The organism is Faecalibacillus sp. H12 (assembly GCF_013361255.1).
Lineage (GTDB): Bacteria > Bacillota_I > Bacilli_A > Erysipelotrichales > Coprobacillaceae > Faecalibacillus > Faecalibacillus intestinalis.
In genome coordinates this window covers 1-87,080 of record NZ_JABWDK010000008.1, presented here as the reverse complement: position 1 = coordinate 87,080, position 87,080 = coordinate 1, and the positions used below count along the sequence as shown (strand labels likewise).

Here is an 87,080-nt window from a genome sequence, read left to right as displayed (position 1 = left end):
GTTAGAAATAGCATTATTTATAACATGCACCGATATTTTCCTCTCTTAAATATCACATAAATAATGCTATTTTTATTTAAAGGAGAATCTTTATGAAATTTAATGAAATAATGCATCTTTCATTTTATACAGATCAAATGGATGAAATGAGAGATTTCTATGAAAATAAATTAGGTTTGAAAGCTAAAATTATAATGCGTTATGAAGCATATAAAGGAAAAAAAGATAGAGGTGCTTGGGCTCAAAGAGCTGAAACAAATCCTAAAGATATTGCCTATATCTTCATTGAATTAGCGCCAGGACAATATTTAGAACTATTTCCTAAAGCAGATCATCAATTAGAACATGAAGTACCTGATACCCGTTTAGGTTATTCACATTTTGCGTTAATGGTAGATGATATTCATAAAACTCGTGAAGAATTAGTTAAAGCAGGTATTGAAATTGATATTGAACCAAATAAGGGACAATCTGAAACATGGCAAATGTGGATTCATGATCCTGATGGTAATAAATTTGAAATTATGCAATATACAGATAAATCATTACAACATCATGGTAATATTGAAGAAGATCAAAAAAAATATGGTAAATAACCATATTTTTTTATTTAATCTTTTTAAAATATAAAGAAGTATATAAAACATCAAAAATAAAATGAATAGAAAGACCATAGAGCATAATACTATGAGGTAAATGATGACTATAAGCGTCAATATAAAGGTTTTCATTACAAACAAGTTCTAAGTCTTGAGATAATCTACCAGTTAACCCAATCACGCGAATTCTTTTTTTTCTTAAAGCATAAGCAGCATCAATCATTGTTTTATTACTTCCAGAATGACTTACAACAAAAGCAAGTGTTTCTTGGGGATTAATATGTTCTAAGTAAACAGTATTGATGGTATTGAATACTTGTGCTCGAATACCTATCGAATTGAGTTTTAAAGCGATTGTTTGGACTTCTGAATAGTTGTTATCATTTGCATAAAAATCTATTTGTTTTGCTTGTAGCATATAGTTAACAGTTCTAATAAAAGTATCTGTTTTTGTTAGTTTTTGTGTCTCGGTGAAAACATGTTGATAAATAAGAGGCAATGTATCTAAGATTTCACTTACATGACTATCCTTTGTAATTCTTTTATGTTTTGTTTCAGCTGCCATATTTTGTTCTTGAATAAAGGTAAGCTGAAAATCAAAATATCCAGAAAATCCTAACTTTTTAATAAAACGATTCATAGTAGGTGGACTAACAAAGATCTTTTCTGATAATTCTTTCGCATTTAAAATCATTACTTCTTTAGGATGACAATCAATATAATCAACAATATTTTGTTCTTGTGGTGTTAATTTAACATTTTCAATTAAATCTTGAATCATTAGTAGCACACTCCTTCTATGGGATTCCATTATTATAACTCTATAATAACATGTTTTAGCAAAATGAGATAACGTTTTCTCTTTTAGTGAAAAATAGCTCGTTTGATCTATTTTTTTATATGTTCTTTTAAAAATTGTCTAATACTTGGTTATTCCAAAAAGCGGCACCACCATGATCTGCATGTTCTACACAATAGAAAGTAACATCTTTGTTATTTTCTTTTAAAGTGTTATATAATAGAACACTTTGACCAAAAGGAACAAGACGATCTTTGTTACCATGAATCATTAAGATAGATGGTGTGTTAACATCCTTTTTAATATGTGGTAACGGAGAAGCTTGATAGGCTTCTTGTTTGTGTTCTAAAACATTGACACCACCAAGTAATAAACCTTCTGGACTTGGAGGAGTTATATGGTCTTGTATAGATGGTTCATTTTGCATTTCACTTACAAGAGTTGGTCCATAGAAATCAAATATTCCTTGAATGGATGAAGCATATTTGAATTCTTCAAGTTCTAAAATATTTTGATTAGCAGTGATTCCAGTCATGATAGCTGTATGCCCTCCTGAAGAATCCCCACCTAAAAAGATATTTTTTGTATCGATTTGATAATCTTGATGACGTTCAATTAAAAAGGAAATAGCTGTTTTAGTATCTTCAATTTGTGCTGGAAAAGGAGCGATACTTGTATCTCGATATTGTACGATTGCGACTACAAACCCTTTTTTTGCAATATTTGATAAAGGAATAATATGTTCAATTACATTTTGTTTTTTCCAAGCACTTCCTTGAATATAAACAAGTAGTGGATATTTTTCATTAGATTCAAGTTGTTTTTTGGGAACAAGAATATTGAGATAAAGTGGAATTTCACGTTTTACATACTCAATATTATAAGGAGCTCTTATTGTTATATTATCAAAATCAGCAGTATGTAATGAATATCTTCACTTTTTTTATTAGAAACGGGAAAATCTTTTAATTCTTTGTATTCTGGTTTGATCATTTTAAGTTCCTCCTTAATAAATTAATTATAAAAATAATCGTTTATTTAAAGAAGAATGAAATTGAATTTCATAAGATAGAATTTTAAATGAAATTTGATTCTAAAAAAAGAAATATTCATTGAGAAAAAGAAAGATATTTTCTATGCTTTAATCAAGGAGAGATGATTATGATGAAATTAAATGATAATGTTACAAGATTAATTAGTGCAAAGGCAAGTCAAGTAAGCACATATAATGGAAGACAATTAAAAGAAGCAATTTTTAAATCAGAAGGTAGAGTATTAATGGGACAAACTTATTTAAAGAACCCTATTTTGTTTCCAAATTGTACAAGTACAGAATTAATGTTTGCCTTTGGAGGAGATATGGTTTTATTAAATGGGTTTGATTTTCAACATCCTGAAACATGCCCAGGCCTTCAAGGGTTTGATTATCAAGGAATAAAAGATTTAGTAGGTGGAAGACCGGTAGGAATCTATATGGGCTGTCCTAAAGAAGGGTTAGATTTAACAAGTGATTATTTATATGATTTAGCAGGTATGATTTGCACTGAAGAAAATTTAAAGAAATGTAAGGATTGGGGTATTTCCTTCATTATATTAGGAGGAAATCCTGGAAGTGGAACATCTATCAAAGATGTTGTGCGTTGGACAAAAAAGGCCAGAGAGATTTGTGGTGAAGATATGTTGATTTTTGCTGGAAAATGGGAAGATGGTGTTGTAGAAAAAGTATTAGGAGACCCACTAGCTGATTATGATGCTAAAGAAATTATTGATCAATTAATTGAAAATGGAGCTGATATTATTGATTTTCCAGCACCAGGATCAAGACATGGAATTACAGTAGAAAGAATTAGAGAATTAATTGAATATACACATCGAAAAGGTGCACTCGCAATGAGCTTTTTAAATAGTAATGTTGAAGCTGCAGATCGAGATACTATTAGAGAAGTGACATTGCTTATGAAACAAACAGGTTGTGATGTTCATGCAATTGGTGATGGAGGTTTTGGTGGTGGAACATGGCCAGAAAACATCTATCAAATGTCAGTAACATTAAAAGGTAAAGCTTATACTTGGGCACAAATGGCCACACCTAGAAGATAATGAAATTCAATTTCATGTTTAAAAGAAATTTTGTGAAAATGGATTTCTTTTTTTTATCTTTGAATATTTAGGTAAACGTTTCCTTATATAATGAGGGCAAGGAGGTTACTTATGATTCATTTACTAGCAACAGATATGGATGGAACATTATTGAATAGTCAAAAAGAGTTTGATAATGAATTTTTTGAAGTTTTACAGAAAGTATTAGAAAAAGAAATGTATTTTGTGATTGCAAGTGGGAATCAGTTTTATCATTTATACAATCAATTTTTGCCTTACAGCGATGAGCTTTACTTTATTAGTGAAAATGGTTCATTTATTACAAAAGGTAAAAAAGAGCTTTATTCATTTATTATGGATAAACAAGATGTTCAAACAATTTATAACATCTTAAAACAATATTCAGAAATTATGCCAGTCATTGGAGGAAAAGAAAAATCATACATTCCTCAACAATATCTTTCTTTTAAAGAAGAAATAGAACGACATTATGATGAATATGCATTTATAGACGATATTCATGAAATTAAAGAAGGAATTCTTAAGTTTTCTATACATGATCCACAACATCATGTTGAAAAATATGTAGAACTTATCAAAAAAGAATTACCAGCCCATTTAAAAATTATGACATCAGGAAATGAATGGATGGATATTCAACATGAGACCATCAATAAAGGGTTTGGAATACATTTTTTAATGAATATTTTACATCTTACAAAAGAAGAGTGTGCAGTATTTGGTGATCAAATGAATGATTATGAGTTATTTCAAAATGTTCATTATAGCTATGCTATGAAAAATGCGATTCAACCACTTAAAGAGATAGCTTTTCAAGTAATTGATTCGAATGATGAATCAGGAGTAACAGGGAAAATAAAAGAAATCTTGAAAGGAGAACTTTAAATGTTAGTAGTAGCTTATATTGGATTTGGAAATAGTGTGTGTAGATATCATCTACCATATGTAGAAAGAAGAAAGGATACAATCAAGGTCAAATATATCTATCGAAGAATGGAAGACCGTGTAGGAGATGAAGAAAGAGAAACATGGTATCCAGATATAAATTTTACAAGTGATATCGATGAAGTAATGAACGATGAAGAAGTGAATTTGATCGTTGTAAATACACCAGATCAATTTCATACATATTATACAAAGATGGCCATTGAACATGGAAAGAATTGTCTATGTGAAAAACCATTTGCCATGTCAGTTGAAGAAGCAAAAGAAGTCTTTGATCTAGCTAAAGAAAAAGGTGTCGTAGTTATGGCAAATCAAAACAGACGATTTGATGCCGATATGAGGACAGTGAGAAAAGTCATTGAAACAGGGGTCTTAGGGGAACTCTTAGAAATCGAATCGCATTATGATTATTATCGACCATCGATTGCAGATAGAAAAGGACTAGGAATGCTATATGGATTACAAGTACATCCAATCGATCAAATCGTAGGAGAATTTGGAGTACCAGATAAAGTCGTATATGACTGTAGAAGCTATGACAATTTAGGGAATTCAGATGACTATTCAGATATCGATTTATTCTATGGAAAGATGAAAGCAATTGTAAAAACAAGCTTCTATGTCAAATTAGAATATCCAAGATTTATCGTTCATGGAAGAAAAGGAAGCTTCATCATGCCACAATTAGGACATCAAAGTGCATTGAAGGCAAAACCAGGACCAGTAGAAATCAGCTTTGAACCATTACCAGAAAAATATTGGGGAACATTATGTTATGTCGATGAAAATGGAGAAGATGTGACAAAGAAAGTACCAGTAGAAATACAAGATTATGGAATGATCTATGATAATCTATATGAAGTAATCTTTAATCATGGAGAAAAGATAGTTGCAGATGAAGAAGTATTAGAAGTATTAAGAATACTAGAACAAGCAACAGAAGTTGCTAAGGAGGCTAGATAAAATGCGTTTAGGAATTGCCGGAGCAGGGATGATCGTAAGAGGTTTATTTAGTTTTATTCATGAAATAGAAGGAATTGAGTTAGAAGCGATTGCTTCTACTGAAAAATCAATAGAAAAAGTTAAACAAATGGCAAAAGAAAACCATGTAAAAAAAGCGTATTTGAATTATGATGAATTGCTAAATGATGAAGATATTGAAGTTATGTACATTGCTACACCTAATCATCTTCATTATCAAATGTGTAAACAAGCATTAGAAAAAGGAAAGCATGTTATTTGTGAAAAGCCATTTACCTCTAGAATAGAAGAACTAGAAGAATTAAGTCAATTAGCAAAAGAAAAACACTTATTTTTATTTGAAGCAATTTCTACTCAATATTTACCTAATGTTTTAAAAATAAAAGAAAAGTTAAATGAGTTAGGAAATATAAAAATTGTAACTGCTAATTATTCTCAATATTCTTCTCGATATAATGCTTTTAAAGAAGGAATTATTCAACCAGCTTTTGATTATACAAAATCTGGTGGTGCTTTAATGGATTTAAATATTTATAATATTCATTTAATGGTTGCTTTATTTGGTAAACCATTAAAAGTCAATTATATGGCTAATATTGAAAAAAATATCGATACATCAGGAATCATTACATTGGATTATGGTAATTTCAAAGCTGTTTTAATTGGAGCTAAAGATTGCAAAGCACCTATTGCAACAAGTATTCAAGGAGATCAAGGGTGTATTAGTATTCAAACACCAGCAAATGTTTTAAGAAGCTTTAAAATTTTACATAATGATCAAAGAGAAGAAACATTTGATTTACAAGGCGATACACATCGTATGGTTTATGAATTTAATGAGTTTGTAAAAATGATAGAAAATAAAGATTTTGATAGAGCAAATGAAATGATGGAAAAGAGTTTGATTGCGATGGATATTGCTACAAAAGCAAGAATAGATGCAGGTGTTCATTTCAAAGCAGATGAATCTTATGAATAAAATACTATTTAGTGATTTTGATGGAACTCTCTTTTTTAAGGAAGGCTTTCATCAAGAGGATATAGAAGCAATAAAAACTTTTCAATCGAAAGGAAATAAATTTGCTTTGTGTACAGGTAGACCACTAGGTGGGGTAAATGCATTAATGAAAGGTAAAATTATTCCAGATTATTATGTGTTGTGTACTGGAGGTCTTGTTTTAGATAAGGATTATCAAGTTATTTATGCACAAGAAATTCCTTTTGAACTTGTTAAAGAAGTGTGTCAAAAATATGAAAATGAAACGATTATAGGGCCACATTGTCTAGATGAAAAATATTTATACTTTAAATATGTTCCAAATGATGCACCAAGTTATATTAAGCAATTTGATTCAATTGATGAATTTAAAGATCGTAAGATTTATAGTTTTTCATTAATTGAATCTACAAGAGCTAAAGAAATAACTGATGAAATCAATAAAGATTATCCTTCATTGCATGCTTTTCAAAATGTAAATGCAATTGATGTTGTTAAAAGAGGGTGTAGTAAAGGAAATGGAATATTAGAAATAACAAAGTTAATAAGCGATGAAACAGCAGGAATAGGAGATAGTTATAATGATTTAGAAATGTTTAAAGTTGTAAATCAATCATTTACTTTTAAGACATCTCCTAAAGATATTCAACAACAAACGAGGTATACGGTTTCATCAGTAAAAGTGGCTATAGATATATTGAACAAAGAATAAAAATGGCACATATTATGCCAAGTATTTATGTAGAAAAAATAGATTATTCATTATAGTATATGATTAAAGATTGGGAAAACGTTTACATCACAATACTTATCTCACTTATTAACAAAAAATAGATATTTCAAATAATATATTGAAAATTAAGGAGGAATAAAAAATGAGTTTTCCAAAAGGTTTTTTATGGGGTGGAGATATTAGTGCTAACCAATGTGAAGGTGGTTGGGATGAAGGAGGTAAATCTCCTAATATGACAGATTATCATGCTGGAGGAACAGTTAATAGTCCACGTATGGCAACTTATATCATGCCAGATGGAACATACGGTAAAACACCAGCTATGATTGAAAATTGTAACTTACCTGAAGGAGCTAAATTAGCAATCAATCCTGATGAATTTTATCCTAATCATAAAGCAACAGATTTTTATCATCATTATAAAGAAGATATTGCGATGTTTGCAGAATTAGGATTTAAAGCATTTAATATGACATTATCATGGGCAAGAATTTTCCCTAAAGGAATTAAAGCAGGAATTAATCCAGAAGGGGTAGAATTCTATCATAATGTATTTAAAGAATGCTTGAAATATGGAATTGAACCATTAGTTCACTTATACAAATATGATATGCCTGCTTTCTATATTGAAGAATTAGGTGGCTGGAAGAATAGATTTTTAATAGAAGAATTTGTTGAATTTGGGAAAGCATCTATTGATGAATTCCAAGAAGTTACTTATTGGTCAACATTCAACGAAATCAATGCTGCTCAATTCTCTATCTTGGATTCAAACAATCAAAAAGAAGTACAAAGACAATATCAAGTATTACATAACCAATTAGTAGCAAGTGCAAAAGTAGTTAAATACTTACATGATAATTATCCAAATAAAAAAATCGGATGTATGCAAGCAGGTATTTTCACACATGCATTAACATGTGATCCAGAAGATGAACTTGCTAATCAAAAAGAAATGCAAAAGAATTTCTGGTATGCAGGAGATGTCTTTGTAAGAGGGTATTATCCAAGTTATGCTAAACATTTATGGAAAGAATTAAATATTACTTTAGATATTACAGAAGAAGATACGAAAGCATTAAAAGAAGGTACTGTAGACTTCTTTGAATTCTCTTATTATTTCTCTAACTGTGTAACTACTCATGTAGATGGTCAAGAAGCAACAGGAAACTTAAATTTCATGGGAAAGAAAAACCCATATTTAAAAGAATCCGACTGGGGATGGGCAATTGATCCAAAAGGATTAAAATTCTTTCTGCATGAAATTTATGACAGATATCAAATACCTCTCATGAATTGTGAAAATGGATTAGGAGCATTTGATACATTAGAAGAAGATGGAACCGTACATGATCAATATCGTATTGATTATATGAGAGAACATGTCAAAGCAATGAGTGAAGCAATTGATGAAGATGTAGACTTAATGGGATACACATGGTGGGGATGCATTGATCTTGTCTCTGCTGGAACAGGTGAAATTAGAAAACGCTATGGATTTATTTATGTTGATGTAGATGATTTTGGTAATGGAACATATAAACGATATAAGAAAGATTCATTTGAATATTGTAAGAAAGTATATACTTCAAATGGAAAAGATATAGATTAGGAGGAATAGAAAATGGGATTTCCAAAAGGATTTTTATGGGGTGGCTCAATAAGTGCTGCACAAATAGAAGGTGGTTGGAACGAAGGAGGAAAATCACCTGTACTAGTAGACTACTGTACTGCAGGATCTACTAAAGAAAGAAGACAAATTTGGTATTTAGATAAGAATGGACAAAGAGCTCATAGAAATTGGGAAGCAGTAGATGAACTAGAAGAAGGATGTAAGTTTGCATTTTTCGATGATTTACATTATACAAATCATGTAGCAAGTGATTTTTATCATCGTTATAAAGAAGATTTAGCTTTATTTAAAGAAATGGGATATACAACATTCAATACTTCTATTTCATGGGCAAGAATCTATCCTCATGGGATTAAAGGAGGAGTTAATCAAGAAGGTGTAGAATTCTATCGAGATGTTTTTAAAACAGCTAAAGAGTATGGAATGGATCCAGTCATTACTTTATATAAATATGATGAGCCAGTTTCATTATTAGAACAACATGGTGGATGGCGTAATCGAGCAATGATTGATGAATTTGTTGAATTTGCTAGAGTATGCTTTAGTGAATATAAGGACTATGTTAATAAATGGATGACATTTAATGAAATTAATATCATCATGCCTATGGATGGACAAAAAACTGAAAGAAATCAAAGAAATCTCATTTATTTACATAATCAATTAGTAGCTGCAGCAAGAGCAACAATTGTTGCACATGAAATTGATCCAAATTTAAAGGTTGGATGTATGTTATGTACAAATATGGCATATCCATTAACACCAGATCCGTTAGATGCGATGGAACGTTATAGAAAATTCCAAGATTTCTTCTGTTATAGTGCTGATACACAAATGAGAGGATATTATCCACCATTTGCGAAAAGAATATGGGAAGAATATGGTGTTACACCAGAAATAACTAAGCAAGATAAGGAAGATTTAATGAATGGTAAATCTGATTTTATTGGTTTTTCTTATTATTCTTCAGGTATTGTGACAACACATAAAGTAGATGATGATAATCATACAGGAGGAAATATTTTAGGGACAGTAAAAAATCCATATTTAAAAGCAAATGCTTGGGGATGGCAAATTGATCCAGTTGGATTTAGACATATGATGCATTTAATTAATGATCGATATAATGCACCTATGTTTGATGTAGAAAATGGCATTGGTTTAATAGAAAAGGAAGGAGAAGACGGAATTTGTCATGATCCAGCAAGAATTGAATACCATAGAGAACATATAAAAGAAATGAAAAAAGCAGTAGAAGAAGGAGTTAATCTATTTGGTTATACAACATGGGGATGTATTGATTTAGTTTCAGCAGGAACTGGACAAATGGATAAAAAGTATGGATTTATTTATGTAGATATGGATGATGAAGGAAATGGTGATTTACATCGTTCAAGAAAAGATTCTTTCTATTGGTATAAGAAAGTCATTGCTTCTAATGGGGAGGATTTAGATTAATGTTAGAAAAGATTCAACTTCTTAATCCAGATTATCAAATCCAAGAATTAAATGAAAATTTTAAAGACTATGGAAGAGTTATTAAACAAGACGTCCAAGAAGCAATCAATTTTGCACAAACATATCAAAATATAAATGCATATGATACAAGTATCAAAGAATTAGAAGATATACCATGTATTCAAGAATTAATGAAAGATATCTATGGGTATTTAGATGTTATGGCAGGCGTTGTAACTGGAAAAAATGATGTATTAAATGGATTAGAATATCATCAATGTAGTGAAACAATTATTGCGGTAACAGACTATATTTTAGCTGTCGGAAAAAGACAAGACATGGTAGAAAATGACTATGATATTGAAAAATGTGAACTCTTTTATGTACCACAAGGAACAGTTGTAGAACTTTATGCTACAACACTTCACTATACACCAATTACAGTAATAGACTCTTTTAAAACCATTTGTTTATTGTTAAAAGGTACAGGCGATGCTTGTCAAAGAAGAGGAATATTAAAGAAAAAGAATAAATGGTTTATAGCACATAAAGATAATGTAGAAAAAGTACAAGCTGGAGATTATCCAGGATTAAAAGGAAAAATGATTCAAATCAAACATTTATAGGAGGAATAAAGATGGCAATACCAGATAAGTTTTTATGGGGTGGTTCAATTAGTGCTGCTCAATGTGAAGGAGGATGGGATGAAGGTGGAAAAAGTCCTGTTCAAGTAGATTTTGGTGATCCAGGATCAACAACTGATATAAGATGGATTCATTATTTAAATGCAGATGGAACAAGAGGTAAAATGAGACAATTTGATCATTTGCCTCAAGGAGCTAAATATCAATTATTTGATGATATTCGTTATACAAATCATGTTGGCATTGACTTTTATCATCGCTATAAAGAAGATATCGCTTTATTTGCTGAACTTGGTTTTACAACATTTAATACGACTATTTCATGGGCAAGAATTTATCCTCATGGAGTAGAAGGTGGAGTTAATCAAGAAGGTGTAGAATTCTATCGTAATGTTTTTAAAGAATGCCGTAAATATGGAATAGATCCTGTCATTACTTTATATAAATACGATGAACCTGTTTATTTAGAAGAAACATATGGAGATTGGACAAATAGAGAAATGATTCATCAATTTGTTGAATTTGCGAGAGTATGTTTTACAGAATATAAAGATTTAGTTGATAAATGGTTAACATTCAATGAAATTAATATTTTACTTCATTTTGATGTTAAAGAAGGAAAACAAGTAGCTTTTGAAGAATTACATAATCAAATGGTTGCTGCAGCAAAAGCTGTTAAAGTAGCTCATGAAATTGATAAAAATATTTCAGTAGGATGTATGATTGCAGGATTCTGTAGCTATCCATATACTTGTGATCCAGAAGATGTTATTGCAAATTATAAAGAATTCCAAAATAAATTTGCTTATTGTGCAGATACAATGGTAAGAGGATATTATCCATCTTATGCTAAACGCATTTGGAAAGAAAATAATGTAAACTTAAATATCAGTGAAGAAGATAAAAAAGATTTAATGGAAGGGAAATCTGATTTCTTAGCATATTCTTATTATATGTCTAATGTAGTAACAACTCATAAAGATGAAGGAGAAGCATTAGGTGGGGCAGGAACTTCTGCTAACTTAAAAAATCCATATTTAACAGCATCTGATTGGGGATGGCAAATCGATCCTACAGGATATGAATATTTCTTACATGTCTTAAATGACCGTTATCAAGTACCTATTTTTGATGTGGAAAATGGTTTAGGAGCTTATGATAAAGTAGAAGAAGATGGTTCTATACATGATACTTATCGTATAGATTATCATCGCAGTCACATTAAGAGTTTAATGAAGGCCAGAGAAGAAGGTGTTAATATTTTTGGATATACTTCTTGGGCACCAATTGATTTAGTATCATTTACAACAGGACAAATGGATAAACGATATGGATTTATATATGTGGATATGGATGATGAAGGTAAAGGAGATTTACACAGAAGTAAAAAAGATTCATTCTATTGGTATCAAAAATGTATTAAATCTGATGGAAAGAATTTAGATTAAAAACAAGCTCGATTGAGCTTGTTTTTAATATTCTACAATTTATTTATTTTTTAAAATAATTGATAAAAATTCTGTATAAGGAATATGTGAAATGAGTTTATCTAAATCTTCTTTATTTTCAGAAATGTTCTTTAAAGTTGAAAATAGTGTATTATACATGACATTTTGATTATCAGCACAAGAGAATAGTATGGCTATATTAAATGTTTGATTTTCAACTTTCATAGGTTCTTCTAATGTGACGATAGAAATAATATTATTAGAGTTAAGTGGTCGTGTAAGCCTTAATAAGCCGATACTGTTTTCAAAGGTATGTATAGAACAAATGTTTTTATTCATAATATCATTCTTTTTTGAATCGTTAAGATGATATACTGTTTTTATTAATTGATAGAAATTTGTTGCTAGACCTTTAAGTGTTTTAACTTGTACATGTGTTTTGTAGAAACTTGGATGAAAATAGTATAACATTTGCTTATCATTAAAGAGATAAGATAAATAGCTTTTAATACGAATAATATCATCTTGAGACATAATATAATTTACGCTGATTACAGGAATTGGTAATTGGCGATGAATCGGTGCTGTTGATAAGATTAAATCGTATTGGTCTAAGTTTTCTTCTTCTATTTCATAATAATGAATGGATTTAGTGATTACTAATTGGTCATAGAGTTCTTTTTCGATAAAATGATTAATAAACGTTTTGATAGACTCACTCATACAGTTAATGAGTAAAACCTTTTTTTGACTATATTTTTTATTATTAATTGTATTGTTAAATAGAATAGTGAAATTAGTGATTTCACTTCTAGAAAGAGGAATCTTTGTATGTTTTTTTATTACTTGAGAAACAATTTGAGCAAGATAATAAGATAGAGGATAATCGTATTGAATATCTTCATATAAGGGTGTACGTATTTTTTCACCATATTTTTGTCGTATTAAAGTATAGTTTAAATATAATGGAAAAACTTTATTAAAATGTTCATCATCAAAAGTAATTAAAGTTTGTTTCTTTATTTTATCAAGTATTTCGTTTTGTAAATCAATAATATCTTGATTATAAATAAAAGTAAGTCCTTTTGTAGCTCTCTTACAAATCAGTTGAATCGTGATATTTTGAATTTCATATTCGTCAAATTCTACATCAAAATGTTCTTTTGCATATAATGCAAGTTTTTTTGCGACAAAATACTCTGTTCTATTTTGGTAATCTTCAAAACCTTCTGTTTGATGTCCAATTAAATATCCACAAGAAATACGTGCTGCACTAATTGAAAAACTAATTAAGAAATCTATTAAACTAATATCACTGATAGATATAGCATATTCTCTTAAAATTTGAATGATTTCATAATCAGGCGAATTAAAATAAGTATCTAAAAAATCAAAATACATATCAGAAATATTTAGGTTTTTAAAAATATTGTCTACTAAACATTTTCTTTTCCCTGTTTCCGGACCACTGATATAAATTCCATAATTAGGTTTTTGGTTAAATTTTAAACCATATTTTTTAAATTCATTTTTTATTGAAACTAAATCATTCGCAATTGTGGCTCTTGAGACAAGTAATTCATCAGCAAGTGTTTCCAATTTAATAAATTCTCTACTATTAATGAGACGCCCTAGAATGTAATTAGATCGTTCATCAGGTAAAGATGGAATTAAAGAATCATCATCACGTTCATTTTTATTAATAATACTTTGTAATTCAGTTAAATCTTGCGATGACTTTCCTTCGATATAGTAACCTTGAGAAGGTTTAGATAATAAATTTAAATGAAGAGTTGCAAGAATATCTTTAACAATCTTCATTTCGTCTCTCACTCGTCTTCTAGAAATGCCAGTTGAATTAGCAATTTCATAACTAGAGATATAGTTATCTGAAGCTAATAAGAGCTGAATAATTTTAATTTCATTCTTTTTGAGTTGCATTTTATCACCACCTAAACAAATTATATACAAATGTAAACGTTTACTCAAGTGATTTTTTGTAAGCTAATTTCTTAAAATTCAAGTAATATAAAGGTTTTAGAGAATTTTGTAAAAAAAGTGTCATATATTATGACAATCGTTTATATCGAAAAAGAAAATAATTCAGTATAGTATATAAGTAGGCAAAGGGAAAACGTTTACATTTAGGAGGTTTTCTTAAGAAAGGGGAAGAAAAATATGTCTACAGAAAAGAAGTCCATGATGGACAAAATTCTAGAAAAAGTTGACGTAATTGCTGGACCAATGACAAAATTCGGGCAAATTCCATTTGTTCGTGGTATTGTTAATGGTATGGTTGCAGCATTACCAGTCACAATGGTTGGTTCATTATTCTTAGTTGTTTATTTATTCTGTTCTGATGGTGGATTAACTACAAAAGCTTTAATTCCATTTTTAAAACCTTGGGCTGGAGACTTATCTCTAGTTAACAGCTTATCAATGGGTATTATGGCTATTTACATTATTATTGCATTTGGTGCTGAATATGCAGAAATCAAAGGTATTAATAAAACAACTGGTGCAGTTGGTGCGTTCTTCGCATTTATGTTATTAAACTATAACTCAGTTGGACAATTAGTTGTTACTGCTAAAGATGGTACTTTATCAGCAGGAGCAAGTGCTTTTGAATCTACATATTGGGGTGGAGCTGGTTTAATCACAGCAATGATCGCAGGTGCTATCGCAATTAATATTATTGATATTTGTTATAAAAAACATATCGTTATTAAATTACCAGATTCTGTACCACCAGCAATCTCTGACAGTTTCTCAGCTATTATTCCTTACTTCTTTATTACATTAATTTGTTGGGGAATTAGAACTTTAGCTGGTTTAAATATCCCAGAATTAGTTGGACAAATGTTATTACCTGTATTAGGTGCAGCTGATAATATCTTTGTTTACACATTACAACAATTCTTATCAGCGTTATTATGGATCTGTGGTTTACATGGTGATAACATCACAGGTGCAGTTATCAATGTCTTTACAAATCAATGGATTGCTGATAACAACACTGCTTATATGGCAGGTACATTAGTTAAAGATTTACCATATGTTTGGACACCAAACTTATGTAGATTATCTCAATGGGTATCATCTTGTTGGCCAATTCTAGTTTATATGTTTATGTCAAGCAAGAAATTACCTCATTTAAAACCTTTAGCTACAATCTGTTTACCACCAGCAGTATTCTGTATCATTGAACCAATTATGTTTGGTTTACCAGTAGTTATGAATGGTTTCTTATTAGTTCCATTTATCTTAACTCATACACTTACAGGTGCTTTAACTTATTGGTTAACAAGTATTGGATTTGTTGGTAAAATGTATATGAACTTACCTTGGGCTACACCATCTCCTGTATTAGGATACTTAGCTGCAGGTGGTTCAATCGGTGGAATTGTTATTGTATTTATTAACTTCGCAATTGGTATGGTTATTTTCTATCCATTCTGGAAATCATATGAAAAAGCTGAAGTTGCTAAATTTAATGGCGAAACTGCTTAATTAAATAATTGAATAATTTAAAGAAGGCTAAGTGCCAAATTGGCCTCAAGCCTTCTTTTTAATAAAAGGAGGAACTAGTTATGGAATGTCCATATTGTCATAAAGAAATACCACAAGATTCAGCATTTTGTTATCATTGTGGAAAAGAACTTAACGGAGAAAAGAAAGAGATTAAAGAATCTAAAAAATTAAAGAAAAATCCAAGAGAAAATTCTTTTGCAAAACTAGGAATCCTCCTATTTTTTATAGCTTTAATAGGTTTAGACTTTATTGGAGGAACAGTTGTTAATGCTGTTGGTGGAAATGTTAAACTTCCATACATCATAAGTTCATTGCTTTATGCAGGAGCTTTGGTTTGTGGTGTGATGTCTTTAAAAGTTGATAAAGATGATCAAAAGAAAGGCTATGAACCAACAGGAAATAAGAATTATGCTTATATTTCAATTTTTTTAAGTATTTTTGTTGCGTTAGTCAATATTTCACAAATTATTTTAAAGTAGGAGAATTAGATTATGTATTGTAGAAAATGTGGTGCAGAAATAAAGGAAACGTCAAAGTTTTGTGATAATTGTGGATGTGAAGTAGTTAAAGTAAAACAAGTGAGCTATGCCGAAAAATACAATGAAAATAAAAAGAAAAGTAAAAAACAGGCACAATCTAATAAAGAACAAGAACGTATGATGAAACATAAGGATGAAAAGAATCCTTATATTGCAGCTTCGTTATTTGCAACTGTTGTAGCAATTGTTTTAGCAATGTTTCCATGGAATTTATTAGGTAGTGGTATTGGAACAAGCTTACCTATGAGAATAGCTATTGTTGTATTTGCTTTATTAGCGGATTACCATGTGACAAAAGCAAAACAAGTAAATAATTTAATATTTAGTAAGTACGGATTTAGAATTAAGTCAAATGTTGTATCAATGGTTAATGTTTTATCTGTATTTGTAACAATTATGGGCATGTTCGCTTTGTTTACTTATTAGGCGGAATATGCCTTTTTTAAAGGAGTGAAGATAAAATGGGTGTTTTATTTTTTAAAGCGATTCCTAGACCAGCTATTTGGGGTCATACAAAAGTAAGAGATTTCTTTGGGTATGATGATTTTCCTGAAGGAATAGGTCAATCATGGTCTTTTAGTGCTCAAGATGGTGAAGGCTTATCTACTGTTTGTATAAAAGGTGGATTCAAAGGAAAAACTCTAAAAGAATTATGGGAAAAACATCAAGAATTATTTGGACATCCAGGTGAGGATTTCCCAGTAATTATTTCTTTAGTCGGACCAGAAGATGATTTGAGTATTCAAGTTCATCCTGATGATGAACATGCTCAAAAAATTGGTTATAAACGAGGGAAGAATGAAGCGTGGTTTTTTATTGAATCAGATCCAGGTGCTTCTATTGTCTATGGACAAAAGACAAAGAATAAAGAAGAGCTTCAAGAAATGATCAATCAAGATAAATGGGATGATATTTATAAAAAATATCCTGTAGCTGATGGGGATTTTGTTTATTTACCAGCAGGTTGTCTACATGCTATGGGTAAAGGAAACGTTGTGTATGAAATTCAACAATCTACAGATATTACGTATAGATTTTATGACTATCATCGAAAAGATAAAGATGGAAATGAAAGAGAATTACATTTGAAACAAGCTATTGATTGTTTATCTTTTGATAAAGATATTGATAAAAATGATGTTCATCCAGTTGTTAAAGTTCATGAAAATATGAAAGAAACAATATTTATTTCAAATGATTCATTTACTGTTTCTCAATTATTAGTTATTGGTAAATGTCAATATAAATGCGATAATTATCAACTAGCGACAGTTGTAAAAGGAAGTGGAAAAGTAGACGAATATGACGTTAAAGTAGGAGATAATTTTTTGATTCCTACAAATACATCAATTGAACTTGATGGTCAAATGATGATTATGATGACAACAAAGTAAGGAGAATTGTATGAAAAAAGAATTTTTATGGGGAGGCGCTTTAAGTAACGTTCAAGCTGAAGGTGGTTATTTAGAAGATGGTAAAGGTTTGAATGTCTATGATACTTTAGTCGTAACTCCAGAACCAGGAATTAAACCTATGTTTTGTACAACAGATGTAGCAACGGATCATTACCATCATTGGAAAGAAGATATTGATTATATGGCAGAGATGGGTTTTAAAGCATATCGTTTTTCTGTTGTTTGGTCGAGAATTCATCCATTGGGAAATGAAGAAAAACCAAATGAAAAAGGATTAGATTTTTATGATAAGATGGTTGATTATTTATTAGAAAAAGGGATTGAACCAGTTGTATCACTCGTTCATTTTGATATGCCAGATTATTTATTAAATCATTATAATGGTTTTATGAATAAAGAAGTTATTGAATTTTATGCTAGACATGTAGAAAGTATTGTAGAAAGATTTAAAGGTAAAGTTAAGTATTATATTACATATAATGAAATTAATTTAGCAGCCCACATGCCAGATTTAGTAGCTGGTGCTAGATTACCAGAAGGTATGAGTAAACAAGAAATGTATATACAATTAAATGTCAATGTACAAGTTGCTCATGCAAGAGCTGTTGAAGTCATCAAACGTGTTGATCCACAAGCACAAGTTGGAGGAATGATAGGACATGCCCCATTTTATCCACTTACTTGTAAAGCAGAAGATGTAATGGCAGCTGATTTTAAAAATAAGATGCATAATTATTTTGTTTATGACACAATGTGTAATGGTGAATTTCCTGCATATTTTATGCAATATGCTAAAAATAGAAATATTCAATTCAATATTTCTCAAGAAGAAAAAGATATAATTAAAGAATCATCAAAGAAAATAGATTATCTTGCTTTTTCGTATTATCGTAGTAATGTTATATCTTCTTTTGAAGATATAAAAGATCAAAATGAATTAGAAGATGCGCTTATTTTTGATCAAAGAGCTTTAAAAAATCCATATTATAAAGCTAACGAATGGGGATGGCAAATAGATGCTGAAGGATTAAGATACTCCCTTATTGATTTTTATCATCGTTATCATAAACCACTCTTTATTGTTGAAAATGGTATTGGAATAGATGAAACACTCAAAGATGGTAAGGTTTATGATGATGAACGTATTTCATATTATCAAAAACATATCCAAGCTATTAAAACTGCTGTTGAACATGATGGTGTAGATTTAATGGGATATCTTGCATGGAGTCCTATTGATTTTTTAAGTAGTCATAAAGAAATTAGAAAAAGATATGGATTTGTTTATGTAGATCGTGATTTTGAAGATTTAAAAGAATTAAAACGTTATCCTAAAAAATCATTTTATTGGTATAAAAAAGTTATTCAATCTCAAGGAAATGATTTAGAAAATGATATAGATTATTAAAAATAGTAAAACCGTATAGATTAAAAAAACAAGCCTCATAAGCTTGTTTTTTAATATCCTCTCATATGCCATATTTGTTCAGTACAGTCCTCAATAGAAAGATTTTCTTTGTTTCTAATAAAGTTTAAAAATGAATTTTCACTTAAGTTCTCTTGTCTTAAAGTTCCGATGATGCCAGCCATTGAAATACGATCAATATTTTTAGAATTAAGTATATCAATGATAGTATCTTCTGTTTGATTGAAGAAGCTCATTTTGGTCCTCCTTTATGAAATTTAATTTCTAAAGCATCAAGTATTGATTCATAATTTGTAATTTTATTATGAATGATAGGCTCATGATTTTCAACTGTAATTTCATATAAATTATTATCTAAATCAATATAATAAGTAAAATTATTTTGATACTTTTTAGGGTAATTAAAAACCTGGGTTCGTATTCGTTGATAAGTAAAATAATCAACAAATACTTGTTGTTTTTTCTTGTTAAATATTAAAGAAATTTGTTTTTGAATAGAAGGCATTTATGGAAGTCCTCCTATTTTTAAATGTTTTTTGTAGTACATATAATATCACCTCATTATATATATCTGCAAAAAAAACATTTTTTTCTTCTTTTTTATTTATTTTTTATCATTTTTATCCAGTTTTTACTGGCAAATTCAATTTCATCTTCATAATCATCAAAATCATTATAATAATAAAGTTCATATTCTTTATGATCTATAAAGAGATAACCATAGTTATAGTTTTCTAATTCAAGTTGAATGAAAATTGAATAATTTTCATAATTCATTTGTAAGAGAAGCTGTTTTATTTCTTCTTCATTTTTATTGGTAGATAGGATATGTATTTGATCATCTTTTAGATGAAAAGGATTATTTTTATAAAAAGGTTTAATTTGTATTTTTAATGTATTCATAAGTCACCTCAAAAATATTATAAGATATTTTTCAAAAACTGAAAGATTTTTGAAAAAAGAAAAAAAGGAAGTATAGTGTAAACGAGGTGGAAAAATGCGTAGATTTGAAAGAGAAGTAGTAGATTATGAATTAATAAAAGCCATGTTGAAGGAAATGAATATTGCAAATATTGGTATGAATGATGAAGATGGTTTTCCTTATGTAGTTCCTTTAAGCTTTGGTTTTGAAATGACAGATACACATTTAAATATTTATACTCATTTTATGAAGGTAGGAAAAAAGGTCGATTTATTAAAGAAAGATCCTCGCGTATGTGTTGAGTTTAGTATTTTTAATGATTTTCCTGATAAGAAATATAAAGGGCATTATCATGATTATCGTAGTGTTATCGCTAAAGGAAAGATGAAGATGTTAGATTATAAAGATGATCCTGAAACTTGGGAAAAGGGATACAATTTGCTTTATACATGTAATCATCGTGAGATTAAACCATTAAGTGAAAGAAAGGTTGTACCTGGTATTTATATTGGTGTGATTGAATGTGATTTAAAGGATGTTACGGCTAAATCTGAGTTTCCTTTAAGGACAGTTGAAGATGTTCCTTTTTTGAATGTTTATGAACAAGAGGATGATGAAATTCCTTTCGATATATCGGATATTATTACTGATAGAAAGGCTAGAATGAAGTAGGAGAATCGTTTTGATTCTTTTTTTTAGACAAATTAAATGATATGTCTAAATTTATGTGAAAAAATCAACAAATATTTAATAAACAATTACTTAATAGAGGGGTTTCATGTATAATAAATTGGACGTAATTGTTTTAATTAAAGAACAATTAAGGGAGGAAGGAAAAATTTAATGAGTATGAAAAAATACGAGGAGTGGGATGCAAATCACAAGCATGACAATCCTCCAAGAGAGAAAATTGTTAAGTTAGGTAGAAAGATTACTGATGTGGCAGATCATATTTTTGGTGGCGTAAAAGTAGAAGATCCAGAATATTGGGGACTTGCTGAAATTATAAGTGATGAAATGGCTGACATTGCTTTACAAATGAAAAAACGTACACCTTATACTTTTAAAGAAATGTGTAAGTTATGTAAGATTGAAACAAATCAAGAAGAAGCATTTCAAAAATTATTAGATGAAATGAGTTATATTGGTTTACTTGAATATGATTATGGTTATCACTATGATCATAATGGTCGCACTGCACCACAAAGTGAAAGAAGATATATCTTACCAATGTTTGTACCTGGAAGTGCAGAGTTATTTAATATGGAAGAGTTACCAGATAGATCAAATCCACGTATAACAAATCATCCAGATGTAGCTGCTTTCTTTGAACGTATGACTTATATTCCACTTGCTGGAATTACACAAATGGTACCACCAGGCGGTGGAGGAATTGGAATGCATGTTATTCCTGTTGAAAAAGCGATTTCTATGGAAAATGAAGCGATTGATATTGAAAAATTATCTTATTGGTTAGATAAATATGAAGGTAAAATTGGTGTAGGAAGATGTTCATGCCGTGCTTCAAGAAAAGCAATTGGTGATGGATGTGCTGATGATGATTTCGGTTGGTGTATCGGTGTTGGTGATTTTGCGGATTATTGTCGTGAAACTGGTAAAGGACATGATATTACTAAAGAAGAAGCTTTAGCTATTTTAAAACGTGCAGAAGATAATGGTTTTGTACACCAAATAACAAATATTGATGGCGAAAATAAAATTTTTGGTATTTGTAACTGTAATGTTGAAATTTGTAATGCTTTAAGAACATCACAATTATTTAATACACCAAATATGTCGCGTTCTGCTTATGTAGCTCATGTAGAAAAAGACAAATGTGTGGCTTGTGGAAGATGTGTGGAATATTGCCCTGCAGGTGCTGTACGTTTAGGACAAAAATTATGTAAAAAAGATGGTTCTGAAATTAAGTATCCAAAACAAGAATTACCAGATGCTACAAAATGGGGACCAGAAAAATACGATTTTAATTATCGTGATAATAATAGAATTAATACTCATGAAACAGGAACAGCTCCTTGTAAAAGTGCTTGTCCTGCTCATATTGCAGTACAAGGTTATATTAAAATGGCATCTCAAGGAAGATATCAAGATGCTTTAGCGCTCATTAAAAAACAAAATCCATTCCCAGCTGTCTGTGGAGCGATTTGTAATAGAAGATGTGAAGATGCTTGTACACGTGGTAAAGTCGATGAAGCTTTATCAATTGATGCAATTAAAAGATTTATTGCTGAACAAGATCTAAATGCCAAAACGAGACATATTCCAGAAGTCGTGATTCCTGCAAGTATTCACATGGATCATTTTGATGAAAAAATTGCGATTATTGGAGCAGGACCTGCTGGTTTAACAGCTGCTTTCTATTTAGCTGAGACAGGTTATCGACCTACAGTATTTGAAAAAAGCGAACATCCAGGAGGCATGTTACGTTATGGGATTCCATCTTATAAACTAGAAAAAGATTTATTAGATGCTGAAATCGATGTCGCAAAAGCGATGGGTGTTGAAATTAAAACAGGAATTGAAGTTGGAAAAGATGTAACAATTCAACAATTAAGAGAACAAGGTTATAAAGCTTTCTATATTGCTATTGGATGCGCTGCTGGTCGTTTACCAGGACTTGAAAATGAAAACGCAGAAGGTGTTATGACAGCTATTGATTATTTACATGATGCAAACTGTGGTAATGCACCATTTGCTGGAAAAGTTGTTGTCGTCGGTGGTGGAAATGTAGCCATTGATGCTTCTCGTGTATCTGCAAGAAATGCAGCAAGTTCAGTATTCCAATTTAGCTTAGAACAAGAACAAGATATGCCAGCTTCAGTTGAAGAAATCAAAGAAGCAAGAGAAGATGGTGTTACAATCAATTGTGGTTGGGGACCAAAAGAAATTCTTGCAGAAAATGGGAAAGTGACAGGTATTGTTTTCAAAAAATGTTTATTTGTAATTAATGATGGTAAATTTGCTCCTGTTTATGATGAAAATGAAACTATGACAGTTGAATGTGACCGTTTAATATTTGCGATTGGACAACAAAGTGTATGGAAAGATTTATTAAAAGGTGAAGATGTTAAATTCAATGGACCAGCTATTGAATTAAATCAAGTGACTTTCCAATCAAGTAAAGAAGATATCTTTGCTGGAGGAGATGTTTATACTGGACCTAAATTCGCAATTGATGCCATTGCCCAAGGTAAGATTGCTGCTGAATCATTACATCGTTATGTTCATAATGGACATATGGAAACAGGACGTAATCGTTGGCAATTTAAACAACTTGATACAGATGATATTTTAGTAGAAAGCTATGATCGTGGACCTAAACAAGTTGAAGGTATTAACCCAGAAGTTAAAGATCGATTCAAAGATAATACACAAATTCTTACAGAAGAACAAATTAGAAAAGAAACAGCAAGATGTTTAGGATGCGGAGCAACAATCGTTGATGCGAATAAATGTATTGGTTGTGGGGTATGTACAACTAAATGTGAATTTGATGCTATCAAACTTCATCGTGATCATCCAGAATGTTCTAATATGGTTGTGGCAGAAGATAAGTTTAAAGCAATTATCCCTTATCAATTAAAACGTGTAAAAAATATTATTTTAAAGAAAAAGGTAGAACATTAAGATGCATGAATTAGGTGTTACATTTTATGTTGTTAAAGATGTAAAAAAAGTTGCGCAAGAAAATAAAGTTGATAAAATTGATTATGTGAAGTTAGAAATTGGTGAAGTTTCTGGTGTTGTTCATGATCAATTAATTGATTGTTGGAATTGGGCAAGAAAAAAAGAAGCAGTGACAGAACATGCAAAAATGTATATAGAAACATTAGAAGCAATTACTTATTGTGAAGATTGTCATGGACAATATCGTACGATTGATTATGGTAAAACATGTCCCTATTGCCATAGTGAAAATACCTATTTATTAAGAGGTAATGAGTTTAATATTAAGGAGATTGGTATTTATGAAGATTCTTGAACTTAAACAAAATATATTTAAAGAAAACGAAGTAACTGCAGATAAAATTCGTGAAGAATTTAAAAAACAAAAAAAATTAATGATTAATGTGATGTCTTCTCCCGGTTCGGGGAAGACAACCACATTACTTCGTACGATTGAAAGATTACAAGATACCACTCGTATAGGTGTTATGGAATGTGACATTGATGCTAGTGTTGATGCTGTTACGATAGAAAATGGTGGAGCAAAAGCCATTCAATTACATACAGGTGGTATGTGTCATATGGATGCAGCGATGACTCAACAAGGACTTAATGAAATGGGAGTGGATGATGTAGATCTTATTTTCATTGAAAATGTTGGAAATCTTGTTTGTCCTGCAGAATTTGATACTGGAGCAAGTATTAATATTACGATTTTATCAGTTCCTGAAGGGGATGATAAACCAGCTAAGTATCCATTGGTTTATACTGTTAGCGATGTTGTTTTAATTAATAAGATCGATACATTACCTGTCTTTGATTTTAATAAAGAATTAGTAGAACAAAGAATCCATGAATTAAATCCTAACGCTCAAATCTTCTATATTTCATCTAAAAAAGATGAAGGCTTTGAACCTTGGATCAATTATCTAAAAGAAAAAATGGAGAAAGTAAACCATGGCTAAAGTAAGAGTAATCGAAGTTCATGAAAATGTTTTTAATACGAATAATCAAGAAGCAGATGCTCTTCGCAAAAGACTAAAGGACAAAAAAGTGACAATGATCAATGTAATGTCTTCTCCTGGTTCTGGAAAAACAACACTTCTTTCTCATGTAATCAATGAAATTAAAGATGATTATAAAGTAGGAGTGATGGATGTTGATATTGAAACATCACTTGATGCACAAAAGGTAGCAGATTTTACAGGAGTTCCTTCTATTCAAATTCATAATGGGGGATTATGTCATATTGATGCAGAAATGACAACACGAGCAGTTGATGAATTTGGCGTAGATGATTTTGATCTTCTCTTTTTGGAGAATATTGGAAATCTTGTTTGTCCTGCAGAATTTGATACTGGGGCACATAAGAATATGATGATTTTATCAGTTCCTGAAGGAGATGATAAACCATTAAAGTATCCTTTAATGTTTAGTGTATGTGATTTGGTTATTATTTCTAAGATTGATACGCTTGATTATTTTGATTTTGATATTGATCAAGCAAAAGTTAATATTTTAAATTTAAATCCAAATGCAAAAATTATTTGTTTAAGTGCAAAAACAGGTGAAGGTATGAATGAATTTATTCAATGGATCAAAGAAAATAAAAATAATTAAAAAGGCATAGGTGGCTATGCCTTTTCATTTAGTTCTTTATTTAAAATTTCTAGAAAAGCTTCTTCAGCTTTAGAAAACAAACGATACTTTTTCCAAATAAGATTACTTTTAATCATAAGTGGTGGATTTAGTGGTTTAAAACACAAAGAACTTTCAGTTGTTTCATGATAAAGATGTTCAAAAGTTAAAACATAACCAACATCCTCTTCACACATCAATTGGGCATTATAAAAAAGATTATAAGTAGCGACCACATTAAGTGCTCTTTGATTACCTCCTAACCATCCCGCAATATTATTTTTAACCATCTCTTGATTAGATATAATAATTGGCTGATTCATTAGATCCTTAGGTGTAATGAAATCTTTATTCGCAAGATTAGAATCCTTTTTCATAAGAATTCCTTCAAGGTCATAACCAGGAAGCTTTAAATAATCATATTTAGAAAAATTTGCAGGTTCCACAACAATCCCTAGATCAAAAATACTTTGATCAATCTTTTCTTCAACATATTGTGCATTTCCACTATAAAGATGAAATTTAATATGGGGATATTGTTTTTGAGTTTTAGCAATAGCTTTCATAATAACACGATTACATATACTTTCACTACATCCAATATGAATATTTCCACTAATATATTTTTTATTATTTCTAAGATAATCCTCACTTCTGTCTACAAGATTTAAAATCTCAATAGCTTGTTCCTTAAATAACCGTCCTTCTTCGGTTAAAGAAACAGTTCGCGTTGTACGATTAAAAAGAGTTATTTGATATTCATCTTCTAAATCTTTAATTTGTTTAGAAAGTGCAGGTTGTGAGACATTGAGTACTTTAGCGGCCTTGGAGAAACTTTGTTCCTGTGCAACTGTTATAAAGTATTTTAAGACACGTAATTCCATTAAATCACCTCATCATAAGTATATCATTATTTATAATTAAAAATAATAAATATCTATAATATATAAGTATTTGTAATTATAAATCTTCTTTTTTACAATATTCTTGAAAAACAAGGAGGAAAATTATGAATGCATTATCAACTTTATTCCCAGTATTTTTTATGATCATTTTAGGAATGATCGCGCGTATTAAAAACTTTATTAGTCCTAAACAAAAAGAAGGAGCCAATCATATTGTTTTCAATGTATTGTTTCCTATCTTAATTTTTAATGTTTTATTTACTGCTAAAATAGAAGCTTCAGCAATATTGATTGTGCTATATGTTTTAGCTGCTTTTACACTAGCTATGATTTTAGGTAAATTTATTTCTAAATTTACAGGAAAAGAAATGGGTCATATCTCACCTTATTTACTTACAACATGTGAAGGAGGAAATGTTGCATTACCACTTTATACATCCATTGTAGGTGTAGCTTATGCAAGCAATACAGTTATTTATGATATTGCTGGAACAGTGATTGCTTTTATTATTATTCCTGTACTTGTTGCTAAAAAGACATCCGGAAATACAAGTACTAAGGAATTATTGAAAACAATTTTCACAAATTCATTTGTGATTGCGGTTATGTTAGGAATCATTTTAAATGTTTTAGGTGTATATGACTTGTTAAGTCAAACTGCTTTTATTGATCTTTATACAAATACAATTCAACAAGCAACAGCTCCTATTGTGAGTCTTATTTTATTGATTATTGGTTATAACTTAAAAATTAATAAAGATACTTTAGGATCATTATTAAAACTTGTAGGAGTTAGAATTATCTTTTATATGCTTGTTATTGCAGGATTCTTTATCTTCTTCCCAAATTTAATGGCAGATAAGATCTATATGATGGGTGTATTGATTTATTTTATGTGTCCAACAGGATTTGCAATGCCGATGTTGATTTCACCACTTTATAAAGGTGAAGAAGATGAAGATTTTGTTGCTGCCTTTATTTCATTATTTATGGTTATTACGTTAATTGTTTATACATGTGTCGTTTTATTTGTTGCATAGTTTGAAAATTTCATATTTTTGACATAAATATATTTTATAATAAGGATAATTGAGGAGGAAAAAAAATGAAATTTAGTAAAGATTTTTATTGGGGTGGAGCAGTAGCTGCTAACCAATGTGAAGGTGCATGGAATGTAGACGGACGTGGAATGACACGTACAGATGTAACGACAGGTGGAACAGTAAATACACCACGTATGGTTACTTTTATTGATAAAGATGGAAATAAACAAAAGTTACCAAATCATGGATTTAAATTACCAGAAGGAGCTCATTTTGCTGTCTTTGATGATGAACTTTATCCAAATCATGATGGTATTGATTTCTATCATCATTATAAAGAAGATATTGCTTTACTTAAAGAAATGGGATTCAAGATGTTTAGATTATCTATCTCTTGGTCAAGAATCTATCCAACAGGAGAAGAAGATAAACCTAATCAAGCAGGATTAGATTTCTATAGAAATGTATTTACTGAACTTAGAAATGCGGGTATTGAACCATTAGTTTCTATTTGGCATTTTGATACACCACTTGCTTTAGAAGAAAAATATGGAGATTGGTTAGATCGTAAATATATTGCCCTTTATGAAAAATACGTAACAACAATCTTTAATGAATACAAGGGACTTGTTAAATACTGGTTAACATTCAATGAAATCAATAATACAATCAATTTCTTACCAGATAATGCCAGTGATGAAGCATATCAAGAAGCTTATCAACATTTACATTATCAATTTGTAGCAAGTGCAAGGGCTGTACAAATTGGACATCAAATTGATCCTGAAAATAAAATTGGATGTATGATTTGTGGTATTACTTATTATCCATTAACATCTGATCCAGAAGATATTTTATTTAATCGTTCTAAATGGGAAAAAGGTATCTTCTATTGTGGAGATGTTCAATGTAAAGGTAAATATCCAACATATGCGAAACGTTTATGGAAAGAACATAATGTTAAATTAGATATTACTGAACAAGATTTAGAAGAACTAAAAAAAGGTACAGTAGATATGTATACTTTCTCATACTACATGTCTCAAGCAGTAACTACTCATGAAAATGATGATGCTGTAAGTGGAAATATGTCATTTGGTGTACGTAACCCATATTTAGAATATTCTGATTGGGGATGGGCATTAGATCCTAAAGGATTAAGATATTACTTAGAAATGATCTATGATCGTTATGAAAAACCATTAATGGTTGTAGAAAATGGTTTAGGTGCTTATGATACAGTAGAAGAAGATGGAAGTATTCATGATAATTATCGTATTGAATACTATCGTGCTCATATTGAAGAAATGGCAAAAGCCATTGAAGATGGTGTAGACCTTATTGGTTATACGACTTGGGGATGTATTGATTTAGTTTCTGCAGGAACTGGAGAAATGAGAAAACGTTATGGTTTCATTTACGTTGATAAACATGATGATGGTAGCGGAACAATGAAAAGAAGTAGAAAAGATTCTTTCTATTGGTATAAAAAAGTCATTGCTTCACAAGGAGAAGATTTAGATTAAATATATTAGAAGTTTAACTTTTTGGGTTAAACTTCTTTTTTATTATTTTTAGCACTCACCTCTTGATAATGGAAGTTGATTTTTGTTCTGTCTTGTGTATCCTAGAAGTGCCTGTTTTACGGGCTTTCCGAGGCATCAGTCATTTTGTCTGGTATTGTAAAGCAGTGTCAGATTTGTCGTAAATGTCGTAAATTTGTGGTCAAAAAAAGGATGAGAAATGGAGAGTGCTAATAAAATGAAATTAACGTATACGAATGTAAATGGATATCTAATCCCGAATCTCACCTATAAATCCGGTGAACAGATGGAGCAACTTGGCAAGTATGGTTTTCTTCGCAGAGATTATCTGAAAAACCATCGAAATTCAATCTATCAGGTGATGCTTTTACAGGATACAATTGGAGAACACCTTTTGGAAGTAGATAAGGCAGCAAGAGAACGGGAAGGAGTGATCCTGAAACAGTTGGAAGAAAAAGAACCATTACCGGATAAAGAGAAAGATCAGATGGCATGGGTAAGAGCTGCTAATCAGCATAGAGCGATTGCGGAAGAGATTATTCTCAAGGAATTGATTTATGTATTAATGTTGCTAGTAAACAATTTAGCAGATAACTAATGAAAATAGAATATTGTGAGCGAAGTAAAGCGTGAGTCATAGAAATGTGGCTTGCGTCTTTTTCTTTGCCTGAAAGGAAGTGATAAGTTTGAACAAGAAGTTTTTGAAGCATTATATGGAAATCAATCCAGAAGGGACAGTACAGACTTATATCTTTCTGGTGGACAATCAAGATATCGCACTGAATATTGTGATGTCAGGTTATCAGGCACTTTGTCTGGTTCAGGAAGATGACGGATATTATTTCAGTGCAGATTCCTTTATAGAAGAAATGAGAGCTATTCAGTTTACTGGAAGCTGTCAGTGTGCCTATCATTATGTGGCTTCCTGTACGGTGAAGTGGGTAAATGATAAGTTACTGACATTTTTTAAAGACGCTGGTCTTGATGGAAAAGCAGGCTGGCAGTTGCTCAAAGAGAAAGAGTATCTTGGCAAACTGGATAATCAGAAAGAAGTTGAGAAATTACTGGAACAGTATATTCTTCGGTTTGAGCGAAATCCGAAAGAAGAACCGGAACTGAGCCATTTTCACTTATTTGATGCAAAAAGAAATGTGAAAGGTGTTCGGAATATGGAGATTGTAGATTATCTGGTGGAGAATGTTCAGTTTTTTGTCGTGGGAATCACACCTTATTATTATGAACACGGCGTTTTTCTGGAAGACCATGATGGGGTAAGAATGAAATACCGTATTCAGAAGCTGGTCTATCGAGATCAGGTACAGAGTGGCGTGATCAAAAGAATCTATAATCTGCTGATCACACAGCCAAAAGTCTACAGAGAGGCATATGAACTAAATAAACAGCCTGTGCGGTGGATTAACTTTAAAAATGGATATTATGATCCGGTTACGGGTGAAATGCTGGAACACAATCCTGATTATCTGACAATCAATCAGATTCCATTTCCCTATTATCCAGAGGATTGTGAGCAGGTGTTACAAGGCGGAGAAAATATCAAAAAGTATCTTGCATTGTCTCTTCCTAATAAAGAAGAACAGCAGATAGCAGAAAAGAATGAGAGCAGAGAAGCTGTGCCAAGAACTGGCGTTGAAGCAAATACAGTAGTTAAGGATGCGGGGAAAGCTGAAAGAAAGGCAATAACAGAGAAAAAGACAATGATAGGAAAAGAGAAGAAACTATCGATCCATGAACACTTGAAAAAATATGTACAGCTTTGGGCGTGACATTATCGCAGTTTTTTCAGGAAGGTAATTCAGAGAATCTGACAGAAAAATAGAAAGAAGTTCTAGGGATATGGAACGATCTGAGTACAAATGAGCAGGAAACAGTAATGTCAATGCTGCGTGGACTTCGGAAGTAGGAGAACAGTTCGAGTATATGTATCGGCTGTTCTTTTTTTGTTTTTGAACGTTAAAACGGTAGTTTTTTTCTTGTGCATAGTAGAACGTTAAAGTATAATAAAATTAGTTTTTTTGGTATAAGTTTAAAAGCTATATCTATAATAAGGAAATCGGCAAACCAGATGAAAGTCTGGGACGCAAAGCTACAGGGCCTGTAAAATGGCAGCCAGTTGCATGAAATGAGGTGCACTGTCTGTCTGACGGTGCTTTTTTACGGTGTTATTTCACAGACGTAACAATAATGATTTTATCAGGAAAGAATGAGGAAAATAAAAGTATGAAAAAGGCAAAACGTTGTCTGATAGCAGTGGTGTCAGGTGTACTTGTAGCAACTGCTGTCTTGTCTGGATGTGGACAGTCAAAGAAAGAAGTATCTAAAAACGATGATCATCTTACCGTTTATCTGTGGGAAAATCGTTTGATGAAAAATATTGCACCCTATATCCATGAACAGTTTCCTGATCAGGATATTGAATTTATTATTGGTAACAATGATACCGATTTATATAGTTATTTTAAAGAACATGATGAATTACCGGATATCATAACAGTACGTCGATTTTCTGGAACGGATGCACAGGACTTACAGCCTTATCTTATGGATTTTGCTTCTTATGATGTTGTTTCTAAGTATTATTCTTATGCGGTGCAATATTATAAGAATGCGGATGATGAAATCCAGTGGCTGCCAATCTGTGGTATTCCGCAGACGATCATTGCCAACAAAACACTGTTTGATCAGTATGGCGTAAAGATTCCAGAAAATTATGAGGAATATGTACAGGCCTGTCAGCAGTTTTATGATAATGGTATAAAACCGTATTCCATGGATCTTGGTGAAGACTGGTCAAATAATGAGATCATCCAGGCGGCGGCAATCGGTGAGTTCACAAGCCTGGATGGTATTGAATGGCGAAACGGTGCAGAGACTGCATCGGATGAAGTAAAGTTTGATGATGCATTATGGAAACGTATTTTTTCAGAAACCAGTCAGTTTCTGAAAGACTCGCACTTTGGTAAAGAAGATATCAATATTGATGTCGATACAGGAATCCAGATGTTTGCCGCAGGAAAATCAGCAATGTTTCATGGACATCCGACGGTTATGCAGCAGCTGCAGAAACAGACGGATGCGGAGCTGATCCGTATTCCTTATTTTTCACAAACATCGGATGAATCCTATGTGTACATGACTCCGTCCTTAAACATTGCATTTAACAAAAACCTGGAAAAAGACCGGGAGAAACTGGATACTGCACTGGATGTGCTGGATTGTATGATTTCAGAAGAGGGGCAAAAGCTGATTGCGGATGGAAGCGGTGTTATTTCATTGAATACAGATGTTCCAACCATGATGCAGGATGTGCCTGGACTGGAAGAGGAAATTAACAATAATGCTGTTTATATCCGATATTCCGCTCAAAAGTCATTTGATGCAAGCCTTGAGGCTGTTCACGGATTACTGTCAGGGGAGATGGATGAAATACAGGCTTATGATACTTTGCGCAGTGTAATGAATCGTAAAGATCCAGAAGAAAAAGCAACGGTGAATTTTAAAAATGAATATTCCATCTCACTGAACGATAGAAATGGCCGTGATGCAGCATCTTCCATTTTAACTACGATTAGAGAAGAAAATGAGGCACAGCTGGCTCTGGCGCCATATTATTATTTCACTTCCTCTATGTACAAAGGAGAATGCACCAGCAGCCGGGTTGGCATGATGACAGCGAAGAGTTCAGATACAGCATTATATTATGCAAAAATCAATGGTAAACAGGTTTATGAACTCGTGGAAAATTATCTTGCTGATGCTGATGAGAATTTTTACGTAACCAATAAATACGAATTACCAATTGCATCCGGTATGAAAATGATCGTCAATCAAGCGGAAAGTGGATTTTCATTAAAGGACTTAACAGTTAATGATAAGAAAATAGACAAAGAAAAGGAATACTCGATTCTTCTTACAGACACCACAATGTCTGTTTTGAAAAAAATAAATCCGAAATGTGAGATTGAGCAGCTTAAAGATACCACATTATCAAGTGCATGGACCAAAGCAATGTCAAAAGGACAGCAGCCGTCAGCACCGGAAGACTATATAGAGGTTGAACAGTAAAAGTGGAGATAGAACAAAAGGTAAACAAAAGAAAAAAAATAACAAGGCTGTTGCTTATACTACTTATTATTCTTTTAAGCTTAGTTTGTATAAAGTATCTTATAAGTAAGTCTAATAAGTATATCAGCGAAAATGGAAAAAGCAGTATGGGAGCTGTTATTGACCAGATACAGCAGACCTATGATCTTCAGGTGAGTGGATACTACAGCCAGCTGCAGTTGGTTGAGGAATTTTTACTTCATGAGAGGGAGCTGTCTCTTGAAACGGATACGAACAAAAGTTTCTTTGAAGCATGGGAAAAAGAATCGGAAAGTACACTTATATTCCTTCAGGAAAATGGTCAGGCGATATCAGCATGTGGAACAAAAATGCGGATTGATATGCCAAGTAAATTTCTGCTGGACTTAAAGAATGGATACAATATTGGAAAACTGGTGTGTCTTGATTATGATCAGAAGAAAAAAGACGGTTATCTGGTTGCGATTCCATGTCAGGAATACACGATTAATGGGGAAACTTATACGGCAATTGGAACTGTGTATGATCATTCGAAACTGGATTCCATGTTAAAATTGAAAGGTTATGATGGGAAAGCATATTTTTTCATGCTGGATGATGACGGAAATATAACGTATACGAACCTGAGTGGTGATAAATACTTTCGTAATTATTCTTTGTTAAAACATTTAAAAGGGGAACAGGCTATTACAGAAGAAGAGGCTGATTTGTTCAAAAAGAAGTTTGATAACAGAGAATCCGGAGTTGCACTTTTGGGAAAACAGAACCCCTATTATCTGGGGTATTGCCCGATAGAAAGCAACAACACCATTTTGGTATGCATTGTGGCAAAGGGAGTTGTGGACAATGTGCTGATGGATTACCAGAAAACGGTGCTGTGTACAACAACACTCATGGCAGGTTTTATACTTTTACTTTTTGCCGGATTATTCTACAGTATTTCCAGACTTAGTCTTGCAGATCAAAAAGCAGAATATGAAAAAAGAAATAATGAACTTCATTTACAGACAATGAAGGAAATGGAAATAGTCAATCAAAAACTGAAAAAGGCAAAGAATGTTACAACAGAGGCTTTACAGACAGCGGAAAATGCAAATAAGGCGAAAACGGATTTCCTGTCTAATATGTCACATGATATTCGTACACCTATGAATGCGATCATTGGTATCACATCTTTGATCAGACATGATGCAGGTAATAAAGCAAAAGTTATAGAGTATGCAGATAAAATAGATATTTCATCACAACATCTGTTAGGAATTATCAATGACGTTCTGGATATGAGCAAGATTGAGGCAGGAAAAACAGTCTTCAAGTATTCTGACTTTTCTATTCTGGATTTTGTACAGGAGCTTGACACTATATTTCATTCTCAAATATATGAAAAAAAGCAGACGCTTACAATTATAAAAGAAAGCATCCGTCATGAGTGGGTGAATGGGGATCAGGTTCATTTGATGCAGATTTTCAGTAATCTGCTGTCGAATGCCATAAAATATACGCAGGAAGGTGGAAAAATTCAGTTTCTAGTAGAAGAATGTGAGACAAAGTCATCTGTCTATGCAAAGTACCGCTTTTTAGTCAGTGACAATGGTATGGGAATGTCGGCAGATTTCAAAGAGACAATCTTTGATCCGTTTACTCGTGCGGAAAGTTCTGTGACGAATAAGATCCAGGGAACCGGACTTGGAATGGCGATTACCAGGAACCTGGTTGAAGCAATGGGAGGTACCATTGATGTGGAGAGTGAACCGGGACAGGGAAGCTGTTTTGAGGTTCTCATAGATTTGAAAATTGCAGAGAATCGAACGGTTGCTCTGGCGGCACAAGAAGATGAGCGGGATGGAAATATTCTGCAGGGCATGAGATTCCTGTGTGCAGAGGATAATGAGCTGAACGCAGAGATCCTGACGGAACTGTTAAAGATTGAAGGTGCGGAATGTACCATCTGTGAAAATGGCGAAGAGATTTTGAAAGTATTTGAACAGTCTGCTCCAGGTGATTATGATATGATCCTGATGGACATACAGATGCCTGTTTTGAATGGTTATGAGGCAACGAAAGCAATCCGCAGAAGTTCCCATAAACTGGCAAAGACGATTCCGATCATTGCCATGACTGCGAATGCATTCTCAGAGGATATTCAGCATTCTCTGGCAGCCGGTATGAATGCACATGTTTCAAAACCGGTTGAGATGAAGGTGCTGGAAAAGACAATAAGAAGTATAAAATCCGGGGGGGGTACCGAACCGCAGGGCATTGAACAGTGATAAATGGAAAGTAACCAGACATAAAAGAATCGAAAAGGATAGTTAGGGATAGAAGAAAAATGAAAGGAAAAAGAGTGATTGCAGGCATTCTGCTTGCGGGAATTTTAGCAGTCACCCTGGCAGGGTGTAAAAACACAGATAACACGAAAGAAGAAACCGAAAAGCCTGTCATTACGCTTGGCAGCGACAACTATCCACCATACAATTATCTGAATGAGGATGGTGTACCGACGGGCATAGATGTAGAACTGGCTACGGAAGCATTTAAAAGAATGGGATATCAGGTGGAGGTTGTCCAGATCAACTGGGAGAAGAAAAAAGAACTGGTGGAAAGCGGAGAGATTGACTGTATCATGGGCTGTTTTTCCATGGAAGGGCGTCTTGATGATTATCGCTGGGCGGGACCATATATAGCAAGCCGTCAGGTGGTTGCTGTAAATGAGAATAGTGATATCTATAAACTGAGTGACCTGGAGGGAAAGAACCTGGCTGTTCAGTCAACAACCAAACCGGAAGGTATCTTTCTGAACCGGACGGATGAAAGAATCCCAAAACTGGGCAATCTGATCAGCCTGGGACACAGGGAGCTGATCTATACATTTCTGGGAAAAGGATATGTAGATGCAGTTGCAGCACACGAGGAATCTATTGTTCAGTATATGAAGGATTATGATGTAAGCTTCCGTATTCTGGAAGAGCCTCTGATGATCACCGGAATAGGTGTCGCTTTTGCAAAAGATGATGACAGAGGAATCTGTGAGCAGATGAGCCAGACGCTGGAAGAAATGCGGCAGGATGGCACATCCCTGAAAATTATTGAAAAATATCTGGATGATTCCCAGAAGTATCTGGAGGTGGATGATCTTGGATATTAAGAGAAAGAAAAGAGAAAAACGAATCCAGCTGATCGGTGGTCTGATTGGAATCTGTGTGGCAGCAGTCTCTCTGTTTTATTTCTTTCATGCGGAGAAAGCGGAAGCAGAGAAAAGAATGGTAGAGATTGTAAATTATGTCAAAGTGCAGTGTTCCACCTACACCCATTATAATGAATCTTCGGAATCCAAAAGTCTTCTCCGTGCCATTGAAAGTGTCAGACAGATGAGTACGAATATCGACATGGAAATAGAAAACGGCGGTCAGCTAAGTCAGGAGTTCCTGAAAGAAAATCTTCAGACTCTCTGGGTGGATGGTATCCTTGTACTGGATGCAGAAGGAAAGACGGACTGTGAATACAGCACGGATGAGTCTCTGGCTAATGAGATTACAGAGTATCTGCAAAAAGATATTATCATGGATTTTACCGGATATGAAGAAAGAAGCTATTCGGAACGGTTTACCAGAGAAGACGGGTCACATATCGACATTGCAGCCTGTGCCAGAAAAGATGCACCGGGTATCATTGCAGTTTATTATTATACACCTCCGGAATTTGCCAGAAACTATACTTTGACGATACAGGGGCTTTTAAATGGTTATAGTACTCAGAAAGATGGAACGATTATTGTTGCAGACGAGGGAATCGTTGTTGCCAGCAACGATGAGAGCCTGTTGGGGCAGAATACGGCTGACAACGAAGTTGTTCAGGCAATGAAAAAGCATACAGACAGTCAGCACATTTATCACTTGAAGAATGAAGGAAGCGGATGTTACGGAATCATGCTGAAACAGCGGGATTATTATATTTATGCATATCTTCCGGATACGGAAGTGTTTCATGATCTTCCATTAAGTGTAGCAGGTGTCATTTTTCTTTATTTCCTGATGTTCAGTATATTCTGGTTCTGGACATACAGAACCAAGAGGGCACATCAGAAACTGGAACAGGAAAAAGATGAAAAATATAAAGCAGAACTATTAATAGCTGCAAAAAAGGCAGAAGCCGCCAACGAGGCAAAAACAGAGTTCCTCCAACGTATGAGCCATGATATCCGGACTCCGATCAATGGAATCCGAGGCATGGTCAATATGGCAGACCATTATGCAGATGATATGGAGAAGCAGACGGAATACAGGACAAAGGTGAAAGAGGCTTCCAATCTGTTGCTGGAACTGGTAAATGATGTTCTGGATATGAGTAAGCTTGAGTCAGGTGAAGTTGTTCTGGAAGAGAGTCCATTTAATCTGAGCAGTATTTTCAGGGAAGTATTTAATGTGATCGAGCAGATGGCTGCAGAACAGAATATCCGGATTGTATGGGAGAAAAAAGAAATCATACACCGTGATCTTATTGGAAGCCCGATGTATGTGAAACGTGTGATGATGAATATCCTGTCGAATGCGGTGAAATATAACAGAGAAAACGGACAGATTTATATCAGCTGCAGGGAAATTTCATCCGAACAGCCGGAAATGACGATAATGGAATTTGTCTGCCGGGATACCGGAATCGGAATGACAGATGAGTTTCAGAAGCATATTTTTGAACCATTTGCACAGGAGCATACCGGAAGCCGCACGAAATTTACAGGAACAGGTCTGGGAATGCCGATTACAAAGAAACTGGTCGAGAAAATGGGTGGTACCGTTACTTTTGAAAGTGAAAAAGGCGTAGGGACGACATTTGTGATTCGGGTTCCATTTAAAATAGATCTGGATGCGGATAAACGTGAAGAACAGACGGATGCATCCGAAAAATCTATAAAGGGACTGCATATTCTTCTGGCAGAAGATAATGAGCTGAATATGGAAATCACCGAATTTGTGCTTCAGAATGAAGGTGCTGACTTGACAAAAGCCTGGGATGGTCAGGAAGCTGTTGAACTGTTCAGAAATAGTGAACCTGGTGAATTTGATGTCATTCTTATGGACATTATGATGCCAGTCATGGATGGTTATGAAGCCGCAAAGATGATCAGGTCTCTGGACAGAGAGGATGCAAAGGAGATACCGATCATTGCAATGACAGCAAATGCGTTCACGGAGGACAGAATAAAAGCAAAAGCAGCAGGAATGGATGAACATGTTGCTAAGCCTGTTGATGTGGAATTACTGATAAAAGTAATTCATAAATTGGTGGGATGATGAAAAATATGGATAAAAGACAAAAAATTCTGATTGTAGATGATTCAAACTTAAACAGAGACATATTGAAGGAGATTCTTGGAGATACTTATAATTATCTGGAAGCTGAAAATGGAAATCAGGCAATCCAGATGATAGGAGAAAATATTGGAATTGATCTGATGCTTTTAGATATCAATATGCCACAGATGAATGGCTTTGAAGTCTTGGAAATAATGAAAAGAAGCCAGTGTATTGCTGAAACTCCTGTAATTATGATATCTTCTGAAGATGCTGTTGATACTATGCGTAAGGCATATGAGCTGGGAATCACAGATTATATCACACGACCGTTTGATTCTGTGATTGTAAAGAAAAGAGTTCAGAATACCTTAGGCCTCTATATGAACCAAAAGCATCTGATAAATGTGGTTTATGATCAGGTTTACGAAAAAGAAGAAAATAATAATATCATGATCCAGATTATGAGTAATATATTGGGATCTCGTAATAGCGAGAGCAGAGAACACATTCTGCATATTAAAATAGCAACGGAGATGATGCTGAGACAGCTGGTAAAAGTAACAGATGCTTATCCTTTGACAGAGGCAGATATTGCTTTGATTACAACTGCTTCTTCCCTTCATGATATTGGTAAGATTCGTATTCCGGAAGAAGTATTGAATAAACCAGGCAGACTCACTGATGAAGAATTTAAGATTATGAAAAAACATAGTGAGCTTGGCGCAGCTATAATTAAGGATATGGACTTTCCACAAGATCATCGACTGGTACATACCGCATGGGAAATCTGCAGATGGCATCATGAAAGATGGGATGGAAAAGGCTATCCGGATGGCCTGAAAGGAGAAGAAATACCAATCTGTGCGCAGGTGGTATCGATTGTTGATGTTTATGATGCACTTACCAGTGAAAGATGTTATAAGAAAGCATTTGATCATGACACAGCGATTCAAATGATCCTGGATGGGCAATGCGGACAATTTAATCCCATCCTCCTTAAGTGTTTGAAAGAACTGAGTATTCAGCTTTCAAAAATGTCTGGTAAAGAGATGGATGATAATAAACATTATCATGAAATACAGAGACTTTCGAATGAAATACTCAGCGATAAATTCTTACCGAACCAGATTTATTCACAGAGTCTTGTCAAGGTCATGCAGGAAAAAATCGATTTCTTCAAATCGAACAGTGGCAAGAATTCGATTGATTACAATGCGGTTTCAGGTCAATTAACTATATTAAATGGAGAATATCAGATATTATGTCAGAGAGATAACCTGAATTTCAATTTGTTTAAAGAATTTGGAGTAAATGAAGAAGATGTTCAATGTATTCGTGTTTTATTACATCAGACATCTGTACAAAATAAAGAAATATCTGCCACGATAAAAGCGACGGTGGAAAATAACAGTCAGATGTATAGAATAAAATTGCATACATTGTGGTCGCCTTTAAAGAAGGATGGATACATTGGAATCATTGGATATTTTGACACTGTAAAATAAGTATGAAGATTACAATCATAGAGTGTATGGAATCAAATCCATATGCTCTTTTTCTTGAAATAAGTATAAACAGTTAAGTGGGGAGAGTAACAATATGCAATTGGGAAGGATAGATTTTCTAAAGGAAGACAGGTAGAAGGCATGGTATTGTGTTTGGTAAAAAAAAGGGGGGGGAATAGTGGTATAATTCTCTTATTGATAGATTTTAATAACAGGAGGCTTATACCATGGAACGAGTAGTAAATTTTTTAAAAGAAGCGGAAACATATTATTTGGCAACAGTGGAAGGAAATCAACCAAGGGTAAGAACTTTTGTAACAGCACATATTTTTGAAGGAAAACTGGATATTCAAACCGGAAAGGTGAAGGATATTTCAAAACAAATTCATGCAAATCCAAAGGTGGAAATCTGTGCATTTAAGAATGGAGAGTGGCTTCGTGTAGCAGGCGAACTTGTAGAAGATGATAGAAGAGAAGCAAGACAGTCTATGCTTGATGCCTATCCATCTTTAAAGAACATGTACTCAGCATATGATGGAAATACAGAGGTATTCTATTTTAAGAATACGACAGCTACATTTTCAGCATTTACACATAAACCGGAAGTAGTGAAGTTCTAAGGATAACATAAGATGGCGAAAAGTAAGAAGACAAAAATCCATAAAAAGATAGATGGTCAGCTTTTACAGATGAACAAGAAGTTTAGTAATCTCAAGGTGATGAAGGATATTGTTTCCATGATTCAGAAACCAAAATGGATGCAGGAATCAGAGACATTCCTATGACACAGATGGTATATGATGCGTTCCGTAAACAGAGAGAGCTGAACCTGATGCTTGGTTTACAGAGCAATGTGGAGATTGGTGGACGCAGTGGATTCATCTTCAATACAAAGCATGGACGTCCGATCATGCCGACGGGAGTGAACAGCTTTCTGAAAAATATTGTCAATACCTATAATAAGAAAGAAAGCAAACTGGCAGAAGAAGAGACCCGAGAGCCGGAGCTGATGACTCCTATTTCATCGCATACCCTTCGTCATACGGGATGTACCAGATTGGGTGAGAACAATGTCAATCCCAAAGTTATGCAGTATGTGATGGGCCATTCAGATGCACAGATCACAATGAATGTCTACAATCATATTGCAGAGAAGTCTCACGTGGAGAATGAGATGTCTAAAATGAACCTGCCAGAAACTGTACCTGCTGTGGTATAAACCATAAGTCGTTGTCGTAAAATGTGGTAAGAAAATCAGACGAATACATTTTTCCAAGAATTTGTCGTAAAAATGTGGTCAAATCAAGAGAATTGAGTGCGAAAGCAAGTGAAAAATTTCTGTGAAGCCCGTAAAATCAAGGCTTCACAAAATTTTTACAAAAAATTAGCACTCGACACTTGACAGTGCTAAAAGTAAGAACTATAATGTATTTAGAAATTAGGAAAGGGATTAATAAAGAACCTAGTTTCAAAGTTAACACCGCTTGAAACAACGATGCAAAACTAAGTATCAAGATTGAAAGGGGTAATGACTTATGATGATGCCTAGTCTATTTACAGAAAATTTATTTGATGATTTCTTTGATGAAATGGATAAAGATTTTTTTGGAAAGAAAAATCCATTATATGGAAAACATGGAAGAAATATGATGAAAACAGATGTAAGGGAAACAGATAATACCTATGAAGTAGATATTGATCTTCCAGGCTTTAAAAAAGAAGATATCAATATCAATTATGAAAATGGTTATCTAACAATCTCAACAAGTAAGGGATTGGATAAAGATGAAAAGGATGAACAAGGACATTATATCCGACAAGAAAGATATGTTGGAAATATGTCAAGAAGCTTCTATTTAGGAGATATTCCAAAAGAAGATATCAAAGCTAAATATGAAGGTGGCGTTCTTCGTTTATCTGTTCCAAAAGCAGATATGAAACAAGTAGAAAATAGTTCTACTATCTATATTGAATAAGGAATCTGAAGATTCCTTATTTTTTTTATTTAATAATAGTTTTGATAAGTTGTATCATAATTTCTTTATCTTCAGGTCTAGAACTTGCGACAAGGATAGTAAGTATAGCTAGGGCATCATTATTAATTCTTTCTTTACCGTTTTTATAAAGAGCGTTATTCATATTTAAAAAGTAAAGAAAAATAGTTGCTCCAATTCTTTTATTCCCATCAATAAAACTATGATTTTTAACAATAAAATACAGTAAAGCACTTGCTTTATCTTCTAAAGTTGGATATAAATCAATCTCTCCAAAACTTTGATAAATCGTTGAAATACTACTTTTAAAAGAATCATCTCTTTCAATAGAAAATAAATCTCCTCTATTTTCAAACATCGTATTATGTATAAGATTTATACACTCATCATAACGAAGAACATAAGTATCTTTTTGGCTAACAGGAACCTCTAAATGATGATGATCATAATCATCAAGAATCTTAAAACCTCTTTGATAAGCTTTTAGAAATTCTAACATAGAAATACTACTCGGTAATTGTCCACCTGCATTTCTATATTGATCAAGCATTGTTGTTACATAATCAATATCTTGAAAATGACGATCATTAACAGCATAACCTTTTAAAAGATATTCTTTTAATATACTATTAGCCCATTTTCTAAAAAGAATTCCTTGTTTAGATTTAACTCTATAACCTACAGAGATAATAACATCTAATTAACATCGACTACAGCGATTCTGTCTTTCTTAGTACGAGGGTCATATCTTTTTAGTTGAGTTGCATTTTTTGCAACAGAACTCTTTTCGTCTAATTCTTTTTCATTAAAAATATTAGCTATGTGTCTAGAAATAGTAGACTTATTTTTGTTAAAAAGCTTACTCATTTGATCTAATGTTAACCATACTGTTTCACCATTAGAAGAGACATTTACATCTAATACAAAATTTCCATCTTTGAACTGCACAACTTCATTTTTTTCAATCAAATCAACCATAAAAATACCATCCTTTCCTTTTGGTTCTTTAAATGATAGTAGCATGGTATATAAAGGTTGTCATTGGACAGATAGTCCACTATAAAGAGGTCGATTTTTTTGACATAATGATGCTGATGAAAATGATATGATAAAGGTAGAAAAAGTGAAAGAGCAGGAATTTGCTATTATTTTAATTAAATAATTATATGATAAAAGCTAATGGTTTTGCGTTAGCTTTTATATTTTATGATGACCAAAGACTTCATTATGTATATCTTCCATTTCATAATCAATATCTGTAATGCTTTTAGCACAATCTGATAAACGATTACGAATATCATCAGAAATTTCTTTATCATTTTTATAACGTAAATGATGTTCTAATGTTGCCCAAAAATCCATCGCAATAGTACGAATTTGTATTTCTACAGGAACCATTACTTTTTCATTCGCTAAATAAACAGGAACTTCTACAACAAGATGTAAACTACGATAACCATTTTCTTTAGGATTTTTAATATAATCTTTAATCTTTAATAAATGAATATCATCTTGTCTTAATAAAAGATCAGACATACGATAAATATCTTTAATATAATGACAAATCACACGTATTCCCGCAATATCTTCAATATTACCTTTAATAGAAGAAACACTAATAGGTAGATTTCTTCTTTTCATTTTTTCAACAACACTATGGGGAGATTTTAAACGCCATTCCATATGATGAATAGGATTATGATCAAAACGATGATGAAATTCATCATCTAAAATTTCTAATTTTGTTCTTACTTCCTTAATACCTGCTAAATACTTTTGTTCAACGTTGACATATTCATGATAAAAATCTAAATGATCTTTCGCAAAGAAAAAATCATTCATTTCACTTTTTATTTCTTTTTGCATGATACGACTCATAAAAGTTCACTCCTTATGTTTATTTTTATTATAAACGAACATAATGAACTTGAGGTGAAGTTTATGAAAAAAATCATTATTTTTCTTTTAATTATGATGAATTTAACAAGCGTCTGTGCAGTAAATGAAACACCAAGATATAAGATCATTGGTTCTTCTTATCAACAAGAAGATATTGATGAAATGTACAAAGTAAAAGATCAACTTCTTTTAAATTATAAAAAATGGGTCAAAGGTGTTGATGATGTTTATCAAGTTTTAGCAGATCATCAAGATGATTTTAATGCAAAATATTATAATGGTCTTTATACGATTGTATTAGGTGAAGGTAAAGGTAAATCTTTAGAAGGAAAGTTACAAGTTTCTTATTGTACATCAAGTAAAGAAATTAAAAAGAAATCTTGGTTGATTAAGATGTTTTCTTAATGGTGTGTACTAATAATTATTCAGTTTGTACATACTATTATAAGGAAAGAGGTGAAGTCATTGTTGAGAGAATTTGATGAACAAGCACAAAAGGCGATTGTGGTAGCTGAAAGTTTATCTTTTGATTTTGGTCATCAAAATGTTGGAAGTGAACATTTATTGCTTTCATTATTAAAGATTCATGATAATCAATTAAAAAGATTATTACAAAAATATGATGTCAATGATGCAGTTGTAGAAGAAGATATAAAAAGGTTGTTTGGCACAAATGATGATCAACCTTTTTATATGGAATATAGTCAAAGTGTAAAAAGAATATTAGAGAGAAGTATTGAATACGCTAAAGATAAAAATCAAGATCAAGTGACTTTAAATATCTTAATTATTTCTTTATTAAAAGAAAAAGAATCAGTTGCTTATGAAATATTACAAAAATATCATGTAGATGTAGAAGAAGTTATTTATTTGTTGCAGGAAAAATCTGCTTTTGAAACACCATTGGATCAAATACCAACACTTGTCAATATTAATAAAAAAGTGAAGACTAAAAAATATAAAATTATTGGTAGAGAAAATGAAATTGATCAAGTATGTACTATTTTATCTAAAAAAGAAAAAAATAATGTTTTGATTATTGGTGAAGCGGGTGTAGGTAAGTCAGCTTTAGTAGAAAAATTAGCAATGATGATTAATCAAGGTAAAGTAGTAGATTCTTTGAAGAATAAGATTATTTATGAACTTTCTTTATCTTCACTGGTTGCGGGTACAAAGTATCGTGGTGAATTTGAAGAGAAGTTTAAAAAGATTATTGATAAAGTAAAAGACTTGGATAATGTGATTATTTTTATTGATGAAATTCATAATGTCATTGGGGCTGGTGGAGCTGAAGGGGCAATTGATGCTTCTAATATTTTAAAGCCTTATCTTGCTAGAAAAGATATGACGGTTGTTGGTGCTACAACTATTGATGAATATTATAAACATTTTGAAAAAGATCATGCAATGAATAGAAGGTTTTCTATTGTCACTTTAAAAGAAAATACAAAAGAGGAAACATTAGAGATATTAAAAGGAATTAAAGGTTATTATGAAAGTTATCATCAAATTAAAATAGATAATGTACTTTTAAAAGAATTAATAGAATTAGTAGATTGTCATATTAAAAATAGAACTTATCCTGATAAAGCAATCGATATCTTAGATTTATCATGTGTTAAAGCTAAATTTTATCATGAAAAAGAACTTACAAAGAATAGAATTGTAGAAACAATTGAAAAGTATTTAAATATTACAATTCATCATCAAATGGATTACCAAAAATTAGAAAAACAATTAAATAAAGATATTTTAGGTCAAGAAAAAGGAATTCATCAGATGATTGAAACATTTCAACATAAACAATTACCTATCTCCTTTTTTATTTATGGACCAACAAGTTGTGGTAAAACATTAACGGCTAAATCCTTAGCTAAATATCTAAATTATCATTATTTAAAATTAGATATGAATCAATATCAAGAAAGCCATTCCCTTTATAAACTTCTAGAAACATATCATGAACAACCAAGTCTTCTTTTATCAACTTTACAAAGTTATCCACATACTGTTTTATTATTAGATCATATTGATCAAGCATGTGAAGAAATTATTCATTTATTTTCACAAATCTTAGATGATGGATATTATGAAGATCAAGCTAAAAGAAAGATTAGTTTTGAAAATGTTGTTTTTATAATGAGTCAAACAGGTACGTCACGTTGTTGTATGGGATTTAAAAAAAGTAGACAAACTAAGTATTTAAAGCATGAATTGTTTGATAAGGTTGATCAAATAATTGAGTATCAACCTTTATCTAAAGAAATAATAGAAAAAATTATTCATTTACGTGAACATATTTCTATTGAGAAAATACACAATTTATTAAAAGAGGAACATGTTCCGATTAATCTATCTAAAATGATGAAACAAATTAAACAAATGTCCTAATAGGGGCATTTTTGTATTTTATTTACATGATTATAAAGAAAAAGAAATAAGTAAGAAAATAGAATACATTTCCTCCAGCAAAAAAGATTTAATGATATAATGACAGTATAATAATCATGAAAATAATGGAGGAAGAAAAGATGACTATTAAATTACCTAAAGATTTCTTTTTTGGTGCTGCTATGTCAGGACCTCAAACAGAAGGTGCCTGGAATGTAGGTGGAAGATTACGTTCTTATTGGGATATGTATTCTGATCAAGAAATTAATGCTTTCTTTAATAATGTGGGATCATATGTTGGAAATGATATGTACCATAAATATGAAGAAGATATTAAATTATTAAAAAGTTTAAACTTTAAATCATTTAGAACTTCTATGCAATGGACTCGTTTATTAGATCAAGATGGTAAATTAAATCCAGAAGGTGCCGCTTGGTATCATAAATTAATCGATTGCGCAAATGAAAATGGAATTGATATTTTCATGAACATGTATCATTTCGATATGCCTGAATATTTAGTAAAACGTGGTGGATGGCAAAATAGAGAAGTTGTTGAAGCTTATGCGAACTTTGTAAAGATTGCAATGGAAGAATTTGGAGATAAAGTAAAATATTGGTTTACTTTCAATGAACCTATTGTAGAACCAGAACAACAATTCTTACATGGTGTTTGGTATCCATATCAAAAAGATTTCAAACAATCAATCAATGTACAATATAATATTACTTTAGCGCATTGTTTAGCTGTCGCAAACTTTAGAAAATTAAAAGCAGAAGGTAAATTATGTGAAGGTGCTAAAATTGGAATGATTAACTGTTTTGCTCCACCATATACAAAAGAAAATCCAACTCCTGAAGATTTAGAAGCAGTACGTATGACAGATGGATTACACAACAGATGGTGGTTAGATGTCGTTGCTCATGGACATTTACCACAAGATGTTTTAGATACAGTAGAAAATGATTGGAAAGTAGAAATCAATCGTCGTCCTGGAGATGAAGCTATTTTAGCTCAAGGTAAAGTAGATTGGTTAGGATTTAACTATTATCAACCAACACGTGTTCAAGCACCAGATAGTAAATTTGATGAAAATGGTTTACCATGTATTTCTAAACCTTATATTTGGCCTGAAAGAAAAATGAATGTTTATCGTGGATGGGAAATTTATCCAAAGGGAATTTATGACTTTGGTATGAAAATTAAAAAAGAATGTCCAGATTTACCTTTCTTTATTTCTGAAAATGGAATGGGTGTTGAAGGTGAAGAAAAATATATGGATGAAAATGGAACTGTTCAAGACGATTATCGTATTGAATTTGTAAGAGATCATTTAGAATGGATCGCTAAAGCAATTGAAGATGGAGCTAATTGTTTAGGATATCATTATTGGGGTGTTATTGATAACTGGTCATGGTGTAATGCTTTTAAAAACAGATACGGATTTGTTCGTGTATGTTTAGATGATGGTTATAAACGTAAAGAAAAGAAATCAGCTTCATGGATTAGAGAAGTTGCTAGAACTAATGAATTTGAATAAAAGAGAAGGTGTCTACCAAGTGTAGGCACTTTTATTTTGGAAAATTGAAATTTTTTTAGTATATGAAAAAAATGCATTTATGGGTATAAATGCATTAAAATAAAGATGGTGATGATATGAATCTATTTATAAATTTAAAAGAAAACAAAGATTTATCAAAAAATGAAAGAATCTTGGCAAATTATATTTTAAAACATCCTGAAGATGTTTTAAAAATGTCGTCAAAAGATCTTGGAAAAGTTTGTTTTGTTTCAACAGCAACAGTTTATCGTTTATGTGATAAATTAGGACTATTAGGATTTTCTGACTTAAAAATAAAAATAACCAGTTCTCTTGATGACTATAGAAAAAGTAACGAAAATTTTAATTTTGATTTTCCTGTTAATCAATTTCAAACACATTATGAAATCATTCAAAAAATCAAAGAAGATTATGAACAAACTCTTAATCTAACAGCTAATCTTTTTAGCTTAGACCAATTACGGCTTATTGCATCAGCAATGAAAAAAGCACAAATCATAGATGTGTATACTTCTGCAGGTAATATTAATTTTGCTCTGAATTTTCAATTTCAAATGCAAGAAATAGGTAAACAAGTAAATGTTCCTATTGATGAATACCAACAAAGACTTATAGCAGCAAGTAGTGATGAAAATCATCTAGCAATTATTATTACTTTTGGAGGAAGAGGTATATTATCTGATATTTTACCTCGTATATTGCATAAGGTAAAAACACCAATCGTTTTAATTTCATCGTATGACTATACATTTAAAGATTTTGATCCAGATTATCAACTCTATATATCACCTTATGAAAATCATTATAAAAAGATTTCATCTTTTTCAACACGACTTTCTATTCTTTATATTTTAGATGTTTTATATACATGTTATTTTAAATTGGATTATCAAGAGAATATTGAAAAGAAATTGGCTTATTATAATAATATTGTAGAAGGGACTATTAAATAAATTTCAATAAATGATAATTTTGTTATCAATTCAACAAAAAAACAATGAGTTTTTTATATACAAAATCACTAAATTTTGAAAAAACAGTGAAAAATAATGAGAAAATAATTCTAATTTATAATTAAGAGAAAAAAGAATTTGAGAAAAAAATTCTTTTTTTGTACTCTAATTGTTTCAATTGAAAAGATTATTTATGATTTGAGTAGGAGGTATTTTTATGAACGTAAAAGCAATTATGTGTGATATAGATGGAACACTTCTTTCAAGTGAAGGTGTAGTTACAAAGAAGACAGTTGTAATGATTAAAAAGTCTAGAGAAAAAGGAATTCTTTTTGGTTTATCAACAGGTAGAGATGTTAATAGTATTCAAACATTACTTGGTACTTGGGGTATTGAAGGTTTGGTAGATATGATTGTTGGTACTGGTGGAGCGGAAATTTATGATTATACGTTTGATATTTCTAAAGCTCAATATCCATTAGATGGAGAGTTGATTAAAGAAATTGTAAAGCATTATGAAGATATGGATTGTAATTTTGCGATTCCTGAAGATGGTATTTTTTATTCACCAAAGGATGATGAATATATTCAAGATCTTTCTAAAGGAGACCGTGTTCCTTATAAGGTTGTTGATTATGATGAATATTTAACATCACCTAAAGCTAAACTTATTATTATTTGTAAACCTGAATATATGGATCAAATCATTGAAAGATCTAAAACATTTCATAGTGATGATTATAAATCATCATCACTTAAAACAGCGAGTGTATTGTACGAATACATGGATCCAAGAATATCAAAAACTGCAGGACTTAAAGAAATATTAAAATTACATCATATTGATATTAAAGATATTGTTACATTTGGAGATGCAGATAACGACTATGATATGACATTAAATGCTGGTATTGGTGTCGTTATGGCTAATGGTAGTGAAAAAACAAAGAGTGTAGCTGATTATATTACCGATGATAATGATCATGATGGAATAGGAAATTATATTGAAAAATATATTCTTTAAGAGTAAAAAGAATTAAAATCTATTATCAAAGAAAATATGAATAATTAGTATTGTTTTACAACTGATGCTGTTGATTGAGATATTTGTTTATTTTGTATTGATTTGTTTTTAGAAGTTTTTGCGTAAGCAAAAGCTTTTTCTATTTGACATTTTTTCTTTAACAGAGATATCATAGATATGTTAGGTAGAGGATAAAAGAATGGAAATAGAGTTAATTCAAGATGGTAAAGTCGTTGACTATAATAAATATCAAGAAGTAATAGAGAATGTTAAAGAATCGCTTTTTAGAAGAAATATGGATAAAGAAACAAAAGAATGGATGTATATAAGTAATTTTGTAGGCATTCTTTTAGATAAAGATAGATTAATTTTATCTTTACCAAAATCAGTTATTATTAAAGATGGCATTGATAAAGAAATATTACTCTATAAATATGCAAGATTATTTGATTTATATTTTGTAGTTAATGAAAAAAAGTGTGATTTGATAAATAAGTATGAATCTATTGAAAATTGGTGCAAAAAAACTATAGAAGAAAATAAAACAAGTTCTAGTTGTCAAGAAATCATTACTTTTAAATTTGAAATGGTTTTTGAATGGATGATAGGAGAATTTTTTCAAAATCAAATAAGTATTCAAAAAGGTGATGTTCTCTTTAATAGTCAATTATTAGATAAAGAAATAGATATTAATGATACAAAATATAATACTTATCATTGGAATGCAATAGGAAAACAGACAAAAGATCATAAACAAAAACAAATTGTCAAAGAAAGAGAAAGTGTTTTTATCAATCAAAATAAAAAGAATATTCCAGATATTGTTTGTGAAAGAATCCTAGAAAATCCTAAATATGATCGTCCACAAAAAAGTTGTTGTATACTTGATGCGAAATATTATGGGTGGGATTATGAAAACGAAGCCTATTATTTGCCAGGAAATCTAGATATTTATAAACAATTTTTCTATCAAGAACAATTTCAACGTATTTATGAAAAAGAAAATGAATCAAATGTAGGTGTTTATAATTTTCTTGTGTTACCTGATTATTTAGGAGATACCAAAGATACGAAATGGGGAATTATAAGACAATGTGCTGTTATTGAATTTGATTATCATCAAAGTCAAAAGATTGCTATTTTACAAGTGGATATAGAGAAACTTGTGGATTTTATTTATAGTGGATTAGATATGAAAGAAGATGTACTTTCTGTTTTTTTAGGTAATAGTCGTGTTGTACCAATGATTTATGACAATGAAAAAGTCTAACTTTAAGCTAGACTTTTTATTTCCATAATTTTTCTGGATAAGTACCTTGTTCAATAAGTTCATTAATAGAATCTTGGACTATCTGCTTATCTTCTGGATAAGTAACACCAAACCATTTATCAGTTGTTTCTAATACTTTTACTGAAGCTCTGTTTGTTTTAATTAATTGATCAACAATAATAGGTAATAAATATTCTTTAGTAAGTTCATCTTCACTATCATCTAATAAGAATTCTTTAAAACCATTTTCAAGATAATCAATAAAACAAGGATAACCAGCCCACATATTCATAGAAACACGATTGTTTTCTTGAATAATATCTTTACTTTCTTCTGTATCACAATCAATTGTTCCTTGATTATTTCTAATAATACCCTTTGTTTCAATAACTCTATGTAAATAACCTTCTTCATCTTCTACACAAATACCACGAGTGACTGTACCGTTATCACTTAAAGTATTTTTTAAGATAAAACCAGCCATGGCCATGGTAAACTCACTATTTCTATGACTATCTTCAATTAAAAAATCATGGAGCTTTTTAAAAGCAACTTTTCCATAATAATCATCAGCATTGATAATGACAAATGGTTCATTAACGATTCCTTTACAAGATAAAATAGCTTGCCCAGTTCCCCAAGGTTTGATTCTACCTTCGGGTACTGTACACCCTTCAGGAATAGTATTAATTTCTTGGAAAACATATTCAACTTGAATGTGTTTTTCAATGCGATTACCAATAACTTCTTTAAATTCTTTTTCGATGTCTTTTCTAATAATAAAAACGACTTTATTAAAACCAGCTTCAAGAGCATCATAAATGGAATAATCCATAATGATTTCGTCATGAGGACCGATTTTCGCTAGTTGTTTAATTCCTTTTCCATAGCGTGAACCAATTCCAGCCGCCATAATAATAAGTGTTGTATTCATAAAATTCTCCTTTGTCTAAGTTAGATTATATCATATTTCTAGAAATATCTATGTAAATTTTATTATTTTATCACGGTGTGATAAAATAATCATGAGGTGAAAAACATGAACTATAGTTTAATTCTTTTATGTGCTGGAAGTGGCAAAAGAACAGGTTTGAAATATAATAAAATTTTTTATAAAATAAATAATCAAACTGTTTATGAAATGAATATTTCTCATTTTTTAGAGGATAATAGATGTAAACAAATTATTGTTGTAACGAAAGAAAATGAAATAGATGATATAAGAACATTAGTTAATGATTCAAGAATTGAGTATGTTTTTGGTGGTAAAGAAAGACAAGATAGTGTTTATGAAGGTTTACAAAAAGTAAAAGAAAATCATGTCTTTATTCATGATGGAGCAAGACCTTATGTAAGTAAACAAAGTATTAATGATTTAGTTGAATGTTTAAAAACATATGATGCTGGGTTATTAATGGTTCCTTGTAAAGATACTATTAAAGAAGTGAAAGAGGGTATTGTTGTTAAAACTTTAAAAAGAGAAACATTGATGCAGGCTCAAACACCACAAGTATTTAAAAGTGAAGATATTAAGGTGGCTTATCAAAAGGCAAAAGATGAAGGATATGTTGCGACTGATGATAGTCAATTATTTGAAAGATATATAGATAAGGATATTAAGGCAGTATTAGGAGATTATAGTAATTTAAAAATTACAACACAGGAAGATTTAAGATGAAAGGTAAGCATATTAGAAAAGAGAAAAAGAGTATAGTTTGGATTTTAATTACTTTATTTGTTTTAATAGGAGTTATTTTTGGATGTTTTCATTTTAAATCTGATGATCAAGAAAATTTAAGTCAATATAAAACAATTGTAGGAACAATTAAAAATGTGGGTGATGAAACATTATTGATAGAAACAAATGATCATCAAAAGTATTTAATTTCTATTGCGGGAGCAATAGATTCTAATAAAGGTCTTATCAAAGGAAATAGAATATATATTTACTATGAAGGAACATTAGATATAAAAAATAAAGATATCCAAAGTATAAAAGTAAAATCATATAAAGTATTGGAGTAATAAACCTAGAACAATACCTATAAAAGAAGGTATTGTTTCTTTTTTATTTTCAATATTTATATTTTCTTTTTCATCTACTAACATCCATATAGAAACAAAAAACAAATCTACCCACATATCAAGATGTTCAAAAGTCTTACCTACAATAAAAGTAAAAAATGTATATAAAATAGTTTTTAAATACTTTTTTAAATATTCTTTAAATAAGGGAGAATATTTAAAAAGTTTATTAAGATATTTTTGAATAAAAGAAAAATCATTTTTGATTAAATAATGAAATAAAATCATAAAAAATATCCAAAATAAAAATAATAGATAATTCATAATATCACCTCAATATAGAATATGAAAAAAATATGCCTATAAAGGGGTAAAATTACATAAAATAATCATTTTATTATTGCATAAAAGTAAACAATAAGATATAATGGACGAGCATGTAAAGATTATTTTACTGCCTGCTTACTAAAAAGTAAGCCAAAAGACCATAGGAGGTAAAAGAGATGAATAAATATGAAATTATGTTTATTGTAAAACCAGATGTTGAAGAAGAAGCTAGAAATACTTTAATTGAAAACTTCAAATCAATCTTAACTGCTAACGGTGGTTCAGTTGATAATGTCAACGAATGGGGATTACGTGATTTCGCTTATGAAATTAAAGATTACACAAAAGGGTACTATGTTGTAGTTGATACAACTTGTGCACCAGCAGAAATCGCTGAATTCGAACGTTTATCAAGAATCAACGCTTCAGTATTACGTCACTTAACTCTTCGTAAATAATTAGGAGGCGTTTAACGATGATTAATAGAGTTGTTATGGTTGGTAGAATGACTCGTGATCCAGAACTTAGAAGAACTGGAAACGGGGCTGCAGTTACAAGTTTTACGTTAGCGTTAAATCGTAACTATAATTCTGCAGATGGGCAACAAGCTGATTATATTTCATGCGTTGTATGGAATAAAGTCGCTGAAAATGTTGCACAATATTGTGCAAAAGGATCTTTAGTAGGAGTTGAAGGTAGACTTCGTTCTAGATCTTATGATAATGCTCAAGGACAACGCGTATACGTTACAGAAGTTGTTTGTGACTCTGTTCAATTTTTAGAAACAAGAGCTCAAAGAGAAAGAAACCAAAGTTCTATGAACCAAGGTATGATGAATAATCAATATTCTCAACCACAAACAGATAATTTCCAAGATATGCAAACAGTTGAATTAGAAAAAGATTTTGATAATTCATTTAATATCATGGAAGACGATATTCAATTTTAGAAAAGGAGTATAAGAACATGGCTTTTAAAAGACAAAGAATGGGTAGAAGAAAAGTTTGTTATTTTACAAAAAACAAAATTACTTACATCGATTATAAAGATGTTGATTTATTAAAAAGATTTGTTTCAGCTAACGGTAAAATCATTCCTAGACGTGTAACTGGAACTTCTGCTAAATATCAAAGACAATTAGCAGTAGCTATCAAACGTGCTAGACAAATGGGATTATTACCATACGTTGGTGAATAATTTTAAAGAGTATAATTACTTATAAAAAATAAAGCTCATAAATGCTAGAAAACATAGTGTTTATGAGCTTTTCGTATTTATTTTTAACATCCTCTCATACGCCATATTTGGTCTGTACAATCTTCGATAGTAAGAGAAACTTTATTTTCAATGAAATTTAAAAAAGTATTTTCATTTAAGTTTTCTTGTTCTAATGTTCCCATAATTCCAGCCATGCTGATACGATCAATGCCCAAATCATTCAATAAGTGAATTATTTTTCGTTGAGTTTCATTTATTTTTTTATGTTTTTTACCTCCTAACTCATTGCCGAATCTATCTAACCATTCCTCATAATTGTTGATTTTAGTATGGATGATAGGTTCATGATTTTCAATATAAATTTAAAACAAATAATAAAGAAAGTTGTTTTTGAATAGAGGACATTTCATAAAAGTCCTCCTATTATTATCTTTATATAGTACATATGTTGAATCTCCTTTCAACATATATATTCGCTAGAAAATAAGTTTTTTCTTTTTAAATATTAATTAATTGATACAATAGTATAAAGGAGGGATTGTTGCGGGATTTTTAGACAAACTATTAAAAAAAGAAAATAATAAACAAGAAGAATATAAAGAAGAAAAACCTGCCAAAAGAATCTATCAAAGACTAAAAGAAGTAAGTGAAGTAGACTATATACGCTTTGAATTAGAAGAAAAAGAAACACATATCTTTGATAGTAAAGTAGGTGGTGCTTATTATGTGCCTGGAGATCAAAATCTTCCAGTAAATCAAAAAACGGGAGCACCTTTATATTTATTAGCACAAATAAATTTTGAACAAATACCTCATATAAAAGATTTTCCAGAAAAAGGATTACTTCAAATCTTTATTAGTGGAGATGATGGCGTTTATGGATTAGACTTTGATAATGAATATAGTCAATCAGGGTGGTGTTTACGTTATTTAGAAGAAGTACCAAAATTAGTAGATGAATCAAGTATTTATAAGTTTCAATATAGCGAAGATACAGAATTTCCATTAGAAAAAGATACAACTTTTTTATTAAAGGCTCATTTAGATAAACAAATCATCACAATGAATGATATTCACTTTGATGAAGTTGTTGATACTTATTTAGATGAAAACTTAAAAGGAATCATGCAAGATGATGAGGTAGTGGATGAATTAAATGATTTGATTACCTTGATTCCTTGTCAAATAGGCGGTTATCCTTTCTTCACACAATATGATCCTCGTCAAGAAGATAGTAATGAAATATTGTTGTTTCAACTTGATTCACAAGATCATATTTTATGGGGCGATTCAGGTGTCGGTAACTTCTTTATTTCAAAAGAAGATTTAAAAAATAAAGATTTTAGTCATGTTCGCTATTATTGGGATTGTTATTAGATGCATATTGTTTGCTTAATAGAGAAAAATAGTTTATATTATAAATAGGAATAATTACTATTTATAGAAAAGAGGAAAAGGCTATGAATCAAAAATTTTATATTTGTAAACACTGTGGAAATGTGATTGAAAAAGTAGAAGATAAAGGAGTCCCTGTGGTATGTTGTGGCGAAGTTATGAAAGAGCTTCAAGCAGGAATTGAAGATGCTGCATTTGAAAAACATATTCCTGTTTATACAGTGGAAGGTGATACCGTTCATGTATTTGTTGGAGAAGTAGAACATCCAATGACAGCAGAACATTGGATTGAATGGGTTTCTTTGAAAACAGATAAAGGTATTCAAAGAAAATATCTAAAACCAGGAGAAAAACCAAGTGTTGATTTTAAAATCTTAGAAGGTGAAGAAGTAGAAGAAGTGTATGCTTACTGTAATCTTCATGGATTATGGAAAAAATAATGAAGCTATAAAAAGACCAAAAATGGTCTTTTTATATGTATTCTATTAACAGTTCAATTATAATTATCATTTGATAAATAGTTTTTAGTATATTAATTCTATATAACATCTAAATAGATAATGGTAAGCTTGTTGTTCAATTTATGACATATGCTTATATACCAAATGTTATTATTCAAATGATTATGACTTTTTTAACAAAATCAGTTACAACAATGGCATTTATTATGATTAATATGAAAGTTATTGCAACTATTATTGATGGAACGCACCAAATGAGTGCTTTATCAATTGTTTCAACATTCAAAAGTTTTAGTTCGATTATTTTCCAAGCTATTGCAGGTTATTTGATTGATTTATATTCATATCAATTTTTCTTTGGTTTCCTTTTTATTTGTGCAACCGTTGGTTTAGTATTATGTATGCTTTATAAAATACCAAGTGGGAATGAACATCGTTTATTTGATTAAAAAGAGCTTCGAATTGAAGCTCTTTAAAATGGATCCTGTAAAACGGACACAAGAAAAAAAGTACTTTAGTGCTTAGTCCAGTAACAAAATGTCAATAGTTTTTTAATCACTTTTTCAAAAAAAGGCAAAAAAAGAGCGTATAGATTATCTCCATACGCTCTAAACGGGAAGTTGTAAATATCATTTTACATTTTTATATGAAATCACAATATGACTTGGTGCAAATAATACTGATGCAATAATCAATAGCACTGACCTACTCATAATCCCACTAAACAAGAACAACATTGAAGGAATAATAGAAAGTGCTAATGCTCTGAAAACGCTGTTTTTCTTAAAACATATAATCCAAATAGCACAATAAAGCATTACCAATATGGTATCTACAATCAAATATAGTACAAATGCTTCGTCAGACCACCACCCGAACCAAGTTCCCGGAATATTGATTATCATGAATCCGAAACAACCCAATCTCCCTACTTGTTCTGTGACCTCAACATATTTATTGTTCCACTTATTATCAAATCCATCTTTGCACTTAATCGCAAATACAACATTGGGTATCATAATGACTGCAATAAAAATCAGCCCAAAAACATTAAACCATTCCATATTATCTACCATCACAATCTTCGATTTTCTCAATTCTCCAAACTTGAATTTTCAAATTAGTCTTTGCAAATAACCTTTGAACCTTCACCGTCAATTACAATTCCTTGACGGTTGTTAATTGGGTATAGATTCAAATCCGAAAACTCAGTCATTATTTTCTCGGTAACTTTCTTAAATGGTGCTGTAAGATAATGCGGAAGAACATAGAAATCAATCAAATCAAGCCCTGCATCATCTTCTTGTGAGTAGTCCTTCGGCTTTTCATCCATTTGCTGGATATATTGGATGCTTGGAGCGCATATAATTGCGCCTGCCGACTCGCCGATCATCAATTTTCCATTTGCCAATTCCTTTTTCAGCAGCCCATCAGTTCCCGTTTTACGGAGCCAGTCCATAAGAAAAAAAGAATTTCCGCCGGTAAAATATATCACATCTGAATCTTCAAAAACAGACTGTATCGTTGAATAAGCCTCCGTTGAAATATCAATTTCAGTTACGATTGCTCCCAACTTTTTGAATAATTTTCGAGCCGAGCCGACATAACCGGTGTAGCCTTCACGCAGTGAAGCTGTTGGAATAAATGCGACTTTCTTATTTTCAATTTCTTCCTTTATCAGACTTCCTACACTTGAAAAATGCGAACATAAAAATAGTTTCATCAATATTCTCCTTTATAAATTCCGATTTGTTACTCACAGGATATCATATTTTTTCTTCAATTACATCCACCTAATTTTAATACACTGCCTGTCGACTTGCTTCTGTAACCAGCATCCAGTTTCGTAGGCTACCTATATATATTCTTTTCATTTTTACTTGCAAAAAGCCTTGTGATCGCAGCACTTTTTTATCGTAAAAAGCGTTGATAATCCAGAATTACGCTTCCAATTGAAGATGGAGATTTAGAAATTATTAAAGAAGGTACGGTTGAATTCTTATCATTCTCTTACTATATGTCACAAGTTGTAGCTTCTAATCCAGAAGATTATGAAGGAGCAGGTGGTGGAAACTTATCGCTTGGTATTTAAGTGCATCTGACTGGGGATGGAAAATTGATCCAACAGGACTTAGAAATGCATTAAACAGACTCTATGATCGTTATCAAATGCCATTATTTGTTGTAGAAAACGGTTTAGGAGCATTTGATACAATTGAAGAAGACGGATCAATTCATGATACTTATAGAATCAATTATTTTAGAGATCATATTAAAGCTATGGATGCAGCTGTTAATGAAGATGGTGTTGACTTAATGGGATATACTATGTGGGGATGTGTTGATTTAGTTTCAGCTTCTACAGGAAAAACAGAAAAACGTTATGGTTTTGTTCATGTTGATAAATATGATGATGGTACTGGAGATTTATCAAGAAGAAGAAAAGATTCATTCTATTGGTATAAAAAAGTAATCGAATCTCATGGAAATGATTTAGATTAAAAAATAACCCGTGGGTCATAAGACTTACGGGTTTTTAATAATCATAATATTGATCTATTTTATCAATAAGTTCTTTATATTTTTTCTTATTTTCTTTAAGCATCACAACATAATAAGTGACATGGGCTTCTTCTTCCTCAATTGGCAAAATAATACGATCAGACATCTTTCCTTCTCTTTTAATAGAAAGATTAGAAGTATAAGAAGGAAGAGTAGAAGCTTTCACGATTTCATTAAAAGTAAAACGTTCTTCTTGTAATAAATATTTTGTTTTTGGTGTTTTTTGCATATGTAAATCATGCCAAAAACCAATATTTGAATAAAGTAACATGGTTTGTCCATCTAAATCATGAAATTTAATAGTTTTTTTCTTTGTAAGAGGATGATTTAAAGGCAATGATAATAATAAGTCTTCTTCTACATAAGGAATACAAACATATTGAGAGTCATCAACTTGTTCAGGTGTAATAATTAGTTGATACTCTTTTTCTTTTAATTTTGTAATTAAATCTTTTTGATTAATGACAGCTGTTTGAATTGTTATTTGAGGATAAAGTTCTTTAATTAAAGGTTCAATATCCCACATAGGTGCAGGAGAACAAGTTGCAATAGAAATACGATGAAATGATTGATCATAATCTTGTACATCATTTATCATTGTTTGAATACTTTTAATGATTTTTTGAGCATGCTTAACAGCTAATTCACCATTTTTATTAAGAACAATTTTATTTTTATAATGATCAAAGAGTTCTACTCCTAAATCACTTTCTAATCTTTGCATAGAGCGTGAAAGGGCTGGTTGTGAAATTAATAATTCTTTGGCAGCTTTAGAAATTGTTTTATTTTCAGCAATATAAATAAGTTGTTCAAGTTGATTAAGTTCTATCATATAATGACCTCCTACTATGCGTTTAAATTATAGCACATTTCTTTATTGGTATTGTACTTTTAAGTAATAAAAAAATAAAATATGTATGTAAAAAGGAGAAACTAAAAAATGAAAACATGGTTAATTACAGGATGTTCAAGTGGTATTGGAAAAGGAATTGCGAAAGCTGTTTTAGAAAGTGGGGATCAAGCAATTGTTACAGCAAGAAATAAAGATAAAGTGATGGATATTGTAGAAGCTTATCCAGAAACGGCTTTAGCTGTTTCTTTAGATGTATGTAGTCAAGATAGTATTAAAAACGCTGTAAAAGAAGCATACGATAAATTTGGAACAATTGATGTTCTTGTTAATAATGCAGGATATGGTTATCGTAGTGCTGTAGAAGAAGGAGAAATCGAAGCAGTTCAAACTTTATATCAAACTAATTTGTTTGGACCAATTGAATTAATTAAAGCCGTTCTTCCTAAAATGAGAGAACAAAAATCAGGCTATATTTTAAATGTGACTTCGATTGCAGCAGCAAGATCCGCTGTAGGTTCAGGATATTATGCTTCAAGTAAAGCAGCCTTAGAATTACTTACAAATGGTTTAATGAAAGAACTTGCTCCATTAGGAATTAAAGCAATGGTTGTTCAACCAGGAGCTTTTAGAACAAGATTCTATGATGGTGAATCTTTACAAGGAACAAAAGCTCAAATTGGTGATTATGAAGCAGTCGTAGGTAAATCAAGACCAGGTAACTTTGAAAACAAACATCAACAAGCAGGTGATCCAGATAAAGCTGGTAAAGTCATTGTAGATGTTGTGCATAATGATGATTTACCAGAAATTTTAACTTTAGGTAAAGCAGCCGTAACAGCAGTTAAATCAACTTTAGAAGCAAAAATTGCAGAATTAGATAAATGGGCTGAAGTATCAGCTTCATGTGATTATGAGGAAGGAAAGTAGAAAGATGAAAAGAGTAAGACTTGGAAAAACAGATATGTATGTTAATGCGATTGGACTAGGATGTATGGGATTAACTCATGCCAGTGGACTTCCAACGCCTAAAGAAGAAGCAGTAGAAATTTTAAGAAAAGCACATGACATGGGATATGATTTCTATGATACAGCTGAATGTTATACAGGAGTTAATCCTGATGGAAGTACAGCTTATAACGAAGAAGTTGTTGGTGAAGCTGTTAAACCATTTAGAAAAGATATTATCTTATGTACTAAATTTGGTGTTAAACATATGGGTGATCACCTTGAATTTGATAGTTCACCAGAAACAATTAGAAAATCCTTAGAAGGATCATTAAAGAAATTACAAACAGATTATGTTGACGTTTATTATCAACATCGTATTGATCCTAAAGTAGAACCAGAAGTTGTTGCTGGTGTGATGAAAGAATTAATTGAAGAAGGAAAAATTAAAGCATGGGGTATTTCTGAAACAAATGAAGAATACTTAAGACGTGCTCATGCTGTATGTCCTGTAACTGTTATTGAAAACAGATATTCAATGATGGCTAGATGGCATGAAAATTTAATGCCTGTATGTAAAGAATTAGGAATCACTTATGTTGCTTTCTCTCCTCTTGCTAATGGGGCACTTACAGGAGCTTATCAATCTAAAAAAGCTTTCGGTAGTGGTGAACAAGACTTTAGACCTGATATGCCTCAATACAGTGAAGAAGGAATTAAAAAGACAAATGAATTATTAGAAGTTGTCTCTCAAATTGGTGAAAAACATCATGCTACAAATGCACAAATGTCACTTGCTTGGATGATTAATAAATATGATTTCATTATTCCAATTCCAGGATCAAGAAAACTTGATAGACTTCAATCTAACTTTGAAGCAGGTAATGTTGAATTAAGTCAAGAAGAAGTTAAAACAATTGATGATAAATTAAATACAATGGAATTTAAAGTATTTGGAGGTCATTAATGATTCAATTAGATAAAAGGGAAGCTTTTCCCTTTTCTTCTAATCCTTTTGGATTGGTTTATGAAAATGCTATAACTGAAAATAAAGAAAATGAAGTTCAAATACATCCAATTACTTATCAATTAAATGGCATAAAAATTGCTTCTAATATCTATACACCAAAAAACTATAGTAAAGATAAACGATATCCTGCTATTGTTATCGCTGTTCCTAATGGAGCAGTTAAAGAACAAGCAGCTGGACTTTATGGACAAAGACTTGCTGAAAAAGGATATATTACAATTGTCTCTGATTGCATGTTTTTTGGTGAAAGTGAAGGAATGCCAAGACAACAAGATATTCCTTATTATCGCATAGAAGATATTAGAGGGATGATTGATGCTATCTTCTCATTTCCTGGCGTTGATTCACAACGTATCTATGGTTTAGGTATTTGCGGTGGTGGAGGCTATCTGCTTTCATGTGGACAAATGGATAAACGTTTAAAGAAAATAGCTACTGTCTCTATGTTTAATACGGGAGCGGTTAGACGTGAAGGCTTTCAAAACAGTCAAGTTGATACCGTGTTAAAAAGACTTCATGAGGTTGCTTCTATTCGAGAAAAAGAATTAAATGAAGATACTTTGATTTATAATGCGAATATGACAGAGATGAAACCAGAAGTAGGGCATCAATTACCAATTGAAATGTATCGTGAAGGTTATGAATATTATGTAGAAACACATTTTCATCCTAATAGTCATTCATGTTTTTTACAAAGAAACTTGATGGATTTGATGGTTTATGATCCAGTTCAATTTATGTATCTTCTTGATCAACCATTATTAATGATGGTTGGAGATCATGCTGATACAAATTATATGAGTGAACAAGCTTTTGAACTAGCGATTACGACAAAAGAAAAAGAACTTTATTATCTTAAAGATGCAACCCATATACAAACGTATTACAAAGAAAGTGTTGTAAAAGAAGCAATTGAAAAATTAGATATATTTTATAAATAAAGTTGGTGAAAAAATGCAAAAAGCAATTATTGTTTGTCTAAGCAAACAAAAAGATGAAATCATAAATCTATTACAACTTAATGATTATTCTTTTGAACCCTTATTATCAAATGAACAACTTTATTTGATAGGTGATATCGAAGAATATCAAATTAATTTATTAATTAATATTATTAAACACTATAAAATTATTAGAAATGAAACACAATTATATATAAGTTATAGGGAGATATAAAAATGAGTATTTTATTTATTAATGGAAGTCCTAATAAAAATGGAAATACTGTAAGACTTACTAAAAAATTCTTAAAAGATCAAGAATTTAAAACATTAAATCTAGTTGATTATAAAATCTACAGTTATGGTCAAAACTTTGAAGATGATCAATTAGATGAAGTTATTGAACAAATGAAACAAGCAGATACAATTGTTATTGGTTCACCACTTTATTGGCATAGTATGTCAGGAGCTATTCGTAATGTTTTAGATCGTTTTTATGGTTATGTAGATGAAAGTTTATTACAAGGAAAAGATATGTATTTTGTTTTCCAAGGATATGCACCTACAAAGGAACAATTAGCTGCTGGTGAATATACAATGAGTCGTTTTGCTAAACTTTATGGTATGAACTATAAAGGGATGATTGCTGAATAAAAAGACTATAAAGAAACCTAGCTTTTAGGTTTTCATTATAGCCTTTTTTATAGCTTTAAATATTTTTCAAGTTTGGTGAATTTTGGAATACATATAAAATGTTTATCAAGAAAATTTTTGAAAAAACTAATGAATGTTCCATTAAACAAAGCAACAATAATAGTTCCTATACCAATACCAACAATTCCATGAAATAAGAATAAAGACATGATAAAAGATAAAATAAGGAATGTACAATCAAAGCAAGTTTTAAATATTTTTAAAGTAATATGATATTTTTTTGATATTTCTTGAACAAAAAAATCATAGATTTGAGGATATAAATAAGATTTATAAAACATAGCGACAGCCATTGCTGAAAGTATAAAACCTATAAAAAAATAAACAATACGTAATTGAAAACATATTTCATTTTGAGTTTGAAAGAAAGGAATAATTATTTTCCAAATATCTGCCATTGTTGCATATAAAACACCTGTGATAAAAGAACTCAAATATGCCATTTTAAATTTCTTCATTAAAATACAAAAAATGATAAAAATAATTCCTTCAACAATATATTCTGCCTGACCATAAGTAAGTGAATAAACTTTTTCACTTAAAATATAAGCGGGTCCATTTATAGCAGATAACCCCATGTTTGCAATAGTCAGTAAGTCTATTGAAAATGATAAAACTAATATTGCAATTAAATACAATATCTCACTATTTATTCTTCTTTTTTTCATTTTAATCACCTCACCATGCATTATAGAAGTATTTATCAATAAAATTAAAAATGTTTCCAAAATGGAAACATTTCTAGACATATCTACAATGGGTAGATAGTCCTTTTCTTTCTATTTTAATTTGATTCATGTATAGTTGAAATAGGAGGTAAGGTATATGGATAATGATAGATTTGCTAGAACAATAAAAAATGCAAGACTTAAAAAAGGGTACACTCAAAGTCAACTTGCTGATTTACTAAATGTCAGCAACAAAACAATTAGTAAATGGGAAACAGGAAGAGGTTATCCTGATATTACCTTACTTGCTAAAATAACATCTATTTTAAAATTAGACTATGAAGAACTCCTTCAAAGCAATGAATATATTATTCAAAAAAGAAAGAAAAAAAGAAAAGATATTTTTATCATCAGTATTGTTTGTTTTATTTTTGCAATTACACTAATTGGTATGTATAAAGTCCAAAAACAGCAAAAATATGAAAATAATTATAATAATATCATTCAAAGATTATGCAGTGATTATTATGTAGGTGACCAATTGGCTTTAGCTTATCGTGAACCTGCTTCGTTAGTGGTTATGTATTCGGGTGGGTTGACACAAAAGAAAGTTATTCAATTTTGTGATTATTTAAATGTTAATGATTTTAAAAAGATTAAAACAATTAAAACAGAATTTTCAAATAATCCTACAATTTCTTATATTGATCAAGATAATCAAGAAAAACAGTATGAATTTTATATTATGAGTCAAAAAGGTGATATAAAAGTAACAATTGTCATACTTAAAAATAATATCATTAAAATCCTTGATGATGAGAATCATCAAGTTCATTATTATCAAAGTCAAAATATAAATTATGAAAAACTTAATATAGATCATTTACCTTGGTAATACCAAGGTATTTTTTTATGAAAATGTTATAATTTTTGTAACATATTTGACCTTTAAAAAGTATTACTAATGAAAGGAGGTTTTTGTATGGAAGAAGTGATTCAACGAGAAAAAGAACTGGTTTATCGTTTAGCTTTTAGTCAATGTCATCAAAAAGATCAAGCAGATGATATCTTCCAAAATGTGATGTATCGTTATATGAAAAGAAAACCAGTTTTTGAATCTTTAGAACATGAAAAAGCTTGGTTTATAAGGGTAACACTTAATTGTAGTAAAACATCTTTGAAGTCTTTTTGGCATAATAAAATAGATGAAATCGATGAACAAACTTATATTTTTGAAAAGCAAGAAATTGATTTGACCCCTTATTTAAATAAGCTTTCTAAAAAGTATAATGTAGTTCTTTATTTATTTTATTATGAAGGATATTCAACAAAAGAAATGGCAGAATTATTACATATCAAAGAAAATAATGTTCGTGTTTTATTAAACCGAGCAAGAAATCAATTAAGAAAGGAGATAGAGGCTGATGAAAAATAAATCATTTAAAAATTATTATGATGAAATTCAAGTTGATGAAAATCTTCTTCAACAAATTCCTATAAAAAAACATCATTACTATAAACCTATTTTGATTATTTCTTGTGTAGTTCTTTTATTTGTATTAGGTATTCAAAACAAAGAAACAAAAGATACATTTGAAATTCTTGCTTATAATCAAACCTATAATTCTATTACTACTCAAGCAACACCGATGGATTATTATTTAATTCATGATCAGGTCAATATAATGGATAAAGTGCAATTGAAAAAGAAATATGAAGAAAAGTATTTTTCTAAAAAAACAGATTTTAAACAATCGCAATTAGATTTAAAAAATTATGATGGAAAATATTATTTAGATGGGTATCTTACAACAAGTTATTTTACAGTAGATGTACAAAGTGATGAAATTGAATCAATTCGTATTGTTCAAGGAGGAAATCCTTTGGAGATTCATCTAGGCGGAAAAGTCTATCAAAGTGATACTACGATTTCTTATGATCTTTATAAAAAATATTATCATACAAAAAAAGGCTTAAAAGTTATTTGGAAACCAGAAGATTATCTTTTTAACTCTAAGATAAAAGATATTTCTGATAATTTTAGAATTGAAGTGAACTATAAATCAAACGCAAGTAAACTTTTTGAAGTAGAACTTTCTTTTAATCAAAAAGGACAAATGTTTGTTCAAAAAAGAAAAGCAAAACGTACAGAAATTAATACTGAATTAAAGCAATCAAAACATAAATACTTACGTTTTAGTACTTTAAGTGAATCAGAAACAATCAAAGAATTAAAAGAACTCCTTCCTCAAGAAGTTATAGATGAATTGATGAAAAATGGTTATGTTTACGAAGATAAAAAAGAAAATTATTTTAATTTCAGTAATGATAAAGATGAACCAACTTTAAGACTTGATGTTAGTTATGATAAAAATAACAAAATCATTCAATATGTTTCAAAAGAATATGGTTTTACAGATAGTATTACATCAACGCTTGAAAAAGACCCAATAGAAATTATTAAACATGCACAAGATATTTTGATGAATCAACAACTTCCTCTTACAGAAGTCATCCTTCCTAGTCATTATAGTGGAGGAAACTATAAAGCATATATTGATGATTCTTATCAATATGTTATTCAAACAGATATCAATATGCTTGTTCGTATAGAAAAAAGAGAAGAAAATGATATTGTAGAAAAAGAAGTCACTTCAAATATTTATAGCTATGATGATATCACTTCAGCAATTAATACAGTTATTGATTATTTTAATGAAAATTTTAAAGGCTGTACATTAAAAGAAATTTATTATGCGGGAGATAATGAAAATTATTTTAAAGAAATACTACAACAATATGGTGCAGATGAAGCTATTGTTTTAACATCAACATTTGATGTTGATGGAAGTGGTGGAGATGGTTCTTTAAATCCTAATAGTACTTATAAAGATTGGATTTGGTTACTTGTAAGAAATAAACAGGGTGAATGGAAACATGTAGATCATGGTTATTAAAATGGTATAAAAAAGATGAGCATCCATCAAGGATGCTCAATCTCTATACAAACATTACACTTCCAACATGGTTATTATAAACTATTTTATTGAATAAATTAAACAAAATAATTAAAAAAATTAATTTTCACATAATCCATTGATAGAAGAGTATAAAATAGAAAAAATAGTTATTTTGATAATAAGTTTTTTATTATTTATTATGTTATTTTAGTTTGTAAAAATGAATCAGTATAATAATATAATTCCTTTTTAACAAATTATTTCCCAAGAAATAATTCATAAATTGGAAGATTTAAAATAAAGGAGAAAGATGATGACGAAAGAGAAAATAGAAAATAAATTATTTTGGCATTATTTATCAGGAGGAGTATTAGCACTTATTTGGATTTGTATAGAAATTGATATTTATCCTGTTAGAAATACTGATGAGTATTATTTGGGTGGATATAATCAATTAAGTTGTTTATGCTTGATTATTTTAGGAATTTTGGTTTATAAAGTAATAAAGATCATCTCTTTGAAGAAACAATTAAAAAAGGCACAGTTGTGCATAGAGCATAAATAATGCTTGTTTGTTTTTTTGCGATAGATGCACAAGAAAAATATTTTTTCTTGTCTTTAAAATAAAATATCTCTAAAATACACCTAGACACTAAATGTCACCTTGCTACTGTCAAAAGGCGAGGTGGCATTTATTTTTTTAGGAGGAAATTTATGAAAAAAGAATTAAAAATGCCCAAAACAAAATTTGAAGCTATTGTTTTTACAGCTATTACAGCTTGGATGGTGGTTTATGTGATGAATTACATAAACATCACTGTGTTAGTGAAAACTATAAAGAAAGTATATTTCGTCGAGAAAAAATCATGGCTACTGATTTAGGTAATAATATTGCTATTCCTCATGGTAGTGAAAAAGAAATTATAAAATCTAAAATCGTTATAGCAACCTAAAAAAACTATTTTATGGAATCAACATCAAGTACAGATTATTTTTATGATTGCTATGAATATGAAAGAACCTCAAGTAACTAAAAATACTTTAAAAGATCTTTATGCAGTTATGGATAATAAACAAGCCATGCAAGTTTTATTAGAAACCAAAGATGCTAAAGATGTTATTGAATATCTTAAAGCTTAAGAAGAAATTCTTAGGCTTTTTTCTTAATTTAGGGAATCCATTGTTTCATTTCATTGTAAAGATTATTTTAAAGATGAAATGGAGGAATAATGATGAAAAAAGCAGCAATTATAATAGCATCAGGTTTTGAAGAAGGTGAAGCTCTAACAATTGCAGATATTATAAAAAGAGCACATCTTCAATGTGATTTAGTAGGTTTTGAACAAGAAGTTAAAGGAGGACATGAAATCATTGTAAGATGTGATCACATCTTAAATGAGACACTTCTTGATTATGACATGGTTATTTTACCAGGGGGTTATGGTGGAGCAGAAGCGATGAAAAATAACCCAACACTTATTTCATATTTACAACAAATGAATGAAAAAGGTAAATATGTTTGTGCTATGTGTGCAGCACCTATTGTTTTAGAAAAAGCAAATTTATTAGTTGATAAAAAATTTACAGCTTATCAAGGCTATGATCAAAAGATAAAACAAGGAACTTATTTAAATGACAAAGTGGTCATTGATAGCAATATTGTTACAAGTAGAGGACCAGCAACAGCTTATGGATTTGCTTATAAACTTGTAGAATTATTAGGTGGAGATGATTTAGCAGTTAAAAAGAGAATGGTTTATTTTAATGCATTTGATGTCAAGGAGGATGAATAAAATGGGACGTGTTGCAGTATTAATGGCTGAAGGATATGAAGAAGGAGAAACATTAACAATTGTGGATTTACTTCGTCGAGGGGGATTAGAATGTCATACGTTTAGTTTTAATGAAGAATTTGTAAGAGGAATGCATGATATGTATGTTAAAGCAGATAAGCTTTTTAATGATGAAATTAAAAATTATGATATGCTTGTTTTACCTGGAGGAAGACCTGGTGGTCAAAATTTATTAGAAAATCAAGATGTGATTTCACTTGTTCAATATTTTAATGAGCATCATCAATATATAGCAGCAATGTGTTCAGGAACAGTTGTGTTAGAAAAAGCCAATGTCATTAAAGGTAAAAAAGTAACAGGATATACAGGTTATCAAGATAAACTTGTAAGTGGAGATTTTGTAAATGAAGTCGCTGTTTTTGATCAAAACATTGTAACGAGTCAAGGACCAGCAACACCTTATCCTTATCCTTTTGCTTTTAAAATTTTAGAAGTCTTTGGTAAGGATGTTACTGAAATGAAAGAAAGACTAATGTATAATTTTGCTGGAGGAAGATAGAAAGAGAGTGATTGTATGCTTTATGGAAAGTTACCGATTGTTTTTTTAGTACTTTAGCGAGTGAAAAGAAAGATTCAACGAATAGTCAAATTGCAACGTATTTATTAAATCATTTAGATGATATTAAGGATATTGGTATTCAAGAGATGGCAAAGGAATGTTCTGTAGCGATGAGTTCTATTTCAAGGTTTTGTAAGGAAATAGGATTAAATGATTTTAATGAATTGAGAGAGTTATTGATTTCAATAAAGATGAATTTTGAACAATATTCTTCATCTTCTAAGGCTAAAAATCGTTTAGAAGAATATAGTTTAAAAGTTAAAGAAAGTATTACAATGGTAGAAAAATCAATAGATATGCAACAAATAAATGCATTATGCAAAGAAATCCAAAAATATTAACAAGTAGGTATCTTTGGTTTATTAAAAGCAGGAGCAGTTGCTTTTAATTTACAAAGTGATTTATTGATGTTAGGGAAACAAACTTATTCACATATTTCCTATAAGCAACAATTACAATATATTTCATCAACCAATGAAGATGATTTATTGATTATCTTTTCTTATACAGGATGTTATTTTGATTATCCTGATATAAGCACTTTAAAGAATAAATTAAAGAAACCACAAATTTGGTTGATTTCAAGTAAACAAGAAAGTTATCCAGATTTTATTGATCATGTGATTACCTTTGATTCTAAACGAGATCAAAACAGTCACCCTTATCAATTACAATTTATTGCAAGTTTAATAGCTCAAGAATATGCAAGGAGGATTTGATCCTCCTTTTCTTAATTTAGGAAATCTAATGCGTTAGAGATTATAAAGTTATATGTTTTTATTGAGGTGAAAATTATGATCAATAAAAGTTATAAACATTGGATGATTGTTTTTTTTATGTGTTGTTTAGCAGCCAGTTCTATTGGTTTATGTACCAATGCGATAGGTGTTTTTTATACACCTGTAGCTAAAAGTTTAAAAGTGTTAAAAGGAACTTTTGCGATGCATGCCACACTTTCAACTTTAGCGACAGCATTAACTTCATTAAAGATATCAAAAGTGATTAAAAAATATTTCTATAAAGAGGTCTTACTAATAGGTGTTATTTTATCAAGTGGTGCAACTTGGTTGATGTCTTATAGTACATCTGTTTATTTATTTTATATTTTAGGTATTTTAAGAGGAATCGGTGTAGGTATTTATGGAATGGTTCCTATTACAGTTGTTATTACAAATTGGTTTGATAAAAAACATGGCTTAGCGACGAGTTTAGCATTAAGTTTTAGTGGACTTTCAGGGGCTATCTTTTCACCTTTATTAAGTTCATGAATTACTTGTTATGGTTAGCAAATGACTTATCGTTTCATGGCTATCTGTATTCTTGTTTTAGTTCTTCCAGCATTAATTGTTCCTTGGAATATTGATCCTCGAAAAGAACATTTACTACCTTATGGTTATCAAAATAGAAAAGAAACAACTAAAGTTCAAAATAATAAAATAAAGTTACTAACCATCAGTTTCCTTTGTATGTGTTTATTTACTCTTTTACATACTTCAATTACAGGGATTTCTCAACATCTATCAGGTATTGCTGTAAGTATTCATTTATCAGTTACTATCGGATCAACTTTCATGTCATTTACCATGATAGGCAATATTAGTACTAAATTATTAATTGGATTTTTAAGTGATTTATTAAGTCCTATAAAAGCAGTAATCATGATGATTCTAATAAATTGTCTTTCTTTAGTTCTATTATTTTTGGGAGTGATTCATCAAGAAACGCTTTTACTTTATATCGGTTCATTGATGTTTGGTTCTATTTATTCTGTGGGTGCTGTAGGGATTCCGATGTTAACACGTTATTTCTTTGGAAATGAAAACTATGCAAGAACTTATTCTGTTATTGGTTTTCTTACAAATGTAGGAAGTGCCAGTTCATTAACATTAATTGGTTATTTATATGATTTTACACAAAGTTATCAAATTGTTTTTATTATCGCTTTATGTTTTCATCTTATAAATTTAATATTGTTAGTTATTATTTGTTTACGTTATAATGGCGTAGGTGATAAATAATGAAATATTGTAGTGAATGTGGAACTAAACTTATAGAAAAAGAATGTGGCATAGATGGACTTGTGCCTTATTGTCCAACATGTAAACAATTTCGTTTTCCAATGTTCAATAGTGCAATTTCAACGATTATCTTTAATCCTACAAAAGATAAGATTTTGCTTATTAAACAATATGGAAAAGATTTCAATGTATTAGTAGCTGGATATATTACAAAAGGTGAAAACGCTAAAGAAACATTGATTAGAGAAATTAAAGAAGAAGTGAATTTAAATGTAGTTGATTATACATATAATGATAATGAATACTATCAACCATCAAATACTTTAATGCATAATTATGCAGTTGTTGTTGACAGTGAAGATTTTAAACTGACAAATGAAGTTGATGAAGCTCATTGGTATTCAATTGAAGAAGCAAGAAAACAAATCAAACAAGGCTCTCTTGCTCATTCATTTTTAGAAAGATATTTAAAAAAACAGCATTAGCTGTTTTTTTAATACAAATCTTCTCCATTTGTTTCAATGACTTTTTTATACCAATAAAATGAATCCTTTTTAATTCTTTGATAAGTTCCATTTCCTAAATTATCTCGATCTACATAAATAAATCCATATCTTTTTTTAACTTCACCTGTACCATTAGAAACTAAATCAATACATCCCCAAGTTGTATAACCTATCAAATCAACTCCATCTTTTTCAACAGCATCTTTCATGTTATGAATATGTTGTCTTAAATAATCAATACGGTAATCATCATGAATAGAACCATCTTGTTCAATAATATCTTTCGCTCCTAAACCATTTTCTACAACAAATAATGGTTTTTGATAACGATCATAGAGTTCATTAAGAGTACTTCTAAATCCTAAAGGATCAATAGCCCAACCCCAATCACTTTCTTTTAAATAAGGATTTTTAGCAGAAGAAAAAATATTACTTTCTGATTGTTTTCCTTTAGATAAATCACTACTACTTACTCTTGATGAATAATATGAGAAACTTACAAAATCCACGGTATTTTCTTTTAATAGTTCTTTATCTCCTTTTACAAAAGGAATAGATGCATTTCTTTCTTCAAGCCATTTTAATGCATAATTATGATAATAACCTCTTGCTTGAACATCTGCAAACATATAGACTTCTCGATTATCACAAATTGCTTTCCAATAATCTTCTGGTTTACATGTTTCTGGATAATAAGAACCAGCAGCTAACATACAACCAATTTGATTATTTGAATCTATTTCATGAGCAAGTTTTGTGGCCATGGCACTTGCTAGAAGTTGATGATGAACAGCTGTAATCATAGCTTGTGTTTCATTTTCACCTTCTTCAAAACAAAGACCAGCAGCGACAAAAGGAAAATGTAAAATCATATTGATTTCATTAAAAGTCAACCAATATTTAACTAATCCTTTGTATCTAATAAATAAAGTTTTACAAAGCTTGTAGAAATAATTAATCATTTCTCTACTTCGCCAACCACCGATTTTTTTAATTAAATACATTGGACAATCAAAATGATTAATAGTAACAAGAGGTTCAATACCATATTTATGGCATTCTCTAAAAATATCTTCATAATATTTTAATCCTGCTTCATTTGGTTTTTCTTCATTACCATTTGGGAAAATACGTGTCCAAGCAATAGATAAACGAAAAGTTTTAAATCCCATTTCACCAAATAAAGCAATATCTTCTTTATAATGATGATAAAAATCAACAGCAGTTAAAGCTGGATAAAAATGTTGATCATCAAAATCATACATTTTCATTTTACCAGTACCAACTAAATAACGATCTTCACCTAAAGGCATAAGATCTACATTAGCAACACCTCTGTTTCCTTCATTTGCTCCACCTTCACATTGATTGGCGGCTGTCGCACCACCCCATAAAAAATCTTTTCTAAATCCCATTTGTTGTTTCTCCTTTACTTTTAATTACAAAGGTATTATAGAAAATATATAGAAATTAAATAAAAAAGTTTCCAAAATGGAAACTTAATACATCAAGATAAAATCAAGAATATGTCTTAATAAATAATCATTATATTTATCATTTAATGTTGGAATATATAAATAGTTCTTTGAAAAGTTTATATTATCTTTACAACTAATCAGCCATGTATTAACTGAACACTTTAAAATATGATGCACCACTCTTTTATCAAAGTAAAACGTATTTCCATTGATACTAATGAGTAAAAGAAGATCACTATCTTGAAAATTATATTCTTTTTCAAAATCAACATCACAGATAATAGTTTCTTTTTGTTTTGCAGAAAGTTCATTTTGAATATAGGTACAAAGAGTTCTTGCATGACCATGACCATAAACAAAGATACGTTTACTTTTCTTTATATCATTTACTAATTTTAATAAATTGATTTCATCAATTTGATTCATTGTATAATGTAATTCATCAAGGATGTGATTTGTAAAAGATGAAAATTGTTTTTCTATACTATTCTGTAATGAAAATAAGGTTTTATTGGTTCTTTCTATACTAGAAATATTATCTAAACAAGCATCTTTAAAATCTTTCATAGTTTCATAACCTAAAGATTTTACATATTTAGAAATTTGACTTTTCGATGTATGACATGAAAGGGCAATAGCATCAATAGACATTGAAGGAATTTCATAAAGATTATTTTTAACAAATGAACTAATAATATATTTAGGAGAAAATTCATCGTTAGAATTTAAAATAATATTTAACTTATCAAGCAACATGATTATTTCCTCCCTTCAATACAATTTTAACATATTTTAAAATTTATTAAATAATATTGATTTTATCAATAAACTTATGTAATATAAATTTCGTACAAAAATCTGTACAGAATGACCAGCAATATGCTAAAGGCTACACGGACGGCCGGGTCAGATGCCGAAGACTTGTTGAAGAGACAAGAACCGTATTTAGTGGAATACGGAAGGGCATATGCCCTTATTGATTGAGTTAAAAGCTCAGTTTTGTAAAGTGTTTATATATACCTTATGAAATGGTCAGTAAGTAGGATTTCTGTTACAGATAGTTCAAAATATGATGAGACAGGTGTGTATAAACATCTGTCTTTTTTATTGTTTGGGAGGAAATAGAGAATGAAAAAAAGGATAAGTTTATTGATTGTTTTAACAATGATGGTTTCATTGACTGGGTGTAATCCTAAAAAGACAACAATGGAGCATTATTTAGAGAATGTTGATGCAAAGTATGCTTACAACATTTCTAAAGCATTAGCAGAAGATGATGATTTATTATCTAATGAGTTAGGATATCGTTCTGCAGGATCAGATGCTGAACATAAAGCAGCTGATTATATTGAAAAGGAAATGGGAAAAATTGGATTAGAAACAGAAAAAATTCCTGTGACTGTAGATAAATGGCAATTTAACTCAGCTTCTTTAAAAATAGAAGGAACAGATATTCAAATGATGCCAGCATCTTATCAGTTATCAGGAACTTCAAAAGAAGGAATTGTTGCTGAAATGGTTGATGTTGGTAATGGAACAGCAGCAGATTATGAAGGAAAAGATGTTGAAGGTAAGATTGTTCTTGCTGGTGTAGATCAATTTAATGTAGCTTGGATCGATATGTATATGGAAGAAGCCGCTTTACATAAAGCAGCAGCATTAGTGACGTATGATAATGGCGGTTATGGAACTTATGATGATGATCAAATTAATGTACAGGATGTATGTTGTGATGACTTAATTCCAACGGTGGCTATTTCAAAAAATAATTATAAAAGTATAAAAAAAGCATTAAAAGCTGGAAATAATAAAACAACACTAAAAATAGATAATGACTATTCTTTAGATGATGGTGTTTCATACAATGTTGTAGGAAAGATACCAGGTAAATCTTCAAAACAACAAATTATTATTTCTGGTCATTATGATATTTATTTTAGATCATTTCAAGATGATAGTTGTGCGATTGGTTTAATTATGGCTATTGCTAAAGCAATGAAAGAAAGTAATTATACACCTGAAAATGATATTTTATTTATTGCACATGGTTCAGAAGAATGGGGTGCAGCTAATACTGAATATGATTAGACAACAGGTGCTTGGGAAATGATTAATACAGTTCATCCAGAATGGGCACAGAAAACAATAGCAATGCTTAATTTTGAATTACCAGCATTTTATGATGGAGCTAGTAAAATGGAAATATCTTGTGTTCCAGAATATGCCTCAGCAGTTAAACAATTTGTAAATGAAATTGCAATTGATCCAGAAGACAATATTTATCCTAAAGGAATCAATGACACTTCTGTAGATGCAAATACAATGGAAGATGGTGTTTCTTATCGTCATGCTGGGGTTCCTTATTTTGTGAATGTTCCAGGAACATCTGAAGGAGAAAAAGGATGGATTCAAATGCATTATCATACAAAATCAGATAATCCTTCAACTTATTCACGTGAAGTTATGACAACTAATATCAATACATATGGAATGCTTGCTATTTGGTTAGATCAAGCCCCTGTTATGAAGTTGGATTTAACAGCGGCGGTCGATGATTTAAATGTATTAAATGAAGATATTGCTAAAAAAGCAGGAATTGATGTAGGTCAATATAATCAATCTTTAAATTCTTTAAAGAAAGCTACAGTTAAAGTAAATAAAAAAATTGAAAATATAAATAAACGTTTTGCAAATGCTAAAACTGAAAAAGAAAAGGATGCTCTTAGAAAAGAAGGAAGAGAATTAAATCTTAAGCTTCATGAAGCTTTTAAGTATATTCAAGATCATTTTATTGGTATTGAATTATCTTCTACGATTACAACATCATTTGCACAATATCAAGAAAATATTGAATTATTCAATGATATTATTCAAGCATTAGAAAAAGGTAATATTTCTAATGATAAAGATGGAGCTTTAGATTTAGCTTGGCATATAAATGGTGGATCTGAATATGGTTTTTATGATTTCTCTGTAGAATCAAACTTAAGAGCACAAAGAAGATTAAGTGAAGAAACAAATCCAAATAATGTATTTTGGACAACAAATAGACAATTTAAATTTGCTAAAACATATCCTGCTTTATTAGGAATCTTTGAAAAAGCAGAACAAGAAAATCCTGATTTTGCAGATGAAATTAATATTTATCAAGAAGAAATCAAAAATCAAGAAGTATATTTAAATGAAGAGGTTACACAAGTAATTCAAGCAATGAATGAATTAACCAATAAGCTTTTAGAATACTAAGATATAGAAAATGACTGTTAAAAAACAGTCATTTTCTATTTACCAATATTTTCAATAGTTGTTTGAATCGTCTTTTCACCTAATTTCCATTTAGCAGGACAAACATTATCTCCATGTTCATATACAAATTGACAGGCATGTAAACGTCTTAAAAGTTCATCAGCATTTCTACCAACATTTCCAGCATTGACTTCATAGACAACGATTTTACCTTCAGGATCAATAATAAAACTTCCTCTTTGAGCTAAACCATCATTTTCATCAAAGACATCAAAATCATAGGTAAGTGAATGTGTAGGATCGCCAATCATTGGATATTCTATTTTAGAAATGTTTTTAGAAATATCATGCCATGTCTTATGAGCAAAATGGGTATCTGTAGAAATGGCATAAATTTCACAGTTCACTTTCTTAAATTCTTGATATTTTTCTTGTAGATCTTCTAATTCAGTAGGACAGACAAAAGTAAAGTCAGCAGGATAAAAGAAAAATAAAGTCCATTTTCCTAGTAAATCCTTCTTTGTGACTTTCTTAAATTGTTTTTGATGATAAGCATAAACTTCAAAATCATCTACTTCTTTATAAAGTAAAGACACAAAATCACCTCCATCTAAAGTATGTGAATAAAAACTTAAGATTATCATCACATAATTCACAATAATTCTTTACATGTTTGACACAAAAAAGTTGCATAGAGTTCACAAAAGCTGGGTATATTAAATATGTAAAAGATAAAACAATCTTTTACAATATGAATAGTTTTTCATATTCCCTTCCCAATTATATATCAAAGAGAGCCGAGAGGCTTTTTTTGTGTTTATAAACTTGTTAAAATAAGATGAGGTGATGATAAAATGTATTGTGATTATCATGTACATACAAATTATAGTGATGACAGCACTTATTTAATGGAAGATGTCATTAAAGATGCGATTAAGATGAAGATGGACGAGATTTGTTTTACAGATCATGTGGATTATGGAATCAAAAAAGATTGGGATGAAGGTCCGATAGAGTACCTTTACGGACAACCGCAAGTAAATGTAGACTATCCAAAGTATTTTAAAGAAATTGAAAGTTTAAGAAAAAAATATCCTAACATTACAATTAGACAAGGTATGGAATTTGGTGTACAAGTTCATACAATACCACGTTATCAAAAACTTTATGAACAATATGATTTTGATTTTATCATTTTATCTATCCATCAAGTCAATAATCAAGAATTTTGGACACAAGATTATCAAAAAGAAAAATCACAACAAGAATATATAGAAGGTTATTATCAAGAAATGTTGAATGTGGTTAAAAAGTATAAAAATTATAGTGTGTTAGGTCATTTGGATTTGATGACACGTTATGATGAAATTGGCAATTATCCTTTTGAAAAAGTAAAATCAATAATTACAGAAATATTAAAAACTGTGATTCAAGATGGTAAAGGTATTGAAATTAATACTTCAAGTCATCGTTATGGTTTAAAGGATTCAACACCTTCGAGAGATATTTTAAAACTTTATAAAGAATTAGGTGGAAAGATTATTACGATTGGTAGTGATAGTCATAAGCCAGAACATTTAGGAGCTTATATTGATGAAGCAAAAGAATTATTAAAAGAAATAGGTTTTGATTCTTTTTGTACATTTGAAAAAATGAAACCAATCTTTCATCAACTATAAAAACATTTTGCGAAATAAAAAAACATGTAAATACTTGCGATATAAGAAAGAGTCGTCTATAATGTGAAAGGTTTGGATATTTTTGGAAATTGAAGGAGAAAAAAGTGAAAGAAAATTATGATGTAATCGTTGTTGGTGCAGGTCCAGCAGGAATTATGACATGTTACGAATTATATTTAAAAAATCCTGAATTAGAAGTATTACTTATAGATAAAGGACATGACGTTATGAATAGACATTGTCCTATTAAAGATAAAAAAATTAAACATTGTCCAGTTCATAAAGATCGTGAACCTGGATGTATCCCAGCGTGTTCTATTACTGATGGTTTTGGTGGAGCGGGTGCTTACTCTGATGGTAAATTTAATATTACAAGTGAATTCGGTGGTTGGTTAACTGATTACTTAAGTAATGATGAAGTAGAAGATGTCATTCATTATGTAGATAACCTTTATTTAAAACATGGAGCTACTAAAGAAATTACAGATCCAACAACAGATAAAGTAAAAGAAATTGAACACCGTGGATATGCTGTTGGGTTAAAACTTTTAAGAGCAAAAGTAAGACATTTAGGTACAGAAGAAAACTTAAGAATTATGACAGAAATGTCTAATGAATTAAAACAACATATGGATTTACAATTTAAAACATCTGTTCAAGATATTCTTGTAGAAGACCATCATGCAACAGGAATTGTTTTAGAAAATGGACAAACAATTCACGCTAAAAAAGTTGTTTTAGCACCAGGTAGAGATGGTTCAGCATGGCTTACAAAAGTTTTATCAAATCAAGGATTAAAACTTTATAATAATCAAGTAGATATTGGTGTTCGTGTCGAAACAAGCAATATTGTTATGGAAGAAATTAATAAGAACTTATATGAAGGTAAATTTGTTTACAATACTTCAGTAGGAACAAAAGTAAGAACTTTCTGTTCAAATCCTAGTGGTCATGTTGTTATTGAAAACCATAGTGGAACAATGCTTGCGAATGGACATGCTTATCATGATCCAAAACTTGGAAGTAAAAATACAAACTTTGCTTTACTTGTATCTCATACATTTAGTGAACCATTCAATGAACCAAATGAATTTGCTCATGAAATTTCAAGATTAGCGAATAAATTATCAAATGGTTCAGTTATTGTTCAAAGATATGGAGATATCAAACGAGGAAGAAGAACAACATATAAGAGATTAAAAGAAGGATATACAGAGCCTACTTTACCAGAAGCAGTACCTGGAGACTTAGGACTTGTGTTACCATACAATACAATGAAATCAATTATTGAAATGATTGAAGCGTTAGATAATGTAACACCAGGTATCGCTAATGAACATACTTTATTATATGGTGTAGAAGCAAAATTCTATTCAGCAAGACCAAAAGTAAGAAATGGTTTTGAATCTGAAATTGATGATTTATATGTTGCTGGGGATGGTGCAGGACTTACAAGAGGACTTGCCCAAGCAGGTGCAAATGGTATCTTAGTCGCAAGACATATTGTTGAAAATATTAAATAGTAAAAAAGAAAAACATGTTTCAAAAATGGAAACATGTTTTTTTGTCTTGTCAAATTATTTTAATTGAAGACATGAAAGTATATTATTTTTTCGAGGACAAAAAAGAATAGAGAAGAGATTCAAAAATAATGAGAACTTGTCCAAAGAAAGCGTTTGGAACAAGATTATCATGATAAAAAGGATTATAGTGACCGATGATAATAGGTAAAGTGGAATACTGACTTATTTTTGATTTTTCATTACCTGTGAAAGTAATGATATCAATATGATTGTTTTTAGCTGTTTCAACGACTTCTTCAAGTCTTGTTGTAATTCCTGAATTGGAGATGACAATGAGAAAGGTTGAGTCTTGAAAACTAGCATCCAACATTTCCATATGAACAACACTCATGGTACAAAAGCCATTAAGAGTTAATCTTTGTGAAATGTAATCAGCAATTGGAGCTGAAAATCCCATACCAAAAACAACGATTTTACTATTTTTATGTTTATTTAATAATTGAATAAAATGAGGTAAATAGTTTTCGTATTTTTGAGCAGGAGCATTATTATGAGTGTTGCTAGATAGATGATAAATCATATCACTATAACCACTAAATTCTAATTTATTACATAAACGATAGATGGCAGAAGTTGATGTAAAATTATCTTTTGCCATTTGTCTAATGGTAATATTTTTCAATTGTTTTTGATTTTTCTTAATATATTCCAATAAAGAGACTTCTAATTCATTTAAATCAAATTTATCTTTTAAATGATCAATATTCATAAGTTTCACCTCGCAATAATTATGTCATAGAAAAAATAAAGGAGCAAGAAAAATGGCAAAAGCAATGTACGACCCTTGGTCAAAAATCGTTACAAAAAATGGCTATGCAGGAGATGAGGTTATTTCTGCTTTGCAAAAATCAATTAGACGTGCCAAAGAAGAAGATGCATGTATGTTTGCTTATGAAATGTATATTTCTTCACCACAATTATTAGAAAAAATGTGGAGACGTTTACTTACAATTTCAGTAGAAGATATTGGAATGGGAGACCCAATGGCTGCAGTTCTAGTCAATAATCTCTATCAAATGTCTAAAAACTTTGAATATGCAGATGGTGATCAACCAATGTATTTCATTCATGCAATTCGTTACTTATGTAGCTGTCAAAAAGATCGTTCAAGCGATTTATTAAAAAATATTTGTATTAAATCATTTGCGATGGGTAAATTCCCAGAAATTCCTGATGTTGCTTTAGATAAGCATACAGTAAGAGGAAAAGCAATGGGACGTGATTCTTTCCATTTCTTACATGAAGCAAGTAAAGTTATTCCACAAATGGAAGTAGATAATGATTATAAAGAACGTTATGCAAAAATTTTAGAAGAATACGACCCAGAAAATGTCGTAGATACAGCCTTTACATTTAATGGTTGGCAATTTTAATAGATAAATTATATTTTGAGGGGAATATAGAATGATAGAAAAATTAGAGAAGGTATTAGAGCCTGTTGCAAATAAGCTCGCACAACAGAGACACCTACAAGCAATTTCATCAGGAATGATGATGCCACTTGGATTAATCGTTATAGGATCATTATTTTTGATTGTTGCGAATCCACCAATTAATTTAGATTTAGTCGATTTACATACAGGAAACATCTTTTTAAAAGCTTTAATAGGTTGGAAACAATTTGCGGTTGCTAACTATGATGTACTTACATTACCATATAATTACACAATGGGATTGGTTGGCTTAATTTCTGCTTTTGGTATTGCTTATTGTTTAGCGGAAAGCTATCAAATGAAATCAGCTGTTTATGGAATTATTGCTATGTGTACTTTCTTAATGGTGTCAGCACCATTAAAAGATGGTGGTATTTCAACAAGTTATTTAGGAGCTGATGGATTATTTGTTGCTATTATTATTGCATTAGTTTCTGTGGAAATTTCGCGTTTTGTAAGTCAAAAACTTGTTATTTCCTTTCCAGGAAGTGTCCCAAGTGCAGTTACTGATTTTGTAAATAGTTTGTTGCCACTTGCTGCAAACATTATTATTATATACGGTTTAAATGTTGCTTTGATGGCAGCTACAGGTAAAAACTTACCAAATTTTATTATGTCTATTTTAACACCAGCTATTTCAGGTGTAGATAATATTTGGATGTTTATGGGAATTTATTTATTTTCAAATATTTTATGGTTATTTGGAATTAATGGTTCTTCTATTGTTTTTCCAATTGTTTTTGCTTTATGTATCGCAAATACCGGAGTGAATGCTGAACTTGTTAATGCAGGAAAAGCACCAACAGCTATAATTAACTTACAAATGTTTAGATATGTATTGATAGGTGGGGCAGGAAATACATTAGGACTTGTTTTATTAATGTGTAAATCAAAATCAAAACATATTCGTTCAATTGGACGTTTAAGTGTATTGCCTGGTATATGTGGAATTAATGAACCAATTATTTTTGGAACACCAATCGTTCTAAATCCGATTTTATCAATTCCGTTTCTAATCATGCCATGTCTTTCGGCAGGTCTTGGTTATCTTGTTCAAAGTATGGGACTTGTTTCATTAGGTTATATTGTCGATCCATCATTTACACCATTCTTTGCACAAGGGTTCTTATCAGCATTGGATATTAGAAATGTTATTTTCATGTTCGTATTGATTGCTATTTCTGTGGTTGTGTACTATCCATTCTTTAAAGTATATGAAAAAAATACTTTAGAACATGAAGGTGAATAATGATGAGGTATAGGCTTAGGCTTATACCTTTTTTATTGAATTTACCTATTTCTTCCTATATAATCATAGATAATATGAGGGGGACATATTATGATTATTAGTGGAAAAGAGATTTCAACAAAGATCAAGGATCAATTAAAAGAAGAAGTTGAACAAATGAAAAATAAATATGATCGTTTACCAAAACTTGCGGTTATTTTAGTAGGGGAAAATCAAGCAAGTCAAGTATACGTTAGAAATAAAGAAAGAGGATGTTCTTATGTAGGAATGGATTCTTTAAAAATTACACATGATGCAACTTTTAGTGAAGAAGAACTTTTAAACGAAATCAAACAATTAAATGAAGACGAAACAGTTGATGGAATTTTAGTACAATTACCTTTACCAGATCATATTAATGAAGATAAAGTTTTAGAAGCCATTGATCCATCAAAAGATGTAGATGGTTTTCATCCAGAAAATGTGGCTAAGTTATTTTTAGGACAAAGAAGTTTAGTACCATGTACACCTAAAGGAATGATGGTTTTATTAGATGAAATCAACTATGATTTAACAGGAAAAGAAGTTGTTGTTGTGGGAAGAAGTAACATTGTAGGAAAACCAGTAGCGCTTTTATGCTTACAAAAAAACGCTACTGTAACAATCGCTCATAGTAAAACAAAAAATTTAAAAGAAGTTTGTCAAAGAGCAGATGTTTTAATTGCAGCTGTTGGTCGTGCTAAAATGATCAATAGTGACTATGTTAAAGAAGGCGCTGTTGTTTTAGATGTCGGTATTAATCGTGATGAAAATAATAAACTTTGTGGAGATGTTGACTTTGAAGATGTGAAAGATAAAGTTTATGCAATTACTCCTGTTCCAGGAGGAATTGGACCAATGACGATTACAATGTTATTACAAAATACTTTAGAAGCATTTTATCATCATCAAGGAGAATAATTATGGATTATCAATTAAATGATATTGTAGAAATGAAGAAACAACATCCATGTAAAAAATCAAATCAATGGAAGATTGTAAGAATGGGTGCTGATATTAAAATTAAATGTTTAGGATGTAATGCCATTGTTATGTTTTCTAGACGTGATTTTGAAAAACGTTTAAAAAAAGTTGTAGAACATGTAGAGTAGTATTTATGAAATTTCATAAATACTCTTTTTTTTAGGAAGATTAAGAGCTTGATGATATAGTTATTTTTATTTAATAATTTGAATGATAAAAAGGAAAGGGGAAGAACTTGAAATGCTTCTTTTGAAAGAAAAAATAGAAATAATTAAATATGAACCAAAATATAAACAACAAGTACAAAATGTATGTATTTTTCAATCAACATCTAGATATAAAGATGATAATGCTAAAAAGGCAACATTAGCTTTATATTGATAAAGAAATATGCTTAATACTTAAAAATGATTTAGATGAGGTGTGTGGTTATATTTTATGTGCCAAGGATTTAAAGGTTTATGAAAAAAATGCATATCCTTATTATTTGACTTTAAAAGAATTAGATGAAGTAAAGGCAGAAAGATTTCCTAATGCTAATCGTGAACTAGAACGTTTTTATCCTGAATATCCAGCACATATTCATATTGATATATTAAAAGAATATACAGGTAATGGTGTGTGTTCAAAGTTAATGCAAGCTTTATTTGAAGTTTTAAAAGAAGAAAAAGTACCTGGGATATGTGTTTTAGTTGATACAAATAATAAACGTGCGGTTAGATTTTATGAAAAAATGGGATTTAAGGCATTTGAAGAAAATCCAGGCATTATGTTATGTAAGTTAGATTAATATAATAAATGAAAAAACCTGCCAAGCAGGCTTTTTTAATCTTAGATAAGATCAAGTTTTTCTAAAGCATAAGCAATACCATCATCTTCAATATCTTTTGTCACAAAATAAGCAATATCTTTCATAGCTTGTACACCATTAGCCATAACAATAGAATGTTTAACATAACGTAACATACTTTCATCATTGAAAGAATCTCCAAAGACATAACAATGATCTAAATCGCTTTTAAAATCATCCGCAACAGTTTGAATACCTGTAGCTTTTGAGTGATTCTTTGGTACGATTTCCCACATTTCTTCACTACGTTCAATAATATCAAAATCTTGAGAAATATTATCTCTAAAAGCTTGGATATCATGATCAAACCAAATAGTAAATTTATCAAAGGAAAGATTTGGATCTTCACTTGTTGAAACATTGAAATCATTATTTGTATATCTTTCTTGAATTTCTTGAACAAAAGAATTTTTAATATGAGTATTAAAATAAACATGATCTTTTGATTCTAAAACAGCATCAATTTCATATTTTTTTATAAGAGATGCAATTTCTTTACATCTTTCTTTAGATAATTGATGATGATAGATTACTTGGTCATGATAAGTGATGTATGTTCCACATCCACAAATATAACCATCAGGGTTTAAATCATGAATCTCTTGATCGATTGTAGAAATAGGTCGACCTGTATTAATAAAAATGAGATGTCCATTTTCTTTAGCTTTTTTTAAAGCTTCTTTAGCACTTTGAGGAACAGTATGAGTCTTTTCACTCAATAATGTACCATCAATATCAAAAAATAATAATTTTCTATCTTTCATTTTTTTACTCCTTCGTAAGTATTATAACGAATAATCGAAAAAAAGGGTATTTTGTTTCTCGCTCTTTATAAAAAATTATGATAGAATGAACCAATAAAAAGGAATGATGATATGAGTTTAATAATAATTTTATTTATTGTAATGTTAGTAATCTTTAGTATTTTATGGGGAAATCGTACTTTTTCAGTAAAAACCTTAAATCAAATGATTTATCACATGGTGGTTCCATGTGATGGAACAGACGAAGGTATTTTTAAAGATTGGTTTTTAAATTGTGCACCACCAGCCTTTTTAACAACTTTAATAGGAGTATTTTTATTATATAAAACACCACTTGTTTTTTTATTTGATTACCAAGGTATTTGTATTACTATTTTAATTCTTGGAACATTGCTTTACGCATTAATTAATTATCAAATTATTACGTATGTTTTTGATATGGTTAGAACATCTAAACTTTATGAAGAACATTATGTGGATCCTCAAAATGTTGAATTAGAATTTAAAGAAAAAAGAAATTTAATTCATATTTATTTAGAATCTGTAGAAAATACGTATCTTTCTAAAGAAGATGGCGGACAAGAAGAAAATAATTATATTAAAGAATTAGGTGAGCTAGCAAAAGAAAATATTAATTTTTCACATTCGAATAAAATAGGGGGTTCTTATACTATTGAAGGAACACAATGGACTATTGCTTCAATGGTTGCACAAGAAGCGGGAATTCCACTTTTATTTCCACTTTCTAAAGATAAATATAATGAAAATTCTTCATTTTTATCAGGATGTTATACATTGGGTGAAATATTAGAAAAACAAGGTTATCAAAATCGAATTTTAATGGGATCAGATGCTAACTTTGGTTGTACCTCTAATTTTTATAAACAACATGGAAATTTTAAAATAGAAGATACAACTTCTTTAAAGAAAGAAGGAAGACTTCCTCAAGATTATCATGTTTTTTGGGGATTTGAAGATAAAAAAGTCTTTGAATTCGCGAAAGAAGATTTAACAGAAATGGCTAAAAGTAATCAACCATTTTGTATGGAACTGGTGACAATTGATACTCATACACCAGATGGATATATTTGTGACAAGTGTAAACATGAATATGATAGTCAATACGCTAATGTTATTAGTTGTCAATCAAGACAAGTGGAAGCTTTTGTAAGATGGTGTCAAAAACAAGAATGGTATGAAAATACAACAATTGTTATTACGGGTGATCATAAAAGTATGTCTGAAAAATTCTTTAAGCACTTAGATAAAAACTATTTACGTACTCCTTATAATTGTTTTATTAATAGTGCAATTGAACCTCTTCAACCTAAAAACAGAAAATTTGCTATCTTTGATTTTTATCCAACAATTCTTGCGAGTCTAGGAGTCAAGATTAAAGGTGAACATCTAGGATTAGGAACAAACTTATTTAGTGATGAAAAAACACTTTTAGAAAAATATGGGGTAAAGAAAATTAATAGTGAAGTCGCTAAATATTCTCAATTTTATCGTAAAATATTAATTAATAAACAAAAGAACGTGTAGGTGCACGTTCTTTTAAGATTGAAAATGTTTTTTCATTTCTTCTTTTTCTATACTAGATAAATCTAATAGGTCCATTGCTTTATCTAATGGTATTGCCATTTTTTTCATTAAGTTTTTAATCGATGTAATTCTTTCCAATTTTTGTCCTTGTTCAAGCCCTATAGAATGTCCTTTTTCTATATTTTCTCTGGCTATCATTTCTCCTAAATTACACA

97 protein-coding genes, 3 pseudogenes and 1 riboswitch are annotated in these 87,080 nt (G+C 30.5%); of the genes and pseudogenes, 76 read left to right on the top strand and 24 right to left on the bottom strand.

The features are described from left to right. Positions 1-92 precede the first annotated feature (92 nt). Positions 93-596 (top strand): VOC family protein, encoded by a 504-nt coding sequence (locus HUU89_RS07715; RefSeq protein WP_175301447.1) that lies wholly within the window; start codon positions 93-95, stop codon positions 594-596. 10 nt (positions 597-606) lie between these two features. Here the strand turns inward: HUU89_RS07715 and HUU89_RS07710 are convergent, their stop codons facing one another. Next, positions 607-1,380: a MurR/RpiR family transcriptional regulator gene (locus tag HUU89_RS07710; protein WP_175301446.1), complete on the bottom strand. Its 774-nt coding sequence runs from the start codon at positions 1,378-1,380 to the stop codon at positions 607-609. A gap of 127 nt (positions 1,381-1,507) precedes the next feature. Next, the gene (locus HUU89_RS07705) at positions 1,508-2,236 is read right to left on the bottom strand and encodes an alpha/beta hydrolase (RefSeq protein ID WP_317992330.1); all 729 of its coding nucleotides are present in this window, start codon (positions 2,234-2,236) and stop codon (positions 1,508-1,510) included. 323 nt (positions 2,237-2,559) lie between these two features. Between HUU89_RS07705 and HUU89_RS07700 the strand changes: the two genes are divergently transcribed. The 9 genes from HUU89_RS07700 to HUU89_RS07660 all read left to right on the top strand — a co-directional run bounded on the left by HUU89_RS07700 (position 2,560) and on the right by HUU89_RS07660 (position 12,358). After that, complete coding sequence (locus tag HUU89_RS07700) at positions 2,560-3,498, top strand: hypothetical protein (protein ID WP_254697727.1); 939 nt, start codon at positions 2,560-2,562, stop codon at positions 3,496-3,498. Between the two features lie 111 nt (positions 3,499-3,609). Continuing rightward, entirely contained in the window at positions 3,610-4,404 is a 795-nt protein-coding gene (locus HUU89_RS07695) for an HAD family hydrolase (RefSeq protein WP_175301445.1), read from the top strand. Further along, entirely contained in the window at positions 4,405-5,427 is a 1,023-nt protein-coding gene (locus tag HUU89_RS07690) for an oxidoreductase (RefSeq protein ID WP_175301444.1), read from the top strand. It abuts the gene before it with no gap. Between the two features lies 1 nt (position 5,428). Next, positions 5,429-6,424 (top strand): Gfo/Idh/MocA family protein, encoded by a 996-nt coding sequence (locus HUU89_RS07685; protein ID WP_175301443.1) that lies wholly within the window; start codon positions 5,429-5,431, stop codon positions 6,422-6,424. Continuing rightward, entirely contained in the window at positions 6,417-7,154 is a 738-nt protein-coding gene (locus HUU89_RS07680; RefSeq protein WP_175301442.1) for an HAD-IIB family hydrolase, read from the top strand. The genes HUU89_RS07685 and HUU89_RS07680 overlap by 8 nt, the downstream gene beginning before the upstream one ends. A gap of 163 nt (positions 7,155-7,317) precedes the next feature. Next, entirely contained in the window at positions 7,318-8,787 is a 1,470-nt protein-coding gene (locus HUU89_RS07675; RefSeq protein WP_175301441.1) for a glycoside hydrolase family 1 protein, read from the top strand. Between the two features lie 12 nt (positions 8,788-8,799). Continuing rightward, a complete protein-coding gene (locus tag HUU89_RS07670; RefSeq protein ID WP_117871204.1) occupies positions 8,800-10,266 on the top strand; it encodes a glycoside hydrolase family 1 protein in 1,467 nt (488 codons plus the stop codon). Further along, positions 10,266-10,892 (top strand): DUF4867 family protein, encoded by a 627-nt coding sequence (locus HUU89_RS07665; RefSeq protein WP_117850231.1) that lies wholly within the window; start codon positions 10,266-10,268, stop codon positions 10,890-10,892. The genes HUU89_RS07670 and HUU89_RS07665 overlap by 1 nt, the downstream gene beginning before the upstream one ends. Before the next feature lie 11 nt (positions 10,893-10,903). Then, positions 10,904-12,358, top strand: coding sequence for a glycoside hydrolase family 1 protein (locus HUU89_RS07660; RefSeq protein ID WP_175301440.1), 1,455 nt, complete (start codon positions 10,904-10,906; stop codon positions 12,356-12,358). A gap of 39 nt (positions 12,359-12,397) precedes the next feature. On the opposite strand, the gene HUU89_RS07655 is transcribed toward HUU89_RS07660, so the two are convergent. Next, positions 12,398-14,299 (bottom strand): BglG family transcription antiterminator, encoded by a 1,902-nt coding sequence (locus HUU89_RS07655; protein WP_175301439.1) that lies wholly within the window; start codon positions 14,297-14,299, stop codon positions 12,398-12,400. A gap of 237 nt (positions 14,300-14,536) precedes the next feature. Here HUU89_RS07655 and HUU89_RS07650 point away from each other — a divergent pair, with 237 nt between their 5' ends. The 5 genes from HUU89_RS07650 (at position 14,537) to HUU89_RS07630 (ending at position 19,251) form a co-directional block, all read left to right on the top strand. After that, positions 14,537-15,868 carry a PTS sugar transporter subunit IIC gene (locus HUU89_RS07650; protein ID WP_175301438.1) on the top strand — a complete coding sequence of 444 codons (1,332 nt, stop codon included), beginning with the start codon at positions 14,537-14,539 and terminating at the stop codon, positions 15,866-15,868. Positions 15,869-15,948: 80 nt separating this feature from the next. Next, on the top strand, positions 15,949-16,368 hold the full coding sequence (locus tag HUU89_RS07645; protein ID WP_175301437.1) for a zinc-ribbon domain-containing protein: 420 nt from the start codon (positions 15,949-15,951) through the stop codon (positions 16,366-16,368). Positions 16,369-16,380: 12 nt separating this feature from the next. Further along, positions 16,381-16,854, top strand: a complete 474-nt coding sequence (locus tag HUU89_RS07640; protein ID WP_175301436.1) for a zinc ribbon domain-containing protein — start codon at positions 16,381-16,383, stop codon at positions 16,852-16,854. A 35-nt stretch (positions 16,855-16,889) separates the two neighbouring features. Then, on the top strand, positions 16,890-17,822 hold the full coding sequence (locus HUU89_RS07635; protein WP_117850223.1) for a type I phosphomannose isomerase catalytic subunit: 933 nt from the start codon (positions 16,890-16,892) through the stop codon (positions 17,820-17,822). A gap of 10 nt (positions 17,823-17,832) precedes the next feature. Then, positions 17,833-19,251 (top strand): glycoside hydrolase family 1 protein, encoded by a 1,419-nt coding sequence (locus HUU89_RS07630; RefSeq protein WP_175301435.1) that lies wholly within the window; start codon positions 17,833-17,835, stop codon positions 19,249-19,251. Between the two features lie 50 nt (positions 19,252-19,301). Here HUU89_RS07630 and HUU89_RS07625 read toward each other — a convergent pair whose 3' ends face one another. The 3 genes from HUU89_RS07625 to HUU89_RS07615 form a co-directional block, all read right to left on the bottom strand. Then, a complete protein-coding gene (locus HUU89_RS07625; RefSeq protein ID WP_117347794.1) occupies positions 19,302-19,505 on the bottom strand; it encodes a hypothetical protein in 204 nt (67 codons plus the stop codon). Further along, complete coding sequence (locus HUU89_RS07620) at positions 19,502-19,774, bottom strand: hypothetical protein (protein WP_175301434.1); 273 nt, start codon at positions 19,772-19,774, stop codon at positions 19,502-19,504. The genes HUU89_RS07625 and HUU89_RS07620 overlap by 4 nt, the downstream gene beginning before the upstream one ends. Before the next feature lie 95 nt (positions 19,775-19,869). Then, a complete protein-coding gene (locus HUU89_RS07615; RefSeq protein WP_117480500.1) occupies positions 19,870-20,172 on the bottom strand; it encodes a hypothetical protein in 303 nt (100 codons plus the stop codon). A 94-nt stretch (positions 20,173-20,266) separates the two neighbouring features. Between HUU89_RS07615 and HUU89_RS07610 the strand changes: the two genes are divergently transcribed. From HUU89_RS07610 to hypB (HUU89_RS07590), 5 genes are all read left to right on the top strand, one after another. Then, entirely contained in the window at positions 20,267-20,863 is a 597-nt protein-coding gene (locus HUU89_RS07610; protein ID WP_175301433.1) for a pyridoxamine 5'-phosphate oxidase family protein, read from the top strand. Positions 20,864-21,040: 177 nt separating this feature from the next. Further along, on the top strand, positions 21,041-23,839 hold the full coding sequence (locus tag HUU89_RS07605) for an FAD-dependent oxidoreductase (protein ID WP_175301432.1): 2,799 nt from the start codon (positions 21,041-21,043) through the stop codon (positions 23,837-23,839). Position 23,840: 1 nt separating this feature from the next. Then, positions 23,841-24,194, top strand: a complete 354-nt coding sequence (locus HUU89_RS07600; RefSeq protein ID WP_022000769.1) for a hydrogenase maturation nickel metallochaperone HypA — start codon at positions 23,841-23,843, stop codon at positions 24,192-24,194. Then, a complete protein-coding gene (gene hypB / locus HUU89_RS07595; RefSeq protein ID WP_217498458.1) occupies positions 24,181-24,843 on the top strand; it encodes a hydrogenase nickel incorporation protein HypB in 663 nt (220 codons plus the stop codon). The genes HUU89_RS07600 and hypB (HUU89_RS07595) overlap by 14 nt, the downstream gene beginning before the upstream one ends. Further along, the gene (hypB, locus tag HUU89_RS07590) at positions 24,836-25,498 is read left to right on the top strand and encodes a hydrogenase nickel incorporation protein HypB (RefSeq protein WP_175301430.1); all 663 of its coding nucleotides are present in this window, start codon (positions 24,836-24,838) and stop codon (positions 25,496-25,498) included. Before hypB (HUU89_RS07595) ends, hypB (HUU89_RS07590) begins: the two co-directional genes overlap by 8 nt. 14 nt (positions 25,499-25,512) lie before the next feature. On the opposite strand, the gene HUU89_RS07585 is transcribed toward hypB (HUU89_RS07590), so the two are convergent. After that, positions 25,513-26,400, bottom strand: coding sequence for a LysR family transcriptional regulator (locus HUU89_RS07585; RefSeq protein WP_117787957.1), 888 nt, complete (start codon positions 26,398-26,400; stop codon positions 25,513-25,515). 125 nt (positions 26,401-26,525) lie between these two features. Between HUU89_RS07585 and HUU89_RS07580 the strand changes: the two genes are divergently transcribed. The 12 genes from HUU89_RS07580 to HUU89_RS07520 all read left to right on the top strand — a co-directional run bounded on the left by HUU89_RS07580 (position 26,526) and on the right by HUU89_RS07520 (position 41,884). After that, positions 26,526-27,461 (top strand): AEC family transporter, encoded by a 936-nt coding sequence (locus HUU89_RS07580; protein ID WP_175301429.1) that lies wholly within the window; start codon positions 26,526-26,528, stop codon positions 27,459-27,461. Positions 27,462-27,526: 65 nt separating this feature from the next. Next, positions 27,527-28,990 (top strand): family 1 glycosylhydrolase, encoded by a 1,464-nt coding sequence (locus HUU89_RS07575; RefSeq protein ID WP_175301428.1) that lies wholly within the window; start codon positions 27,527-27,529, stop codon positions 28,988-28,990. 235 nt (positions 28,991-29,225) lie between these two features. Further along, a complete protein-coding gene (locus HUU89_RS07570) occupies positions 29,226-29,606 on the top strand; it encodes a TnpV protein (protein WP_175301427.1) in 381 nt (126 codons plus the stop codon). An 88-nt stretch (positions 29,607-29,694) separates the two neighbouring features. Continuing rightward, positions 29,695-30,792: a hypothetical protein gene (locus HUU89_RS07565; RefSeq protein ID WP_217498457.1), complete on the top strand. Its 1,098-nt coding sequence runs from the start codon at positions 29,695-29,697 to the stop codon at positions 30,790-30,792. Positions 30,793-31,071: 279 nt separating this feature from the next. After that, positions 31,072-31,147, top strand: a riboswitch (cyclic di-GMP riboswitch). A gap of 99 nt (positions 31,148-31,246) precedes the next feature. Further along, on the top strand, positions 31,247-33,091 hold the full coding sequence (locus HUU89_RS07555; protein ID WP_175301426.1) for an ABC transporter substrate-binding protein: 1,845 nt from the start codon (positions 31,247-31,249) through the stop codon (positions 33,089-33,091). A 146-nt stretch (positions 33,092-33,237) separates the two neighbouring features. Next, positions 33,238-35,379, top strand: coding sequence for an ATP-binding protein (locus tag HUU89_RS07550; protein WP_175301425.1), 2,142 nt, complete (start codon positions 33,238-33,240; stop codon positions 35,377-35,379). A 59-nt stretch (positions 35,380-35,438) separates the two neighbouring features. After that, on the top strand, positions 35,439-36,254 hold the full coding sequence (locus HUU89_RS07545) for a substrate-binding periplasmic protein (RefSeq protein ID WP_107029167.1): 816 nt from the start codon (positions 35,439-35,441) through the stop codon (positions 36,252-36,254). Next, positions 36,244-38,400 carry a hybrid sensor histidine kinase/response regulator gene (locus HUU89_RS07540; RefSeq protein WP_217498456.1) on the top strand — a complete coding sequence of 719 codons (2,157 nt, stop codon included), beginning with the start codon at positions 36,244-36,246 and terminating at the stop codon, positions 38,398-38,400. Before HUU89_RS07545 ends, HUU89_RS07540 begins: the two co-directional genes overlap by 11 nt. After that, the gene (locus HUU89_RS07535) at positions 38,400-39,908 is read left to right on the top strand and encodes an HD domain-containing phosphohydrolase (protein ID WP_199676904.1); all 1,509 of its coding nucleotides are present in this window, start codon (positions 38,400-38,402) and stop codon (positions 39,906-39,908) included. Before HUU89_RS07540 ends, HUU89_RS07535 begins: the two co-directional genes overlap by 1 nt. Before the next feature lie 227 nt (positions 39,909-40,135). After that, on the top strand, positions 40,136-40,528 hold the full coding sequence (locus tag HUU89_RS07530) for a pyridoxamine 5'-phosphate oxidase family protein (RefSeq protein ID WP_117480491.1): 393 nt from the start codon (positions 40,136-40,138) through the stop codon (positions 40,526-40,528). 134 nt (positions 40,529-40,662) lie between these two features. Next, positions 40,663-41,127, top strand: a complete 465-nt coding sequence (locus HUU89_RS07525; RefSeq protein WP_217498455.1) for a tyrosine-type recombinase/integrase — start codon at positions 40,663-40,665, stop codon at positions 41,125-41,127. Between the two features lie 316 nt (positions 41,128-41,443). After that, positions 41,444-41,884, top strand: coding sequence for an Hsp20/alpha crystallin family protein (locus HUU89_RS07520; RefSeq protein ID WP_107029165.1), 441 nt, complete (start codon positions 41,444-41,446; stop codon positions 41,882-41,884). 25 nt (positions 41,885-41,909) lie between these two features. On the opposite strand, the gene HUU89_RS14975 is transcribed toward HUU89_RS07520, so the two are convergent. The 4 genes and pseudogenes from HUU89_RS14975 to HUU89_RS07510 all read right to left on the bottom strand — a co-directional run bounded on the left by HUU89_RS14975 (position 41,910) and on the right by HUU89_RS07510 (position 43,780). Next, the gene (locus HUU89_RS14975; RefSeq protein WP_254697726.1) at positions 41,910-42,452 is read right to left on the bottom strand and encodes a type II toxin-antitoxin system death-on-curing family toxin; all 543 of its coding nucleotides are present in this window, start codon (positions 42,450-42,452) and stop codon (positions 41,910-41,912) included. Between the two features lie 42 nt (positions 42,453-42,494). After that, positions 42,495-42,554: pseudogene (locus tag HUU89_RS14970) on the bottom strand (virulence factor); the annotation flags it as partial. A 44-nt stretch (positions 42,555-42,598) separates the two neighbouring features. Continuing rightward, positions 42,599-42,880, bottom strand: coding sequence for a hypothetical protein (locus HUU89_RS14965; RefSeq protein WP_254697725.1), 282 nt, complete (start codon positions 42,878-42,880; stop codon positions 42,599-42,601). Between the two features lie 219 nt (positions 42,881-43,099). After that, positions 43,100-43,780: a GTP pyrophosphokinase family protein gene (locus HUU89_RS07510; RefSeq protein ID WP_254697724.1), complete on the bottom strand. Its 681-nt coding sequence runs from the start codon at positions 43,778-43,780 to the stop codon at positions 43,100-43,102. Between the two features lie 63 nt (positions 43,781-43,843). Between HUU89_RS07510 and HUU89_RS07505 the strand changes: the two genes are divergently transcribed. The 6 genes from HUU89_RS07505 to HUU89_RS07480 all read left to right on the top strand — a co-directional run bounded on the left by HUU89_RS07505 (position 43,844) and on the right by HUU89_RS07480 (position 51,001). Beyond that, positions 43,844-44,206: a hypothetical protein gene (locus HUU89_RS07505; protein WP_032091018.1), complete on the top strand. Its 363-nt coding sequence runs from the start codon at positions 43,844-43,846 to the stop codon at positions 44,204-44,206. A 63-nt stretch (positions 44,207-44,269) separates the two neighbouring features. Further along, positions 44,270-46,192, top strand: coding sequence for an AAA family ATPase (locus HUU89_RS07500; protein ID WP_147358483.1), 1,923 nt, complete (start codon positions 44,270-44,272; stop codon positions 46,190-46,192). Positions 46,193-46,332: 140 nt separating this feature from the next. Then, a complete protein-coding gene (locus HUU89_RS07495) occupies positions 46,333-47,733 on the top strand; it encodes a glycoside hydrolase family 1 protein (protein ID WP_022000674.1) in 1,401 nt (466 codons plus the stop codon). A 116-nt stretch (positions 47,734-47,849) separates the two neighbouring features. After that, positions 47,850-48,707, top strand: a complete 858-nt coding sequence (locus HUU89_RS07490; protein WP_117850210.1) for a MurR/RpiR family transcriptional regulator — start codon at positions 47,850-47,852, stop codon at positions 48,705-48,707. Positions 48,708-48,924: 217 nt separating this feature from the next. Further along, entirely contained in the window at positions 48,925-49,731 is an 807-nt protein-coding gene (locus HUU89_RS07485) for a Cof-type HAD-IIB family hydrolase (protein WP_175301423.1), read from the top strand. Between the two features lie 199 nt (positions 49,732-49,930). Beyond that, on the top strand, positions 49,931-51,001 hold the full coding sequence (locus HUU89_RS07480; RefSeq protein WP_175301422.1) for a hypothetical protein: 1,071 nt from the start codon (positions 49,931-49,933) through the stop codon (positions 50,999-51,001). A 16-nt stretch (positions 51,002-51,017) separates the two neighbouring features. On the opposite strand, the gene HUU89_RS07475 is transcribed toward HUU89_RS07480, so the two are convergent. Further along, positions 51,018-51,935: an NDP-sugar synthase gene (locus HUU89_RS07475; protein WP_175301421.1), complete on the bottom strand. Its 918-nt coding sequence runs from the start codon at positions 51,933-51,935 to the stop codon at positions 51,018-51,020. A 105-nt stretch (positions 51,936-52,040) separates the two neighbouring features. Here HUU89_RS07475 and ispD point away from each other — a divergent pair, with 105 nt between their 5' ends. Next, a complete protein-coding gene (gene ispD / locus HUU89_RS07470; RefSeq protein ID WP_117480483.1) occupies positions 52,041-52,679 on the top strand; it encodes a 2-C-methyl-D-erythritol 4-phosphate cytidylyltransferase in 639 nt (212 codons plus the stop codon). Beyond that, positions 52,676-53,026, top strand: a complete 351-nt coding sequence (locus tag HUU89_RS07465; protein ID WP_117782589.1) for a hypothetical protein — start codon at positions 52,676-52,678, stop codon at positions 53,024-53,026. The genes ispD and HUU89_RS07465 overlap by 4 nt, the downstream gene beginning before the upstream one ends. Here HUU89_RS07465 and HUU89_RS07460 read toward each other — a convergent pair. Continuing rightward, the gene (locus tag HUU89_RS07460; RefSeq protein ID WP_117480481.1) at positions 53,006-53,350 is read right to left on the bottom strand and encodes a hypothetical protein; all 345 of its coding nucleotides are present in this window, start codon (positions 53,348-53,350) and stop codon (positions 53,006-53,008) included. The genes HUU89_RS07465 and HUU89_RS07460 overlap by 21 nt on opposite strands. 179 nt (positions 53,351-53,529) lie before the next feature. Between HUU89_RS07460 and rpsF the strand changes: the two genes are divergently transcribed. The 3 genes from rpsF to rpsR are packed head-to-tail and all read left to right on the top strand — an operon-like array spanning position 53,530 to position 54,550. Further along, a complete protein-coding gene (rpsF, locus tag HUU89_RS07455; protein WP_117782590.1) occupies positions 53,530-53,811 on the top strand; it encodes a 30S ribosomal protein S6 in 282 nt (93 codons plus the stop codon). 17 nt (positions 53,812-53,828) lie between these two features. Beyond that, complete coding sequence (gene ssb, locus HUU89_RS07450) at positions 53,829-54,302, top strand: single-stranded DNA-binding protein (protein WP_118573526.1); 474 nt, start codon at positions 53,829-53,831, stop codon at positions 54,300-54,302. Between the two features lie 17 nt (positions 54,303-54,319). After that, positions 54,320-54,550, top strand: a complete 231-nt coding sequence (gene rpsR, locus HUU89_RS07445) for a 30S ribosomal protein S18 (RefSeq protein ID WP_022001180.1) — start codon at positions 54,320-54,322, stop codon at positions 54,548-54,550. An 83-nt stretch (positions 54,551-54,633) separates the two neighbouring features. Here rpsR and HUU89_RS07440 read toward each other — a convergent pair whose 3' ends face one another. Next, positions 54,634-54,795: a hypothetical protein gene (locus HUU89_RS07440; protein ID WP_158570173.1), complete on the bottom strand. Its 162-nt coding sequence runs from the start codon at positions 54,793-54,795 to the stop codon at positions 54,634-54,636. A 313-nt stretch (positions 54,796-55,108) separates the two neighbouring features. Here HUU89_RS07440 and HUU89_RS07435 point away from each other — a divergent pair, with 313 nt between their 5' ends. From HUU89_RS07435 to HUU89_RS07425, 3 genes are all read left to right on the top strand, one after another. Next, positions 55,109-55,948 (top strand): YwqG family protein, encoded by an 840-nt coding sequence (locus HUU89_RS07435; RefSeq protein WP_317992329.1) that lies wholly within the window; start codon positions 55,109-55,111, stop codon positions 55,946-55,948. Positions 55,949-56,031: 83 nt separating this feature from the next. Beyond that, positions 56,032-56,406: a desulfoferrodoxin family protein gene (locus HUU89_RS07430; RefSeq protein ID WP_117871168.1), complete on the top strand. Its 375-nt coding sequence runs from the start codon at positions 56,032-56,034 to the stop codon at positions 56,404-56,406. A 143-nt stretch (positions 56,407-56,549) separates the two neighbouring features. Then, positions 56,550-56,876, top strand: coding sequence for a hypothetical protein (locus HUU89_RS07425; protein ID WP_147580120.1), 327 nt, complete (start codon positions 56,550-56,552; stop codon positions 56,874-56,876). A gap of 180 nt (positions 56,877-57,056) precedes the next feature. On the opposite strand, the gene HUU89_RS07420 is transcribed toward HUU89_RS07425, so the two are convergent. After that, positions 57,057-57,503, bottom strand: coding sequence for a hypothetical protein (locus HUU89_RS07420; RefSeq protein ID WP_004612402.1), 447 nt, complete (start codon positions 57,501-57,503; stop codon positions 57,057-57,059). Between the two features lie 44 nt (positions 57,504-57,547). Continuing rightward, the gene (locus HUU89_RS07415) at positions 57,548-58,150 is read right to left on the bottom strand and encodes a Type 1 glutamine amidotransferase-like domain-containing protein (RefSeq protein WP_147580119.1); all 603 of its coding nucleotides are present in this window, start codon (positions 58,148-58,150) and stop codon (positions 57,548-57,550) included. A gap of 216 nt (positions 58,151-58,366) precedes the next feature. Between HUU89_RS07415 and HUU89_RS07410 the strand changes: the two are divergent. Beyond that, positions 58,367-58,929 (top strand): annotated as a pseudogene (locus HUU89_RS07410) (family 1 glycosylhydrolase); the annotation flags it as partial. Between the two features lie 34 nt (positions 58,930-58,963). On the opposite strand, the gene HUU89_RS07405 reads toward HUU89_RS07410, so the two are convergent. Further along, positions 58,964-59,821, bottom strand: coding sequence for a LysR family transcriptional regulator (locus tag HUU89_RS07405; RefSeq protein WP_175301419.1), 858 nt, complete (start codon positions 59,819-59,821; stop codon positions 58,964-58,966). Between the two features lie 108 nt (positions 59,822-59,929). Between HUU89_RS07405 and HUU89_RS07400 the strand changes: the two genes are divergently transcribed. The 5 genes from HUU89_RS07400 to HUU89_RS07380 are packed head-to-tail and all read left to right on the top strand — an operon-like array spanning position 59,930 to position 63,412. After that, positions 59,930-60,769, top strand: coding sequence for an oxidoreductase (locus tag HUU89_RS07400; RefSeq protein ID WP_022002472.1), 840 nt, complete (start codon positions 59,930-59,932; stop codon positions 60,767-60,769). A 4-nt stretch (positions 60,770-60,773) separates the two neighbouring features. Further along, on the top strand, positions 60,774-61,754 hold the full coding sequence (locus tag HUU89_RS07395; protein ID WP_147580118.1) for an aldo/keto reductase: 981 nt from the start codon (positions 60,774-60,776) through the stop codon (positions 61,752-61,754). Continuing rightward, positions 61,754-62,758: an alpha/beta hydrolase gene (locus HUU89_RS07390; RefSeq protein ID WP_175301418.1), complete on the top strand. Its 1,005-nt coding sequence runs from the start codon at positions 61,754-61,756 to the stop codon at positions 62,756-62,758. Before HUU89_RS07395 ends, HUU89_RS07390 begins: the two co-directional genes overlap by 1 nt. A 13-nt stretch (positions 62,759-62,771) precedes the next feature. Beyond that, complete coding sequence (locus HUU89_RS07385; RefSeq protein WP_106987508.1) at positions 62,772-62,993, top strand: hypothetical protein; 222 nt, start codon at positions 62,772-62,774, stop codon at positions 62,991-62,993. Positions 62,994-62,995: 2 nt separating this feature from the next. Then, positions 62,996-63,412: a flavodoxin family protein gene (locus HUU89_RS07380; protein WP_119364192.1), complete on the top strand. Its 417-nt coding sequence runs from the start codon at positions 62,996-62,998 to the stop codon at positions 63,410-63,412. A 47-nt stretch (positions 63,413-63,459) separates the two neighbouring features. On the opposite strand, the gene HUU89_RS07375 is transcribed toward HUU89_RS07380, so the two are convergent. After that, entirely contained in the window at positions 63,460-64,140 is a 681-nt protein-coding gene (locus tag HUU89_RS07375; protein WP_118470156.1) for a DUF6198 family protein, read from the bottom strand. A gap of 157 nt (positions 64,141-64,297) precedes the next feature. Here HUU89_RS07375 and HUU89_RS07370 point away from each other — a divergent pair, with 157 nt between their 5' ends. From HUU89_RS07370 to HUU89_RS07315, 13 genes are all read left to right on the top strand, one after another. Further along, entirely contained in the window at positions 64,298-65,035 is a 738-nt protein-coding gene (locus HUU89_RS07370; protein ID WP_175301417.1) for a helix-turn-helix domain-containing protein, read from the top strand. Between the two features lie 87 nt (positions 65,036-65,122). Then, complete coding sequence (locus tag HUU89_RS07365; RefSeq protein WP_052011010.1) at positions 65,123-65,575, top strand: RNA polymerase sigma factor; 453 nt, start codon at positions 65,123-65,125, stop codon at positions 65,573-65,575. Next, the gene (locus tag HUU89_RS14740) at positions 65,565-67,097 is read left to right on the top strand and encodes a hypothetical protein (protein ID WP_217498454.1); all 1,533 of its coding nucleotides are present in this window, start codon (positions 65,565-65,567) and stop codon (positions 67,095-67,097) included. The genes HUU89_RS07365 and HUU89_RS14740 overlap by 11 nt, the downstream gene beginning before the upstream one ends. A 316-nt stretch (positions 67,098-67,413) precedes the next feature. After that, a complete protein-coding gene (locus HUU89_RS07355; protein WP_032090981.1) occupies positions 67,414-67,665 on the top strand; it encodes a hypothetical protein in 252 nt (83 codons plus the stop codon). A gap of 214 nt (positions 67,666-67,879) precedes the next feature. Continuing rightward, on the top strand, positions 67,880-68,053 hold the full coding sequence (locus HUU89_RS07350; RefSeq protein WP_175301416.1) for a PTS sugar transporter subunit IIA: 174 nt from the start codon (positions 67,880-67,882) through the stop codon (positions 68,051-68,053). Positions 68,054-68,060: 7 nt separating this feature from the next. Continuing rightward, on the top strand, positions 68,061-68,240 hold the full coding sequence (locus HUU89_RS07345) for a PTS sugar transporter subunit IIA (RefSeq protein WP_081918996.1): 180 nt from the start codon (positions 68,061-68,063) through the stop codon (positions 68,238-68,240). A gap of 92 nt (positions 68,241-68,332) precedes the next feature. Further along, positions 68,333-68,893 carry a DJ-1 family glyoxalase III gene (locus tag HUU89_RS07340; protein ID WP_032090980.1) on the top strand — a complete coding sequence of 187 codons (561 nt, stop codon included), beginning with the start codon at positions 68,333-68,335 and terminating at the stop codon, positions 68,891-68,893. Between the two features lies 1 nt (position 68,894). Continuing rightward, complete coding sequence (locus HUU89_RS07335) at positions 68,895-69,452, top strand: DJ-1 family glyoxalase III (RefSeq protein WP_175301415.1); 558 nt, start codon at positions 68,895-68,897, stop codon at positions 69,450-69,452. Positions 69,453-69,463: 11 nt separating this feature from the next. Next, complete coding sequence (locus tag HUU89_RS14960) at positions 69,464-69,853, top strand: MurR/RpiR family transcriptional regulator (RefSeq protein WP_254697722.1); 390 nt, start codon at positions 69,464-69,466, stop codon at positions 69,851-69,853. A 66-nt stretch (positions 69,854-69,919) separates the two neighbouring features. Continuing rightward, a complete protein-coding gene (locus tag HUU89_RS14955) occupies positions 69,920-70,231 on the top strand; it encodes a hypothetical protein (RefSeq protein WP_254697721.1) in 312 nt (103 codons plus the stop codon). 75 nt (positions 70,232-70,306) lie between these two features. Beyond that, entirely contained in the window at positions 70,307-70,780 is a 474-nt protein-coding gene (locus HUU89_RS07325; protein WP_175301414.1) for an MFS transporter, read from the top strand. Between the two features lie 21 nt (positions 70,781-70,801). Further along, entirely contained in the window at positions 70,802-71,530 is a 729-nt protein-coding gene (locus HUU89_RS07320) for an MFS transporter (RefSeq protein ID WP_175301413.1), read from the top strand. After that, positions 71,530-72,015 carry an NAD(+) diphosphatase gene (locus tag HUU89_RS07315; RefSeq protein ID WP_147580109.1) on the top strand — a complete coding sequence of 162 codons (486 nt, stop codon included), beginning with the start codon at positions 71,530-71,532 and terminating at the stop codon, positions 72,013-72,015. The genes HUU89_RS07320 and HUU89_RS07315 overlap by 1 nt, the downstream gene beginning before the upstream one ends. An 8-nt stretch (positions 72,016-72,023) precedes the next feature. Here HUU89_RS07315 and HUU89_RS07310 read toward each other — a convergent pair whose 3' ends face one another. Together HUU89_RS07310 and HUU89_RS07305 are read right to left on the bottom strand one after the other, a co-directional pair. Next, positions 72,024-73,451: a 6-phospho-beta-glucosidase gene (locus HUU89_RS07310; RefSeq protein WP_175301412.1), complete on the bottom strand. Its 1,428-nt coding sequence runs from the start codon at positions 73,449-73,451 to the stop codon at positions 72,024-72,026. A gap of 84 nt (positions 73,452-73,535) precedes the next feature. After that, positions 73,536-74,270, bottom strand: coding sequence for a MurR/RpiR family transcriptional regulator (locus HUU89_RS07305; RefSeq protein ID WP_175301411.1), 735 nt, complete (start codon positions 74,268-74,270; stop codon positions 73,536-73,538). Positions 74,271-74,642: 372 nt separating this feature from the next. Between HUU89_RS07305 and HUU89_RS07300 the strand changes: the two genes are divergently transcribed. Both HUU89_RS07300 and HUU89_RS07295 read left to right on the top strand, forming a co-directional pair. Continuing rightward, complete coding sequence (locus HUU89_RS07300; protein ID WP_175301410.1) at positions 74,643-75,602, top strand: M28 family peptidase; 960 nt, start codon at positions 74,643-74,645, stop codon at positions 75,600-75,602. 18 nt (positions 75,603-75,620) lie between these two features. Beyond that, a complete protein-coding gene (locus HUU89_RS07295; protein ID WP_175301409.1) occupies positions 75,621-76,760 on the top strand; it encodes a hypothetical protein in 1,140 nt (379 codons plus the stop codon). 35 nt (positions 76,761-76,795) lie between these two features. Here the strand turns inward: HUU89_RS07295 and ahpC are convergent, their stop codons facing one another. Further along, positions 76,796-77,356: an alkyl hydroperoxide reductase subunit C gene (gene ahpC, locus HUU89_RS07290; protein ID WP_175301408.1), complete on the bottom strand. Its 561-nt coding sequence runs from the start codon at positions 77,354-77,356 to the stop codon at positions 76,796-76,798. Positions 77,357-77,614: 258 nt separating this feature from the next. Between ahpC and HUU89_RS07285 the strand changes: the two genes are divergently transcribed. Both HUU89_RS07285 and HUU89_RS07280 read left to right on the top strand, forming a co-directional pair. After that, positions 77,615-78,439, top strand: coding sequence for a histidinol-phosphatase HisJ family protein (locus HUU89_RS07285; RefSeq protein WP_032090971.1), 825 nt, complete (start codon positions 77,615-77,617; stop codon positions 78,437-78,439). Between the two features lie 104 nt (positions 78,440-78,543). Beyond that, positions 78,544-79,962: an NAD(P)/FAD-dependent oxidoreductase gene (locus HUU89_RS07280; protein ID WP_147580100.1), complete on the top strand. Its 1,419-nt coding sequence runs from the start codon at positions 78,544-78,546 to the stop codon at positions 79,960-79,962. A gap of 82 nt (positions 79,963-80,044) precedes the next feature. Here the strand turns inward: HUU89_RS07280 and HUU89_RS07275 are convergent, their stop codons facing one another. Then, positions 80,045-80,731, bottom strand: a complete 687-nt coding sequence (locus HUU89_RS07275; RefSeq protein WP_147580099.1) for a MurR/RpiR family transcriptional regulator — start codon at positions 80,729-80,731, stop codon at positions 80,045-80,047. Between the two features lie 52 nt (positions 80,732-80,783). Between HUU89_RS07275 and HUU89_RS07270 the strand changes: the two genes are divergently transcribed. The 6 genes from HUU89_RS07270 (at position 80,784) to HUU89_RS07245 (ending at position 84,496) form a co-directional block, all read left to right on the top strand. Beyond that, entirely contained in the window at positions 80,784-81,395 is a 612-nt protein-coding gene (locus HUU89_RS07270) for a hypothetical protein (protein ID WP_032090968.1), read from the top strand. A gap of 31 nt (positions 81,396-81,426) precedes the next feature. After that, a complete protein-coding gene (locus tag HUU89_RS07265) occupies positions 81,427-82,704 on the top strand; it encodes a PTS sugar transporter subunit IIC (RefSeq protein ID WP_175301407.1) in 1,278 nt (425 codons plus the stop codon). A 90-nt stretch (positions 82,705-82,794) separates the two neighbouring features. Beyond that, complete coding sequence (folD, locus tag HUU89_RS07260; protein ID WP_032090966.1) at positions 82,795-83,643, top strand: bifunctional methylenetetrahydrofolate dehydrogenase/methenyltetrahydrofolate cyclohydrolase FolD; 849 nt, start codon at positions 82,795-82,797, stop codon at positions 83,641-83,643. Between the two features lie 2 nt (positions 83,644-83,645). Then, positions 83,646-83,834, top strand: coding sequence for a DUF951 domain-containing protein (locus HUU89_RS07255; RefSeq protein WP_022002571.1), 189 nt, complete (start codon positions 83,646-83,648; stop codon positions 83,832-83,834). 82 nt (positions 83,835-83,916) lie between these two features. Further along, a complete protein-coding gene (locus tag HUU89_RS07250) occupies positions 83,917-84,087 on the top strand; it encodes a hypothetical protein (protein ID WP_175301406.1) in 171 nt (56 codons plus the stop codon). Next, positions 84,083-84,496 (top strand): GNAT family N-acetyltransferase, encoded by a 414-nt coding sequence (locus HUU89_RS07245; RefSeq protein WP_317992328.1) that lies wholly within the window; start codon positions 84,083-84,085, stop codon positions 84,494-84,496. Before HUU89_RS07250 ends, HUU89_RS07245 begins: the two co-directional genes overlap by 5 nt. Positions 84,497-84,537: 41 nt before the next feature. Here the strand turns inward: HUU89_RS07245 and HUU89_RS07240 are convergent, their stop codons facing one another. Then, the gene (locus HUU89_RS07240) at positions 84,538-85,320 is read right to left on the bottom strand and encodes an HAD family hydrolase (protein WP_175301404.1); all 783 of its coding nucleotides are present in this window, start codon (positions 85,318-85,320) and stop codon (positions 84,538-84,540) included. A 111-nt stretch (positions 85,321-85,431) separates the two neighbouring features. On the opposite strand from HUU89_RS07240, the gene HUU89_RS07235 reads away from it, so the two are divergent. Beyond that, a complete protein-coding gene (locus HUU89_RS07235; RefSeq protein ID WP_175301403.1) occupies positions 85,432-86,865 on the top strand; it encodes an LTA synthase family protein in 1,434 nt (477 codons plus the stop codon). A gap of 12 nt (positions 86,866-86,877) precedes the next feature. Here the strand turns inward: HUU89_RS07235 and HUU89_RS07230 are convergent. Further along, a pseudogene (locus HUU89_RS07230) lies at positions 86,878-87,080 on the bottom strand (hypothetical protein); the annotation flags it as partial.

Bases quoted from the DNA above. Each gene is read 5' to 3' on its own strand.
- HUU89_RS07715 (WP_175301447.1), top strand. From the start codon at position 93: ATGAAATTTAATGAAATAATGCATCTTTCATTTTATACAGATCAAATG.
- HUU89_RS07710 (WP_175301446.1), bottom strand. From the start codon at position 1,380: ATGATTCAAGATTTAATTGAAAATGTTAAATTAACACCACAAGAACAA.
- HUU89_RS07700 (WP_254697727.1), top strand. From the start codon at position 2,560: ATGATGAAATTAAATGATAATGTTACAAGATTAATTAGTGCAAAGGCA.
- HUU89_RS07695 (WP_175301445.1), top strand. From the start codon at position 3,610: ATGATTCATTTACTAGCAACAGATATGGATGGAACATTATTGAATAGT.
- HUU89_RS07690 (WP_175301444.1), top strand. From the start codon at position 4,405: ATGTTAGTAGTAGCTTATATTGGATTTGGAAATAGTGTGTGTAGATAT.
- HUU89_RS07685 (WP_175301443.1), top strand. From the start codon at position 5,429: ATGCGTTTAGGAATTGCCGGAGCAGGGATGATCGTAAGAGGTTTATTT.
- HUU89_RS07680 (WP_175301442.1), top strand. From the start codon at position 6,417: ATGAATAAAATACTATTTAGTGATTTTGATGGAACTCTCTTTTTTAAG.
- HUU89_RS07675 (WP_175301441.1), top strand. From the start codon at position 7,318: ATGAGTTTTCCAAAAGGTTTTTTATGGGGTGGAGATATTAGTGCTAAC.
- HUU89_RS07670 (WP_117871204.1), top strand. From the start codon at position 8,800: ATGGGATTTCCAAAAGGATTTTTATGGGGTGGCTCAATAAGTGCTGCA.
- HUU89_RS07665 (WP_117850231.1), top strand. From the start codon at position 10,266: ATGTTAGAAAAGATTCAACTTCTTAATCCAGATTATCAAATCCAAGAA.
- HUU89_RS07660 (WP_175301440.1), top strand. From the start codon at position 10,904: ATGGCAATACCAGATAAGTTTTTATGGGGTGGTTCAATTAGTGCTGCT.
- HUU89_RS07655 (WP_175301439.1), bottom strand. From the start codon at position 14,299: ATGCAACTCAAAAAGAATGAAATTAAAATTATTCAGCTCTTATTAGCT.
- HUU89_RS07650 (WP_175301438.1), top strand. From the start codon at position 14,537: ATGTCTACAGAAAAGAAGTCCATGATGGACAAAATTCTAGAAAAAGTT.
- HUU89_RS07645 (WP_175301437.1), top strand. From the start codon at position 15,949: ATGGAATGTCCATATTGTCATAAAGAAATACCACAAGATTCAGCATTT.
- HUU89_RS07640 (WP_175301436.1), top strand. From the start codon at position 16,381: ATGTATTGTAGAAAATGTGGTGCAGAAATAAAGGAAACGTCAAAGTTT.
- HUU89_RS07635 (WP_117850223.1), top strand. From the start codon at position 16,890: ATGGGTGTTTTATTTTTTAAAGCGATTCCTAGACCAGCTATTTGGGGT.
- HUU89_RS07630 (WP_175301435.1), top strand. From the start codon at position 17,833: ATGAAAAAAGAATTTTTATGGGGAGGCGCTTTAAGTAACGTTCAAGCT.
- HUU89_RS07625 (WP_117347794.1), bottom strand. From the start codon at position 19,505: ATGAGCTTCTTCAATCAAACAGAAGATACTATCATTGATATACTTAAT.
- HUU89_RS07620 (WP_175301434.1), bottom strand. From the start codon at position 19,774: ATGCCTTCTATTCAAAAACAAATTTCTTTAATATTTAACAAGAAAAAA.
- HUU89_RS07615 (WP_117480500.1), bottom strand. From the start codon at position 20,172: ATGAATACATTAAAAATACAAATTAAACCTTTTTATAAAAATAATCCT.
- HUU89_RS07610 (WP_175301433.1), top strand. From the start codon at position 20,267: ATGCGTAGATTTGAAAGAGAAGTAGTAGATTATGAATTAATAAAAGCC.
- HUU89_RS07605 (WP_175301432.1), top strand. From the start codon at position 21,041: ATGAAAAAATACGAGGAGTGGGATGCAAATCACAAGCATGACAATCCT.
- HUU89_RS07600 (WP_022000769.1), top strand. From the start codon at position 23,841: ATGCATGAATTAGGTGTTACATTTTATGTTGTTAAAGATGTAAAAAAA.
- hypB (WP_217498458.1), top strand. From the start codon at position 24,181: ATGAAGATTCTTGAACTTAAACAAAATATATTTAAAGAAAACGAAGTA.
- hypB (WP_175301430.1), top strand. From the start codon at position 24,836: ATGGCTAAAGTAAGAGTAATCGAAGTTCATGAAAATGTTTTTAATACG.
- HUU89_RS07585 (WP_117787957.1), bottom strand. From the start codon at position 26,400: ATGGAATTACGTGTCTTAAAATACTTTATAACAGTTGCACAGGAACAA.
- HUU89_RS07580 (WP_175301429.1), top strand. From the start codon at position 26,526: ATGAATGCATTATCAACTTTATTCCCAGTATTTTTTATGATCATTTTA.
- HUU89_RS07575 (WP_175301428.1), top strand. From the start codon at position 27,527: ATGAAATTTAGTAAAGATTTTTATTGGGGTGGAGCAGTAGCTGCTAAC.
- HUU89_RS07570 (WP_175301427.1), top strand. From the start codon at position 29,226: ATGAAATTAACGTATACGAATGTAAATGGATATCTAATCCCGAATCTC.
- HUU89_RS07555 (WP_175301426.1), top strand. From the start codon at position 31,247: ATGAAAAAGGCAAAACGTTGTCTGATAGCAGTGGTGTCAGGTGTACTT.
- HUU89_RS07550 (WP_175301425.1), top strand. From the start codon at position 33,238: ATGGGAGCTGTTATTGACCAGATACAGCAGACCTATGATCTTCAGGTG.
- HUU89_RS07545 (WP_107029167.1), top strand. From the start codon at position 35,439: ATGAAAGGAAAAAGAGTGATTGCAGGCATTCTGCTTGCGGGAATTTTA.
- HUU89_RS07535 (WP_199676904.1), top strand. From the start codon at position 38,400: ATGAAAAATATGGATAAAAGACAAAAAATTCTGATTGTAGATGATTCA.
- HUU89_RS07530 (WP_117480491.1), top strand. From the start codon at position 40,136: ATGGAACGAGTAGTAAATTTTTTAAAAGAAGCGGAAACATATTATTTG.
- HUU89_RS07525 (WP_217498455.1), top strand. From the start codon at position 40,663: ATGGATGCAGGAATCAGAGACATTCCTATGACACAGATGGTATATGAT.
- HUU89_RS07520 (WP_107029165.1), top strand. From the start codon at position 41,444: ATGATGATGCCTAGTCTATTTACAGAAAATTTATTTGATGATTTCTTT.
- HUU89_RS14975 (WP_254697726.1), bottom strand. From the start codon at position 42,452: ATGCTTGATCAATATAGAAATGCAGGTGGACAATTACCGAGTAGTATT.
- HUU89_RS14965 (WP_254697725.1), bottom strand. From the start codon at position 42,880: ATGGTTGATTTGATTGAAAAAAATGAAGTTGTGCAGTTCAAAGATGGA.
- HUU89_RS07510 (WP_254697724.1), bottom strand. From the start codon at position 43,780: ATGAGTCGTATCATGCAAAAAGAAATAAAAAGTGAAATGAATGATTTT.
- HUU89_RS07505 (WP_032091018.1), top strand. From the start codon at position 43,844: ATGAAAAAAATCATTATTTTTCTTTTAATTATGATGAATTTAACAAGC.
- HUU89_RS07495 (WP_022000674.1), top strand. From the start codon at position 46,333: ATGACTATTAAATTACCTAAAGATTTCTTTTTTGGTGCTGCTATGTCA.
- HUU89_RS07490 (WP_117850210.1), top strand. From the start codon at position 47,850: ATGAATCTATTTATAAATTTAAAAGAAAACAAAGATTTATCAAAAAAT.
- HUU89_RS07485 (WP_175301423.1), top strand. From the start codon at position 48,925: ATGAACGTAAAAGCAATTATGTGTGATATAGATGGAACACTTCTTTCA.
- HUU89_RS07480 (WP_175301422.1), top strand. From the start codon at position 49,931: ATGGAAATAGAGTTAATTCAAGATGGTAAAGTCGTTGACTATAATAAA.
- HUU89_RS07475 (WP_175301421.1), bottom strand. From the start codon at position 51,935: ATGAATACAACACTTATTATTATGGCGGCTGGAATTGGTTCACGCTAT.
- ispD (WP_117480483.1), top strand. From the start codon at position 52,041: ATGAACTATAGTTTAATTCTTTTATGTGCTGGAAGTGGCAAAAGAACA.
- HUU89_RS07465 (WP_117782589.1), top strand. From the start codon at position 52,676: ATGAAAGGTAAGCATATTAGAAAAGAGAAAAAGAGTATAGTTTGGATT.
- HUU89_RS07460 (WP_117480481.1), bottom strand. From the start codon at position 53,350: ATGAATTATCTATTATTTTTATTTTGGATATTTTTTATGATTTTATTT.
- rpsF (WP_117782590.1), top strand. From the start codon at position 53,530: ATGAATAAATATGAAATTATGTTTATTGTAAAACCAGATGTTGAAGAA.
- ssb (WP_118573526.1), top strand. From the start codon at position 53,829: ATGATTAATAGAGTTGTTATGGTTGGTAGAATGACTCGTGATCCAGAA.
- rpsR (WP_022001180.1), top strand. From the start codon at position 54,320: ATGGCTTTTAAAAGACAAAGAATGGGTAGAAGAAAAGTTTGTTATTTT.
- HUU89_RS07430 (WP_117871168.1), top strand. From the start codon at position 56,032: ATGAATCAAAAATTTTATATTTGTAAACACTGTGGAAATGTGATTGAA.
- HUU89_RS07425 (WP_147580120.1), top strand. From the start codon at position 56,550: ATGACATATGCTTATATACCAAATGTTATTATTCAAATGATTATGACT.
- HUU89_RS07420 (WP_004612402.1), bottom strand. From the start codon at position 57,503: ATGGTAGATAATATGGAATGGTTTAATGTTTTTGGGCTGATTTTTATT.
- HUU89_RS07415 (WP_147580119.1), bottom strand. From the start codon at position 58,150: ATGAAACTATTTTTATGTTCGCATTTTTCAAGTGTAGGAAGTCTGATA.
- HUU89_RS07405 (WP_175301419.1), bottom strand. From the start codon at position 59,821: ATGATAGAACTTAATCAACTTGAACAACTTATTTATATTGCTGAAAAT.
- HUU89_RS07400 (WP_022002472.1), top strand. From the start codon at position 59,930: ATGAAAACATGGTTAATTACAGGATGTTCAAGTGGTATTGGAAAAGGA.
- HUU89_RS07395 (WP_147580118.1), top strand. From the start codon at position 60,774: ATGAAAAGAGTAAGACTTGGAAAAACAGATATGTATGTTAATGCGATT.
- HUU89_RS07390 (WP_175301418.1), top strand. From the start codon at position 61,754: ATGATTCAATTAGATAAAAGGGAAGCTTTTCCCTTTTCTTCTAATCCT.
- HUU89_RS07385 (WP_106987508.1), top strand. From the start codon at position 62,772: ATGCAAAAAGCAATTATTGTTTGTCTAAGCAAACAAAAAGATGAAATC.
- HUU89_RS07380 (WP_119364192.1), top strand. From the start codon at position 62,996: ATGAGTATTTTATTTATTAATGGAAGTCCTAATAAAAATGGAAATACT.
- HUU89_RS07375 (WP_118470156.1), bottom strand. From the start codon at position 64,140: ATGAAAAAAAGAAGAATAAATAGTGAGATATTGTATTTAATTGCAATA.
- HUU89_RS07370 (WP_175301417.1), top strand. From the start codon at position 64,298: ATGGATAATGATAGATTTGCTAGAACAATAAAAAATGCAAGACTTAAA.
- HUU89_RS07365 (WP_052011010.1), top strand. From the start codon at position 65,123: ATGGAAGAAGTGATTCAACGAGAAAAAGAACTGGTTTATCGTTTAGCT.
- HUU89_RS14740 (WP_217498454.1), top strand. From the start codon at position 65,565: ATGAAAAATAAATCATTTAAAAATTATTATGATGAAATTCAAGTTGAT.
- HUU89_RS07355 (WP_032090981.1), top strand. From the start codon at position 67,414: ATGACGAAAGAGAAAATAGAAAATAAATTATTTTGGCATTATTTATCA.
- HUU89_RS07340 (WP_032090980.1), top strand. From the start codon at position 68,333: ATGAAAAAAGCAGCAATTATAATAGCATCAGGTTTTGAAGAAGGTGAA.
- HUU89_RS07335 (WP_175301415.1), top strand. From the start codon at position 68,895: ATGGGACGTGTTGCAGTATTAATGGCTGAAGGATATGAAGAAGGAGAA.
- HUU89_RS14955 (WP_254697721.1), top strand. From the start codon at position 69,920: ATGTTAGGGAAACAAACTTATTCACATATTTCCTATAAGCAACAATTA.
- HUU89_RS07325 (WP_175301414.1), top strand. From the start codon at position 70,307: ATGATCAATAAAAGTTATAAACATTGGATGATTGTTTTTTTTATGTGT.
- HUU89_RS07320 (WP_175301413.1), top strand. From the start codon at position 70,802: ATGACTTATCGTTTCATGGCTATCTGTATTCTTGTTTTAGTTCTTCCA.
- HUU89_RS07315 (WP_147580109.1), top strand. From the start codon at position 71,530: ATGAAATATTGTAGTGAATGTGGAACTAAACTTATAGAAAAAGAATGT.
- HUU89_RS07310 (WP_175301412.1), bottom strand. From the start codon at position 73,451: ATGGGATTTAGAAAAGATTTTTTATGGGGTGGTGCGACAGCCGCCAAT.
- HUU89_RS07305 (WP_175301411.1), bottom strand. From the start codon at position 74,270: ATGTTGCTTGATAAGTTAAATATTATTTTAAATTCTAACGATGAATTT.
- HUU89_RS07300 (WP_175301410.1), top strand. From the start codon at position 74,643: ATGAAAAAAAGGATAAGTTTATTGATTGTTTTAACAATGATGGTTTCA.
- HUU89_RS07295 (WP_175301409.1), top strand. From the start codon at position 75,621: ATGATTAATACAGTTCATCCAGAATGGGCACAGAAAACAATAGCAATG.
- HUU89_RS07285 (WP_032090971.1), top strand. From the start codon at position 77,615: ATGTATTGTGATTATCATGTACATACAAATTATAGTGATGACAGCACT.
- HUU89_RS07275 (WP_147580099.1), bottom strand. From the start codon at position 80,731: ATGAATATTGATCATTTAAAAGATAAATTTGATTTAAATGAATTAGAA.
- HUU89_RS07270 (WP_032090968.1), top strand. From the start codon at position 80,784: ATGGCAAAAGCAATGTACGACCCTTGGTCAAAAATCGTTACAAAAAAT.
- HUU89_RS07265 (WP_175301407.1), top strand. From the start codon at position 81,427: ATGATAGAAAAATTAGAGAAGGTATTAGAGCCTGTTGCAAATAAGCTC.
- folD (WP_032090966.1), top strand. From the start codon at position 82,795: ATGATTATTAGTGGAAAAGAGATTTCAACAAAGATCAAGGATCAATTA.
- HUU89_RS07255 (WP_022002571.1), top strand. From the start codon at position 83,646: ATGGATTATCAATTAAATGATATTGTAGAAATGAAGAAACAACATCCA.
- HUU89_RS07250 (WP_175301406.1), top strand. From the start codon at position 83,917: ATGATAAAAAGGAAAGGGGAAGAACTTGAAATGCTTCTTTTGAAAGAA.
- HUU89_RS07240 (WP_175301404.1), bottom strand. From the start codon at position 85,320: ATGAAAGATAGAAAATTATTATTTTTTGATATTGATGGTACATTATTG.
- HUU89_RS07235 (WP_175301403.1), top strand. From the start codon at position 85,432: ATGAGTTTAATAATAATTTTATTTATTGTAATGTTAGTAATCTTTAGT.